The sequence below is a fragment of the Longispora sp. NPDC051575 genome (assembly GCF_040681875.1).
Taxonomy (GTDB): domain Bacteria; phylum Actinomycetota; class Actinomycetes; order Mycobacteriales; family Micromonosporaceae; genus Longispora.
In genome coordinates, this window is the sequence record NZ_JBFAZP010000004.1 from 225745 (window position 1) to 340821 (window position 115077).

Here is a 115077-nt window from a genome sequence, read left to right on the forward strand (position 1 = left end):
ACTCGGCGAGCTTCGCCGGCCGGTACCACAGCAGGTTGGAGCGGTGGATGTTCACCGGCACCGCGTAGGTCTTGCCGTCGATGGTGAGCTTGTCGATCAGGCCCTTGGGGAACTTCGTCGTCCAGCCGTTCTGGGTGTAGAGGTAGGTCAGGTCCTCCAGCTTGCCGGCCTTGATGTCGGTGGCCGCCTCCAGCCCGGCGTGCAGCTGGTAGGAGTCCGGCGGGTCGTTGGCGAGCAGCCGGGTGGTCAGCGCCTGCTTGGCCTGGGTGCCCGAGCCGCCGGCCACGGCCGCGTTGACGAACTCGACGCCCGCGTTGTTCTTCTTGAACTCCGCGATGAGCGCCTCCAGGCCCTCGCCCTCACCGGGGCCGGACCACCACGAGTACACCTCGATCTTCTTGGCGGTCTTGGTGTCTCCGCCCGAGTTGGAGCAGGCGGGCAGGACGGCCACGGCCGACGCGCCGAGAGCCGCACCGAGGAGTTTCCTGCGACTGAGCTGCATTGCGCCCTCCCGGGCAAGTCGAGTGATCGGCGGGTATCGCTGGACCACCATCCACCCGGCCAACGGGCTCTGTCAATAGTTGGCAATACCTCTGACATGACTGGGACTTATAGCCGTGAGTTCCGTGTCTGATTGACATAACCCGCCCGGAGGCGGCAGCATGCGGGAGGTGACGGTGTCCGCGCACGAACTCGGCCAGACCACCCGCCGCGTCGTCGACGTGCTGCGGGCCCACGGCGCGCGCACCCGCGCCGAGCTGATCACCCTCGCCGGCCTGTCCCGCCCCACGGTGGCCGCCGCGCTCGCCGACCTCGCGGCGGCCGGCCTGCTCACCGGGGACGCCCCCGGCACCACCGGCCCGGCGGGCGGCCGACCGGCGGCCGTGTTCCGGCTGTCCCGGGCCGCGGGCCTCGCCGTCGGGGTCGACATCGGCCGCCGGCACCTGCGGGTCGCCGTCGCGGACCTGGGGCACACCGTGCTCGCCGAGGAGGCCGTCCGGCTCGACCGCGACGCCGACGACCACCCGCACGCGGCCCTGGACCTGGCCGTCCGGCAGATCGACGCGGTCCTCGCCAGCGTCGGGGCCGACCGGTCCGAGGTGCTCGGCGTCGGGCTCGGCATCCCCGCCCCGGTCACCGACGCCGGCCGGATCGGCTCCCCCGCCCTGCTGCCCGCGTGGGCCGCGCTCGTCCCCCGCGAGGAACTGTCCGGCCGGCTCGACGGGCTGGGCGTCCGGGTCGACAACGACGCGAACGTGGCGGCCCTCGCCGAGTACGTGTGGGGCGCCGGGCGGGACTGCGCCGACCTGGTCTACGTCAAGGTGGCCACCGGCATCGGGGCCGGCATCATCCTCAACGGCCGGCTGTACCGGGGCACCGACGGCACCGCCGGCGAACTCGGCCACGTCACCCTCGACGTCAACGGGCCGGTCTGCCGGTGCGGGAACCGGGGCTGCGTCGAGCTGTGGGCCGGCGGCCGGGCGCTCCTCGACCAGGCCCGGGTGACCCTGCCCGACCTGGGCGGCCTGACGGACCTCGTCGCGCAGGCGGCGGCCGGCGACCCCGGCTGCCGGCGGCTGCTCCTCGACGCGGGCAGATACCTGGGGTACGCGCTGGGCGGGCTGTCCAACCTGGTCAACCCCGGGCGGATCGTGGTCGGCGGGGAGCTCGGCGTGAGTGAGCTGCTGCTGGAGCCGCTCCGGCGGGGGCTGGCGGAGACCGCGATGGCGGCGGCGGTGGAGGCCGTGGAGGTGGTGCCGGCGCGGTTGGGGGCGCGGGCGGCGGCACTGGGCGGGTTGGCGCTGGCGCTGGGCGTGAACGCGGCCTGAGTTCGGCCCTGCTCCGGGGCCGGGATCCCGCCCGGGCGCCCGACCCGCGCGGCGTTCCGCTCAGGCGCCGGCCCGAGGCGCTCACGTGCCGGACCCGAGCCGCCACACCCGGACGTCCGCCACGTCCGCCCCCGGCCCGTAGAGCTGGTCGAGCACGAGGCGCAGCTCCGCGCGGTGCGGCGCCGGCCCCAGCACGACACACGACGCGCGCCAGTACCGCGCGTCCTCCCGGGCCTGGTTGCGGTGCGCCTCCCCGATCCCCGGCGCGACCCCGGTCGACTGGACCTCGGCGAGCAGGCCGGAGGTCGGCCGTCTCGGCGTGCCGTACCCCCAGGGTCCGATGTAGTGGCCCTCCGGCACCCCGAACGCGGCCCCGGCGGCGGCCGCCCAGCGCAGCGAGTCGGCGTTCGCCGGGTTCGGCAGCGGCACGGGGACCAGGACGCCGCCGGGCCGCACGCAGTCCGCCCACCGGCCGTCGGCGAAGAACGCGGGTACGGCCGGCCGGGCGGCGGTGCGCATCGGCATCGGGTACAGGGGCACCAGCGCGGCGAACACGGCGACCGGGAGCAGCACCGCCCGGCGCCGGCCGGACAGCAGGACCTCGTGCACGGTCAGCGCGAGGACGGCCGCCATCAGGGGCACCAGCGCCAGGGCGAACCGGCTCGGCAGCGCCCACTCCAGCACCGGCGCGCCCCGGATCAGCTCGTAGGGGCCGGTGAGCCCGGTCCGTACCCCGTTGACCACGATCTCCGGCCCCAGGGAGACGGCGAACAGGATCCCGCCGGCGACCGCCGCGGCCCGGACGAAGGTGTGGTGCCACAGCCGCACGGCGCAGAGCACGAGGACGAGCAGGACCGGCCAGCCGAAGAAGGTGTTCATCTCCGCCGGGTGTCCGGCGAGCCGACCGGCCGCCCCGCCCCAGCCGCCCACCGTCAGCGGGGAGAAGTTCCAGTAGCTGGCGACGTCGGCCGGGAAGTACTCGGGCGGCAGCAGCCCCTCCCAGCCCCGCTGCGGGCCCGCGAACTGCGTCCACAGTGGCCGGGCCAGGAACGGCGCGGCCGACGCGACGGCCACCCCGAGGCCCACGGCGAGCGGCCGGGCCACGGCGAGCACCGCCCTCGGGGCGAGCGCCGCGTACGCGACGAGCAGCAGCGCGAGGGTGACGGCCGTCAGGAACAGCACCTCCTCGCCCGTGAACACCTGCGCGGTGACCGCCAGGCCCAGTCCGACCCCGGTCCGCACCGGCGTCTGCCCCCGGACCAGCCGCAGGACGCAGTACACGATCACGGGGACGAGCCACCACGCGGTGAGGTTGATGTGCGCCTGGGAGTGCGAGACCATCGGCGGCGCGAACCCGCAGAACAGGCCGCCGACCGTCGCGGCGAGCCGGTCGAGGCCCAGGGGCCGCGCGAAGAGCAGGTACCAGGCCGACGCCGTGCCCGCGAGGTTCAGGGTGATCAGGGTGACGTAGGTGACCGGGACCCCGAACGCCCAGGTCAGCGGGGCGAGCAGCGCGCCCGGGAACAGGTTGTTCGTGTTGGCCATCATGTTGACGCCGTCGGGGCTGTTCATCCGGTCGGTGAGCAGCGCGAGGTCGCCGCTCCACACCCGGGCGGACCAGGCGAGGAACCACTCCGCGAGGCTCTGGTCGTTCAGGTTGGCTGCCACGCCGCGCAGGTGCGGGTCGCGCCAGAGCTCGATCGTGAAGAAGGCCGCGACGGCCAGGAAGACCAGGCACGGGCCGAGGTCGGCGGGCAGCCGCACCCTGCGGGCCGGGGCCTCGCCCTCCACCACGGGACCATCGACGAGTACGTCTGTCCCAGCCATGCGCTCTCCCCGCCGCCGACACCTCCGAGCAGGGTACTATTTGATGAGGTTTTTCCTCTTTCGCGGCACTGTGTCGGGGCCGAAAATCGATCGGCGATCCCGCGTCGGGGCGTGGCCGGGCAGGCCTTCCGGTGTCGACACCCGATGGACGACCGGCGGTCAGGCCGGCTCGCCCCCGGCGTCCACCGGTCGCTCGAAGAACGTCTCCAGCACCACGATGGTGCGCGTCCCGGTCACGCCGGGGATCTCGAAGCACCGCCGCAGCGTGGCCTGCAACTGCTCGGTCGTCGCCGTCCGGATCTTCACCATGAGCGACGCCGACCCGGCCACGATGTGCGCCTCCTGGATCTCCCGGATCGCCGCGAGCGCCGCGTGCGTGGGCGGGTCGCCCATCCACGCGTTGGACTCCAGCATCACGAACGCCAGCACGCCCCGGTCGACGGCCGCCGGGTCCACGTCGACCGTGGTCCGGCGGATCACCCCGCGCTCGCGGAGTTTGCGGACCCGTTCGTGCGCGGCCCCGGCGGACAGCCCGACGGCCTGGCCCAGGGCCGCGTACGCCCGGGTGGCGTCGGACTGCAGGGCGGCCAGGAGTGCCCGGTCGGTCTCGTCCACGCGTACCCCTCGAATGTGAGTTGAAGAACTGTTGGGTTGACCATATCTCATTCGGTGTTGTTAGCTGAAGACCGGAGGAGGTTCGTGATGATCGACAGGATCAGGGCACGGTTCGAGCAGCTCGACGACCGGTTCGCCGGGTGCGGCGGGGACGAGTGGATCGAGGTGCTGCACGCGGGCAGCCGCAAGACCGAGGGCCCGGCGTACTTCCCGGCGGGCCGCTACCTGGTGTGGAGCGACATCCCCAACGACCGGATGCTCCGCTGGGACGAGACCACCGGGGCGGTCGGCGTGTTCCGGCACTCCTCGGGCTTCGCGAACGGCAACACGGTCGACCGGCAGGGCCGGCTGCTGACCTGCGAGCAGGGCGCGCGCCGGGTCTCCCGCACCGAGCACGACGGCACGGTCACGGTCCTCGCCGACTCCTACCGGGGCAGGCGCCTGAACAGCCCGAACGACCTCGTGGAGCACTCCGACGGTTCGATCTGGTTCACCGACCCGCGCTACGGCATCACCGGCCACTACGAGGGCAGCCCGGCCGACAGCGAGATCGGGGCGGACCACGTCTACCGGCTCGACCCGGACGGCACGCTCACCGTGGTCGCCGACGACTTCGAGCGGCCGAACGGGCTGGCGTTCTCCGCCGACGAGTCCGAGCTGTACATCGTGGACACCCGAAGGCGGCACCTCCGCCGGTTCCAGGTGGCCGACGGGGCGCTCACCGGCGGGGAGGTGTTCGCGGAGGGCTGGTTCGACGGGATCCGGTTCGACGACGCGGGGCGGCTGTGGTGCGCGGCGCTCGACGGGCTGTGGTGCCACGCGCCGGACGGCACCCTGATCGGGAAGCTGCTGCTGCCGGAGTCGGCGTCCAACCTGGTCTTCGGCGGGGCGCGGCGCAACAACCTGTTCGTCACGAACAGCGCCGGGGACCTCTACTCGATCCGGGTCACCTTCGCGGGCGCGACCCGACCCCTCTAGACCATCATCCGGGTACGGGTGGGCGCGGTCCGCCGGTCACCCCGCCAGCGGTTCCCACCCGCGCGGGTCCGCGTGCCGCCGCGTCCGGTGCTCGTCGCCGCGCGGGAGCGGGGCCTGCTGGCGGTGGCGTGCCGCCCGGGACGCCAGGTCGACGCGGAACCGCCCGCTCGCCGGGCGCGTGGCCTGCGAGCGGGCGGGTGCGCGGCACGCCGTCTACATGTTGATCATGTGGCCGGCCAGGCCGTGGATGGCCTCCTTGACGGCCTCGCCCAGCGTCGGGTGCGCGTGGATGTTGCGCCCCAGCTCGTGCACCGTCAGGTCCCACTGCTGGGCCAGGGTCAGCTCCGGCAGCAGCTCGGTCACCTCGGGCCCGATCAGATGCGCGCCGAGCAGCTCGCCGTACTTGCCGTCCGAGATCAGCTTCACGAAGCCGACCGGCTCCCCCAGCCCGTGCGCCTTGGCGTTCGCGGTGAACGGGAACTTCGCCACCTTGACGTCGTACCCCTTCTCGCGGGCCTGGGCCTCGGTCCAGCCGAAGCTGGCGATCTGCGGCTGGCAGTACGTGGCCCGGGGGACCATCACGAAGTCGATCTCCATGGTCTCCGCGTTCGCGATGGTCTCCACGGCGACCATGGCCATCGCCTCGGCGGCGTGCGCGAGCATCAGCTTGGCCGTGACGTCCCCGATGGCGAAGATGTGCGGCACGTTCGTCCGGCCCCGGCCGTCCACGTCGATCGCGCCGCGTTCGGTGAGCGCGACGCCGGTGGTCTCCAGCCCGTACCCGGTGACCCGGGGCGCGAAGCCGATCGCCTGGAGCACCTTGTCGGCCTCCAGGACCTGCTGGGCGCCGTTCTTGGAGACCGTCACCCGGACCTTGTCGCCTGAGTCGTCGATCGACTCGACCCGGGTGGAGGTGTGCACGGTGACGCCGAGCTTGCGGTACCGCTTGGCCAGCTCCGCCGACACCTCGGCGTCCTCCAACGGGACGAGCCGGTCGAGGAACTCCACGATCGTGACGTCCACCCCGTAGGAGCGCAGGATGTAGGCGAACTCGACCCCGATCGCGCCCGCCCCGGCGATGACGATGCTGCCCGGCAGGTCGGAGGCGAGGATCTGCTCCTCGTAGGTGACGACCCGCTCGCTGAGCGCGGTGCCGGGCAGCAGCCGGGTGGTCGCGCCGGCCGCGATGACGCAGTGCCCGAACGTGACGGTCTCGGTGCCGCCCGACGACAGGGTCACCTGGAGGGTGTGGGCGTCGGTGAACACCCCCCGGCCGTCGTACTGCGTGACCTTGTTCTTCTTCATCAGGTAGTGCACGCCCTTGACCCGGCCGTCGGCGACCTGCCGGCTGCGGGCGTACGCGGCGCCGTAGTCGACGGTCACCTTGCCGTCGACCGTGATGCCGAACTTCTCCGCCTCGTGGGTGAAGATCTGGGCCAGCTCGGCGTTGCGGAGCAGGGCCTTGGAGGGGATGCAGCCGACGTTCAGGCAGACCCCGCCCCAGTACTTCTCCTCCACCACCGCCACGGACAGGCCGAGCTGGGTGGCGCGGACCGCGGCGGTGTACCCGCCCGGCCCCGCGCCCAGGACCACGACGTCGAAATGTGCGCTCATGCGCCCGATCCTGCCAGGTGTCAGGCCGGCCGGAGGCTGGTGGGCAGTGTGAAGTGCACCGTCTCCCGGCTGGTCTCCCGCTCGGTGACGGTCACCGGCCCCATACCGGACAGCGCGGCGACGACCTCCTCGACGAGGCGGGGCGGCGCGGAGGCCCCGGCGGTCAGCCCGACGACCCGGACCCCGGCCAGCCACTCGGGCCGCAGGTCCGCCGGGCCGTCGATCAGGTACCCGGGGGTGTCGTGCCGGGCCGCCAGCTCCACCAGGCGCTGCGAGTTCGACGAGTTGGCCGAGCCCACCACCAGGACCAGCTCCGCCTCCGCCGCGATCGCCGCGAGGGCCTCCTGCCGGTTCGTGGTCGCGTAGCAGATGTCGTCGGACGCGGGGCCGCGCAGATCCGGGTACCGGGCCCGCAGCGCGTCCACCACCTCCGCCGCCTCCTCCACGGCCAACGTGGTCTGGGTCAGGTACGACACCCGGGTCGGGTCGGCGATCCGGAGCCCGGCGACCTCGGCGGCCGTCCCGACCAGCACCGTACTGTCCGGGGCCTCGCCCATCGTGCCCTCGACCTCCTCGTGCCCGGCGTGCCCGACGAGCACGACGGTGTCGCCCCGGCCGGCGAACCGGCGCGCCTCCACGTGCACCTTGGTGACCAGCGGACACGTCGCGTCGATCACCTCCAGGCCCCGGTCGGCGGCCTCGGCGTGCACGGCCGGGGACACCCCGTGCGCGGAGAACACGACGGTGGCCCCGTCCGGCACGGCGTCGAGTTCGTCGACGAACACCGCGCCCCGGTCCCGCAGTTCGGCCACGACGTGGGTGTTGTGCACGATCTGCTTGCGCACGTAGACCGGTCCCTCGCGCTGGTCCAGCGCGAGCTCGACAGCTTCGATGGCCCGTTCGACCCCGGCGCAGAACGACCGGGGCGCGGCGAGCAGGATCGTGCGGTGCACCCCGTCGGGGACGAGTACGGACATCGGCGCGTTCCTCTCCGTGGTCGCGGCCGGGGACCGGCCGGTCAGTGGTCGCGGCGGGTGACCAGCCGGGCGAGGCCGCCCAGCTCGGCGGCCACCCGGTCCGTGGGGCCGGCCGCCCCGAGCCGTTCCAGGGCCCGCCCGAGCAGGTCGTGCGCCTGGTTCTGGCTCCAGGTCCGCGCTCCGGCCCCGTCGATCAGGTCGGCGGCGCGGGCGAGTTCCGTACCCGTCAACGGTTCTTCGCGGTCGTAGAGCGCGGCCAGCTCGCGGCCCTCGTCGGTGCCCGAGGACAGCGCGGCGACCACCGGCAGCGACTTCTTCCGGTTCTGCAGGTCGGAGTAGACCGGCTTGCCGGTGACCGCCGGGTCGCCCCAGATCCCGAGCAGGTCGTCCACGAACTGGAACGCCAGGCCCAGGTGCTGCCCGAACGCCCCGAGGTGCTCGACCTGCTCCGGCCGCCCGCCGCCGAACAACGCGCCGAGCGCGCACGACGCCCCGAGCAGGGCGGCCGTCTTGCCCTCGGCCATCCGGAGGCACTCGGCCACGTCCACGTCGTCGCGGGTCTCGAAGGCCAGGTCGGCGAACTGCCCCTCGACCAGGTCCTGGACGGCGGCGCTGAGCATCCGCAGCCCGGCCTGCGACGCCGGGTGCCCGCTGGCGGCGAGCACGTCGAACGCGACGGTCAGCAGCGCGTCCCCGGCCAGGATCGCCGGCCCCGAGCCGAACACCGTCCAGGCGGTGGCCCGGTGCCGGCGGGTGACGTCGCGGTCCATGACGTCGTCGTGCAGCAGGGAGAAGTTGTGGGTGAGCTCGACGGCCACCGCCGCCGGGACCGCCACGTCCGTCCCGCCGCCGACCGCCTCGGCCATCAGCAGCACCAGCGCGGGCCGGATGGCCTTGCCGCCGGAGGCGTCGTCGGGTTCGCCGTGCTCGTCGCACCACCCGAAGTGGTACCCCGCGATCCGGCCCATCGACGGCGGCAGCCCGTCGACGGCCGCGCGCAACGCCGGACCCACGGTGTCGCGGCTCCAACTCAGCACCTCGCGGGCGGAACGCCCGGCGGTCCTCTCGTCCACAGTGGTCATCTGGTCACGACCTCCCCGAGCAAGGGCTTGACGATATGGTGTCCCCGAACGTCCCCGCGGAGTCTCCCACGGCGGCTGGCCCAGGTGTCGCGACTCGGGGGACGGGTGCCGGCGAACCCCGCCGGCACCGCGGCCCCCTCGTCAGTCACGCCCCCGACCGATCTCGACGTTCTCCAGGATGCCGAGCGCGTCCGGCACGAGGACGGCCACCGAGTAGTAGGCCGTGACCAGGTACGAGATGATCGCCTGCTCGCTGATGCCCATGAACCGCACCGACAGGCTGGGCTCGAACTCGTCGGGCAGCCCGGTCTGGTGCAGGCCGATGACGCCCTGGTTGGACTCGCCGGTCCGCATCGCGATGATCGACGTCGTCCGGGTGTTGCTGACCGGGATCTTGTTGCAGGGCAGCAGCGGCACGCCGCGCCACGCCGGCACCATGTTGCCGAGCAGGTCCACATTGGTCGGGTAGATGCCCCGGGCGGTGCACTCGCGGCCGAACGCGGCGATCGCCGACGGGTGCGCCAGCATGAACTGGGTGTTGCGCCGGCGGCTGAGCAGCTCGTCGAGGTCGTCGGGGGTCGGGGCGCCGCTGTGGGTGTGCAGGCGCTGCTTGAGGTCGGCGTTGTGCAGCAGGCCGAACTGCCGGTTGTTGATCATCTCGTGCTCCTGGCGTTCGCGCAGGGCCTCGACGGTCAACCGGAGCTGCTGTTCGATCTGGTTCATCGGCTCGTTGTAGAGGTCGGCGACCCGGCTGTGCACCTTGAGCACGGTCTGCGCGACGCTCAGCTCGTACTCGCGCGGGGCCAGCTCGTAGTCCACGAACGTGCCGGGCAGCACGGGCTCGCCGGTGTGGCCGGCCGACAGCTCGATCGCGGCCTCGCCGTGCTTGTTCTGCGGCTGGAGCGCGGACTCGCGGTGCGTGGCGATCTGGGCCAGCAGGTGCGGGGACTGCGCCGCCACGTCCTCGAACGCCCGCCGGGACAGGGTCAGCACGGTGCAGCTGGTGACGGCCTTGACCGTGTACTCCCAGATGCCCTGGTCCTCGACGAGCGACTGGTCGCCGAAGTAGTCGCCGTCGGCGAGCATGCCGAGGACGACCTGGTCCCCGTACTCCCCCACGCCGACCTTGTTGACCTTGCCGTGCGCGACGAGGAACACCTGGTCGGCGACGTGGCCGAACTCGACGATCACGTCGCCGGGCTCGAACTCCTGCTGGGTGAACCGGCCGGCGAGCGCGCCGAGCACGTCCTGGTCGTCGAAGCCGCGCAGCAGGGCCAGCTCGCCGAGCTCCGCCGGGACCACGGAGACGGTCGAGCCGGTGCTGACGAAGGAGACCCGGCCGTCGCCGACCGCGTAGGTCATCCGGCGGTTCACCCGGTACGCGCCGCCGGCGACCTGGACCCAGGGCAGGACGCGGAGCAGCCACCGGGAGGTGATCTCCTGCATCTGCGGCACGGACTTGGTCGTCGTCGCCAGGTTCCTGGCCGCCGCCGTCGCGAGGCTCTGCTGACGCTGCTCGCCCTCTACACCCGTTCCGGACCCCATCAACGACGTCACGACGCACCACCGATCTCTTCCGAAAGGAACGGCCGGATTTGGCCAGGAGTATCCCCAACATCACCGGCATCCAAAGTGTCACCGGTTGTCACCATGCTATGGACAATCCGAGATCTAGGGCAAGGGCCCCTTCGGTATGTAAATCGGACAGCTGTGGATGATAGAAAATCGAAATTGGTGGTACGGGTGAGACGGGTGTGACAGCACGGAGGGGCGCGGGCGGCCCCTCCGTCGGTCGATCAGCCCAGGGTACGGGCGTAACGGGCCAGCGCGGCCAACTCGTTGGGCAGGTTGCCGCTCACCCCGGGGCCGGCCTGCTGCGCGCGCGGCCCCTCCAGCCGGACACTGAAGGTCACCCGGGACCCGCCCGATCCATCCGGGTCGATCCGGTGCGTGAACCGGGTCGGGATGCCGAAGATGTCGACGTCGTCGCTGTACCCCACGCCGTCGAGCACGTCGACCAGGACGGTCCGGACGGGCTGGGGCGCGAACGTGAACGAGATCCACTGGACGACGCCGTCGACGAACGCGCCGTCGAGCGAGACCTTCTTGACCCGCACGTCCCACCGGGGGTGGTGGTACACCGGGTCGGAGAGGATCGACCACAGTGTCCCCGGCGGGACGTCCGGGATGTCGATGGACTGAGAATGCGTGTAGACCATGCCGCCCAGCCTAGGGCTTCCGTCCCGTTTTCCGGCTCCCGTGAATACGGGATGCGCGGTCGTCGCCCACCGCGCCGGGATCCGCGCGCACGGACCCGCGCGGCGCGGTGGGCGACCCGGCCCGTGTCGGGGGCGGGCCGTGCCGGGTCAGACCGGGTCCGGTCCGTCGCACCAGAACCTGGCCGTGCCGAACGCGGTCCGGCCGGATCCGGAGTCCACAGTCTGCGCGGGCCCGCCGGGGGCCGTCCGCGTTCCCGAACGTTCCCGAACGTCCGGTTCGTTCGGGACAGCGGCCGACCCCGGAGAGGCAACCCCTCAGACGGGTACCGGCGCGGGCGCCCCCGATCCCCGGGTGCCGGCCGGTCCGGGGCTCTAGGCTGGGCGTATGCCCCGGGCGAACGAGGCCGTAGCGGCGGTGCTGCGCGAGTACGCGGACCTGTTGGCCATCACCGACGGCGAGGCGTTCAAGGCACGGGCGTACGAGAAGGCGGCGCGCGCCGTCAGCGGGTACCCCCAGGATGTCTCGACCCTCGACGGCCCGGCCCTGCGCCGGATCCCCCAGGTCGGCGTCTCGATCGCGGACAAGATCGCGGAGTTCCTGCGTACCGGGAGCCTGCCGGCCCTCGACCGGGCGCGCGAACGGGTCCCCGCCGGGGTGCGCGCCCTGACTCGCATCCCCGGCCTGGGCCCCAAGAAGGCCCGCCAACTGTACGAGGACCTCGGCGTCACCTCCGTCGCCGAACTGCGCGCGGCCATCGAGGCCGGCGAGCTCACCGACCGGCGCGGCTTCGGCGCGAAGACGGCCGAGAACCTCCTGCACGGCATCGACCTGCTCGCCCGCGACACCGGCCGGACCACGGTCGACGTCGCGCTGACCGTGGCCGAGGAGGTGGTGGCCGCGCTGTCGGCCGTCCCGGGCTGCGTGCGGTGCGCCCACGCCGGTTCGCTGCGCCGGATGCGCGAGACCGTCGGGGACGTGGACCTGCTCGCCATAGCCGAGGACTCCGCGCCGCTGATGGCCGCGTTCGTGGCCCTGCCGCTGGTCGGGGAGGTGATCGCGCACGGGCCGACCAAGACGTCCGTGCGCACCACCACCGGGTTGCAGATCGACCTGCGGGTGGTGAAACCGGAGTCCTGGGGCGCGGCGCTGCAATATTTCACCGGCAGCCAGGGGCACAACATCCGGACCCGGGGCATGGCGGTGCGCGCGGGGCTGAAGCTGTCGGAGTACGGGCTGTTCCGGGTCGACGACGGTTCCCTGGTCGCGTCGGAGACCGAGGAGGAGGTGTACGCCGCCCTCGGCCTGCCCTGGATCCCCCCGCCGCTGCGCGAGGACCGGGGCGAGGTCGACGCCGCGCTCGCCGGCGAGCTGCCCACCCTCGTCACGGCCGCCGACATCCGGGGCGAGCTGCACAGCCACACCGACCTCACCGACGGCGTCGCCACCCTCGCCGAGATGGTCGCCGCCGCCCGCGCCCGCGGCTACTCCTACTACGCGGTCACCGACCACGCCAAGGACATGCCCATGCAGCGGATGACCGACGAGAAGATGCTCGCCCAGCGCGCCCAGCTCCGCGCGCTCGGCGAGGGCCGGAAGATGGTCCTGCTGCACGGCACGGAACTCAACATCGGGCCCGACGGCGACGTGGACTGGGGGCCGGAGTTCCTCGCCGGGTTCGACGTGTGCGTGGCGTCCGTGCACTCCCACTTCCAACAGACGACCGAAGAGCTGACCCGCCGACTGGTACGCGCCTGCGAGAACCCGTACGTGAACGTGATCGGGCATCCCAGTACCCGTCTGCTGGGTCGCCGGCAGGGCATCGAGCCGGACTGGGACGACGTGTTCGCGGCCGCCGCCCGCACCGGCACGGCGATGGAGGTGAACTGCTTCCCCGAGCGCCTCGACCTGCCGGACACGCTGATCCTGCGGGCGAAGCGGGCCGGGGTGAGGTTCGCGGTGGACACGGACGCGCACGCGGTCGGGCACCTGGACAACCTGCGGTACGGGATCGGGACGGCGCAGCGGGGGTGGTTGACCGTCGAGGACGTGGTGAACGCGTGGCCGCTGCGCCGGTTGCGGGCGTTCATCGCGGCGAAGCGCCCCTGAGGGGTCGGCGGCGGTCCGGGCCGACGGAGCACCGCGTGGACCGGGCGGTGCGGGGCGAGGAAAGGGCCGGGCGGGGTGGCGGATGTGGGTGACAATCGGGGCATGACTGAACCGGAGCGGCCGTTCTCGCACGTCGACCAGAGCACCGAGGAGCTCCGCCGCCACATGCTCGCCTACCTCGACGCCGCCGCCGGCAACCCCGAGATCCTCCGGGTCCGCGCCGTCGCGCTCGACGCCCTGGCCCCGACCCCCGGCCAGCGCCTGCTGGACGCCGGCTGCGGGGCGGGCGAGGTGGCCCGGAAGCTGCGCCGGCTGGTCGGGCCGGACGGGGCGGTGACGGCGCTGGACTACTCGAAGGAGTACGTCGCGGCGGCCGCCGCCCGGCACGACGGGGACCCGGTCGACTACGTGGTCGGCGATGTCGGCGCGCTGGAGTTCCCCGACGCGCACTTCGACGGGGTGCGGTCCGAGCGGGTGTTCCAGCACCTGGAGGATCCCGACGCGGCGGTCCGCGAGCTGGCCCGGGTCACGGTGCCCGGCGGGGCGGTGTGCGTGGTGGACACCGACTGGGCGTCGCTGCTGTTCGACGGGGTCGACCAGACGGTGGTCGCGCGGGTGGTCGCGAAGCTCGGCGGGACGGGCATGATGCGCAACGCCACGATGGGGCGGTCGTTGCGGGGGCGGATGGTGCGCGCCGGGTTGGCCGGGGTCGAGACGATGCCGGTGACGTTGCGGTTCACCGAGCCGGAGAGCGCGGGGCAGGTGCTGCCGCTGGTCGATCCGAAGGCGGCCACCCCGTTGGCGGCGCTGCTGGGCGAGGGGCTGGTCGGGGCGTTCCACGCGACGGTGGACGAGGCCGCGGCGCGGGGGGACTTCCTGGCGGCGTTCACGATGTGGGTGACGGTGGGCCGGGCCGTCTGATTCTCCCCCGCTCCGGCCGGTCGCGCGGCGAATTTGGGGGGATTCACTGTCATCCGGGTGGGTAAGGCAGACGATAGCGGTAGCGACACCGCCATCGACGCCCCATTCCGCGGGAAGGGACAGCGAACGATCATGACTGACGACGAGCGCCCGGTACTCACCAACCGGCAGGGTCACCCCGTCCACGACAACCAGAACCAGCGGACCGTCGGGGCGCGCGGCCCGGCCACGCTGGAGAACTACCAGTTCCTGGAGAAGATCGCGCACTTCGACCGCGAACGGATCCCGGAACGGGTGGTGCACGCCCGGGGCTTCGTCGCGTACGGGTACTTCGAGGCGACCGGGAAGGTCGGGGACGAGCCGATCGCGAACCTGACCCGGGCGAAACTGTTCCAGGAGCAGGGGAAACGTACCGAGGTGGCGATCCGGTTCTCGACCGTGATCGGCGGGCGGGACTCCTCCGAGGCGGCCCGGGACCCGCGCGGCTTCGCGGTGAAGTTCTACACCGAGGACGGCAACTGGGACCTGGTCGGCAACAACCTGGCGGTGTTCTTCATCCGGGACGCGATCAAGTTCCCCGACGTGATCCACTCGCTGAAGCCCGACCCGTTGACGTTCCGGCAGGAGCCCAACCGGATCTTCGACTTCATGTCGCAGACCCCGGAGAGCATGCACATGCTGGTCAACCTGTTCGGGCCGCGCGGCATCCCCGCCGACTACCGGCACATGCAGGGCTTCGGGGTGAACACCTACAAGTGGGTGAACGCGGCGAACGAGACCGTGCTGGTCAAGTACCACTGGATTCCGAAGGTCGGGGTTTCCAGCATGACCGCCGAGGACGCGGCGCTGGTGCAGGCCGACGACCTCGGGCACGCGTCCCGGGACATCTGGGAGGCCATCGAGCGCGGCGAGTACCCGGAGTGGGAGCTGCGGGTCCAGGTGATGAGCGACGAGGAGCACCCGGAGCTGGACTTCGACCCGCTCGACGACACGAAGACATGGCCGGAGAACCTGTTCCCGCCGCGCCCGGTCGGCCGGATGGTGCTCGACCGCACCGTGGACAACGTCTTCGCGGAGAACGAACAGATCGCGTTCGGTACCGGGGTGCTGGTCGACGGGCTCGACTTCTCCGACGACAAGATGCTGGTCGGGCGCACGTTCTCCTACAGCGACACCCAGCGGTACCGGGTCGGCCCCAACTACCAGCAGCTCCCCGTGAACGGCGCGAAGCACGCGGCCGTGCACACCAACCAGCGCGACGGTTCCATGGCCCACCACGTGGACGGCACCGGCGCGAACCCGCACGTGAACTACGAGCCGTCGGTCACGGGCGGGCTGCGCGAGGCCGCCTACCCCGTGCCCGACGAGCAGGGGCCGGAGCTGCGCGGCCGGCTCACCCGAGCCCGGATCCCCCGGACGAACGACTACCAGCAGGCCGGTCAGCGGTACCTGCTGATGGAGCAGTGGGAACGCGACGACCTGGTACTCAACCTGGTGACGCTGCTCGGGCAGTGCGACCGGGAGATCCAGGACCGCATGGTGTGGCACTTCCTGATGGTGGAGAACGAGCTCGGCACCCGGATCGGCGACGGGCTGGGGATCAGCCCGCAGGACGTGGCGGGGCTGCCGCCCCTGGCCACCCAGAACCTGTCCGACGAGGAGCGCGAGCGGCTCGCGAACCTGGGGAAGAACCCGCCGCGGGACGTCACCGGGCTGGTGATGACGCACTGCGTGCCGGACGTCCGGCGCGAGGTGACCCGCTAGGAGCGGGACGGTCGGCGGCCGTCCGGGCGGTGTCCCGGGCGGCCGTCCGCGCGACCGGGACCGGTGGCGGCCTAGCCTCCGCGCGGCCGGCGCGGGTGGCTCGACCTCTGCGCGACCCGCACGGGTGGCTCGACCTCTGCGCGACCCGCACGGATGGCGACCCGGCATGCCCGCGACCGACGCGGGTGGCGGGCCGGCGCGGGTCGCCGGCGGGGTCCTGCCGTCACGGGCGTCCGGCGGTCCGGCGCTCGTCGATCAGGTGGGCCAGGCCGTCGAGGACGCGGGTCAGGCCGAAGTCCAGGGCGTCGCCCTGCCCGCCGGGCGCCGCCCCGGTCGCCGCCGCGTCCGCCATCGCCGCCGCGAGGGCCGGGAACCGGTCGGCCCGCTCCGCGAGCAGCGCCCCGATCAGCGTTCCGAGCTGCTGTTCCGTGGCGCCCGGCCGGTCGGGCGGGAACGCCATCGTCTGGTGGGCCAGACCCCGCAGGTGGCTGGCGACGGTCACGAGCGCGTCGAGCTGTTCGCCGCCGGTGAGGCCCGTGTCCGCGAGCGCGGCGATCCCGGCCTCCATCCAGTCGAGTTCGTTCGGGCCGGGCACCCGCACCCCCTCGGTGGCGGTCAGCGCCCACGGGTGCCGGCCGAACGCGGCCCACAGCGCGCGGGCCCAGGCGCGCAGCCGGGGCCGCCAGGCGTCCGGGGCGGTGTCCGGGTCGTGGGTGCCGTCCCAGGCTCCGGCGGTGTCACGTTCCGCGGCGCCGTCGGGGTTACCGCCGCCATCGAGAGCTCCTGCGACTCCGGGGGCGGACGCGGCGTCGAGATCCCCGGCAGCGTCGAGGTCCGGGGGTGGGCCCATCGCCGCGTCGACCATCAGCGCGGTGAGTTCGGCCTTGCCCGGCACGTACCGGTAGAGGGACATCTTGGTGAAGTCCAGGTCGCCGGCGACCCGCTGCATGGACACCGCCGCGAGCCCCTCGGCGTCGGCGATCGCGATCGCGGCGGCCACGATCCGTTCCAGGGTCAGGCCCGGTTTGGGGCCACGACTGGGCCGGGGGCCGGGACCCCAGAGCAGTTCGGCGGTACGCGTCTGGTCTCCGAGCACGTCGCGGCCCTTCCTGTTGCCGTTCCCTCGGAACTGTGTCTACCATACGCGAAATAGTGTCCGGTGGACACAGTTAACCGATGGAGGCACCCCATGGACGTCCTGATCTCCGGCGCGAGCGTCGCCGGCCCCGCGCTGGCGTACTGGCTCGGGCGCGCCGGGCACCAGGTCACCGTCGTGGAGATCGCGCCCGCGCCCCGGACCGGGGGCTACTCGGTCGACTTCCGGGGCGGTACCCATCTGTCCGTGCTGCGCATGATGGGGGTGCTCGACGAGCTGCGGGCGCTGGACACGGGCGGGACGCCGTACCGGTTCGTGGCGGCCGACGGCTCCCGGCGCTCCGGCCTGCCGGGCGACTTCGCGGGCGGCGACCTGGAGGTGGCCCGCTCCGAGCTGTCCCGGGTGCTGCGCGAACACTCGGCCGCCGAGTACGTGTACGGCGACGCCATCGCGGCCCTGACGGAGACCTCGACCGGGGTGCGGGTCGACTTCGAGCGCGGTGGGTCCCGGGTGTTCGACCTGGTGGTGGGCGCGGACGGCATGCACTCGGGGGTGCGCCGGCTCGCGTTCGGGCCCGAGGAGCGGTTCGTCACGCATCTCGGGTGCCACGTCGCGGGCTGGGAGCTGCCCTGCCCGGCCGGGGTGGACCGGACCGTGCAGCTGTACAACGAGCCCGGCCGGATGGCCAGCGTCGGCGCGCACCACGGCGACCCTTCGCGGGCCAGTACGTTCTTCGCGTTCCGGGCCGGGCCGCTCGACGTGGACCGGCGCGACCTCGGGGCGCAGCGGAAGGTGCTCGCGGACCGGTTCGCCGGGATGGGTTGGCGGACCGGTGAGCTGGTCGACGCGTTGTGGGACTCCCCCGGGCTGTACTTCGACGCGGTCAGCCGGGTGGACGTGCCGTCCTGGTCGCGGGGCCGGATCGTGCTGCTCGGCGACGCCGGGTACGGGGCGACCGTGGGCGGGATGGGCACCGGCACGGCGGTGGTGGCCGCGTACGCGCTGGCCGGGGAGCTGGCCCTCGCGGGGACCGGGCACGGGGCGGCGTCCGCGCGGGGCGGGCACGAGGCGGCGTTCGCGGCGTACGAGCGGCGGCTGCGCCGGTTCGTGAAGCGGTGCCAGCGGGGCGGGCGCGGGACGGGGGCGTTCCTGGCGCCGGCCACCGCGTTCCGGATCCGGATGCGGGACAGGGTGCTCAACTCGCGCCGGTTGTCGGGGATGCTGATGGCCGAGAGCCAGAAGAACTCCACCGGGGTGGCGCTGCCGGACTATCCACTGTGAACGGAACACCGGTAGGGCGAGCGCCGAGGGGCGGCCCGGTCGGGACCGCCCGGCCGGCACCGCTCGGAGGGACCGCCCGGCGAGACCGCCGCCCGACCGTGGCACTCCGGGCCGACCGACGAAGCCCCGACCATGGCACTCCGGCCGACCGAGGAAGCCCCGACCGTGGCGCTCCCGGCCGCCCCGCGAAGGCCGGCCGGGAGCGCGACCCGGTCAGCCGGTCGTGCCGTACACCCGCATCTCGAACAGCGAGTAGCCGTACGCCGTCCCCCGGGCCGTGCCGTGCACCCGGACGTAGCGGCCCGTGCCGGACAGCCCCGTCAGGTCGTCGGCCGCGCCGTTGCCCGAGGTCGTGGAGTAGATCGTGGTCCAGGTGCTGCCGTCCGGCGAGGTCTGGATGGTGTACGACTTGCCGTACGCCGCCTCCCAGTTCAGCAGGACCCGGCTGACCGAGGCGGTCGCGCCCAGGTCGACGCGCAGCCACTGCGGGTCCACGCCCTCCTTGCTCGCCCACCGGGTGCCGGTGAGGTTGCCGTCGAACGCCGCGCCCGCCGGGAACGAGCTGGTCTCCACGGAGGACGCCGTCGCCGGCTTCCCCTGGGACAACAGCACCGGGGTACCGCCCGGCCCGTTCACGGTCAGCGCGTAGCCGACCGGGTGGCTGACCGTGCCGGACGTGCCCGTCACGGTGATCGTGGCCGGGCCCGGGGTCGCCGAGGCCGTGGTGGTCACGGTCATGGTGGCGGTCCCGCCGGCCGGCACCGAGGCCGGGTTGAACGCCACGGTCACCCCGGCCGGGGCCCCGGTCGCCGTCAGCGCCACGGTCCCGGGCGTCCCCGAGACCACGGAGGTGGCCACGGTCGAGGTCACCGAGCCGCCGGCGGTCACCGCGCCCGAGGCGGGGCTCAGCGCCAGCGCGAAGTCGGGGCCGGGCTGGCCCGACGCGGTGAACACCCACTGGCTCGCGGTCCCCGAACAGCTGCCGGCGGTCACCGTGCCGGCGGAGTCCCGGAAGCACTTCTGGCCGGTCTGCATGTCGGAGATCGTGAGGTTCGGGTTCACCGACCACTGCTGGGTCGGGCCGCCGGTGCAGGTGGCGAGCACGACCTTGTTGCTGGAGTTGGCGGCGCACAGGTCGCGGATCTGCATGAACGCGCCGTGGAAGGTGAACTTCTGGCTCGCCGAGCCGGTACACGGCGCGGTCTTGAACGCGGTGGAGGGCGCGTCCATGCACAGCCCCGTCGACACGTTCTTGTACTGGCCGACCGTCGTGTTCGGCTGGGCCCCGCCGTAGCAGGCACCGGTACCCGTGTCGAAGATCGGGGTCGGGTCGTAGGGCTCGTTGGCCGACGGGTTGACCACGACCGGTTCCATCGTGGGCGTGCTGTCGGCGTTGTAGTGGGTGAGCGCGTCCTCGCAGTCGATGGCGTTCATCGGGTTGCCGCCCTTGCCGCCCAGCCACAGGTCGATGTGCCGCAGGCCCGGCCCGCCGTTGGGGCCCTCCTCGCTCCAGTCGGACTCACATTCCTGACAGGAGTCCTCCATGATGAAGTACTTGCGGACCCGGGGCACCCAGACCTTCGTGCCGGGCGCGAGCTCGTCGGAGGACGTGGCGAACGTGATCGGGTCGGCGTAGGTGCCCTTGCCGCCCGCCGTGCTGTGGATCTGCGGGTACGCGATGTCCCCGCCGGGCGGGGTGTTGTCCCACCAGCCGTAGAAGGTCAGGAACGTCTGCTGGGTGGTGGCCGCCTGGGCCGGCGCGCCGACGAGCAGGCTGGCGAGCAGGGCCAACAGGACGAGCCAGGGTGCGCGCTTCATGGTGCCTCCATGCGCGAGGGGGGTGCCGTCGATGCAGCGTCGGTCCGCGCGTACCCGGGAGTCAAGAGAATTGACAGTAAACCTGACTGTCAATCCGTGGGGCGGAAAGAACCGGGCGGAAAGCGGTCCCCCGCCCGGTTAGGCTGACCCGGTGATCATCAGGTCTGTGCCCCCCGAAGAGCGGCCCACGGTGTCGCTACCCATCCAGCAGTACGCGTTCTCGGCGACCCCCGGTCCGAGCTTCCCGTACGACGCGCGCTACCACCGCGACAACGCCGTTCTGGCCGCCTACGACGGGGACCGGGTGCTGGCCTGCGCCACCCGGATCCCGATGACCCAGAACGTCCGGGGCGGGATCCTGCGGATGGCGGCCGTCGCCGGGGTGGCCGCCGTGCCCGACGCGCGCCGGGGCGGCCACGTCCGCGCCCTGCTCGACCGGCAACTCGCCGACGCGGCGGCGGAGGGCTTCGCGGTCAGCACCCTGTACCCGTTCCGCACCTCGTTCTACGAGCGGTTCGGCTACGTCAGCTTCCCCGAACCGGCGCGGGTCAGCATCGACCCGGCGAGCCTGGCCCCGCTGCTGCGCGCCGACCTGCCGGGCGAGGTCACCTGGCACCCGGTCGCCGACGCGTACGACGACCTGCGCGACCTGCACGCCCGGCTCCAGCGGACCACGCACGGGGTCGCGCTGCGGCCGGACTACAGCGCGGAGTGGGTCCGGGACGGCAACGAGTCGTGGGCGGCCGTCGCCCGGGTGGCCGGCGAGGTGGTCGGCGCGCTGCTGTACAGGATCACGGGGCACCACGGCGAGCTGTCCGGCGGCCCGCTGCTGGCCGTCGACCCGACCGCCCGGGCCCTGCTGCTGTCCTTCCTGGCCCGGCACGTCGACCAGGTAGACGCCGTCACCCTCACCCCGCACCCGGACGAGCGCCCCGAGCTGTGGTCGACCGACATCGCCGTGACCGGCACCGTCCGGTCCACCCCGACGGACGTGTTCGCCCCGATGGCCCGGGTGCTGTCCGTGCCGGCGCTCGCCGGGATCGGCGTCGGCGCCGGGGACGTGACCGTCGCCGTGGACGACCCGCTGACCGGGGGCACGTGGCGGCTCGGGTCCGACGGCGGCGCGCTGGTGGTGCGGCCGTCCGACGCGGAACCCGAGGCGACGCTGACCGGGCACGGGCTGTCCGCGCTGGTCTACGGGGTGCTGGATCCGGCCGAGCTGGCGGTGCGCGGGTTCGCCCCGTCGCTGCCCGCCGACGTCGCCGACCGGCTGCGGACCCTGTTCCCGAAGGCCACGCCCTGGCTGGTGGAGAACTTCTAGACGGGTACCGGGGCGGGCGCGCCCGAACCCGCCCCACCGGGGCCGGCGCGCCCGGCGGTGTCCCGGCCCCACCGCGCGGCTTCGGTCATGCGGGCGGCCCGACCGGTACCCGTCTCGCTCTGTGCGGTTGAACGACCGCTCCGGGTGACCCTACCCTCGCGTTCTCCCTACGGACGCCCCTCGATGTCGCACCGGGACGCCCCGGTGTTCCTACGCTCCGGGAACCGACCGGACACCGCCTCCGCCGGTCGGACACCCCTCAGACAGGCGAGGACACCTCATGCGACAGAGACACTGGCCCGCGTCCCGCGCGGCCCTCATCGGCATCGCCGTGGCCACCGCCATGGCGGGCGCGACCACCGCCTGGGCGGCGGCGGGTCCGACCCCGGGCGGCGGGGCGCCGACCGCCCAGGTCACCCCGCCCTACTCCCCCAAGCACGCCGCAGCCCAAGCCCCCGACCAGGGCACGCTGGCCGCCGCCGGCCGGCCGGGCTGGGCCGCCGGTACCCGCGCGTACTTCGTGCTCTCCGCCCCCGGGGACGTGGCGGCGGCGAAGAAGGCGGTGACCGACAACGGCGGCACGGTCTTCGCGTCCTACGACAGCATCGGCGTCCAGGTGGCGCACTCCGCCGGGACCGGGTTCGCCGCCGCCGTGCGCGGGGTGGCCGGCGTGCAGAAGGTCGGCGCGACCCGCACCTCCGACGTGCCGGCCGCCGCCTACGACCCGGCCGTCCCCGCGTCGCCGAGCCAGCAGGCGACCACCAAGGAGGAGAAGGTCCTCTGGGACATGTCGATGATCGGCGCGGACAAGGCGTGGGCCAGCTACCAGGGCTCCGCCGACGTCACGGTCGGCGTCCTCGACACCGGGGTGGACGACCAGCACCAGGACCTCAAGCCCAACTTCGACGCCGCCCGTTCGGTGTCCTGCGCCTACGGGAAGGCCGACACCCGGGCCGGCGCGTGGCGCCCGGTGGACCGGCACGGCACCCACGTGGCGGGCACCATCGCGGCGGCGAAGAACGGCAAGGGCGTCGTCGGCGTCGCCCCGGGCGTGAAGGTCGCGTCCGTCCGGGTCGCCGAGCCCGAGGTCGGCAACCTGTTCTTCCCCGAGAACACCGTCTGCGCGTTCCTCTGGGCCGCCGACAAGGGCATCAAGGTCACCAACAACAGCTACTACACCGACCCGTGGCTGTTCAACTGCCCCAACGACCCCGACCAGGACGCGATCCTGGAGGCGTCGAAGCGGGCCGTGGCGTACGCCGAGAACAAGGGCGTCGTCACCATCGCCGCCGCCGGCAACGAGTCCTACAACCTGGCCGACAAGAAGTCCGACAGCAAGAGCCCGGACGACTCCAAGGCCGTCACCCGCACGGTCACCAACGACTGCCTGCAGATCCCCGGCGAGCTGCCCGGCGTCGTGTCGGTGTCCTCGCTCGGCGAGCAGAGGAACAAGGCGTCGTACTCCAACTACGGCACCGGGAAGATCCAGGTCACCGCGCCGGGCGGCACGTACGGGGTGACCTCCACCCTGCCCGGCGGCACGTACGGCGACCTGACCGGCACCTCCATGGCCTCCCCGCACGTCGCCGGGGTCGCCGCGCTGCTCGTGTCGAAGAACCCGGGCCTGTCCCCGGCCGACGTGCGGTCCCGGCTCGCCCAGCAGGCCACGGACCTCGGGTGCCAGCAGTCGGACTTCGGCTGCACCGGTACCGCCGCGGTGAACAACTTCTACGGCGAGGGGATCGTGGACGCGCTCAAGGCGGTGGGCGGGACTTCGCCGTCGCCTTCTCCGTCGCCTTCTCCGTCGCCTTCGACGTCGCCTTCGCCTTCGCCGAGCCCGACCGTGGGGCCGACGACCGGTCCGACCACGCCGCCGGGTTCGTGCACGGTGGCGGCCTGGACCGGCACCAAGTTCTACTGGTCCGGCGACCAGGTCTCGCACAACGGTCGCAAGTGGACCGCCAGCCAGCCCAGCTACAACCGGGCGCCCGGCACGACCGATCCGTGGGGCGGCTCGCCCTGGCAGGACAACGGGGCCTGCTGACCGCGCCGGCCGGCCCGACCTCCACCGGGCCGGCCGGCGTCCACTGTGGTCCCGCCGTTGTCCACTACCGTCCGGTAACCGCCCCACAGCACCGTCCCCGATGCGAAACCCACTGAAGCCACCCATCGCGGCAGGAAGCCCCGAACGCCACATATGCCAGCTAAGTCCTGGTACTTATGTGAGTAACCCAATTAGGGGAGGGGGTGAACGTCATGTGGTGGTGGTGGAATCACGGAGTGGACTTCTGGTCCAACGGACCCCACTGGTTCTTCTGGCACAACTGGCCGTTCTGGTGAGCCGCCGGAGAATGTGCGACCCCGCCCGGTGATCGTCCGGGCGGGGCCACACGGACCAGAGTAGAACAAGGAAGCGCGGATCGAGGGTGGATCGTCGACCCTCGATCCCGCGCGTCGTCCGGCCGGTGGTGATCCGGTGCCGCGCGTCGCCCGGCCGGCCGGCAGACCCGGTGCCACGCATCATCCGGCCGGCCGGCACCCGCTTCCCCGCGCGAAATTCGGTACCGGCGTGCCCCGGTTCGTCGATACCCTCCCGCCGTCGACCGCGCAGCGGTCACCGACCGTGGAGGAACACCGTGCGCCTGCGCCCGTACAACGCACCCGGGGACCTGGCCGCCGTCGAGGCGGTGCGCGCCGCCGTCCTCGCCGCCGAGGGCGACGTGTGGCTGCCCGGCCCCGGCGACGACGACGTGGCCGACAACCTCCCGCACTGCGTGCTCGCCGAACTCGACGGCCGCGTCGTCGGGTACGCCTGGACGCAGTGGTGGACCGAGGCCGACGGCACCCGGCTGTACCTGCTCACCGGCGCGGTCGCCCCCGACAGCCGGGGCCGGGGCGTCGGGCGCGCGCTGCTCGCCCGGCAGGAGGCCCGGGCCGCCGAGCTCGCGGCGGCCGAGGGCGCGGCCCGGCCCGTGCTCGGCGGGAACGCCGACGAGTCCCAGCCCGGCACGCGGGCCCTGCTGCTGGCAGCCGGCTTCGAAATCGCGTTCACGAAGGTGCACCTGGAGGCGGCCACCGGCCGGTACGACGCGGCGCTGCCGACCGGCTTCGACCTTCGGCCCGTGACCCCCGACCAGCACCCGGTGCTGCACGCCGCGATCGAGGCGTGCTTCGTGGACTCCCCGAACGGCTACGTCGAGCGCACCTTCGAGGAGTACCTGGAGGAGGTCGCCGAGGAGCAGTCCGACCTGGACCTGTGGCTGGCGGCCTGGGACGGCGACGAGCTGGCCGGTGTCGTGGTCAACACCATCGGGGCCGACGGCACGGGCGGGACCCCGTGGGTGGCGGTCCTCCCCCGGTGGCGGCGGCGCGGCCTGGCCCGGGCCCTGATGTACCGCAGCCTGGACCTGCTCGCGGCGCGCGGCGTGACCCGCACGGCACTGCACACGGTGCTGGAGAACGAGAACGACAGCGTGGGCCTCTACGAGAGCGTCGGGTACGAGGTGGTGGCCCGCCGGCCCCGGTACCGCAAGCCCCTCGCCGCCTGACCGTCCGCAGGGGACCGGGCGGCCCGGATCGCCTGCCGGGCCGGCGGCCGGAGGGGCCGGGCGGGGCGCGCCGGGCGGGCCGGCGACCCTGGCGGGTGTCCGGTTCGCCGGATAGGTTGGTCCGCATGGAACCGCAGCCCCCGTGGAGCGCGACCGCCCCGCCCGGCCCCGCCCGCCGCTTCCCGCCAGGGACGATCGCGTTCGTCGTGATCGCCGGGGTGGTGGTCCTCGGCCTCGTCGTCACCCTGGCCCTCGTGTTCTCCGGCGTGCTCAGCTCCAACGACACCCGGACCGCCGAGAAGCGCACCGGTATCGCCCAACCGATCAGCCTCCTGCCCGTCGAGGAGGAGTACGCGGCGCCGTGCCGCCCCGGGGACCAGTCCGCCGGCAAGCTGGACCCGGACAAGTGCCACCGGCTCGGCACGGGCATGGTGGTCACCTCCGTCCGCCAGCTGGTGACGAAGGTCGGGACCGACGGCAAGGGCGTGGTCCAGTTGTCGCTGAACCCGGACGACGCCAGGGCGTTCGGCGACCTGACCACCCGGCTGGCCGCCGAGCAGCCGCCCCGCAACCTTCTCGCGATCGTCGTCAACGGTCAGGTGCTGTCCACGCCGCAGGTCATGTCCCCGATCCCGGGCGGCGAGGTGGAGATCTCGGGCAACTTCACGGTCAAGGAGGCCCGCGACCTCGTGGCCAAGATCAAGGGCTGATCCTCCGGGTACCGGGGCCGCCGCGTCGCCGGGCGCGCACCGGCACGGTCACCGGGTTCCCGGGAGCCGGGTCAGGCGTCCGACCAGTCCCGGGCCGCGCGCACCGGCGGGTCGGGCGCGACGGGCCGGCGCACCGCGTACCGCAGGTGGGTGACCAGCGGGGACTCCAGTACCCGGGTGCGTTCCAGGGTGACCCCGGCGTCGGCCAGGCCGTCGAACAGCCGGGTGCCCCCGCCGAGCAGCACCGGCGCGAGCTGGAGGTGCACCTCGTCCACGTGGCCGGCCAGCAGGTACTGCCGGGACACGTCCGCGCCCATCAGCGTGACGTCGCGGTCCCCGGCGGCGGCCCGGGCCCGGCGGAGCGCCTCCCCGGCCCCTCCGGTGACGAAGGTGAACGTGCCGCTGGCCATGACCAGGTTCTCGCGGGGCTGGTGGGTGAGCACGAAGCTCGGCGCCGGGTACGGGGTGTCCTCCCAGGCCCCGACCCCCACCTCGAAGGTGCGCCGGCCGAGCACCACGGCCCCGGTGGTGGCGAACAGTTCGGCGATGACGGCCTCGTCGGTCTCGTGCGCGGGCCGGTGGAACACCCACTCGTGCAGCCGCATGCCGCCCTCGCCGAGCGGCTGGTCCACGCTCGCGTCGGGGCCGGCCAGGTAGCCGTCCAGCGACACCGTGGCGTGCACGAGTACCTTGCCCATCGCGTCCCTCCCTAGTGGTCCGCCCCACTGTACGACCGGCCGGGGCCGCGCGGGGGTACCGCGCGAACCCGTGGAGCGGCGCGTCCGGGGCCCGGCGCCGCACGCCCCCGGACGCCCGGAGGCGCCGGAGGGGCTTCGCGCGCACGGGTCGGCGCCTCGACGTGGTGCGCGCTCCGGCCCAGGGGGTTTCGGTGGGCACGGATAGGCACGGGAGGTCGGGCCGGCACGGGCAGGAGTTCCCGGCGGCATGAGTTCGGGCCGGAGCGGGTAGGGGGAGGCCATGACTGCCACAGCCAGCACGTTCGGGGTCGAGGAGGAGTTCCACATCCTCGACGCCGCCACCGGCCGGCTCGCGCCCGGCTCCGCCACCCTGCTCACGGACAGTGACGGTGCCGAGAAGGAGTTCCAGCGGTCCATGGTCGAGACCGCCACCGCCGTGTGCACGGATCTCGACGAGTTGCGCGCCGAGCTGGTCGCGTCCCGCAAGGCCCTCGTGGCGGCGGCGGACCGGGCGGGGCTGTGCGTGGTCGCGGCCGGCACCGTACCCGACTCGGGGGTGGCGACCGCCCCGGTGTACCCGGACGACCGGTACCGCCGGATCCGGGACCGCTACCAGAAGCTCGCCGTCGAGCAGCAGGTGTGCGCCACCCAGGTCCAGGTCGGCGTCGAGCACCCCGATCTCGCGGTCCGGATCATCCCCCGGGTCCGCGGCTGGCTGCCGACCCTGCTCGCCCTGTCGGCCAGCTCGCCGTACTTCCAGCACGCCGACACCGGCTACGCCTCGTACCGCAACATCGTCGCCTCCCGGTGGCCCACGGCCGGCCCGCCCCCGGTCTTCCCCGACCACGCCGCGTACCAGCGCAGCGTCCGCCGGCTGATCGACACCGGGGTGATCGACGACGCCGGGATGATCTACTTCGACGCCCGGGTCTCGGCCCGGTACCCCACCCTGGAGCTGCGGATCTGCGATTCGACCCCCCGGCTGGACGACGTGGTCCTGCTCGCCGGCCTGGGCCGGGCCCTGGTGGCCACCGCGGCCGCCGAGGAGGAGGCGGGCGCGCCCCCGGCCGACGTACCCGACGAACTGCTGCGCGCCGCCACCTGGACCGCCGCCCGCGACGGGCTGCGCGACCGGCTGGTCGACCCGGTGGCCGGCGAGTCGGTGAAGGCCGCCGACCTGGTGGGCCGGCTCGTGGCGCACGTCAGGCCCGCGCTGGAGGCCACCGGTGACCGGGAGATGGTGGAGGCCGGGGTGGCGGACCTGCTGCACCGGGGCACGTCCGCCGAGAGCCAGCGCCGGTCCCTGGTGTCCGGGGGCGGCGAGGCGGGCGTGACGGCGGCGTTGGCGGCGCTGACCCGCCAGGGCTAGCCCGCAGCGTCCCTCCGCTGGCCGGCCTGTGCACCGGATCCCGCGAGCAGGTGTCAGTGCCCCGACCCGACGCGGCGCCCCGCCCCGGGTGCCGGGCGCCGCGTCCCGGTCAGGCCCGGCGTGGGGGCTCGGCCGTGCCGTCCCGGTTGAACACCCCGCCGGGCTCGAACATCAACGGGGCCACCCGGTGCCCGTGTTCGGCGGCCCGCCGGAACCACCGCTCCGAGGCCGCCAGCCCGTCCCGTTCCTCGACCAGGCGCCCCATGTCCCACATCGCCTCCGCGTCACCGGCCTCGGCACCCCTGGTCAGCCAGGTCTCGGCCTCGGCGACCTCACCGGACAGCTTGTGCAGCGCGGCCGTGCCCCGGATGGCCCCCGGGTCCCCCGCCTCGGCGGCGGCCCGCATCCGGACGGCGGCCACCTCGCCGCGCCGGGCCGCCCACGCCCGCAGCCCCCACGGGCCGGGCCAGGTCAGCCAGGCGGCGAGCACGCCGAGGCCCCACAGCACCCAGCCGATCGTGGTCACGGTGTCGTTGTCGTCGAGCAGGCCGATGACCGTGAACGCGGCCGCGACCACGAAGAGCAACGCCGCCATGTGTACTCCTCGCTGAAGGGGACTCCCCAGCAGATTTTGCCCGGTACCGCCCACACCGGCACCTTGTGTGCTGTGTCACCAATCGGCATGCCCCAGGGGCTTTCCTATCCACCGTTCGGCCGATACTGTGTACTCCACGCGACGGGTTTCCGCCGGGGTCTAGACCAGGCTCCGAGCGCGCCGTCCGTTCGACGGACTCGTGCCGTTTTCTGTGGTGCTCGAGCAACGGGCCCAGCTGTGCTTCCCCCACTTCCGCGCCACGACTGTGCGCGCGCATCTGCGGTGCCCTTCACCGCTGGAGGTCTGGTCAACCATGTCTGTTCTCACGCTGCCCACCCGTACCGCCCGGCTCACCGGCGCCCCGACCCGTGGGCTCGCCCCGGTCGTGGGCCTGTTCGACGGCCGCGAGTCGCTCAACGACACCCTGCGCGCCCCGCTCGCCCGGCTGGCGACGATGCCGGCCGGTCCGGCCCGCGACCGGCTGCGCGACGACGTGATCGGGGCGGCGCTGCCGCTCGCCGGCAAGCTGGCCCGCCGGTTCGCCAACCGGGGCGAGCACCTCGACGACCTGGTCCAGGTCGGCCGGCTCGCGCTGATCAAGGCCGTGGACGGTTTCGACGCCGCCACCGGCAACGACTTCACCAGCTACGCGACGCCGACGATCGTCGGGGAGCTCAAGCGGCACTTCCGGGACAAGGGCTGGACCGTCCGGGTGCCGCGTTCCACCCAGGAGATCCACCTGCGGATCAAGCAGGCCACCGGCGACCTGACCCACACCCTGGGCCGGACGCCCACCGTGGCGGACCTCGCCGCGCACCTGGAGGTCGGCGAGTCCGACATCCGGGACGGCATGCGGTGCGCGGGCGCGTACGCCCCGAGTTCACTGGACGCGCCGGTCGACGCGGCGGGTACCGGGGGCGGGCTGGCCGACCTGCTCGGCGACGACGACCCCGGGTACGACGTCGTCGAGGCCCGTGCCGTGCTCCGTCCGCTGCTGGAGCGGCTGCCGCTGCGCGAGCGTCGGCTGCTCACCATGCGGTTCGCCGAGGAGCTGACCCAGTCGCAGATCGCCGAGCGGCTGAACGTGTCCCAGATGCACGTGTCGCGGCTGCTCACCCAGACCCTGACCCGGCTGCGGGGCTGGATGCAGGCGGACGAGTCCCGCGCGATGGCCGCGTAGCGCGCCGCACGACACCGAGTCCTGCCCCGGGCGCACCGGGGCGGGACTCGCCACGTCCGGGTGGCTGGGCGGCGCCCGAAGCCACATCCGGGTAGCTGGGCGGCGCACGCAGCCACGTCCGGGTGGCCGGGCCGCGCACGCAGCCAGGTCTGGGTGGCTGGGCCGCGCACGCAGCCACATCCGAGTGGCCGGGCCAAGCCCGAAGCCACGTCCGGGTGGCGGACCAGCGCCCGGAGCCACGCCGTGCGGACGCCAGACGGTGCGGGAAGACACCGGCAGGACGGTGCCGGGCCGCCGGAGCGCGGCGCCCGGCTGGCGCGGAGGCAGCGTCCGGGCGGCGCAGATGGTGCGAAAACTGGCCCAGCGCTGGAACTACGAGGCGTCCGTCAGGACGTCGAGAACGCCGACCGCGTCGAGGACATTACGGATGTGCCAGCGGGCCCGGCAGACCTCGTACCCGATGCGGTGTTTCTGGGCGGCCGTGCGGCCCGCGACCAGGATGCCGATCCCGCCCGAGTCCAGCATCGGGACGGCGCCGAGGTCGACGACGACGGCCGTGATCCCCGGAGTGCCGACCGCGCCGAGGATGCCGTCGCGGAGTTGGTCGTGCACGGCGAGGTCGATCTCGCCGAACACCATGAGACGGACCACTCCGCCGGTCTGTCCGTGCAGGATCCGAAACACCACGGCGGGACTCCTCCCCAGCGACGCGACTGCTCTGTCTCTTCCCCACTGCCGTGCATCACAAACCCGACCGGGTCAGCTACCACGGTACGGCCCGCGCGCCGTGCCCGCTGCCCCGCCGCACGCGCGGTTGCTTGTGCGTACATGTCCTAGGCTCGGGGCGTGACCGCGCATCCCCGCCAGCCCCGGATCGTCCTGTTCGGCCTCGGCGGCACCATCGCCATGGCCCCCGTGGCGGGCGGCGGCGTCGCCCCGGCGCTGTCCCCCTCCGACCTGGTCGCCGCCGTACCCGGCCTGGCGGAGTCGGGGATCGCCGTCGAGGTGGTGGACTTCCGCCGGCTGCCGGGCGCGTCGCTCGACTTCGCCGACGTGCACGCCCTGTCGGTCGCGGTCGACGGGGCGTTCGCCGCCGGGGCGGACGGCGTGGTGGTGGCCCAGGGCACCGACACCCTGGAGGAGACCGCGTACCTGCTCGACCTGTGGCACGCGGGCCCGCGCCCGGTCGTGGTCACCGGCGCGATGCGCAACCCGACCGCCGCCGGGCACGACGGGCCGGCGAACCTGCTCGCCGCGCTGCGGGTCGCCGCCGATCCCGGGGTAGCCGGCCTCGGCGTCCTGGTGGTGCTCGCCGACGAGATCCACCCGGCGCGCCGGGTCCGCAAGACGCACTCGACGAGCGTCGGCGCGTTCACCTCCCCCAACGGCGGGCCGCTCGGTTACCTGGTCGGCGGTCGGCCGTGCGTCCTGCACCGGCCCGAGGGCAGGTTCGTGCTCCCCAGGCCGGCGGACCCGCCGACGGCGCGGGTCGGGCTGGTCACGGTGACCCTCGGGGACCGGGGCGAGCTGCTGCACGGGGCCGAGGACCGGCTCGACGGGCTGGTCGTCGCCGGGATGGGCGTCGGGCACGTGCCGGAGCGGCTGGTGGGCCGGCTGCACGAGATCGGCGGCCGGATCCCGGTGGTGCTGGCCTCGCGGACCGGGGCCGGGCCGGTGCTCACCGACACGTACGCGTTCCCCGGGTCGGAGCGGGACCTGCTCGCCCGGGGGCTGGTGCCGGCCGGGTTCTGCGATCCGGTGCGCGCCCGGCTGCTGCTGTGCGCGGCGCTGGCGGCCGGGGCGGACCGGGCGACGGTGGCGGGGGCGTTCGCGGCCGCCGGCGGGTACACGGCGCCTGACTCGTGGCCCTGGGCCTAGAACCAGACCCTTTCATCGGGTACCGGTGCCGGCGGGCCGACACCGGGGCGGCCGTCGGGGTTCGGCTCCCCTGCCGGCCATCGGGGTTGGGCTCCCCCGCCGGCTGTCGGGGGTCGGCACCCCGCCGTGCGGCAGGCGGTCCGCACCGGTGTCGGGTGGTCCGCGCCGGTGACAGGCGGTCTGTCGCGGGTCGGGGCGCCGGCCCTCCCGGGGGCCAGCCGGCGGGCGGGGGGATGGACGCATGCGTGTCGGGGGCTCCGGAAACCGATGCGTGCCGGGTCGGATCCCTCCGTAGTCGAATGATGCTGTTGATCTGGGGTTTCAGGGGTTGAGTCGGACCGGGACGGCGGCCAGGCCCCGGACCCGGAACGTGGGCCGGTTGTGCAGCTGGTCGGCGGGCACGGCGAGGGCCACGTCCGGGAAGCGCGCGAACAGGGCCGCGAGCGCGATCTCCGCCTCCAGCCGGGCGAGCGGCGCGCCGAGGCAGTAGTGCACGCCGTGCCCGAAGCCCAGGTGGCCCTGGTCGGGGCGGCCGGGGCGCAGGACGTCCGGATCCGCGTACCGCGCGGGATCGCGGTGCGCGGCCCCCAACGACAACAGCACCGCGTCGCCGGCCGGGACCAGGGTGCCCCCGAGCACCAGGTCCTCCGTCGGGAACCGGCGCACCGCCAGCCCCACCGGGCCGTCGTGCCGGAGCAGCTCCTCGACCAGGTCGGGCGCGCCGCGCAGCGCCGGTTCGCGGATCAGGGCGACCGCGCCGGTGCCGATCAGCTGCACGGACGTCTCGTGCCCGGCGAACAGCAGCAGGAACGCCATCGACAGCAGCTCGTCCTCGGACAGCCGGCCGCCGTCGCCGTCGCGGGCCGCGATCAGGTCCGAGAGCAGGTCGTCGGCCGGCTTGCCGCGCTTCGTGGCGATCAGCAGGGTGAGGAACGCGAGCAGCTCGCCCAGCGCGGACCGGGCGTCGACCCGTTCGCCCGCCTCGGCGGCCAGCATCGTGTCGGTCCAGCCCTTGAAGTCGCCCCGGTCGTCGGGGGCCACGCCCAGCAGGTCGCCGATCACGGCCACGGGCAGCGGGGCCGCGTAGTCGGCGACCAGGTCGGCGGTCGTCCTGCGGGCCATCGCGTCGAGCAGGGCCCCGGCGGTGGCCTCGATCCCGGGGCGCAGGCCGGCGACCCGGCGCGCGGTGAACGCGCCCGCGACGAGGCGGCGGAGCCGGGCGTGGTCGGGGCCGTCGAGGTTCAGCAGGTTGGCGTCCAGGGCCGGCGGGAGCTGGAGGCCCTTCCAGCCGCCGGGGGCCGCGTGCCGCTTGTCGACGGACAGCCGGGGGTCGGCCAGGGCCGCGCGCACCTCCTCGTGCCCGACGACGAGCCAGACCCGCTGGCCGTCGGGCAGGACCGCCGGGTGCACCGGTCCGAGGGCACGCAGGCGGTCGTACACGGGGTACGGGTCGCGGACGAACGCGGCATCGAGGGCAACAGGGGCGGTCTGCACGCCGCCAGGGTACCCATCTCCGGAGCGGGTTGACGCCCGTCAGGGACCGCCGGACGGCCACCCACGGGCACCGCAGCGTTCACGTGCCGTCCGTTGCCCGCCGCGACCTGCTAAGCCACGATTTCGGCATCAGGATCCCTCGATATCACCATTCTGGAGGTTCCCATGGCGCTTTCCGTGTTGCGGCGGCTGGTTCTGGCGGCGGCGGTGGCGGCCGTCCTCGTCGGAGGACAGTCCCCGGCGACCGCCGCCCCTTCCCCGGTGTCCTCGGCCTCGACGGGCCCGGCTGCCACGGCCCCGGACCGCGCCGGGGTCAACCCCGGCGCCGTGGTCGGCTCCTGCACCATCTCCGGCTGTGCCGCCGCCCGCGACGCCTACCAGGGCTGGAAGAACCTCGACTTCCCGAAGACCCGGACGTGGTACCAGTGGACGGGCGGGAAGTGGAACTTCGCGGGCGGCCAGTTCCGCAACTCCGAGGGCCAGCTGCCGGCGGGCCACACGTTCTGGGAGTACGACGTCGTGCCCCGGAACAAGGGCGCGGCCCGCGACGCGAAGCGGATCGTGCTGGACGCCACGACCGGGGTGACCTGGTACTCCCCCGACCACTACGCGAACTTCTACCGCATCGTCTGACGCCCGGGGTCCGGCCTTCGGCTCCGCGAGTGCCGGGCGACCGGGATCCGGCCGTCGGCACAGCGGGAGCCGGGCGCCGGGATCCGGCCATCGGCACAGCGGGAGCCGGCATCGGGTTCCGGCCGTCGGCACGGCGCGCTGGGCCGGGACGCGCCCCGGGTGGAGCCCGACCCGCACCCACGGGTGGAGACCGCCGCTCCACCCCCGCGTCGATGCGCGGAGAGGGCCCGGATTCGTAGCGTCGTACCCATGACGACCTTCGTGTTCTGGACCGTGTACAGCCTGCTCGTACTGGGCCTGATCGCCTTCCTGATCCGCCGCCAGGTCCGGGAGGGCCCCTTCCGGGTCCGCCGCGCCGTGGTCCTCCCCGTGGCCATGCTCGCGGTGGGCCTGTTCGCCGACCATGACCTGTGGAACCGGCTGCGCGCCCCGGTCGCGGTCGGCATGCTGGTCCTGGGGCTGCTGGTCGCGGCCGGCACCGGCGTGGTCCGGGCCCGCACGATGGCCGTGTGGCGGACCGCGTCGGGCATCGTGACCCGGGGCGACCGCCGTACGGTGGCCTGGTGGGTCGCGTCCATCGCGCTCCGAATCGCGATCATGGTCGGCGCCGGGGCACTCGGGGCCGCGGAGGGCTTCGGGGAGGCGATGGTGTTCGCGGGGGTCACGTTCGGGGTGCAGAGCCTGGTGCTGGCCCGCCGGGCCGGGCTGCTCGGCGGCCGGCCGCTGCCCGTGACGCCCGAGCGGGACAGGGTCGCGGCGTGACCCGCCGGCTGCCGGCCTTGCTGCGCGGGTTCGGGCTCCTGCTGTTCCCCGTGTTCTGCGTCAGCATCTCCTGGCCGGACCGCTGGCCGCTGGTGCTCCTCCTGTCCACCCTCGTCCCCGGCGGACTGCTCTACGCACGGTACCGGGGCGGCGTGGCCATGTCCCGGCTGGCCTGGCGGGACCCGTCCGGCATGGCCGACCCGGACCGCGAGTGGCACGCGCTCGGCGGCCTCGCCGTCACCGTGGCGGCCGGGGACCTGCTACTGCTCGTCGACGGGCAGCTCCCCGGCTACGTGGCGTCGATGGCCGTCATGCCGTGGGCGCTGGCCCGGGTGAGCTGGCCGAAGGCCCCGGTGTTCTGCCTGGTGGCGGCGGTCCCGCTGTTCCTGATCACCCTGCGGTACGGGGGCGGCTGGGCCGCCTTCGGCCTGGCGACGGGCATGGCAGGCTCGGCGCTGATCGGGCTCCTGATGCGCGACGCCCGGCAGAAGGTCGCCGCCGCCCAGCAGCTCCTGGCCTCCGAACGCGAGGCGCGGTCGGCGACCCGGCGCGCCGAGTCCCTCGCCGAGCGCCAGCGGCTGGCCCGCGAGATCCACGACATCCTCGCCCACACCCTGACCGCGCAGGTCGTGCAGTTGGAGGGCGCGCGGATGCTGCTGCACCGGGGTTCCGACCCGGCGGAGGTGCTCCGCCGGGTCGAGCAGGCCCAGCGGCTGGCCCGCGACGGCCTGGACGAGACCCGCCGGGCGCTGGAGTCGCTGCGCGGCGACGCCCGGCCGCTGCCGGAGCTGCTGCGGGCCCTGGCGGGGTCCTCCGACGCGCTGTTCCGGGTCGTGGGCCCCGAGGCCCCGCTCGGGCCCGAGGCGGCGCTGGCGCTGGAGCGGGCCACCCGGGAGGCGCTGACCAACGCGCGGAAGCACGCGCCGGGGGCCCGGGCGTCGGTGACCCTGACCTATCGTGGGGACGCGGTCGAGGTGGAGATCCTCGACGACGGGACGGCGGCGGCCCACCCGGAGCTGGGCGGCACCGGCGGCGGCTACGGGCTGGCCGGCATGCGGGAGCGCGCCGAACTGCTCGGGGGCACGCTGGCGGCCGGGCCGCGCACGGACGGAGAGGGGTACCGGGTGTGGCTGCGGGTTCCGAACTGAGGGTCGTGGTCGCCGACGACCAGCGGGTGATCCGCGACGGGCTCGAACTCCTCCTCGGCCTGGTCGACGGGGTGACCGTGGTCGCGACGGCCGCCGACGGGCTGGCCGCGGTGGCGGCGGTCGCCGAGCACGCGCCGGACGTGGTGCTGATGGATCTGCGGATGCCCCGGTGCGACGGGGTGGAGGCGACCCGGCGGGTCCGGGCGGAGTACCCGGGGACCCAGGTGGTGGTGCTGACCACGTACGCCGACGACGCGGACATCCTGGCGGCGCTGCGGGCCGGGGCGCGCGGCTACCTGACCAAGGACGCCGGGGTCGAGGAGATCACCCGGGCGCTGCGCCGGGTCGCGGGCGGCCAGGCGGACCTGGACCCGGACGTGCAGCGGAAGTTGTTGGAGCTGATCCCGGGCGAGCACCTGCGGGCGCCCGTCGCGCACGACCTGACGGACCGGGAGGTGGAGGTGCTGCGGCTGATCGCGCAGGGGCTGTCCAACCCGGACATCGCGGGGCGGCTGTTCATCTCCGAGGCGACGGTGAAGACGCACGTGAACCACATCTTCGCCAAGCTCGAGGTGCGGGACCGGGCGCAGGCGGTGGCGTACGCGTTCCGGCAGGGCATCGTCTAGCCAGGAGTGTCGACAGGGTGCCTGAGCTGCGCTTTTTCGAGGGCGACGCGGGGCTCCGGGGCGGGCATACTGGGGGTATGAAGGGCGACCGGGTAGAGGTAGTCATCGATGCGGGTAGCGGCTCGCGGACGTACGAGGTGGTGGCGACCCGGGCCGGCCGGCGGGTCGAGGTCTCGGTGGGCCGGGGCGTGGTCGAGGTGTCCGAGGTGACCCGGGGCGGCACGACGGTGCGCACCGCCCGGTTCATGGCGAGCCGGATCCTGGCGTTGGTGGAGCATCCGGCGCAGCGGGTCGCGGAGCCGGACGACGCGTAGCGGCGCGGGTGTCGGCGCCGGACCACGCCCGGCGACGCGGCTGTCGGCGCCGGACCATGCCCGGCGGCGCGGGTCCCGGTGCCGAGCGGCTAGCCGGTGCTCTCGCGGTCCTCCAGCCCCACGGACTCGCGGAGTTCGAGCATGTCGTGCCGGAGCTGGGGCGTGTCGGTGTGCTCGGCCTGCGCGGCCATCAGGTCGGCGAGCCCGTCGGCGATGGCGTTGAGTTTGTCCTGCACGGCGCGGTCGTTGCGGCTCTGGGTGTTCTGCAGGAGCGCGACCATGAGGAACGTGACGATCGTGGTGGCCGTGTTGATGATCAGCTGCCAGGTGTCGAGGTTGCCGATCACGAAGTAGGACGGGGCCCAGACCAGGACGAGGAGCACGCACAGGGCGAAGAACCAGGCCTTGGAGGCGAAACGGGCGGCCGCGTCGGCGAAGTGGTCGAACACCCCGACCTTCCGGGTGACGTCCGACGGCATGTGGGCGTGCGGCCCGGGTGCGCTGCTCATGCCGCCTCCCTACCCGGCGGGGCCGGCCGGCAAACGAAGGCCGTCACTACCTGAAGCCTTTTCACGATCTTCCCTTTGACGGTACTGCGACCCCAGCCACCACAAAGGAGCTGGCATGCGTGCTGGCATGGCGGACCCGGCGGTCGGGCACCGGGGTTCGCGCACCGACCCTCCGGCGACGCGCCGGCACCAACGGTGGCTCGGAGGCTTCGCGATCGGCGTCGTGCGGGTGGCATCATCGGCAGTGGCCGCCCCGGTGGCCCCCTGCGGCCCGGACCCGAGAGGACGAGCATGGACCACGAGGAACTTCGGCACCGGTTCGCGGCGCTGACCACCGCGCACCTGGCGGACGCCTGCATCCGCGCGCAGGTCCCGGTGCGGTGCGCCCCGGCCGGCACCCGCGCGGTGGTACCCGGCACCCGGGTCGCCGGCCGGGTCGCCCCCGCGCGGCATGTCGGCAGCGTCGACGTGTTCCTGGAGGCGTTCGAGGAGGCCGCGCCCGGCGACGTGCTCGTCGTCGACAACGGCGGCCGGGTCGACGAGAGCTGCGTCGGCGACCTGGTGGCCCTGGAGGCGCAGGCCGCCAGCCTGACCGGCATCGTGATCTGGGGCCTGCACCGCGACACCGCCGACATCCGCGCGATCGGCCTGCCCGTCTTCAGCGCCGGAACCCTGTCCACCGGTCCGCAGCGCCTCGACCCGCAGCCGAAGGACGCCCTGGAGTCCGCCACGGTGGGCGACTGGACCGTGGGACGCGCGGACCTGGTGCTCGGCGACGAGGACGGGGTGCTGTTCGTGCCCGCCGACCGGGCCGGGGAACTCTTCACCCTCGCCGAGGGCATCCGCGACACCGAGCACCGGCAGGCCGACCGGATCCGGGGCGGGGAGTCGCTACGCTCCCAGGTCAGATTCGACGGGTACCTGGCCCGCCGCCGCACCGAACCGACCCTGACGTTCCGCGAGCACCTGCGCTCGGTCGGCGGCGCAATCGAGGAGTAGCGCGGACCGTCCCGGCGCCGGTGGGGCCTTCGCGCCGCCGCCGCACCGCCGGGTCGCCGCACAGCCCGACCCGGGGCGCGTGCGGCCGGGGCGCGGCTCACCTCGTACCCATGGAAAGGGGCCGCACCGAAACGGTGCGGCCCCTTCTCGTGGGGTGTTACGGCTGCGGGGTCGCGAGCCGGATCACCTGCGGGTCGTGGTCGGACGCCTGGTCCGCGAACTCGCTGTTGATGTGCACGATGTCGTAGTCCTCGCCGGCCAGGTACAGCGGCCGGGACACCAGGATGTGGTCGAGGACCTGCGAGTTGCCGTCGAACACGTAGGTGTAGCTCTGCCGCGCGGTCACCTTCTGCGGCAGGTCCACGAGGAACCCGTCGCCGACCAGGATGTTCGTGGTCTGGGAGAACGCGAAGTCGTTGATGTCGCCGAGGACGACGACGTTGGCCTTGGCGTCGATGGCGCGCACGCTGTCGACGAACGCCCGCACCGCCGTGGCCTGGCCGTGCCGCTGGGTCTCCGAGGAGCGGGTCGGCGGCTGGAACCGGCCGAACAGCGGCTGGTCGCCGCCCTTCGAGTTGAAGTGGTTGGCCACCACGAAGTACGTGCGGCCCCGGTAGGCGAACTCGCCCGCGAGGGGCTTGCGGGAGGCGTTCCACACGGTGTTCGCCGGGTCGATCCGGCCCGGGGACATGGTCAGCGCCGCGCCGCCCGCCGCGCCGGCGGTCACGCCGACCGGGGTGGTCGCGTCGCCGCCCGGCCGGTCCACGAAGGACAGGCCCTTGTCGGTGCGGAACAGGAACCCGGTGCGGATGTTGCCGCCGGGCTGGCCGCCGTCGGCGTTGTTCACCGGGTCGATGGACCGGTAGCTGTACGTCGGGCCGCCGGCCGCCGTGACGGCCGCGATCAGCTTCTGCCAGGTCAGGCTCGCCGAGACGGTGCCGTCGCTGGTCGCGCCGGAGTTGTCCTGGATCTCCTCGATGGCCAGGATGTCCGGGGCGGCCAGGTTGACCACGATGCCCTGCGCCAGCCGGTCGAACTTGGCCTGCGGGTCGCCCGGGGCCAGGTTCTCCACGTTGTACGTCGCGATGGCCAGCTCGTCGGCGGTCGCCGCGCGGGTCACCTCGCGCTGCAGGTCACCGGGGATCACCACGGGGGTGGCGGTGACGAGGAGCTTGAAGTTGCCGAACGAGTAGTCCAGCACGCCGTCGACGTTGCCCTTGAGCGTGTCGCACACGTTCACGGCCGGTACCGGGGCGAGCAGGTCGTCGATGATGACCCGGTCGGTGTTCGGGCTGGCGTACGAGTCGTACCGCACGCCGTTGCGCTCGGTGCGCGGGTCGTCGGAGCCGACCGCCTCGACCGCGATCTCGCCGTTGGAGGTCGTCGGGCCTACGGCCTTCGGGTTGACCAGCCGCAGCCGCATGCCCTCCAGGGCCTCGTAGAAGTCGAGCGCGTTGGCGGCCGGGTCGAACGTCGCCGAGGTCTCGACGTCGCCCGGGTTGTCGGCGCGCATCGCGGTCGGGGCGAGGATGCCGCCCCGGCCGATCAGCACCGGCTCGGGCAGGGCCACGCCCTGGGCCGTGACCGTGATCTTCGGGCTGGTCAGCTCGGTGGTGCTGAGGTTCGTGGCCGTGTTGCCGGGCCGGAACTCGGTGACCTTGCCGGTCACGTCGACCGCGTCGCCCACCACGACGGAGGGGGCGGTGCTGGTGAAGACGAAGATGCCCTCACTGGTGGCCGGGTCGGCGTCGGGGGCGGTGTCCTGGATCCAGAACCCGTTGGCCGCCACGGCGGTGACGACCCCGGCGGTGACGACGACCTTGCCGGCCAGCGCGGACTTGTGGGTCCGGCCCTGGATGTCGTGCACCCGGGCGGCCGTGGGGTCCGGGATCGGCGGGATGCCGCCGCTGCCCGGGGTGGGCGCGCCGACCACGAAGTCGGTGCCGTTGTTGTCGGTGTCCGCGCCCTGCCGCAGCGCGGCGGTCGTGTTGGACAGGGCACCCGTGGCGCCCGCGCCCTCGAAGTCGTTGGCGGTGCCGTAGCCGACGTAGTCGCGCACGCCGGCCGCCGCGTGGCAGACCGAACCGCAGGCCAGCGCCGTACCGTTGGTCACCAGGGCGACCTTGCCGGCGGTCGCGCTCATCGCGATGGTGCCGGTCGCGTTCGGGGTCGGCAGCGGGGTGGTGCCGCCCGCGCCCTGCGCCTCGGCGACCAGGTAGCTCGCGCCCGGGGCGATGGTGCCGGTCAGCGGGGTCCGCGCCCAGGTCGTGCCGGCCGCCGAGGCGTACTGCACGCTCCAGCCGTCGACGCTCACGGGGGCGGTGCCCCGGTTGGTCAGCTCGATGTAGTCGGTCGTGTAGGTGGCGCCGGAGTTGCCGCCGCCGCCGTACACCTGACTGATCACGACGTCCGGCGACACGGCGAGGGCCGGTTCGGCGGACAGGACCGTGGCGGCGATCGCGGTGGCGGCCGCGCCGGCCAGAATGCGGCCATAGGAAATAGTCACCGGCACTGTCTACCAAACTACAAGTCCTCCGTCACCTCGCAGTAGGTGACGGAGAAACGACTGTGCGGTGGCCAATCAGGACTTCGGCGTGAACTTTGTCCATCTTGTTGGGACATATGCGCGCCAAGGAACGGGCCGGACGGGGGCTTGACGGACTCGCCGGTAACCATGGGAATGTCGCCCCGCGGCGGACCGCCGGGCGCGCCGCGCCAGAGGTCGGGCCCGGCACCGTGGCCCTCCCGGCGCCCGGGCCTCCGGGCCGCTCCGGAGCGGCGCCTGGACCCTCCTGGGCCCGCACCGGAGAATCGGGGCATGGCAGCGACCCACACCTACGACGTGACCGTCACCTGGAGCGGCGACCGGGGCACCGGCACCAGCGGCTACCGGGCCTACGACCGGGCCCACGAGGTCGACGCGCCCGGCCGGGACCGGATCGCCGGCAGCTCCGACCCGGCGTTCCGGGGCGACCCTGCCCGGTGGAATCCGGAACAGCTGCTGGTCGCGTCCCTGTCGCAGTGCCACCTGCTGTGGTACCTGCACGTGTGCGCCTCGGCGGGCGTGGTCGTCACCGGCTACACCGACGACGCGGTGGGCACGATGGCGGAGACGGCGGACGGCGGCGGCCACTTCACCGAGGTGCTCCTGCGCCCCCGGGTGACGGTCGCCGAGCCCGGCATGGTCGAGGCGGCGGTCGCCCTGCACGCCGACGCGCACGCGAAGTGCTTCATCGCCAACTCGGTGAACTTCCCCGTCCACCACGCCCCGACGGTCACAACCCCCTGAACCCACCATCCGGGTACCGGTGCTCCGATGTGGACCCTGCCCGAACGCGCCCGCCCGCCCCTCCCGGAAGCTAGAGTAAAACGGGATATGGGACGCGGGAGGGCACATGGGTGACATTCTCGTCGTGGGGGCCGGGCCGACCGGGCTGACCATGGCCGCCGAGCTGGCCCGGCACGGGGCGTCCGTCCGGATCGTCGACCGGCTGCCCGTCCCGGCGACCACGTCCCGGGCGCTGATCGTGCAGCCGCGCACCCTGGAACTGTTCGACGACATGGGGATCGTGGACGCGGCCCTCGCGGCCGGGACCCGGGCGGAGAGCCTCAACGTCGTCTTCGACCGGGAGCGGCGGATCCGGGTGGACGTGGCGGGGCTGCTGACGGAACCGGAGACGGCGACGGCGTACCCGTGGCTGTTCAGCCTTTCGCAGCACGAGACCGAGCGCGTGCTCACCGCGCACCTGGCGACGCTGGGCATCGGGGTCGAGCGCGGGGTGACCGTGACCGGGCTCGACCAGGACACCGACGGGGTCACCGTACGGTTCGAGGGTCCGGGCGGCGGGGCCGCGTGGGGTACGGGGCCGGTCGGCGGCACGGCGTGGGGCGGGCTCGCGGAGGCGGGCGAGGGCCGGCACGGCGGGGTGTCGACGCCGCTGGGGCCCGAGGACGGCGAACCCGGGGGTGGGCGGACCCGGGAGTGGACCGAGCGGTTCGACTGGGTGGTCGGGTGCGACGGGGCGCGGAGCGCGGTACGGGGGGCGATCGGGATGCCGTTCGACGGGGCCACGTACGCGGAGGAGTTCATCATGGCCGACGCGCGGCTCGACTGGGAGCTGCCCGACGGCGACCTGTACGTGTTCCCGTCCCGGTCCGGGTTCCTGGCCGCGTTCGCGATGCCCGGCGCGGGCCGGTTCCGCATCTTCGGCAACGTCGGCACCCGCGAGACCGCCCCGTCCGGCGGGGAGGCCGCACGGTCCGGCGGGGAGGACCCCCGGAGCCCCGGGCCGTCCACGACTGGTCCGGCACAGGCCGCCGGCCCCGAGGAGCACAGCGCGGCCGGGTCGGGGGCGACCGGGCCCGGGGCGGCGGACTATTCCGAGCCGACGCGTGCCGAGTTCCAGGCGATGCTGGACGAGCGGTTGCCGTTGCCGGCCCGGGTGGTGGAGGAGTTCTGGGTCAGCAGGTACCGGCTGCACCGGCGCGGCGTGCCCCGGTACCGGGACGGGCGCGTCTTCCTGGTCGGGGACGCCGCCCATGTGCACAGTCCGGCTGGGGCGCAGGGGATGAACACCGGGATCCAGGACGCGTACAACCTGGCGTGGAAGCTGGCGCGGGCGGCGCGCGGGCCGGTGCCGGAGCAGCTGCTCGACAGCTACCACGCGGAGCGGCATCCGGTCGGGCAGCGGCTGCTGCGGACCACGGACCGGATGTTCTCCGTCATCTCCGGGCAGGGCGCGGTGGCGCGGTTCGCGCGCGGGCAGGTCGCGCCGGTGCTGGCCGGGCGGTTGCTCGGCCGGGAGTCGGTGCGGCGGTGGCTGATCGGGACGTTCGCGCAGCTGCGGATCGCGTACCCGGACAGTCCGTTGAACGCGCGGGACGGGGGTGGCGGTGACGGGCCGGTGCCCGGGGACCGGGCCCGGGAGGCTTCCGTGGGGGCCGGGCGGGTGTACGACGTGCTGCGCGGTACCCAGCACACGGTCTTGTTGTTCGGGGAGCCCGCCGAGTGGGGTGGGCTCGCCGAGCGGGTGGAACTGGAGTATCCGGGGCGGGTGGCCGCGCGGGTGATCGGGCCGGAGGAGACCGCCGCCTGGGCCGCCTACGGGGTGAGCGGGTCGGGGGTGTTCGTGGTGCGGCCGGACAAGTACATCGCGTACCGGGGCGCGCCGATCGATCCCGGGTTGCTGCTCGCCGACCTGGCTGGGCGACTGTAGGCCACCATGACGGCGCGGGGCCGGGGCGAGGTGACTCGCCCCGGCGGGGATGGCCCGGCTGGTCCGGCTTCGCCGTCAGCGTGCGCCGCTTCCGCCGAGACCGTGCCGGACGGTGCGGGCAACGGCGGCGACATCCACCAGTCCGCTCGTGTCGACGCGGATGACCGGGGTCAGGGCGAGCGGTGCGGCCTCGGCGGCCCAGCGTGGCCAGTCGGTGGCCAGGCGGTGGCCGTCCTGGTGGATCGGGTGTCTTTCCCTTGTCGCGCAACGGATTCGCGCCGTTTCCGTGGGGACCTCGCACCAGATCTCCAGCGCTGACATCGCGCCCGTGGTGGCCAGGCCTTCGCGGGCGTGTTCCAGGTCGCGGGGGCGAAACCACCAGGAATCGATGAGTACCGTGCCGGGGTGGTGCGCGGCGAGCGCCCATACCGCGCCCATCGCGACGGCTCCGAGGGTGGGACCGGTGACGGCCGTCGTCGGGGCTGGCGCCACCGCGTCGGCCAGCGCCTCCTTCAGCCGGTCCTTGGACAGCGCGAGCGCGCCGAGCTCGACCGCCAGCAGCGCGGCCAGGGTGCTCTTGCCCGCCCCGGGCAACCCGTTGACGAGAACGATGTCACGTGCCACCCGAGCACACTGTCATACCCGCGTCCCTCCCCGTGGCCCGCGCCCAACCCCCTCGCCGCCTACTGTCGGGGCTCCCGTTCGATGTGTTCGAAGATGTCTGCGTCCGTCTCCTGCTGCCACTTCGGCAGCTCGTCCCAGTCAGCGACGTAGGCGGGCTTCGGGTCCGGGAAATGTTTGAAGATCTGCCCGATCCAGCACAGCGCGACGAATCGACCCTTCTGGTCCCGGGTGAGCTTGGCGGTCGCCCCGTCGGTCGCCTCGATGAAGGCGTTCACCTGGTCGTAGACGGCCGTCGCGCTCTCCCGCTCCCACTCCGGGGTTTCCTCCCACGGAGTGACGTAGCCCGGCTTCGGCTCGCCAGGGTAGTGCTTCCTGACGCCAGCGATCCATGCTTCACGGAAGACTCGTCCTCGTTCGACCGGCAACGTACTGCTCCTCATGCTCGTCAAGCGGATGTTCCTGTGACAGTGGTGAGCTCGTGGTCAAGCTGACGGATATGGCGGTTGATGAGCAGGGGTGTGAGCTGGGCCTGGAGTCCTTGGAGTTTGCGGCCGATCACGCCCGAACCGGTCTGCCTGGCGAGGTCCATGGCCGCTCTGGCATGACCGACGACCTGGTCGAGATCGCCGCGCTGGAGACCTAGCGTGGCGAGGTCAGTGAGCACATTCCCGCGACGCCGTGCCGACAGGTCCATGCGGAGTGCATCGGTCAACGCCCGCTCCGCCAGGTCGGGGCGACGAAGTGTCACGTAACAGGTCCCGCGCTCTTCCGGGAGTCGAGATCCATCGAAGCGAAGCCAGCCTTCGGTATGGATCTTTCCAGTCAACTGATGGACCCGTTCGGCGTCGTCCAGGGCTCGCTGGCATGCCTTCAGGTCGCCCAGGCCCGCAAAGGTCTGCGCCTGCACAACGCGGACCCAATGCCGCGTCGAGAGGGCCTGGTTGCCCCGCCTGGCCAGGCCAGCGGCGAGTTCGAGCATCGGCCCCGCCTTGGCGAACTGCTCCTCGTACACGCCGATGAAGGCATGACGGGTCAGCGCGCACGCCCACAGGTCGAACACGCCGCCCTCTCTGCTCGCCGTGGCGGCCAAGGTATAGCAGTGCGCCGCGTCGGTGTAGTGGTTGCCGTCGAACAGGATCTCGCCCGCGAGCTGGAACAGGTCGGCCACGAGCGCACACAGGTCGCGGTGTACCGCCTCGCTGTGAGAACGCTGGAGGGCTCCGACCAGAACACCGAGTTGATCGCGTACGAGCGGATAGGTGTGTTGCTTCGACGTGGACAAGGCGAACACGCGCCACAGGTGACTGTTGAGCGTGGCGTACTCATCGATGACGGCAGGGTCGAGTCGGTGCAGACCATCCGCGAAGTAGTCGAGCCGCTCCCAGTCCAGTTCGTTGTCGATCCCGGACACCGCGACGAGGGTGCCGGCCATGCTCATGAGTCGGAGCAGTTCGCGGCGGTTCATGTCGTCAGACTCCGGGGTCTCCTGGACTGGCGACCTGCCCTCACCCCGGCTGGTGGGCGCTCCGGCACCAGGCCTCCATGATACGGAGGACTTAGGACGGGACGACACCTCCAACAGCTCACTGAGCTGCTCCAGCGAAACCCGCAACACCTCCGCCAGGCGGACCCTGACCCATGGCTGAGGGCTGGTGACACCGCGCTCCCAGCGCACGACGGTCGACCTGTCGACGGCGACTGCCTCGGCCAACGCCTCCTGGCTGAGACCAACCGCCTTGCGTCGGCCTGCGAGCCGCCGCCTTCCACCGCCCATGACCGACTTCCTTCCGGTCGACACCAACCATTAATACAGCGCAGAACATGCGACGCAACGTTGATGCGCCTTTTCTGCGCCATTCCCGCAATGTTGATCAAATCCCGGCTCATGTTGAGTGGATGTAGGGCACCGGGGCGGGTGCTGGGCAACGGGTGGGTCAGTCCCTTCCCTACTGATCCGGTCGACCCCGCCCGTCCCGGGCCTCCCATGTAGATCACAGGAGGACGACCGTATGAGCGAGCCTTCCGGTCCCGCGGCGTATCCGGGCGAGGCCCCGCGACTCTTCGGGCTCTACCTCGAGGAGAGGTTCCGACCGGTGTCTGAGCCCGAGCCGGTCTGGCGGATGGTCGCTCCCCCGACCTGGGGCGAACGGCCCACCCGGATCGCGGTGAGCCGGTCGCGGGCCGCGGAGCATTTCGTGTTCATGGTCGATGTCGAACGGCGCTATCTGCTGTTGAGCGAGATGGAGGCCTGGGCGGTGTGGGCCGTCATGACCGAGGCCGTCCACTCGATCGGCGACCCACCGGCCTGGGCGGTGGACACCGCGACCGGAGCGACGTCGACCCGTGTCACGACCATGGGCGGCGAATGGCGAAGGCCCTGATAGCGGCTGGGCCTCAACCGTTCACGTCGTTCAGGCGAGGGCCCGGTGGCCTGTCCAACGGCTGTGCCCGATGGCTACGGCTGCGGGGTTACTGTGCCGCTCCACCAACCAGGCTTGTCGGTGGGGGCCCAGTCGATCTGATGGCCGCTCCCGAACCCCCAAGCGACGAACTCTGCTGCCATCCGTTGCGCGGTGGCCGTGTCGTCGTGCGGGGCGTCCGGCAGTCTGCCGTGCAGGAACCCGCCTCGTGACGTGAGGACGGCATAGCGCCAACCTTCAGCAGTCGAATACAACGAGACAGACTGTGGCGAACCGAGCTTGAGGTGGCCTTTCACGTCTGGGCCGCCGCGCCGGAGAAGGCGCGGCACAGAGCGCGGAACTCAGGGATCTGGTCCATGTCGTCGCGCCCTCCCGCCCGCACCCACGTCACCCGGTCGTTCATCGGTGTCCGGCCTGTCGGGTTCTCGTTGTGGTCGGTCCGCGAATACGTCACGTCGAACGATAACGGTTTGTCCCTCTTGCGGGACCGGTTGCTGGGCGACTGGTGACCGGATCCACGGGCGGGCGGTGAGGGCGCCGGTACCCGTCAGAGGGTTGTGACCTTGCCGTCGGTGACCGAGATGCGGCGGTTGACCTCGACGGCCTCGAGCATGCGGCGGTCGTGGGTGACCAGGAGGAGCGTGCCCGGGTAGGTGGACAGGGCCGACTCCAGTTGCTCGATCGCCGGCAGGTCGAGGTGGTTGGTGGGCTCGTCGAGGACGAGGAGGTTCACGCCCGACGCCTGGAGCAGGGCCAACGCGGCGCGGGTGCGTTCCCCCGGCGAGAGGGTGGCCGCCGGGCGGGTGACGTGCGCGGCCTTCAGGCCGAACTTCGCCAGGAGGGTACGGATGTCCGCCGGCGCCAGGTCCGGTACCACCGCGGAGAACGCGTCGATCAGGGGCTCGCCGCCGAGGAACAGTCCCCGGGCCTGGTCGACCTCGCCGACGACGACGCCCGGGCCGAGCGCGGCCGAGCCGGCGTCGAGGGGCAGCCGGCCGAGGAGGGCCGCGAGCAGGGTGGACTTGCCCGAGCCGTTCGCGCCGGTGATGGCGACCCGGTCGGCCCAGTCGATCTGGAGGTCCACCGGGCCGAGGGTGAAGTCGCCGCGGTGGGCGACCGCGCCGCGCAGGGTGGCCACGACCGCGCCCGACCGGGGGGCCGCGGCGATCTCCATCCGGAGTTCCCACTCCTTGCGGGGCTCGTCGACGACGTCGAGGCGTTCGATGGCGCGCTGGGTCTGGCGGGCCTTCGCGGCCTGCTTCTCGGAGGACTCGGCGCGCAGCTTCTTGCCGATCTTGTCGTTGTCGGTCGCCTTGCGGCGGGCGTTGCGGACGCCCTGGTCCATCCAGTTGCGCTGCATCTGGGCGCGGCCCTGGAGGCCTTCGAGCTTGTCGGCGTACTCCTCGAACTCCTCGCGGGCGTGCCTCCTGGCCACCTCGCGCTCCTCGAGGTACGCGCCGTACCCGCCGCCGTACTGGCGGATCTGCTGCTGGGCCAGGTCGAGTTCGAGCACGCTGTTGACCGTGCGGGACAGGAACTCGCGGTCGTGGCTGACCAGGACGGTGCCGGCGCGCAGGCCGGTGACGAAGCGCTCCAGGCGGTCGAGGCCGTCGAGGTCCAGGTCGTTGGTGGGCTCGTCGAGCAGGAAGATGTCGTACCGGCTCAGCAGCAGCGACGCGAGCCCAGCCCGGGCCGCCTGACCACCGGAGAGGCTGGTCATGGCCTGGTCGAGGTCCACGGCCAGACCCAGGTCGGCGGCCACCTCGCCGGCCCGTTCGTCGAGGTCCGCGCCGCCCAGGGCGAGCCAGCGCTCCAGGGCGTCGGAGTACTCGTCGTCGGCACCGGGCGCGTCGTCGGCGAGGGCCTCGGCGGCGGCGTCCATCGCGGTCTGGGCGGCCGAGACTCCGGTGCGGCGGGCCAGGAACTCCCGGACGCTCTCCCCCGGACGGCGGTCCGGCTCCTGGGGCAGGTGGCCGACGAGCGCGCTGGCGGGGCTGAGGCGGATCGCGCCGCCCTCCGGGGGTTCGAGGCCGGCCAGGAGGCGGAGCAGGGTGGACTTGCCCGCGCCGTTGACGCCGACGAGTCCGACGACGTCACCGGGGGCGACGACGAGTTCCAGGCCGGAGAACAGCAGGCGGTCGCCGTGGCCGGCGGACAGGTCCTGGGCGATCAGTGTGGCGCTCACGGACACCGACCCTACCGGGCGGGGCGGGGCGACCTGCCCCCGATCAGGCCACCGGGGCGACCGGGCCCGGCGTGCGCCCGGCCAGGGCCGCAGGGCGGCGACCGGCCTTCCGCCGTGGGCCCCGCGCCCGGTCGGGACGGCTACCCGGCGTCGGCGGACCCCGCCGGGCCGGCCACCTTGCCCGCGATCAGTTCGAACGACCGCGCCCGGTCCTCGATGTCGTAGACGAACGCCGTCAGCATCAGCTCGTCGGCACCGGTGCGCGCCACCAGCTCCGACAGCTGCCGCTCGACGGTCTCCGGCGACCCGAGCGCCTGCCCCACCCGGCGGTCGGCGACGAACTGCCGCTCCAGGGGCGTGAACGGGTACGCCGCCGCCTCGTCCGGGGACACCAGCGGTTCGGGGCGGCCCTGGCGGAGCTTCAGGAACGACAGGGAGCTGGGGCCGGCCAGCCACTCGGCGCGCTCGTCGGTGTCGGCGCAGATCGCGCTGACGGCGACCATGGCGTACGGCTCGGCGAGCCACTGGGAGGGCTGGAAGTGCCGCCGGTACAGCTCCAGGGCGGGTTCGGTGTTCTGGGCGCTGAAGTGGTGCGCGAAGGAGAACGGCAGGCCGAGCATGCCGGCGAGCTGGGCGCTGAAGCCGCTGGAGCCGAGGAGCCAGATCGCGGGCATGTCGCCCCGGCCGGGGGTGGCGACGATGCGTTCCTGGCCGGTGAAGTACCCGATCAGGGAGGCCAGTTCCTCCGGGAAGTCCTCCGCGGACAGGCCCTCGGCGGTGCGGCGCAGGGCGAGCGCGGTGCCCGGGTCGGTGCCGGGGGCGCGGCCGATGCCGAGGTCGACCCGGCCGGGGTGCAGCGCTTCGAGGGTGCCGAACTGTTCGGCGACGACGAGCGGGGCGTGGTTGGGCAGCATGACGCCGCCGGAGCCGACCCGGATGGTGGAGGTGTGGGCGGCGATGTGCGCGAGGAGCACGGCCGGGGAGGAGCTGGCGATGGCCGGCATGTTGTGGTGCTCGGCGACCCAGAACCGCTGGTAGCCGAGGGCCTCGGTGCGGCGGGCCAGTTCGGTGGTGTTGCGCAGGGCCTCGCCGGGGGTGGTGCCGGCGGCGACGGGCGCGAGGTCGAGGACTGACAGGGGTACGTCGATCACACCTTGCGGCAACTCCCCGCTCGCCCGGTTTGTTCCTCCGGAGTGGCCGGCGCCACACCCGCGTCGGCCCCGCTCCCGCCGTGGGGCGCCCACGCGAAGCCCGGGGTACCGGCCGCGATCGGTTCAGCCCCCGCCCGGGACCGCTCCGGGCCGCGCGCCCGCTTCCGCGTCGAGCCGGGCCCCCACCTTCGCCACGCACTCCCCCAGCACCTCCGCCGGGTCGAACCCGAGACTCCCGATCGCGACGAGCGCCGTCATGGCCACGTCGGCGAGTTCGTCGGCCACGTCCCGCCGGGTGTGCGTGACCCCTTTGCGTGGGTTCTGGCCGATGGTCCCGATCCACGCGCCGGCCGCCTCACCCGCCTCCTCGGTGACCTTGAGGATCCGCAGGGTGAGTTCGGCCTGGTCGGTGCCGTTGTGCTCGTCGAGCCAGGCGACGGAGCGGGCGATGCCGCGCCGGAGGGTGTCGTCCATCCGCCCACCGTAGTGTCGAAACGCCGAACGCCGGGCACACTGGTGCGATGCTGCGTGTCGCACTCGCCGGCCTGCGCGCGCACACCGCGCGGCTGCTCCTGACCGCCTGCGCCATCATGGTCGGGGTCAGTTTCCTGGCCGGTTCCCTGGTCTACGGCGACACGGCCCGGGCCGCGTTCTACGACGACCTGGCCCGGTCGGCGCGCAACGTCGACGTGATGGTCCGGCCGTTCTCGGGGCTGCTGGAGCCGTCGGTGGCCGACCGGGTGCGGGCCGTGCCGGGGGTCGGGGCGGTGGATCCCCGGGTGGTGGGCGCGCTCGGGGTGCTCGACCGGGACGGCCGGCTGCTGACCCGCGACGGGCACGTCGGCTACGGCCTGTCGTTGCCCGGCGATCCGTCGTTGCGCCGGTTCGACCTGGCCCGGGGCCGGTTGCCGGCCGCGCCCGGGGAGATCGCGCTGGACCGCCAGACGGTCGACGAGCAGAAGTTCCAGGTCGACACCCTTCTGGGGGTACTGGACCGGCAGGGCGCCCGGCACGACCTCACCCTGGTCGGAGTCCTCGACCTGGGGGTGAACCGGCAGTTCAACGGGTCGGCCGTGGCGGCGCTGACCCCGGGCGACCTGACGGCGTTGACGGGCACGACGCGGTACACGGAGATCGCGGTGGCCGCCGCGCCCGGTGCGGATCCGGCGCGGGTGCGGGCCGACGTGGCCGCCGCGTCGGGGGCCCGGGCGCTGCCGGCGGAGCAGGTGCGCGGGGAGCTGGCGTGGCGGGCGGGCAAGTACGTGGACGGGTTCCTGCGGGTGCTAGTCGCGTTCGGGCTGGTCGCGCTGACCGTGTCGGGGTTCGTCATCTACAACACGTTCGCGATGCTCGCCGCCCAGCGCGGCCGGGAGCTGGCCCTGCTGCGGTGCGTGGGCGCGTCCCGGCTCCAGGTGTTCGGCATGGTGCTGGCCGAGGCCTCCGTACTCGGCGTGCTCGCCTCCCTGGGCGGGCTGGCCCTGAGTCTGCTGGTCGGCTGGGGGCTGCTGGTGTCGCGGGAGTTCGTCGGTGCGCAGATCCCGAGCCATCCGCTGGTGGTGGGCGCGCCGACCGTGGCGGTGGCCGTCGGGTTCGGCACGCTGCTGGCCCTGGCCGGGGCGCTGGTGCCCGCGTTCGGGGCGAGCCGGGTGCCGCCGTTGACGGCGATGCGGAAGGTGGCGGCCCTGGAGGCCCGGGGCCGGCCCCGCACCGTCCGGCTGGTGGCGGCGGGCGCGCTGGGCGCTGTCGGGGCCGGGGCGGGGGCGCTGGGGATGGCCGGCGGGTTCGACGGGCTGCCGCTGGTACTCGGCGGGGCGATGCTGGTGTTCCTCGGGTTCGCGGCGGCGGCCCCGTTGCTGGTGGGCCGGCTGGTCGCGGCGGTCGGGTGGCTGCCGGGCCGGCTGTTCGGCGCGCCGGTGCGGCTGGCGGCCGTCAACGCCCGGCGCAACCCCCGGCGCACGGCCGCCACGACGACGGCGCTGATGATCGGCGTGACGCTGATGTCGCTGTTCAGCGTGCTGCTGGCCACGGCGCGGGTGCAGTCCGGGGCGGAGCTGCGGGAGAACTTCCGGGTGGATTTCCGGGTGGCCCCGGCCGCCCCGGTCGGCGTGGCCTCGGAACGCAGCCGGGTCCGGGCGGTGGTGCCCGCCGAGGTGGCGGGCGCGCTGCGGACCCATCCGGAGTTCGAGGTCGTGGCGCCGGTGCGGACCGCGCCGTTGAGCGGCGGCCGGGCGGTGTGGGCGGTGGCCCCGGACGGGCTGGTCGGCTCGATCCGCCCCGAGGTGACGGCCGGCGACCTGGCGGCGCTCGGGCCGGGCACCGTGGCACTGGGCCGCGAACAGGGCCGGGCCCTCGGCGACCAGGTGACCTTCGGCGCGCTGGGCCCGCTGACCGTCGTCGCCCTGTACGACGACGCGCCCGTGGCCGGCGGGGTCCTGGTGTCCTGGGACCAGTTCGCGGCGTCCTACGGGGCCGGGGATCCACATCTGGTGCTGGTGACGACAGCCGCCGGCAGTACCCCGCTGGAGGCTCGTCAGGTTGTCGACGACGTGGTGCGGGCGTACCCGTTGTTGCAGGTCACCGGGGAGGCGGATCAGGCCGAGGCGCTCGCCGGGTCCCTGGACCAGCTGCTGGGGATCTTCGCGGCGCTGCTGGGCATGTCGGTGCTGATCGCCGTGTTCGGGATCGGCAACACCCTGGCGCTGTCGGTGCTGGAGCGCACGGCCGAGTCGGCGACCCTGCGCGCCCTGGGCCTGTCCCGGCGGCAGCTGCGCGGGATGTTGCTGGCCGAGGCGGCCCTGATGGGCGCGGTGGGCGCGGTGTCCGGTGCGGTGTTCGGCGGGGCCGTCGGCTGGGCGGCGGGGCTAGGCTTGATCAACGCCTACGGTCACGGATTGCCGACCGTGCCGTTAGACCAGTTGGCGCTGTTCACGGTGGTCGCGACGGGTGCGGCGATGATCGCGGCGGTGCTGCCGGCCCGCCGTGCCGCCCGGGCGTCGATCGTGGCGGCGGTGTCCCAACCGTGACCTGGCGGCCGGTGACGATCGCGGAACTGTGACTTAGGTTAGCCTAAGACTTTGAGGAACCCAGGGGGCGTACAGGCATGGCAGAGCGTAAGAGACCACAGCCCAGGCGCGCGATCGTGCTGCGCACCGAGCGGATCACCCCGCACATGATCCGGGTGACCCTCGGCGGGGAGGGCCTCGCGGACTTCCCGGCCGGCGCGTACACCGACCACTACGTGAAGATCCTCTTCGCGGCGGACGGCGGCGCGCTGCCCGAGCCGTTGGACCTGGAGGCGCTGCGCGAGTCGCTGCCGCGCGAGGAGTGGCCCCGGACCCGGACGTACACGGTGCGCGGCTGGAACCCGACCGCCCAGGAACTGGCGATCGACTTCGTGCACCACGGCGACGAGGGCCTCGCCGGCCCGTGGGCGGCCCGCGCGCAGCCCGGGGACGTGCTGTACTTCTCCGGCCCCGGCGGCGGCTACACCCCCGACCCGGCGGCGGACTGGCACCTGCTGGTCGGCGACGAGAGCGCCCTGCCCGCCATCGCGGCCGGCGTGGAGCGGCTGCCCGTCGGCGCCACGGCCCACGTGTTCGTGGAGGTCGCCGACGCCGAGGAGGAGCAGAAGCTCGACACGTACGGCGCGGCGGAGATCCGCTGGGTGCACCGGGGCGACCGGCCGATCGGCGAGGCGCTGCTGGAGGCCGTGCGCGGTCTGGAGTTCCCGGCCGGCAGGGTGCACGCGTTCGTGCACGGCGAGGCGACGTTCGTGAAGGACATGCGCCGCGAGCTGTTCATCGAGCGGGGCGTGCCCCGGGCGGGCCAGTCCATCTCGGGGTACTGGCGGCGCGGCGCCGACGAGGACGGCTGGCAGTCGTCGAAGTCGGAGTGGAACCGGCAGGTCGAGGAGGACGAGGCGAAGGCCGCGTCCGCCTGACCCCGGGGGCGGGGCCGGCGGGAGGCCTGCGCCCAGCCCGGGCCGCGCGGGGCCGCTGCCGGGCCGCTCCCGGGCCGCTCCGCCCGGAGTACCCGTCGCGATCTGATCTTGGTTGTGACGCCTGTCACCGCGCGTCACAACCGGCGGGGCCACCTCGTCCATGGGGAACACCTCCACGGAAAAGGGAAGCCCATGAACACCGCCTACGTCACGGTCACCATCGTCGCCGCGTTCCTCACCGGCGGGGCAGCCGTCACCTACCTGATCGGCCACGAGTACCCGAAGACCCAGGCCGACATGAAGGGCATCCCCCGGTCCTTCGTGCCGGTCCTGGGCCTGCTCCTGGCGGCCGGCACCGTGGGCCTGCTGGCCGGGTTCGCCGTGCCGCTGCTGGGCACCCTCGCCGCCGCCGGCCTCGTGCTGTACTTCGTCGGCGCGCTCACCGCCCACCTGCGGGTCGGCTCCCGCCAGCTGGTCGGGCCGGCCGTGTTCTTCGCCGTCATGGTGGCCGCCCTGGTCCTGAACGTGCGGCACCACGGCCTGGGCTGACTACGGGCGGCGGGACCACGTCCCGTAGGTCGCGGCGAGGGCGGCGCGGCGGTCCGGGTGGGCCAGGACGTCCACGTTGTCCACCCACTGGCCGACCGACCCGAGCCCGGCGGGCAGCGCGGACAGCACCGGGTCGGTGAGCCCGTCGAGCAGGGCGGCGGTCACGTCCGGGGCGATCGTCCGGTACGGCCGGTCCCAGAACGGGGTCACGCCCGCGTCCGGGGTGGGCAGGCCGCGCGCCCGTTGCCGGTCGAGGAGCAGTTCGGCGGCGGCGACCAGGCCGTCCTCCCGGCCCCGCCAGTCCCCGGCCGCGAGGGCGGCGTCCAGGTGGGCGGCGAGGTCGGCGGCCCCGGGCAGGGCGTCGAAGGCCCGTTGCAGCCACTTCTCGTACGGGGCCCAGCGCCGGGCCACCAGGAACGCCAACCGGGTCAGGTCCCCGACCAGCTCGGCCGCCAGCAGCCGGGACTGCCGGTCCTGCCCGGTGTCGGCGGCCCGGCCCACGAACGGCAGCCGCTGGCAGAGCCGCCCCCAGCCGGCCGCGAGCACGTACCGCTCGACCTGCGCCGGGTAGCCGCCGAGCGCGGCCCGGACCGGGGCCAGTTCGGTGGTCGTGTCGGCGAACACCGGGCCCGCGGTCACCTCCAGGGCGCCCTGCCCGGTGAGCACCAGCCAGTCGAGCGTGCCCAGCCCCGGCACCGGGTCGACCCCGAGCCGGCCCGCCGCGAAGTCCCCGACCGTGGCGACCTCCACCTTGTGGGTGGAATCCGGTGCCCAGGTGGTCGGAAAACGGACAGGCCAGCCGGCGAACTCCGCCGGCAGCTCCCGGGCCAGCAGGGCGTCGAGCGGGTCCACGGCCGCCCGGTCCGACCCGTCCACGAGCAGGGTCAGCCGGCAGCCCCAGTCGTGGTCGCGGCTGCGGTCGTCGTCGAATCCGAGCACGTCGGAGCCCGAACCGAGCCGGGCGGCGGCGTACCGCAACCCGGGCAGCCGGCGGGCCAGCAGCGGCCCCACGACGTGGTGGTGGAAGTCCCGGGCGAGTGCGGTTCCTGTGGTCATGGACACGATTCTGCGACCGGTGGCGCACTGGACATACCGGGTTACCGTGGAGCGCGTGACGGGGACCAGTCGATCCGGCGAGGGCGCCCCGTTGAGCTCCCACGCACCGCGGCACGGCTGAGGGGACGGGCCGCGGTGCGTGGGTCCACCGCGTCGCCCGGCGCGCCCGTCCGGCGCCCGTCCGGCGCGCGGACCCGGGACACACCACGGCCCGCCAGCTGAGGAGGCGGCGGGCCGTGGCGCACGGGTCGGGTCCTGGTGTCACGTGGGAGGCGACGGACCCGTCCCAGATCGGGGGAAGCTCTGCGGCTTCCCGTTCAGGGGTGGGGTACCAGCTCTAGAGGGAAGCGGCCAGCGCCGACACCAGGGGCGTGAGCTGGTCCACCCCCGGGGCGGGCAGGGTGGTCGGCAGGCCCTCGACCCCCGGCACCCCGGTGACCTTCGCGCCCGCCGTGAACGCCACCCCGTCCGCCCGGACGAGGCGCACGACGCCCCCCGCCTCGGTCGGCACGGTGTTGACGTCCGGCGCGCCCGGGGTCGCCACGACCGTCAGGACGACCTCGGCCACGCCGGCCCGGGCCAGCAGCCCGGTCACGGTGAGCTTGTCCGCGTCGCAGGCGGCCGTGACCTGGGCACCCGGGAAGCGGTCCTTCAGCGCGGCGGTGGCCTTCTCGGCGGCCGCCCCGCAGTTCCACGTCTTCGGCAGGCCGGTCGGCAGCGGCGGGACCGCCGTCGGTACGGCCGTGGGCAGCGCCGTGGGCAGGGCGGTCGGGAGCGCGGTCGGCAGGGTGGTGGGGACCGGCAGTTCGGGGGTGCTCGGCAGGGTGGCGGGGACCTTCGCCGAGGTGGGCACGATGTCCATGGCGTTCGCGGTCACGGCGACCCCACCGGCCAGCGCCACGGCCACGGCGCCCATCAGGACCCCGCGTGTCAGCCAGCCCCGACCTGCGACCTTGTCGTTGTTCACAGCGTTCCCTTCGTTACTTTTCTCGACCCTTCACCACATAGGTGCGGGGCGGCGGGAGGAACGGTTGCCCGGAAACAGCAGAAGAATCTAGATTTTTCCGGCGAGGGCCAGGGCGACCCCACGGAGCTGCTCCGGAGTGGACACCGGGACCGGCCCGCTCCACAGGCCCTCCACCTGGGTGGACACCGCGATCACCGTGCCGTCCGGGCGACCCAGCCGGACCTCCGGCATCGCCGCGCCCCACACGCCGAGCGGCCCGAGCGCGGTGTCCTCGCACCGCACCGACTGCCCGGCCACGCACGCCACACCCGCGCGGACCTCGACGGTGATCGTCACCTTCGTGGGCCCGCTGCGGCCGGTCGTCGCCACCACCTTCAGGGTGCCGTGGGCGCAGGTCACGACGGCCTCGGTGCCCCCGTGCTGGGCGAGCACCGCCGTGGCGGCCCTGCCCGCCGCCGCGCAGTCCCAGGCGGGCGGGGCCGTGCTCCGGGCCGGGGTGGGCCGGGTCGTCGCCGGGGCGGCGGTGGCGCGGGCACTCGGGGACGCGGAGGTCTCCGGGGCACCGGAGGACCAGGGGGTGTCCACCACGGCGACCGGCGCGGGCCCGTCGGGGGCGAACCCGCCGGTCAGCGCGTACGCCGTCGCCCCGGCCCCGCCGACCGCCACCGTCGCCGCGAGCCCGGCGAGGAACGCGCGCAGTCCGAACCGGCGGCGGTCCGCCCGCTGCCGGCCGGCCGCGTACAGCTCCGCCGCGACCAGCCGGGACGGCGGGGCCGGGGACGAGCCGACCTCGTTGAGCAGCCTCTCCACGTCCATCAGATCGCCTCCCAGGTCGGTCGGGTGTTCACCAGGTCACGGACGCCGCCGAGGGCGACCCGCAACGTGGCCAGGCCCTTGGCGGTCTGCGACTTCACGGTCCCCTGCGAGACCCGGAGCAGCTCGGCCGTCTCGGCGACGTCGAGGCCCTCGTAGTACCGGCAGACCAGGACGGCGCGCTGTCGTCTGGGCACGCTGCGTAATGCTTCCACGACGGCCATCCGGGTGGCCACCGCGTCCCCGCCGTCGTCCACCGGCGGCGGCTCGGGCGGCGCGGCGGCCGTCAGCTCGCGGCGCCGCCACGCCCGGCCGGTGTCCGCGATGTACGCGCGCACCAGGCACGTGCGCACGAACGCGTCCAGGGCCTGCCGGTCGCGTACCGTGTGCCAGCCCGCCGCCAGCCGGACGAACGCCTGCTGGGCCAGGTCGTCCGCCCGGTGCCAGTCGCCGCACAGCACGTATGCCGTGCGGCGTACGACGTCGCGGCGCGCCGTGAAGTACGCGGTGAACCCTTCGAGTCCGTCGCTGTCCGCCAGCGCTCTCACCTCCCCCACCGGTGTAGGTGCCTGGCGGGCCCCTCATGCGTTGCCCGGGTGTCGGATATTTCTCAGCGGTCCTTCGGCGGGTCGATCTGGTGGGGAAGGATAGCCTTTGGGCCCCAACGCCAGCCGCGAGGAGCCCCCGTGATCATGGTCGAACTCGTCGACGAGACCGGCACCCCGACCGGGCAGGCGGAGAAGCTCGCCGCGCACGTCGCCCCCGGGCGCCTGCACCGCGCGTTCTCCGTCTTCCTGTTCGACGCCGACGGCCGGATGCTGCTCCAGCGCCGGGCCGACGGGAAGTACCACTCGCCGGGGGTGCTGTCCAACGCCTGCTGCGGGCACCCGCTGATCGGGGAGGAGCCGGTGGTGGCCGCCGCCCGGCGTACCCGTGAGGAGCTGGGTTTCGATCCCGCCCTCAGCCCCGCCGGGACCGTGGTCTACCACCTGGAACTGGCCGCCGGCATGACCGAGCGCGAGTTCAACCACCTGTTCGTCGGGCGGATCGACGCGGCGTGCGCGCCGGACCCCGCCGAGGTGTCGGAGGTGCGGTTCGTGACCCCGGCCGAGCTGGCGGCGCTGCGGCCCGAGGCGTTGTCGCAGTGGTTCCCGGTGGTGTGGGAGGCCGCCCGGGGCGCGCTGCCGGCGGAGCTGGCCGACTGGCGCTGAAAACCTGAGATCAACTGCTTTCGACGATTACGAGTCGGGGACCGGCCCGGGTTCCGGAGGGCTTCGGGGCCGTGGCCGGTCGCTGTCCCCTAGAACGCGATGAGCTCGAACGACGTGGCCGGCACCCCGCCGAACCGTTCGCCCGTGCGCTCCGCCATCCCGCGCAGGAACCCGTCCGCGTCGGCCAGCGGGGAGTCGGCCAGCCCGCGCAGGTACGCGGCGTGGGCGCGCAGCGAGGCCACCGCCACGTCCAGGGTCGCGGAGATGTCCACGGCGTGCCGCGCCTCGGGCGAGCCCGCGACCAGCACCGTCCGCACCCCGCCCCACGCCGGCCCCGCCTCCGGGAAGATCCACTCGTTGCCGGCGTCGCCGACCGCGTCAAGCACCGCCTCGCCGACGTTGCGGTGGTCCGGGGAGTTGCGGTTGCCGAAGGGCCAGGACGTGCGGTGGTTCAGGGTGATCAGCACCTCGGGGCGGTGCCGGCGGATCGCGGCGGTGATGTCCCGGCGCAGCGGCACCCCGTACTCGATGATTCCGTCCGGGTGGTCCAGGAACTCGACCGTGTCCACGCCCACCAGGCGCGCGGAGGCGACCTGCTCGACGCTGCGCAGCGGGGCGCACTCCGCCGGGGACAGCCCCGCGATGCCGGCCTCGCCCCGGCTGACCATGACGTAGCCGACCCACTTGCCCTGGGCGGTCCAGCGGGCGACGGCCCCGGCGCCGCCGTACTCCAGGTCGTCGGGGTGGGCGACGATGCCCAGGGCGCGGGTCCAGTCCTCGGGCACGGGCGTCAGGTCGGTCATCGGGTCCTCCCACCGGTCGGGTACCGCTCTCCGGGAAGCATAGGCCGCCGCCCCCTGTCCGGCGGGGCGTTTGACGGGTCCGGGCGGGCGGGGCCCCGAGCCTTCAGGGCAGCCTTCCCCGCTGGTCCTGTGTGGACGGTGTGCGCCCGGCGGCGTACCCCTCTGGGCTGCTCTGACGCTCTGGTGCGGTGGACCCGACACCCGTTGTGCCGCTATCTGACCCTTCGGCCCGCTCGGGCCCTTGATGGGAGGAGCTACCCTTTCGGCCAGGTACGGGGGAAGGGGAACGTCCATGTCCGACAGTGTCGTCACGCGCGCCGACCGGGTGCGCGGCTTCGTCCGCCTCGCCCGGCTGAAGTTCCTGCTGTACAACGTTCTCCCGGTCGGCCTGGGCGCCGCCGTCGCGGTGGGCACCGGCCACCCCCTGGACCTGCGGTGGTACGCGGTCGCCCAGGTCTTCGCCTGGGTGGTGCACCTGATGACCCACTACTGCAACGAGTACTTCGACCTGGAGGCCGACCGGGCCAACGTCTACTACACCCCGTGGACGGGCGGCAGCCGCGCGCTCGTCGACGGCCTGGTGGACCCGCTGACCTCGCTGGGCGCGTCGTTCCTGCTGTGGACGGCCGCCGTGTTCCTGGTCGCGGCGATGCCGACCTGGCCGGCCCGGGTGCTGGGCGCGACCACCGTGGCCCTGGCCTGGTTCTACACCGCTCCCCCGCTCCGGTTCAACTACCGGGCCCTGGGCGAGGTGACCGTCGCGGTCATCCTCAACGGACTGTGGCCGGCGGTCGCGGCGGTCCTGGTCGCGGGCACCGTGCCGTGGGCGCTGCTGGCGATCCTGGCCCCGACGGCCCTGTTGCAGGCGGTCCGGATGATGGTGATGAACCTCGGCGACCGGGTGTCCGACGCCTCGGTCGGCAAGCGGACCATCCCGGTCGTCATCGGGCACGACCGGTCCGTGGCGGTGATCTGCGCCGCCCAGGTCGTGGCGTACGCGGGGCTGACGGCGTTCGCGATGGCCGGCTGGGTGCCGTGGCTGGTGTGGCTCGCGATGGTCGCCACGACCCCGCTGTCCGCGCTGCTCGTGCACCGGCTCCGGCGCGGGGACATGCGGGAGGTCGTGGCCGCGCGGATGACCCCGGTGGTGTTCCTGGCCTCCAACCACGTGTCGCTGACCGTCGGGGCGGCGCTGGCCGGGGTGCTGGTCGACATCGTGGTCCGCGACGGGTTCGGGCGGGACGTGGCGGTGCTGTCCGGCGTCCTGGCGGCGTACGCGGCCCTGTTCGCGCACCGGATGTGGCTGGCCCGCCGGGCGTCGCGCCGGTAGCCCCCGAACCGGCGCCGCGCCCCGGCCGACCCGCGCTCCCGAACGGGCCCGCGAAGCCCGCGCCCCGACGACGCCACCCCCACCGCACAGCCCGCCCGAGGGCTGGCGCCCCGCACACCCCGCCCCACCTCCCACGCACCCCGGCCGGCATGCTGATCCCGGTACCCATCGGATGGAGGTCCCCGGTATGCGGGTCGTGGTGCAGACGGTCGGGCGGGCCAGCGTGACCGTCGACGGGGAGGTCGTCGGCGCGGTCGCGGACGGCCTGCTGGTGCTGGTCGGCGTGACCCACACGGACACCCCCGCCGACGCGGACCGGCTGGCCCGCAAGGTCTGGGAGCTGCGGATCCTCGACGGCGAACGGTCGGCCTCGGACCTGGGCGCGCCGGTCCTCGTCGTCAGCCAGTTCACGCTGTACGCCGACACCCGGCGCGGCCGGCGGCCCAGCTGGTCGGCCGCCGCGCCCGGCGAGGTCGCCGAACCCCTCGTGGCTGCGTTCGCGGCGGCGCTGCGGGCCCGGGGCGCGACGGTGGCGACGGGGACGTTCGGGGCGCACATGCTGGTGGAGAGCGTCAACGTCGGCCCGCAGACCCTGATCCTGGACTCGGACGCGCCGCCCGGGTAGGGCCCGCTACCTGTGCGACGTGCCCGTCATGCCCAGCTGAGCTGGCGGGTGTAGACCCGCCAGCCGTCGCAGGTCGGGGAGCACCCGGCGCACGCGCCGGCCCGGTACAGGCTCTCCCGCAGCGGTTCGGGCGTGTTGGGGTGGTGCACGACATTGTCCCGGAAGAGGAACCAGCGCCCGCCGTACCTGCGGTTCTCCTCCTCGGCCAGCCGTTCCAGCGCCGGGGCGGGGGTGCGCGGATTCAGCAGCGCGTTCCACCGCACGATCTCGTCGGGGTCCCGGGTCAGCAGGTCCAGCGCGTCGGGCGGGGTGCCGAGGTTCCGCGCCGTCCACAGCCGGACCGGGCGGACCTCGTCGCCGGCGAGCGCCCGGAGCCGGTCCTCGGCGGTCGTGGCCGCCCGGGCCTCGACGACCCGGGCCAGGCCGGCCGTGCGCTCTGCGGGGGGACGGACGACGCGTTCGGACACGGCCGCCATCCTCACACGCCGGCCCCCGTTTCCTGGCATCCTGGGCGCCGCCGCCGAGAAGCGGTCACTTTCTGTCCGCTTCTCCCGCGAGAATCGAAGGACGACACCGAGACGGGTACCGCCCGAGCGAAGGAACGACACCACCGTGAGGAACCCTTTCCGCCCGGCGCGACCCGGGCCGCGCCGATGACCGTTCTGACCCTCCGCGCGCTCAACCGCGCGACCCTCGCCCGACAGCTGCTGCTCGACCGCGCCGACCTGCCCGTCCTCGACGCCGTCGGGCACCTGTGCGGCCTGCAGGCCCAGGAACCGCAGGAGCCGTTCGTGGGGCTGTGGTCCCGGCTGCGCGCGTTCGACCCGGCGGTACTGTCGGGCCTGTTGACCGGCCGGGAGGTGGTGCGTACCCATCTCATGCGCCGCACCGTGCACCTGCTGGCCTCCGACGACGTGCTGGCCTGGCGGTCCCGGCACGACCCCATGCTGCGCCAGAAGGTGCTCGCGACCTACCGCACAGAGCTCACCGGCGTGGACCTCGACGAACTCGCGGCCGCCGGCCGGGCGGTGCTGGCCGACGACCAGCCCCGGTCGATGACGGAGCTCGCGCGGGCCGTGGCGGAGCGCTGGCCGGCCCCGGGGCCCCGGCCGCTGGGCGAGATGCTGGTCGCCGCGCTCGTCCCGACGGCCCAGCTGCCGCCGCGCGGGCTGTGGCGCACCCGCGCGGGGGTCCGCAACCTGCCGCTGTCCTCCTGGCTGGGCCGCGAACCCGACCCGCCGGCCCCGGACGGCACCGATCCGGTCGGCGAGGCGCTGGTCCGGCGCTACCTGGCCGCGTTCGGCCCCGCCGCGACGGCCGACCTGCGCGCCTGGAGCGGCCTGGCCGGGTTGCCCGCAGCGGTGGCGGCCGTGCGCGGCGAGCTGGTCTCCTTCCGCGACGAGCGGGGCCGCGAACTGCTGGACCTCCCCGACGCGCCGCGCCCCGACCCGGACACCCCCGCCCCGGTGCGGTTCCTGCCGGCGTTCGACAACGCGATCCTCGGCTACGACGACCGCGACCGGATCATCGACCGGGAGCACCGGGGCCTGTCGGTGGCCGGCACCCGGGTGGTGCTGGTCGACGGCCGGGTCGCCGGGACCTGGACCGTCGAGGCCGGCACCGTGACCGTCACCCCGCTGGGGCGGTTCTCCCGGGCCGACCGGGCCGAGGTCGCCGAGCAGGGCCGGGAGCTGGCGCTGTTCCTCTCGGACCGGGAGGAGGACGGCGTGCGGATCGCCGGCTGACGGTGGCGGCCGGGACGTGTTGGCCTCCCGACACTTCCCGGCCCCGGACGATAGCCCCGCATACTGTGGTAGACAGGGCGCGGACGCGACCCGGAAGTCCTCTTTGGTGCTTCACCGCCCGCCGCGCGCCGTCCGGCCGCCCGGTGGCGCCGGGGTGCCGGATACGGAGGCGGTGTGGCTGTCGCCGAGGTCCTACGCGGTGCCGACGCGCTCCGAAGATCCATCCTCTCGGTGCGCGACCAGGACGGCGGAACCGTCGGCCTGGCCTTCCTGGTCACCGACACCCTGGCGCTCACCTGCGCCCATGTCGTCAACAGCGCGACGGGCACCCCGCGCGACGCGGACGCCACGGGCGGGTCCGTCGAGCTCGCGCCCGTCTTCGGCGACGGCGCCCCGGTCCGGGCCACTGTGGAGCACTGGTCGGCGACGGGGGTCCCCCGGCACGCCGCGGACGACGTCGCCGTGCTCCGGCTGCGCGAGGTCGTGGCCGGGACCGCGCCGGTGCGGCTGGGCGACCCGCCGGAGGTCCGGGGGGAGCTGCCGGTCTGGGCGTTCGGGATTCCCAACGGGCGGCCCCGGGGGGTCTGGCACGCGGGGACGCTGCGGGGCGTGGTCGCCTCCGGCTGGCTCCAGATCGACCAGGGCTCCGGACCGGGCTACCGGGTCGAGCGCGGCTTCAGCGGCGGGCCGGTCTGGGACGAGGAACGACAGGCGGTGATCGGCATGATCGCCGAGGCGGACCTGGGGAAGGTCAGCGCGGCCTACGCGATTCCCTCGGCACACCTCCTCGCCGCCGTACCCGACCTGCGGCAGCCGTCGCCCTACCCCGGCCTGGCCCCGTACCCGGAGGCGATGCGCGGGGCGTTCCTCGGCCGGGACGCGGAGACCCGCGCCGTGGCCGACCGGCTGGACTCCGAACGGTGGGTCACCGTCGCCGGGCCGTCCGGCTCCGGGAAGTCCTCGCTGCTCCTGGCGGGGGTGGTGCCGCTGCTCCGGGAGTCCGGGGCCGACGTCGTCGTGCTGCGCCCCGGCGACGGCCTGCCGCCTGCGGGGGGCGGTGCGGGGTCGCGCCGGACGGTGGTCGTCGTCGACCAGCTGGAGGAACTCTTCGAACTGCCCGCCGACGTACGGGACGAGTTCGCCCGCGCGCTGTTCGGCGACGGACTACCGTCGCGGTTCCGCGTCGTGTCGACCCTGCGGCACGACTTCCTCGGGCAGGCCCTCGCGCACCCGCTCCTGCGGCGCGCCGTGCGGGGCGGACGGCTGTACCTGCTGGGCCCGCTCCAGGACGACGGGCTGCGCGCCGTGGTGACCCGGGCGGGCACGGCGGCCCCGCCCCGCTACGAGGACGGCCTGGTCGACCGGATCGTCGCCGATGCCCAGGCGAGCCCCGCGCCCATGCCGCTGCTGAGCCACACCCTCGCGGCCATCTGGGACGGCTCGCCCGGCAGCCGCCTGACCCACCGCGCCTACGACGAGGCGGGCGGGGTCGGCGGGGCGCTCGACCGGGCGGCGGGGCACTGGCTCGACCAGGTGCCGGTGGGGCTCGCCGAGGAGCATCTCCCGCACCTGCTCGCCAAGCTGGTCCGCGTCCCGTCGCACCCGGCCGGGCCGACCCGCCGGGTCGTCGCCGCCGCCGAACTCACCGAGCCGGAACGGCAGCTCGCCCGGCGGTTGACCACGGCGGGGGTGCTGGTGTCCGGCGGCCCGCTCGACCCCGACGCCGACGGGGGTGACGTGCGGGTCGAACTCGCCCACGACGCCCTGTTCGGCGCGTGGGGAAGCCTCCGCGCGTTCGTCGCCGGGAACCGGTCGTTCCTGATGTGGTCGGAGAACCTGCGGCACGACGCGCAGCGCTGGGCCGAACGCGGTCACGGGCGGGCCGAGCTCCTGCCCAGCGACGCCGAACTCGAAGTCGCCGCCCGCTGGGAACGGGAGCGCGGCGACGACCTGCTGACGGTGCAGCGCACGTACCTGGCCGCCGGTCGGGCAAGGCGGGCGGCCCGGATCAGGCGTCGGCGCCTGGTGCTCGCGGGCACGGCGGTCGTGACCGTACTGCTGCTCGCCCTGGTCACCGTGGTCGTCGCCGCCCGGGCCGCCTCGGCGGGCCAGCGGAGACTGACCGCGTCACGGGTGCTGGCCGAGAGCTCGGCGGAGATCGAGGGGACGGACCCGGCCCTCGGGATCCTGGCGTCCGTCGCGGCCTGGCGGACGGCCCCGACGGACGAGGCCCGCGACCAGTTGCTGGCCCTGTACGTCCGGTACCGGCCGTACGCGCGGGTGCTACCGGCCGGGCTGGGCACCCCGGGGTCGATGGTGCACAGCGCGGACGGTGACGTGACGGCGGTCATCAGCCAGTCGGCGCGGCTGACGCTGCACGTCGACGTGTTCTCCGGGACGATCCGGTCGGCGCATCTCGCGGACCAGAGGCGGATCAAGTTCGCCGACGTGTCGGCGGACGGCTCGCGGGTGGTGGCGTTCCGCGAGGACGGTACGGCGTTCTGGTTCGAGGTCCGCCGCGACTCCCCCGACCTGCGCGGGCCGCTGCACGACCTGCAGGACGCCCGGGAGCGGGTCCCCACCCCGGCCGACACGTCCCGGTACAACGGATGGCACCACCTGCAACAGCCGGTGATCTCAGCAAACGGCCGGTACGCGGTGGCCCGGGTGTGGGACCGGTTCGTCCGGTGGGACCTGCGGAGCGGCCGGATCACCGGCGACGCGCCAGCGTCCTACGACACCATATGGGACCTCTGGCCCGGCGACGCCGACGCGGCGACGGTCCTGGTGCCGGTGGCGACCGAGAAGGAGTCACTCCGGCAGGACGTCCTCGAGGTGGACCTCGCAACGGGAACCAGCCGGGTCGTCGCCCGCGGTGGCGACGAGTGGCTGCTGTCCGGTGACCACGGCACGCTGGTCCGCTGCCAGAAGGGCACGTCCAAGGTCGAGTTCGCGAGGTTCCGGGTGGCCGACGGCGTCCAGCGCGGCACACCCTTCGGGTACGACTCGACCGTGTGCCTGATGGGGGGAACGGACCGGTCCGGACAACTGCTGGTCACGCACGCGAACATCGGCGTCAGCGACGGGCTGGCGACCATCGACCTGGAGAAGGGGGCCATCGCCGCGCGGTTCCCGGTACCGGGAGGGTGGCTCCGCACCGCGGGCGAGGACGTCCTCGCCGAGCGGGACGGGCGTTTCTACCAGCTCGGGAGGCCGTTGTCGGAGGTGCCGGCGGGGTATGTCGAGGTGCCGACCTCGGATGACGGCGCCGGAAAGTCCACCGATCAGGTGCTGCTCGGCGACGGCACCCGGACGGTGGGCATCTCCGACCGGGCCGCCATCGGTGCCAGATCGGCCGACCACAGGATCCAGCTGCGCTCGGAGGGGTTTCCCGGTCGGGTGGTCGCGGAGGCCGAGGTCCGGGTACCCGGCTGGGAACTGGGCGTGCGGGACGGCCTGCGGGTCGATCCACGGGGCGAGCTGGTCGCGGACCGGGAGGGGCCGACCGTCGTCGCCGTCCGGGACCCGGCGACCCTGCGCGCGCTGGCCACGGTCGTGGCGGTCGCCGCACCGGCCGGTGATCCGCCGGACACCCGCGCCGCCGTCCGTGACCTGGCGGGGAACTCCGGCGCGACCGGCGCCTACCGCAGGAGCGGGTTCGCGTACTTCTTCGACGCCGCCGGGGACCTGGTGACCGTCTCCCACGACGTCGTGCAGTACTGGCGCGCCCGGACCGGTGCGGAGGTCGCCCGGTTCGACCTGTCGGCGTCGCGCCCCGCCGGCTCCGAGGACGTGTTGGCGGGTGTCGCGCCGACGGCGTCGCCGGGACAGGTCGCGGTGACCTATCCGGGCGTCGCGGGGACCCGGGTGCTCGATGTCGCCGCCGGCAGGATCGTGGCCGACCTGCCGACCGGTCCGCGGACGGCGTCGGTGCAGTTCGACCCCGCCGGGAGGCATGTCGTCGTCCAGCACCACGACGGGACGGTCGAGGTCCGCGAATCCGCGTCCTGGAACCTGGTCCTGGGCCCGCTCCAGGTCGGCAGGGACGCCGACTACGTCGCACGCTTCCTCCCCGGCGGGCGATTCCTGCTGGCGGCGGACAACGGCGTCCGGACCTACGACCTCGGCCGGGGAACCCAGACCGGGTCCTTCCGGTTCGGCGGCCAGAAACCCGGGCGCACGCTCGACGTGTCGGGCGGCGGCGAACGCGTCCTCTACGAACGTTCCGACGGGCGGACGCTGGTCGTCCCGCTCGAACCGGACCGGTGGCGGCGGACGTTGTGCGCCGTGATCGGACACCGGGTCGTCACCGTCGGCGAGCTGGCCTACCTGGCGAAGGGCACGGCCGGCACCGGCGGCACCTGCGGGCGGGGGGAAGCGTGACGGCCGCCGGGGACACCGCCCACCTGCTGCGCGTGCTCGGCGCCGCCGGGCGGACGGCCGGCCCCGCCTTCCTGGTGACGGAGACCCTCGCCGTGGCGGCGTCGGCCGGCACCGGTGCCGCCTCCCGGGTCACCGTGGAAGCGGTCCCCGGCGGTCCGGGCCGGCGGGTCGAGGCCGTCGTCGTGGCGGGCCCCGAATCCGGGATGGTGCTGCTGGAACTCGTCGAGCGCCTCCCCGGCACGAACCCGGCCCGGCTCACGCTGGCGCGTCCGGCGTGGGGTCAGCCCGTCGAGGCCCTGGGATTCCCGGAACGGATCGCCACGGGTACCTGGGTCCGGGCCACGATCCGGGCCGCCGACTCCTCCGGCCGGATCCAGCTCGACCCCGAACCCGGCGGCTACGGGTTCGGCGGCGGACTCGTCGGCGCGGCGGTCCGGGACGCCGCCGGCGGTGTGCTCGGGATGATCGGTGACCCCGCCGGAGCCCTGATCCCGACGCGCGCCCTCCTCGACGCCGTGGCGAGGCTCGCCGGGCGTCCCGAGCTCGCCGAACTCGCGCGACCGCGCTCGCCGTTCCGCGGGCTCGCGGCCTACGACGAGTCGGACGGCGCGGTGTTCCACGCGCGCGACCGGGAGTCGGCGGCGGTCGTCGAACTGCTCCGGGACCACCGCTGGGTCAGCGTCGTCGGGGACTCGGGGTCGGGAAAGTCGTCCCTGATCCGCGCCGGGGTCGTCCCGGCGCTCCGGGCGCGGGGGTACGCGGTCTCGGTGGTCGGGCACACCGAGGGCGACGGTGACCTGCTCGACCGCGTCCACCGGGAGCTCGACGCGTCCCCGGGCGGACGGCGGCTGGTCGTCCTCGACCAGGTCGAGGAGATCCTGGCGGCCCCGGGCGGCGGGGAGTCGCTGGCTCGCCTCGCGGCGGCCGACCTCCCGCCGACCGTGCGCGTCGTCCTGGCGATGCGGCCCGACGCCCTGGGGACGTTGCTGGGCGACCGGCGTTACGCGCGGCTCACGGGTTCCGAGAGCCTGTACACCCTGAGCCCGCTGGATGTCCCGGGACTGCGGACCGTCCTCGACGCGGCGGGCCGGGCCGGCCAGGTCGGGTACGAGGACGGGCTGGTCGACCTGGTCGTCGGCGAGGTGGCGTCGGCGTCCACCCCGATGCCGATGCTCGGCTATCTGATGGAACGGCTCTGGGACCACTGCTGGGCCGAGTCCGCGCTGGCGGAGGCGCCGTTCGTGCTGACGAAGGCCGCCTACCACTCGCTCGGCGGCGTGGCCGGGGCGATCGGCCGCCGGGCGGAGCGGGTGTGGGCGGGACTCGACGAGGAGGAACAGGCGCACGGTCGCAGGCTGTTGCGCCGGCTCGTGGACGTCCCGGACGGCGACGCCGCCCCGGTGCGCCGGACGGTGGCGCGGTCCGACACGGATCCCGGGCAGTGGCGGGTGGCGCAGCTGCTGGCCACCGAGCGGCTGCTCGGCATCGGCGGCGCGCCGGGGCGGGAGGTCGTCGAGGTCGTCCACGAGGTGCTGCTGCGGCAGTGGGACCGGTACGCGCGATGGATCGACGACGACCGGGCGTTCCTGCTGTGGCGCGCGGGCCTGACCCGGGACGTGACGCGCTGGCGGGAACACGGCCGGGACGACGCGCTCCTGCCCGGCGACGCGACGCTCGGCGAGGCCGACGTCTGGGACCGGTCCTCCGGGGGCGAACTCGACGACGCGGAGCGCGGGTTCCTGGCCGCCGGACGCGCGGCCCGACACCGGCGCTCCCGGGCCCGGGGCTGGCGGCGGGTCGGCGTCGCCGTCGTCACGGTCGCCGCGGTGGTGCTCGCGACGCTCGGCGGTTTCGAGTTCGTCCGGGCGCGGGAGACCGGGGCGGTCGCCGACTCGCACGCCCTCGTCCGGTCGGCGCAGGGCCTGGAGGCCGCCGACCCGTCGCTGTCCGTCATGACGGCGCTCGCCGCGTACCGGGTCGCGCCGACCCGGGAGTCCCGCAACCAGCTCATGCGCCTGTACGCGCAGTTCGACGAGGCCGACCGCCTGGTGTCGGCGACGCCCGAGGGGATCCAGCGGGCCTACAGCGCCGACGGCGACGTGGTCCTGGAGTGGTCGACCCGCACCATGGACGTGCTCACCGGCGTGCTGTCCGGCCCGCTCACGCGGCACCGGGTCCCGGTGACCGGGCCGGTCCGGCACGCCCAGCTCGCCGCCGGCGGCCGTCGCGTGGTCGTGTTCCAGAACGACGGGAGCGGGTTCTGGTTCGACGTCGACCCGGGGCGCGGGGCGGCCGGCCGGGTGCGCGGGGCGGTGGTCGGCCCGGTGCGGAACCTGCCGGATCCCGCCGTTCCCCGGACCCGCCCGGAGGACGCGGAGGCGGTCACGTTCTTCGGCGATCCGACGAGCATGGAGAACCTCTGGGGTTGGAGTGTCAACGTCGAGCCGACGATCTCGGCCGACGGCCGGCACGTGGCCGCCCGGGTGTGGGGGCGGATCGTCGTCTGGGACCTGGCGCAGGGCGCCGGCGGCGCGGTCACGCACCGGGTCCGCGCCCTCGACAGGATGCGGTGGGACCTGTGGTTCGGGCCGGATCCGGGGACGCTGGTCGCGCGCGTGGACGATGAAAGGACGGGCGACGATACCCGGCTCGTGTCGGTCGACGTGGGCACCGGCGCCACCCGCGACCTCACGCCGCTGGTCACCGGGGTGGCGGTGTCCGGAGACCGCAGCACGGCCGTGACCTGCCGGGTGCAGGACGGTCGCGCGGTGGTCGAACGGTACCGGGTCGCCGACGGGACCCGTGCTCCCGCGCCCTACGTCCTGGACGCGAAGGCGACGTGCCCGTCGACCCTGATGGTCGACGCCCCGGCGCGCCTGCTGTACCTCCGTCCCGCCCTGGTCGACCTCGACCGACGCGAGGTGCTCTCCCGGCCGGGGGTCGCCGTGGCCGGTGACCTCCTCATCGAGCACGACGGCACGCTGTACGGAACCGCGAAGATCGGCGGCGCCGCCGTCTACCTGGAGGTCCCCCGGACGGGCGAGGACCACCAGGCCGCCCTGTGGTCGACGATCTCCGGGGACGGTACCCGGATCTACACCGTGCTCGGCGACGGTCGGCTGTCGCTCCGGTCGCTCGCCGCCGGGACGTACGGCGACCAGCTGGCGGTGACGGGGCGGCTGGTGCCGCACTGGGCGTTCGAGGGCAGCGACCACATCGACTTCGACGCGACGGGAACGCGGCTCCTCGAACGCGCGGGCCGCGACGTGCTGGCCGTGCGGGACGCCAGGACCCTGGAGCTGCTGACGACGATCCGGGCCGAGACGCCGGAGACGCAGAAGCCGTCGTCGGGTCTGTTCGACCCCGCCGGGGCCGGTCCGGCGGTCAACGCGCCCGCGACCTCGGACTTCACCTACTTCTTCGACGGGCAGGCCGTCGTGACGGTGTCCGACACGACGCTGCAACGCTGGGACGCCACCACCGGCGGGGAGCTCGCCCGGCTGGACATCGCCCGGTTCCGGCCGGGGGCCGCCAAGCGCGACGTGCGCGCGAGCAGGTCCCCGCGGCCGGGGACGGTCGCCGTCAGCGCCGTCGGATTCCCGGACGTGTCCTTCGTCGACGTCGGGTCGGGCGCGGTGGTCGAGACGATCCCCAGCTCCCCGGACACGATCGCCGTGCAGTTCGACGCCAGCGGCCGGTACATGGCGTTGCTGCTCAGCGGCTCGATCCTGGAACTGTGGCGCCTGGACCCGCTGCGCAAGGAGATCGGGCCGCTGCCGAGCATCGCCGAGGGCACCCAGGTGCCGTTCGTGGCGGGGTTCGTCGGGGGCGACGGCACGTTCCTGCTCGGGACGCGGAACACGCTGAGCGTGTACGGCATCGAGGCGGGCGGGCTCGTGGACTCCTACTACTTCGGACACCCGACCGCGGGCGAGGGCGTCGGGGCGTTCATGCAGGTGACGAGGAGTCTGAGTCACGTGATCCGGGTCAGTCCAAACGGCACCGGGGGGCCGATGTCCCTGGACCCGGCGGTGTGGCGGAAGCATCTCTGCCGGATCCTCGGCGGCCGGGACTTCACCGACGAGGAGCTCGCCACCCTCCCGGGTGACCTGCGGCGTGGCCAGATCTGCGTCGGAACCTGACCGGCACCGGACAGGGGCTTGTGGCGGCCCGCCCCGTGGTCTAAGTTATGCCCAATAACTAAGGCTAGGCTTACCTGAATGGGTGGACGTGACCCCGCACCCCAAGTCCGGCGGCCGGACGGCGACCTTCGCCATGGAGGACGTCGTCGCCGCCGGTGTCCGCATCGGCCTCGCCAACCTGACCGTGCAGGGCGTGGCCCGCGCGCTCGGGGTCAGCAGCGCCGCGATCTACCGGCACGTGCCGGGCCGCCTGGCCCTGGAACGCCTGGTCGGGGAGACGATCCTCGCGGACCTCGACCTCCCCGACGACCCGGCCCTGCCCGCCCGGGCACACCTCCTCGCGTTCGCCGTCGACCTGCGGCGGTTCGCGCTGGCCCACCCCGGCACGGCCGGGTACCTGCAACGCCTGTTCCCCCGGGGCCCCTCCGGCGGCCGGCTGCTGGAGGCGCAGATCGCCGCGCTCGGCCCGCGCGGGTTCGACCCCGCCGCCGCCACCGTGCTCTGCTCCTCGACCGCCATGATCGCCCTGGGCCTCACGGCCAACGACGAGGCGCGCGCCGCCCAGACCGCCGACGACCCCGCCGGCACCGAGGCGGAGATCCAGGAGGCGCTGGCGCTGCTGGCCGCCTCCCCCGTGCTCCGCGAGGCCCACCTGGCGCTGCCACGGCTCACCCCCGACGAGTACTTCGCGGTCCTGATGGGCGCCGTCGTCGACGGGCTGCTCCTGAACCTTCCCCCCGGGCGGCCCGTCGCGGCGCTGACCGGCACCCCGCACCGAGAGGACACCTGATGGCCCGGGGCTTCCAGGGGGCGGTGATGAGGACGTTCGGCGCGCGGGAGGTCACCGTCACCGTCGCGTCGGTCACCGACGTCACCCCGCACTACCGCCGGATCGTGTTCGACGCGCCCGGCCTGTTCGACGGGCAACCCATCGAACCCGCCTCCTGGGTACGCCTGTGGGCGCCGAACCCGGACCGCCCCGACCGCGAACACCAGCGCGGCTACACCCTGCTGGACCCCGATCCGGAGACCGGCAGGGTGACCATCGAGTTCGTCCTGCACACCCCCGCCGGGCCGGCCTCCTCGTGGGCGGCGGGCGCGCGGCCCGGGGACTCCCTGCGGGTCACCCGGTGGTCGTCCGGCCAGTTCACCGCGCCCGACCTCGCCCCGGACGGGTACCTGCTCGTCGGCGACCCGGCCTCGATCCCCGGCATCAACGCGATCCTGGCCGCCCTCCCGCCGGACACCCCCGCAGAGGTGGTCCTCGAACACACCCACGACGCCGACCGGCTGATCCCGGTCGCGGCACACCCGAATTCAACCGTCCGATGGGTACGCCGGGGCGGCGACCCGAACGCGCTGGCGGACGCGATCCCGGAACGCGACTGGTCGAACTGGTACGCGTGGGTGACCGGGGAGTCCGGGTCCGTCCGCCGGGTGCGCGCCCGGTTGAAGGAGTGCGGGTTCCCGCGCGCGGACGTCAAGGCCCAGGCGTACTGGATGCGCGGACGGGCGATGGGGGTCGACCGGGACACGGCGGCCGAGGACGGGACTGTCGCCGGGGCCGGCGAGGTTCCCGGGGCCGGGTCCGTCGTCGGCCCCCGGAACGGAAGCGGCGTCGACATCGGCGCGGTCGCCGGGACAGGGGGCGGGAGCACTGTGGAGAACGGGGGAGTGCTCCCGACCGCCGCACCGGCGCCGCCCGCCGACCCCGGCCGGCCGTTCGATCCGGGCCGGGCGGATCAGCCGGTGCTCCCCGCCCAGCGCCCCGGGCCCGACGCGCCCGCCCGCCCCGCCCGGGGCGGGACGCCCACCCGACCGGGCCGGCCCGTACCCGTCGGGCGTTGGCGGTCGAGGGCCGGCGCGGAACTCCTCGCCCCGCTCCGTGGCCGCCTGATCCTGGCCGGCGTGTTCCAGGCCGCCGTGTCGCTGCTGCAACTGGCGCCGTACCTGCTGCTGGTGGAGCTGTGCCGCCGGCTGCTCACCGACGGCACCCGGGCGGACGTCGCCGGGCTCGGGCTGGCCGCGCTGGGACTGCTCGGCGCGGGGACCACCCTCGCGGGTGTGCTGGTCATGGCGATGCACGTGGTGGACGCCCGCTTCGGGTACCAGGTCCGCGTCGACGTGGTGCGCAAGCTGTCCCGGCTCCCGCTCGGCTGGTTCACCGACCGCAGCTCCGGCAAGATCCGCCAGGCGGTCCAGGACGACGCGGCGAACGTGCACTACCTGGTCACGCACGCCGTGCTCGACGTCGTCGCCGCCCTCGTCACCCCGGTGGCCGTGCTCGGCTACCTGTTCACCGTGGACGCCCGGCTGGCCGCGCTCCTGCTCGTCCCGCTGGTGGTGTTCGGCGTGCTCACGGCCCGGATGGTCCAGGGTTCCGCCGCGGTGCTCCCCCAGCTGGCGAGGTGGTCGGACCGGATCAGCGCCGAGGCGGTCGCCTACGTCGACGGCCTGGCCGTGGTCCGCGCCTACGACGCGGGCGTGGGCGGCGGGTTCCGGGCGACCCTGGCGGAGCGGGCCCGGTTCCTCGACAGCTGGCAACGTCCGCTCACCGGCCGCAAGGCGCTGGTGGACCTGGTCACCCGGCCGGTCACCTCGCTGCTGCTCATCGTCGTCGCCGGCTGGGCGCTGATCGCGGGCGGGGCGCTGACGCCGGTGGACCTGGTGCCGTTCCTGCTGCTCGGGGTGACGTTCGGCGCGCAACTGCTGGCCGCCGCCTACGGGATGGCCTCGGTGCGCGAGGCGCTGGCCGCCGCCCGGCGGATCGGCCTCCTGCTCGCCGAGCCCGAACTGACCCAACCGACGGCCCGACCGGACGCCGCACCGGATCCGGCCCGGGACACCGGCCCGGAGACGGGCGCGACCCCCGGCACCGCTACGACCGGCACGGGCGCGCCCACGGTCCGCTTCCAGGACGTGTCCTTCGGCTACTCGGCGAGCCGCGACGTCCTGTCCGGCATCACACTGGACCTGGCGCCCGGCACGATGACCGCCCTCGTCGGCCCGAGCGGGGCCGGCAAGTCCACCCTCGCGGCCCTCCTCGCCCGGTTCCACGACGTGACCTCGGGCTCGATCACCATCGGCGGCGTCGACGTGCGCGACCTGCCGGCGGCGGAGCTGTACCGCACCGTCGGGTTCGTCTTCCAGGACGTGGCGCTGGTCCGGGCCACGGTGCACGAGAACATCGCCCTGGCCAGGCCGGGTACCTCCCGGGCGGAGGTGACCGACGCGGCCCGGGCGGCCCACCTGCACGAGCGGATCCTGCGCCTGCCGCGCGGCTACGACTCCGTGGTCGGCGAGGACGCGCACCTGTCCGGGGGCGAGTCCCAGCGGCTCACGATCGCCCGGGCGCTCGTCGCCGACCCCCGGGTCCTGGTCCTCGACGAGGCGACGGCGTTCGCCGACCCGGAGTCCGAGCACGAGGTCCAGCGGGCCCTGAGCACCCTGGCGGCGGACCGCACCGTCCTGGTCATCGCCCACCGGCTGCACACCGTCACCAGGGCGGACGCCATCGTCGTCCTCGACGGCGGCCGGATCGCCCAGCGGGGCACCCACCCCGGCCTGCTCGCCGTCCCGGGGCTGTACCGCGACCTGTGGACCGCCACCTCCCTGGAGACCGCCCGATGATCCGCCAACTCCTCCGCCTGGCCGGCGACCGCCGCCCGGTCCGGCGCTACGCGGCCCTGCTCCTGGCGAGCGCCGTACTGCGGGCCGGGGCCACCCTCAGCCTGGTACCCGTCCTCGCCGCCGCGTTCTCCGACTCCCCCGCCGCCGCCCTGCCCTGGGTCCTGGTCCTCGCCGCCCTGGTCGCGGCGGGCTGGGCGGTCGACCACACGCTCGCCCGGACGGCGTTCTCGATCGGCTTCGGCCTGCTGTCCACGGTGGAGGAACGGGTGGTCACCCACCTGCGCCGCGTTCCGCTGGGCTGGCTGACCGCCCCGCGCCGGGCCGACGCGCGGCGCGCGCTCACCGCCTCGGGGCAGGAGCTGTGCCAGGGGATGAACTACCTGATCACCCCGGCGGCCAACGCCCTGGTCACCCCGGCGCTGATCGGGCTCGGCCTGCTGGCCGTGGCGTGGCCGCTCGGCGTCGCCGCCCTGCTCGCCGTGCCCGTGCTCCTGGCGACGCTGTGGGTGAGCGGGCGGACCCTGGCGGCGGCCGACGACGCGTTCGCGGCGGCGGCCGGGGAGGCCGGGGAACGGGTCGTGGAGTTCGCCCAGGCACAGCCGGCGCTGCGGGCGGCCGGCCAGTCCGGGGCGGACGGTTCGGTCCTGGGCACGGCCCTGGCCCGGCAGCGGCGGGCGGCGCTGCGGCTGCTCGGCTACAGCGTCCCGGGGCAGCTGCTGTTCGGCCTGGTCACGCCGCTGGTGATCCTGGGCCTGGCCGCGACCACGGTCACGCTCGCGGTCCGGGGCCAGCTCACCGCCCCGGAGGCCGTCGCGCTGGTCGTGGTGGTCATCCGGTTCGTGGAGCCCTTCACCTCCCTGGCGGACCTGTCCCCGGCCCTCCAGGCGATGCGCGGCACGCTGGGCAGGGTCGACGCGACCCTCGCCGCCCCGGTGCTGGCCCACCCCGACCGGTCGGCGGTCCCGGATCCGGCCGCGCCGGCGCTGGAGTTCCAGGACGTCACGTTCGGGTACGAGCCCGGCCGGGACACCGTCGCCGGGGTCACCTTCACCGTGCCCCGGGGCACCACCACGGCCGTCGTGGGGCCGTCCGGTTCGGGGAAGAGCACGCTGCTGGCCCTGGTGGCGCGCTTCCACGAGGCGGGTACCGGTCAGGTGCTCGTGGCGGGGCACGACGTGCGCGGATACGACCCCGGCACCCTGACCGGCCAGCTCGGCATCGTCTTCCAGGACGTGTACCTGTTCGACGCGACCCTGCGCGACAACATCCGCCTGGGCCGGCCGGACGCCCCGGACGCCGAGATCCGGGCCGCCGCCGCGCTGGCCCAGCTGGACGAGGTCGTCGACCGGCTCCCGGCCGGCTGGGACACCCGGGTCGGCGAGGGCGGCGCGGCCCTGTCCGGCGGGGAACGGCAGCGGGTCAGCATCGCCCGCGCGCTCCTGAAGGACGCGCCGCTCCTGCTGCTCGACGAGGCCACCGCCGCCCTGGATACCCTGACCGAACAGGCCCTCGTCGCGGCCCTGGAGTCGGGGAGTTCCCGCCGCGGCACGGTGATCGTCGCCCACCGGCTCACGACCATCGCACGGGCCGACCGGATCCTGTTCCTGGAGGCGGGCCGGGTCGTCGAGGCGGGCACCCTGCCGGAACTCCTCGCCGCCGACGGGAAGTTCGCGGCCTACTGGCGGCACCGCGAGACGGCCGCCGGCTGGTCCCTCGCCCAGGGCCGGCGCTAGCCCCAGAAGTGGCGCAGCACCACGGTCTGGGCGACGGTCCAGGCCGTGGTGGTGACCAGGTACAGGCTCGCGGCCAGGGGCAGGAACAGGGCCGTGACGACGGACGCGTACGGCAGCACCCGGGACAGGACGCCGGCCGGCCCGGCCGGTCGGGGCCCCGCCGGGCGCAGAACGCGCGAGGAGGCGTACCCGATCGCGGCCAGCAGGACGAGCAGCGTGCCGAAGACGAGCAGTTCGTGGCCGGTGGCGGCGGTGAGGTGCGTGCCGAGCGGTACCCCGAAGAGGGTCCTGTCCAGCAGGGTGTTGACGTGCCCGCCGACCCTCGGGGACACGAACAGCTGGTAGAGGCCCATGAACACCGGGATCTGGACGAGCATCGGCAGGCAGCCGCGCAGCAGACCGCCGCCCTCGGAGCGGGCCAGCGCGGCGACGGCGTCGCGGTCCTCGCGCACCTCCGCGAGCCGGGCCAGGACGGTGGTGCGGCGCAGGTCGGCGCGGTGCTGGGCGAAGGCGACGGGCAGCAGGCAGAGCCGGACGGCGAGGGTGCCGAGGACGATCGCGGCGGCCGTCGCGGCGGTGCCGAAGGGCGTGGCGACCCAGGCCGCGAGGGTACTGATCAGCTCGAACGCGAGGCTGGACGGGGACATGACGGTTCCTCCGGGGTGCGGGATCCGGCCGGGGCACCCGGCGCGGCGGCAGGACTGATGACGGGGCCAGGAAAACCCTGACCTGCGAGAAGAACCCAGGAACGACAGACGTCGACGGGTACGGGGAGGCGCCGGTGACTCGGGTCAGCCGCCCGGCGCGGACGCGGGCCGAACGCCCGCCCGGGGACGGCCGGCGGTGACTTCCCGGAGTCGATTCCGGCGGGCGCGCGGCCCGGGCGTGGCGCGTCGGACGGCGGCCCGGGTGCGGGGCGTCAGGCGGTGGCGGGGGCCCGGGGGCGGGGCCGGCCGGCCGTGCCGGGGTCGCCCTGCCGGGGGAACGTCGCGCGCCGGGCCCGGTGCCGCAGCGCGCCGCCGACGACCGGGGCGGTGGCGGGGACGGCCGTGGACCGGACCGCGAGGAGCGCCACGCAGAGGGCGGCCACGGTCAGCGCGACCGTGGAGGCCAGAGCGAACTGCCCGCCGACGAGCGCCTCGGCCAGCAGCACGAGGCCGAGCGACGGAAGCAGGGAACGCGGCACGCCGACAAGTGTACCCATCGCCAGCACTGCGCTTTTTGTCCGTTTCTTCACTCTCCATTGTCGGGGGTCCGTCACCGGCCACCTGGCGAAACAGGGGTACCGTGCACCGTGTTGAACACCGGGGAGGGTGACATGACGCAGGATCGCGCCGCGCGGATCGTGGACGTGCTGACCGCCGAGTTCGGCACGCTGATGGCGGCGGACCCGACCGCGTTCCGGCGCAAGTTCCGCAAGATGGCCGCGTCGCCGTTCGCGTTCTACCGGGGCACCGCCTGCCTGTTGTACGCGGACCTGGCCACCGACGACCCGTCCGCGAAGTTCCTCGACGAGCGGACCAGCCGGGTGTGGATCCACGGCGACCTGCACGCGGAGAACTTCGGCTCCTACATGAACGCGCACGGCGTGCTCGTGTTCAACGTCAACGACTTCGACGAGGCGTATGTCGGCCCGTTCTCCTGGGACGTGCTGCGGTTCTCGGCGAGCGTCGCCCTGATCGGGTACGCGAAGGCGCTGTCCGACGACGTGATCAGCCGCCTCGTGACCGCCTACGCCCGCAGCTACCTGACCGAGCTGCGCGCCCTGGCCGCCGGCGGGGACGACGCGATCGGTTCCCTGACCCTGGACAACACCGAGGGCCCCCTCCGCGAGGTGCTGCAACGCGCGCGCCTCAACACCCGGGTCGCGCTGCTCGACGAGCAGACCACGATCGTCGACTACGAGCGCCGGTTCTCGATGCGCGACGGGGTGTACGAGGTCGACGCGGCCACCCGCGCCCGGGTCGAGGAGGCGTTCACCGCGTACCTGGCCACGTTGCCGCCCGCGCGGCTGGAGCGGCCGACGGAGTACCGCATCAAGGACATCGTGCTGCGCAAGGGCGTGGGCATCGGGTCCGCCGGGCTGCCGTCGTACAACCTGCTGCTGGAGGGCCGCACCCAGGCCCTGGAGAACGACGTCGTCATCTACATGAAGCAGGGCCAGGTGCCCGCCGTCAGCCGGGTGATCGACGACGCCCGGGTCCGGGGGTACTTCTCCGACCAGGGTCACCGCACCGCCGAGTCCCAGCGCGCGCTCCAGGCCTACGCCGACCAGTGGCTCGGGCACACCGTGCTCGACGGGGTCGGCCAGCTCGTCGCCGAGGTGTCCCCGTACGCGGCGGACCTCGACTGGTCGGAGATCAGCGAGCCGGAGGACCTGGAGCAGGTCGTGGTGTACCTGGGCCGGGCCACCGCGCGGATGCACTCCGTCGCCGACGACGAGTCGAGCCACGACCTGGTGGACTTCTCGACGGAGGAGGCGATCGCGGCGCGGGTGGACGAGGACCCGGAGGGGTTCGTGACGATGCTGGTGGACTTCGCGCACGCGTACGGGGACCGGGCGCGTACCGATCACCAGATCTTCGTGGACCTGTTCCGCAACGGCCTGTTCCCGGGGATCTGACCCGGCCCCGTTTCCGCCGCGTCCACTCCTCGCGGAGCGGGGGCGCGGGGCGTGCCTCGCGGAGCGGGAGCCCGGGGTGTTCCACGCGGAGCGGGAGCCCGGGATGTGCCTCGCGCGGGGGTCTCCTGACATGGAGCGGGCCGGCGTGCCCTACTCCCCCTTGTCGCGCCGACCCTTCTTGATGTCGGCGCGCGCCTTCTTGTTCCGCAGCCGGGCCTGGACCGCGCCCCGCGGGATCCGGGTCGGCCGCCGGGGCGCGGCGGGCGGCGCCAGGGCGTCGGCCAGCAGGTTGACGAGCCGGGCCTCGGCCGCGCGCCGGTTCTGGAGCTGGGAACGCTGCTCGGACGCGACGATGACCAGCACCCCGTCGAGCAGCCGGTCGCCGAGCCGGTCGAGGGCGCGGGCCTTGAGGTACTCGGGGATCGCGGTCGAGTTGACCAGGTCGAACCGGAGCTCTGCCTTGGAGTCGGCGGTGTTCACCGACTGGCCGCCGGGGCCGCCGGACCTGCTGAACTTCCATTGGAGTTCGGCGCGGGGCAGCGCCACCGTGCCCGTCACCCGCAGTCGATCATCCACGCGAGCATGATGCCACAGGGTGACGGGCGACTCGGACCGAGTTTCGCCCCCGGGCCGGGTCGACCCGCCCTGCCGCATCGACGGGCATGAGGCGAGCCGCGCCGGGTGTCAGCCCCGCGTCACGGCTCGGGCGTCGGCCGCTGTTGCGACCCGGGCCCCGACTCCGGCTCGGACCCCGACTCCCGCTCGGATCCCGACTCCGCCTCAGGCTCCCACTCCGGCCCGGACCCCAGCTCCGGCTCCCGCTCCGGCTCGGACCCCGACTCCGGCTCAGGCTCCCGCTCCGGCTCGGACCCCGACTCCGGCTCAGGCTCCCGCTCCGGCTCGGATCCCGACTCCGGCTCGGCGGCCCCGGCCCCGGCCCCCGGTGGCCGCCCCCGGCGCGGCAACCCCCCGACATTCCCCGGCAACCGCCCCGCCTCGGCCAGCGCCCGCCGCAGCACGAACTCGATCTGCGCCGTCGTGCTGCGCAGCTCGTCCCCGGCCCACCGGACCAGCGCGTCGTGCACGGCGGGGTCCAGCCGGAGCAGGATCTTCTTGCGTTCGGTCGGCACGGCGTTCCTCAGTGGTAGAGCGAGCCCGCGTTGACGACGGGCTGCGTCGACCGGTCCCCGCAGAGCACGACGAGGAGGTTACTGACCATCGCGGCCTTGCGCTCCTCGTCGAGGTCCACGACGTTGTTCTCGGCGAGCCGGTCGAGGGCCATCTCCACCATGCCGACAGCGCCCTCGACGATCCGCTGCCGGGCGGCGACCACGGCACTGGCCTGCTGGCGCTGGAGCATGGCGTGGGCGATCTCCGGCGCGTACGCCAACCGGGTGATCCGGGACTCGATGACCCGGACCCCGGCGGAGGCGACCCGGACCCCGATCTCGGCGGACAGCTTGAGGGTGATCTCGTCGGCGTTGTCGCGCAGGGACATGTCGTTGCTGTCGTGCGCGTCGTACGGGTAGTTGTTGGCGATGTGCCGGACCGCCGTCTCGGCCTGGATCGCGACGAACTCCAGGAAGTCGTCCACCTCGAACACGGCCTTGGCGGTGTCCTCGACGTGCCAGACGACCACGGCGGCGATCTCGATCGGGTTGCCGTCGGCGTCGTTGACCTTGGCGACCTCGGTCTCCAGGTTGCGGATCCGGGTGGAGATCCGCCGCCGGTTGGTGAACGGGTTCACCCAGCGCAGGCCGTCGGCCCGGATCGTGCCGGTGTAGCGGCCGAGGAACTGCACGACCCGCGCCTCGCCGGGCGCGACGGGGGTCAGCCCGAGGCCGGTGACGATCGAGGCCAGCGCGATCGCGAGGCCGAGGATGCCGAGCGGGAGGTTGACGGCGTCGGCGCCCCGGTCGGAGGCGACGGCCGTGAACAGGAGGAACAGGGCGCCGCCGCCGAGCACGCCGAGCACGCAGCCGGCGAGCACCGGCAGGCCGGACATGCCGTGGGCGATCCGCTCCCGGACCTGGGGGGTGGGCATCTCGACGGAGGGCGGGTCGAGGGCCATCGCGGGCCTCCTTCGTTCGTAGTGAATCACCAATCTATCATAGTGATATCACATTTCTGAACCGCGAAAACCCTCAGACCATGCGAGGGGTACGCCGAACCGGCGGGCCGATCGGCCGGCGCCCGGGCCGGAATGACGATCGGCCGCCGACCACCCACCTCAGTGAGCGGCCGGCGGCCGTGTTCCGTCCGCGGAGCGGGTTCGTCAGCTCGACGAGCGGCGGCGCCCCAGGGCCAGCCCGCCGCCGAGTACGGCGAGGATCGCCAGCGCCCCCACGACGTACGCCCACACCGGGATGCCGTCGTCCTCCTTCTCGGGGGTCGCGCCGGCCGGCCCGACGACCGGCGTGGTCGGCGCGGGCGCGCTCGTCACCGGGGCGGCGGTCGTCGGCGCGGCGGTCGGCAGGTTGCCCGCCGTCGCGGTGAACGCGAACGTCTCGCTCACCGGGTGCCCGTCCTCCCCCGTGATCTTGTACGTGATCGAGTACTTCCCGGCGGCGCCCGGCTTCAGTTTCGCCGTGGCGGTGGGGCCGGCGACGGTCACCGGGTCACTGGCGGGCGCGCCGTCCGGGCCGGTCACGACGACCGAGGTGCTGGCCGCGTCCAGGTCCTCCATGAACGTCAGGGTCACGCTCTCCGGCGGGGTGGCGACCGTGGAGTTCGCGGCGGGGTTGCTGACCTTGAGGGTGTTGTGCGCGGCGGCGGGGCCGGCGAGGACCCCGACACCGGCCAGCGTTGCGACGGCGATCACGGCGGCACGACGAAGCCACACGGGCGTTTCTCCTCTGGTACCAAGGGAAAGGTTTCCGGGTCTATAGTCGCCCGCCGGCCCGCCCTGGTTCCCGGCGGACTACTTGACGTAGCTCACGAGGTCCGCGACGGAGTCGACGACCTTGGACGGCCGGTAGGGGAACCGCTCGATCTCGTCGGGCTGGGTGACCCCGGTGAGCACCAGGAACGTGCGCAGCCCGGCCTCGATGCCGCACAGCACGTCGGTGTCCATCCGGTCGCCGATCATGGCCGTGGTCTCCGAGTGCGCCTCGATCTTGTTCAGCGCCTCGCGCATCATGAGCGGGTTGGGCTTGCCGACGAAGTACGGGTCGACGCCGGTCGCCTTGGTGATCAGGGCCGCGACGGAACCGCAGGCCGGCAGCGCGCCCTCGGGGGCGGGGCCGGTGACGTCCGGGTTGGTGGCGATGAACCGGGAACCGTCGTTGATCAGGCGGATCGCCCGGGTGATGGCCTCGAACGAGTAGTTGCGGGTCTCGCCGAGCACCACGTAGTCGGGTTCGGTCTCGGTGAGCACGTAGCCGGCCTCGTGCAGGGCGGTGGTCAGCCCGGCCTCCCCGATCACGTACGCCGAGCCGTTGGGCCGCTGCGCGTCGAGGAACTGGGCCGTGGCCAGCGCGGACGTCCAGATCGACTCCTCGGGCAGGTCGATGCCCGTGGACAGCAGCTTGGCCCGCAGGTCGCGCGGCGTGTAGATGCTGTTGTTGGTGAGGACCAGGAACCTGCGGCCGGACTCGCGCAGCGCCCCGATGAACAGGTCCGCCCCGGGGACCATGTTGCCCTCGCGGATCAGGACGCCGTCCATGTCCGTCATCCAGGTCTCGATCGGCTTGCGCTCCGTCATGACGATCATGCTAGTCGCCGGACGGGTCCGGGGACACGATGTCGCCCGTCAGGTGGGACGGTCGCGACGCAGGTCACGTCGGCGGGCCCGGGAAACGGCGCGGGCGGCCGGGACAGGGCGGCCACGGGGCGGCGCGTGGTCCGGGGCGGGCGGGTGGATCGGCCGGTCAGCCCCTGGGCACGATGTCCACGCCCCGGTGCTCGGCGTGCACGACGATCGCCCGGTACAGGTCGGCGAAGACCAGCGGGTGGCACTGTTCGGGCACGCCCTCGATCAGCTCCGGGGCGTGCCGGCGCGCGTCGGTGAGCACCATGAGTTCCAGCACGCTGGCGACCGTCCCGCCGGGACAGCAGCCGGCCGCGCAGTGGTACACCCGGGTCAGGGTGCCGGGGCGGATGTCGGCCTCCATGGTCCGGGCACAGCCGCCGCAGAACACCAGGCCGCGCAGGCTCCACATGTCCGTCAGGGCCGAGGCTGTCGTGGTCACGACGCGCCTCCCGTCGTCCGGAGGGACGCGGCCGGCGCGCTGGGGGGAGCCGCCGGCCGCGTCCTACCCCGGGCCCGGTGGGCGGTCACGGGAGGTGGGGACGACAGCTTCTCCTCGGGGGTACGCCTGTCCGCCCGACTGCAGATGATCACGGAGATCCTCCTGGCTGCATGTCCCACTGGATGCTTCTGCGTTTTGGAACTGTTCCCAGCCTGCAACGCGAAGGCCCAAGGTCACAAGTAGCATCGCCGGGGCCACGCTCAGCGATCATCGAAAATGGCACACAGGGCCGGCACCGTGGCGGTGCCGGCCCTGTGGACAGTCGGGGTCAGACGGCGTCCGGGGCGAACGCGCCACTCTGGACGCGCCCGAGGAAGCTGACCCACTCGTCGGCGGTGAACTCGAGGATCGGACCGGACCGGTCCTTGGTATCCCGCAACCCCACGGCGCCGTCGTGGCCGAACGCCACCTCGACGCAGTCCGGGGTCGCGCTACCGCTCTTGGTCGACTTCCGCCAGTTGTCGTAGTTGCCCATTGCGCCCACGCGCCTTCCTGCTCCGGCGACTCACGCGCCGGCCTTCGCGAGACCGGCGATGTGCGCCGCGCTTCTCGATGGGGACAGTGCCCCCTCGATGAGCCGCTCAAACAGTTGGGCGTAGGGGGCCACCTCGTCAGCATCCCCTGACACGACGTCCGCCGTCAGGTTATCCGCCAACAGGACAACCGGGTCATTCGGGTCGGAAAAGGAAAACAGGTTGTACGGCCCGCGCGGGACGTACACGGAGATCACATCGATCTCGATCGGCAGCACCCTGATCGTGACCTGCGGGTGTTCGCACATCCGAGCCAGGTGCGCGAGCTGCTCGGCCATGATCGCCGGCGGGACGGCCAGCCGGCGCAACGACTGCTCCTCCAGGATCACGTCCAGGGTCGGGCCGCCCGGGCGGAACACCTCCTGCTGCCGGCGGAGCCGCCCGTGCGCGGTGGCCACCGGGTCGAACGTGTGCCCGTCGGTCGCGGCCATGGTGTCGTTGCGGGCCCGGATGAAGCCCTCGGTCTGCAGGACGCCGGGAACCGCCGCCGGCTCGTACATCCGGATCGAGGTCGCGCCCGCCTCCAGGTCGGCCCACAACGCCTGGCGGGGGCCCATCCCGGTGAACGCGGGGCGCTCCCACCAGCCGCGTTCGGCGCCGTCCCGGGCGACCGTGACCAGGTCCATCCACCGGTCGGAGCCCGCCTCGACGCCGAGCGCCTCGAGCACCTTCATCACGTCGCCGATGTCGGGTTTGCGGGCGCTGGTCTCCAGGCGGGAGATCTTCAGCCGGGAACCGCCGACGATCAGCCGGGCGAGGGCCTCGGAGGTGAGGCCGGCGGCCTTGCGCAGTTCGCGGATCTCGGTGGCCAGCCGCAGTCTGCGGACGTAGGGACTGGGCACGTTCCCGGCTCCGTTCTCTGGTTCGGAACTGTTCCGAAGTGGAACTCGACACGCCCCGCGAGCATACGCCGCCCGGCGTGTCGCGTCGACAACCGCGCGTCGTGCGAGGATCAGCCCGTGACTCCCCCGGCCCCGGCACCCGCGTCCGCCGTGGTGGCGGCGCTGGCCTCGGCGGGCCGGCACAACGCGTACTTCCTGGTCGAGACGGCCGACGACGGCGCCGACGACTGGCGGCCGGTCACCGGACTGTTCGGCGCCGGGCTCGACGACCTGCTCGCCGCCGTCGCCGACCGGCTCGGGCACGACGAGCCCCGGGTGGCCGCCTCGATCGCGTTCCAGGGCTACGCGGCGAAGATCTGGTCACCCGTCCTCGCCGCGGTGACGGAGTCCGGGGTGCTGCCCGACCTGGCCCCGGAGGCGCTGCGCTGGCGGTACCGGGCCGGCGAACCCGTGGGCCTGCTGCTCGGCCCGGCGACCGGCTGGCAGACCACCGACCCCGCCGACGTGTACGCGGTGGCCGTCGAGCGCCACCTGGGCCCCCTGCTCGCGGCCGTGCGCGCCCGGGTGAGCGTGTCCGAGCGGCTGCTGTGGGGCAACGTGGCCGCCGCCCTGGCCGGCGCGGGCCGGGTACTCGGACCGGGCTCCGCCCCGCTCCGTTCGGTGCTCCTCGGCCTCGGTCGGCTGTCCGGAACCGTCGACGAGGGTACCGGCCTGCGCCGGACCTGTTGCCTGTTCTACCGGATCCCCGGCGGCGGCACCTGCGGCGACTGTGTCCTGCGCGGCCCCCGCACCGGCCGGAGGTGACCGTGGCAGACCGCCGTCCACCGGCCCGGACGTCCGGCGGACCCGGCCAGCCGACCGGGCGGGCGGCGGGTCCCCGGCAGCGGCCCGCGCGCGGGGACGGGCATCCGGCGGGTCCCCGGCACCAGCGGCCCGGAGGCCGGAAACGGCACCCGGCGGGTCCCCGGCGCCGGCGGTCGGCGGGATCGGCGGGCGCTGATCCCGGGCCGCGCAAAAATGCGGGGGCGTGTCCCCCATGCCCCCGTCAGGGCCCCAGTGGCAGGATCTGGGCGTGACTCCCAACTGGTGGGCCCGCGGCCTGACGCTGGCCGAGCGGCTCGACCTGCCCGGGACGCCGGGCACCGCAGGCCCCGACCGCCGCCGTTTCGACCTGTGGCGGCGGGACCACCCGTCCGGGGCCGACTTCACCGCCCGGCTCGCGGCCCTCGGGCTGGACGAGGACGGCCTGGCCGCGCTCCTGGACGAGGACGCCGACGCGCTGGCCGACCGGGCGGAGCGTCCACACTGGGCGGACCTGGTCGAGGAGATCCTGGCGACCGTCCCCGAGCCGTCGGCCGGGCCCGGCGCCGGCCGACCCGCGACCGACCCGGGGGACGGCGTCCTGTCCTGGGCCGAGGGGTTCGGGACCGTGGTCGCGCCGTTCACCCGGTGGGCGTCCGCGCGGCTGACCGCCGACCCCGCGCTGGTGGCGGCGTTCGAGGTGCGGCTCGGCCGGACGCTGATCAAGCTGGCCGCGCGCTGCCTGGTCCTCGAACTCAACGTCGCCCGGGTCTCCGGCCGGCTGACCGCCGACACCCCGGCGGGGCGGTTCGCGGAGTTCGTCGGGCGGGCGGCGGGGCGCGAGGGCCTGGCGACCCTGCTCGGGGAGTACCCGGTGCTGGCCCGCCTGCTGGTCGGCGCTGCGACGAACGCGGCGGACGCGTACACCGAACTCCTCGACCGGTGGGGCAACGACCGCGACCGGGTCGTGGCCGAACTCCTCGGCGGCGTCGACCCGGGGCCGCTCGCCGGGATCGAGCTGAGCGCCGGGGACGGGCACGAGGGCGGCCGCAGCGTCGCGATCCTGCGGTTCGGGTCCGGCGCGCGGGTGGTCTACAAGCCCCGGCCGATGGCCGTGCACCGGCACTACACCGAGGTCGTGCGCTGGCTCAACGCCCTGCTGCCCGAGCCGGGTCTGCGGCCGGTGCCGGTGGTCGAGGGCCGGGGGTACGGCTGGTCGGAGTTCGTACCCGCCGAACCGTGCCGCACCCCGGAGGACCTGGACCTGTTCTACCGCCGCCAGGGCGTCCTGCTCGCCCTGCTCTACGCCCTGGACGGCACCGACATCCACTACGAGAACCTGATCGCGCACGGCGCGCACCCGGTACTCATCGACGTGGAGACCCTGTTCCACCCGGCCCTCAAGCAGGACTCCGACAGCGACCACGACCCGGCGGCCCAGGCGCTGTACTCCTCGGTGCACCGGGTCGCGCTCCTGCCCCGGATCTACGTCACCGACGCCGGGGTGCTCGACATCTCCGGCCTGGGCGGCGACCGGGGCGCGGTGTCCCCGTTCGACTCGGTGGACTGGGACGCCGCCGGCACCGACGAGATGCGGCTGACCCGCCGGCCCCGGGTCTTCCGCGGCTCGCACAACCGGCCCACCCTGCACGGCCTGGACGCGGTGCCGGAGGAGTTCACCGGGGCGCTGCTCGCCGGCTTCCGCGCCGGCTACGACACGATCGTCACGCACCGCGAGGACCTGCTGGCCCGCAACGGGCTGCTCCGCCGGTTCGCCGGGGCCGAGGTGCGGGTGCTGGCCCGGACCACCCGGTGGTACGTGCGGATCCTCGACGAGAGCACCCACCCCGACGTCATGCGCGACGCGCTCGACCGCGACCGGCTGTTCGACCAGCTGTGGATCACCGGCTCCCCCGACCCGGTCCGCCGCGCGCTCCTCCCGCACGAGACGGCCGACCTGTGGGCCGGCGACGTACCCCTGTTCAGCGCCCGCCCGGCCGCCACCGAGCTGTGGCACGGCCCCGGCCGGCCGGTCGGCGGCCTGCCCGAGACCAGCCTCGACCGGGTGATCCGCAAGCTGCGCTCCCTGGACCGGATGGACCGCTACGACCAGGAATGGATCATCGAGGCGGCGATGCTGACCCGGGGCGCGCGCCCCGAACACGCCGTCGGACCGGCGTCCCTCGACCAGGCGCCGTCGGCCACCCCGGACCCCGACCGGCTGCTCGCCGCCGCGCGCCGGGTCGCCGACCAGCTGGTGGGGACGGCGTACCAGGGCGACGGGCGGACGAACTGGCTCGGCCTGGAGCCGCTCGACGGCCTGCACTGGGAGATCCAGCCGCTCGGCGCGGGCCTGGCCAGCGGATACTGCGGCCCCGCCCTGTTCCTCGCCGAACTCGCGACCCTGACCCGCACCGAGCGGTACGCCGAACTCGCCCGGCAGGCCGTCCGTCCGCTGCCCGCGATCCTCGGCGCGCTGGGCGAGCACCCCCGGCACGCGGCGCTGATCGGGCCGGGCGGGTTCGCCGGCTTCGGCGGCATGGCGTACGCGCTCAGCCGGCTGGCCACCCTCCTCGACGACCCCGAACTGCTCGGCTGGGCGGACCAGGCCGTGCACCTGACCGCCAGCGCCGTTGCCGACGGGATCGACCCCGGGGTGTACACGGGCGTGGCCGGCGGGCTCGCGGCGATGGTCGCGGTGCACCGGATCACCGGGTTCGACGCGGCGTGGAAGACGGCCGGGATCTGCGCGGACTGGCTGCTCGCCCAGCGGGTGCCGACGGAGGGCGGGTTCGCGGCCGGGACGACCGGGATCGGCTGGGCGCTGCTGCGGTACGCGGCGGCCGGCGGCGGCGTCGGCTACGAGGAGGCGGGGCTGGCGGCCCTGCGCACCGCCATGGACGCGTTCCCCGAGGACGGCGCCCCGCCGCCGGACCCGTCGCACTGCCACGGGATCACCGGACTCGGCATCGCGGCGGCGGAGGCCCTCGCGACGGTCGAGGATCCGACACTTCGGGCCACGGTCCGCCGGGCGGTGGCCGCCGTCGCCGACTACGGCCCGCTGCCCAACCACAGCCTGTGCCACGGTGAGCTGGGAGTCCTCGAACTGCTGGCCGCCGCTGCGGACCTGGGACACCCGTGGGCGGCGGCGTTGCGGGTCCGGCGGGCGGGGGCGCTTCTGGCGTCTTTGGACCGTTCCGGCCCGCGATGCGGTACCCCTGAAGGGATCGCCACGCCGGGTCTACTGGCGGGACTCGCCGGAATCGGGCATGGTGTACTTCGCCTCGGCTTCGCTGACAAGGTCCCGTCCGCGTCGCTCCTCCGGCCGAGGTGAACGGGGTCCCAAGAAAGGCACCAACATGCTCAACGATGAGCTGATCCGCTCGTGGAAAGACCCATTGTCCCGGGTTCCGGGCATGGAACACCCCGCCGGGTCCATCAGCATCAGCGACCCGCTCTTTCCCGGGGGACGGGCGAGCCTGCTCGCAGGCAAATCACCCAATCCGCAGTCCCGCGAGGGCGACCCGCACAATTCCTTCACCTTCAGCGGTTGCAGTGATGATTGCGACTCTGGCGATGATGACTGGTGGATTTGGTAACTCTCACGACCAATGTGGCGGGCGGCTGTCCGGAAGTTGACTGAGGCCGACTCCGGGGTTCGTCGGAGTGGCCCAGTTCTGGGTAGCCTGCCGCCATGCAGATCACTTCGCCGGTGGTCGTCGGCCGGGAGTTGGAGACAGCCCGCCTGGAGGCCGTGCTCCGGCACACCGCGGCCGGGTCGGGTCGGGCAGTATTCCTCGTCGGCGTCGCGGGTATCGGCAAGTCACGGCTGAGCAACGAGACCGCCTATCGGGCGTTCGCGGCGAAGATGCCGGTCCTGCGGGGCAGGGCGAGCACGACCGGCACGACGACCCCGTTCCGTCCACTGGCCGAGGCGTTGTCGTCGCTGATCCGGGTCAGCGGCCCACCCGAAGACCCGGAACTCGCCGCCTACCGCCCGACCCTGGCCCGGCTGGTCCCGGAATGGCGGACCGGTGGCGTCACGCCCGCCGTCAATCCGGTCGACCTCGCCGAGGCGCTCCTGCGGCTGCTCTCGCTGGTCGGCCGGGAGCGCGGTTGCGTGCTCGTGCTGGAGGATCTCCACGACGGGGACGCCGAGAGTCTCGCGGTGATCGAGTACCTGGTCGACAACCTGGCCGGCCTCCCCATCATGCTGCTCGCCTCCTTGCGGCCGGGTCCCGGTTCGGCCTCCCGCATGGTGGACGCCGCCGCGCAACGCCGCACCGCCCTACTCCTGGAGCCGCAGCCGCTGACCTCGGAGCAGGTCGGGATCCTGGCCGCCAACTGCCTGGGAACCGGATCCCACCCCGTCCCGCCCGTGGTGTTGGAGCGACTCGTCCGGGACGCCGACGGCAATCCGTTCGTCGTCGAGGAACTGCTGAACAGCATGATCACGTCGGGGGTACTCGTGCGCGACGCCCGGGGCTGGTCACTCCGTGGTGTTCTGGACGCGCAGGTCCCCAGCACCGTCGTCCGCAGCGTCAGCGATCGCGTAGCGAGGCTCGGTTCACAGGCCGGTGACCTCCTCCGGCTCGCCGCCGTCCTGGGCTACCGGTTTCCGCTCGCCGTCCTCCAGGCGGCGACCGGCATGGACGACAGGGCGTTGCTGGGTCAGTTGCGCGCCGCCACCGACGCCCAGCTGATCGTCCCCGATGGCAGCGCGTCAGACTGGTACACGTTCCGCCACGCGCTGACCGCCGACGCTCTGCTCACCGAGTTGATGCCCGTAGAGCGGTCCGCACTCGCCCGGCGCGCGGCCGACGCCATGGACCGGTCGGAGCAGGCCCCGTCCGAGGAGTGGGTCTCACTCCTCACGCAGCTTCGCGTCACCGCCGGCCAGACCACGGATGCCGCCAGGCTGCTCGCGGAGGCGGGCAGACGAACGCTCGCGACCGGTGCGAGCACGTCGGCGCTGATCCTGCTGGAACGCGCGTTCGACATGCATCCCGACGCCGTGATCCACGAGGTCCTGCTGCAAGCGCTGTGCGATGCCGGCCAGTTGGACAGGGCGTTGTCCCTCGTGGCGATGGCGCCCCAGGCCGCCGGCCTACCGACGGACATCGCCCGCAGGGCGGGGCTGCACACCCGCGTGGCGTGGGCGGCCGTGGTGGCGGAGCGGCCCGACGACGCCGCCGAGCAGGTGGCCGCCGCGCGACGGCTCCTCGGCGGGGTCCTGACCCCGGCTCAGGCATGTGCCATCGACGCCGTCGAGGCTCGGCTGGCCTTCCGCAAACCCGGTCCACCGGAGGAACGCGCCGCCGAGGCGGAGCGCCTGGCCCGGCGTGCGGCGGAGGTCGCCGAGCAGGTGCCGTTGCCGGAGGTCGCGTGCCAGGCGTGGCAGCAGTTGGCGGGGCTGACCCGTTCGCAGGGCTACGAGGAGGCCGACCGCTGCCTGGAGCGCATTCTGGAGATCAGCGAGAAGTACCAGCTGTCCGCGTGGCGGGTCGACGCCCTGATCCGCCTCGGGGTCAACGAGTTCATAAGGACCGGCGAGGCCGATCGCATCCTCCAGGCCCGCGAAGTCGCCGGGCAACTGGGTTCCATCGTGCTCGGCATGACCACTGACGTGCTCATGTGCATGCTCACCGTCATGCGCGGCGACTACGCCACCGCGGAGGAGGTGACCGACCGGTGCGAGAAGCTGACGGCGCGTATGCAGAATGTCGACGAATTCGAGTCCGTCCTCATCGCCAAGGCCGCGCTGGGAGCGCACCGGGGCAGGCGACGGGACATGGACCACGCGCTGGCGACGCTGAGCCAACATGTCGGGAACTCCACCCAGCAACCACTCATTCTCGGAATGTGCCGGGCCGTGTGCGCGCTCCTCGAAGAGGATCCGAGGCTGGCCGCGCAGGAGTTGGACGCCGCCTTGGCCTGGGAGTTGGCCAATCCCACCGTGTACTACCTGACCGGGCGTTACGGGTTGCGGTTGCTGGTCGAAGTGGCCGCCGGGCGGGCCGGGTGGGAGGCACACGACGAGGTGACCCTCGCCCCCACGTCGAACCTCCGGTGGAACCAGCAGTTCGTGTTGTTCGCCCGCGCCATCCTGCACGGCCGTTCGGGTCGGCCGGCCGAGGCCACGGCGGCCTTCGAGGCTGCGGCGGAGGCGGCGGGCGTGTTTCCCGTGGCCGCGCACCTGGGGCGGCGGCTCGTGGCGGAGGCGGCCATCGTGGACGGCTGGGGTGAGCCGGCGGTGTGGCTGCGGGCGGCGGAGGAGTACTTCCACACGGCCGAGGTGCCGGCGGTGGCCAGCGCGTGCCGGGCGCTGCTGCGGCGGGCCGGGGCGAGTGCCGTGCAGCGCCGGGCCGGGCGGGACCAGATCCCGGCGGAGTTGCGGGCGTGCGGGGTGACGGTGCGGGAGTACGAGGTGTTCGAGCTGCTCGCCGACCATCCCGGCAACCAGGGGATCGCGAAGAGGTTGTACATCTCGCCGCGTACCGTCGAGAAGCACGTCGCGAGTCTGCTGGCCAAGACGGGGCATCCGGACCGGGCGGCCCTCAGCGGTTTCGCCCGCCAACTCCTGGCCTGATCCCACCATCCCGGTGCGCTGGCGACCAGCCGCGCGGGACCACCCCCGAGGCGCCGCGCGCGATCGCAGCCCAGGCGCACCGGGACACGCGGAAGGCCCCGCGCGCGGCGGGGCCCTCCGTCGATCCGGTCTAGAGTTCGACGACCGCCGCGCCGGCCGCGTTGTTCTTGACGGACTCGACGCCCTTCAACGCGCTGGCCTTGGTCTCGTAGGCCTCGCCGACCGCGATGATCTCCCCGTTGCCGGCCTTGAGCCGGAACCGGTACTTGCCCGCCTTGTCCTCGTACACCTCGAACTTGCCAGCCACCACGCCACCCCCGACAAACCGTAACAATCCTACGAAAACCAACCTTACGCGAGTACGACGAGGAGCACGGCCAAACTGGCGACGAGGTACCCGGCGGCGGCCACCGTCACGATCCGGTGCCGGACGGACTCGCGCCACGGCGTCCCCGACAGCAGCCAGACGAGGGCGGGCAGCACGAGCACGGCGTGCATGGTGATCGCGTGCGCGGGCTTGAGCCCACCCGCCGTCGTGTACGCCACCTGCGGGTTCCCCGCGTAGACCGCCGTCACGCCCCGCACGATCATCGCGGCGCCGATGCCGAGGGCGGCCATCAGCAGTACCAGTCCGACCCGGACCGCGAGGCGGGTGGACCGTGACACCGCCGGGTGCGGCCGGAACGACACCACGGTCAGGGTGCCGAAGAGCGCGACCAGGACGGCGCCACCCACGGCCAGGGTCTGGGAGACGACCGTGTCCAGCGGGGTCTCCATGTTGAAGTGCGAGGGCACGTGCCGCCAGGCCTGCGCCGTCACCAGGCTCACCTCCAGCACGCAGGCGGCGGTGAGCGCGCCGAGGATCCGGCTCCGGGCCCGTTCGCCGAGCGGGAGCATCGTGGCCACCCACGCGGCGCTGATCAGGGTGAGGCCGAAGGACAGGCCGAACGTGGTCGGCTTGCGCCAGGACAGCGGGCCTTCCCACGGCCGGTCGTCGAGGAGGTGCACGAGGACGTGCAGCGCGCCCGCGAGCATGAGGGCCGCGCCGACCAGGTAGCAGAGGCGCTCGACGGGGCGGCCTCCGGTCCAGTACCGCCGGAGGGGTCTGGTCATGTCACTCATGTAATCGTTTATATCATGTAACGATTTTGCGATGGTAACCTTTTCGGGTGACGTCCGCCTTCCTCCTGGCCCAGCTCGGCGCGTACGCGGCCGGGCGGTTCGCCGAGCGCATCGGCGAGCTGGGCCTGACCCCGCCCCTGACCGGCATGCTCCGGGCCATCGCCGCCACCCCGGGCATGAGCCAGCAGGAGCTGGCCCGGCACCTGGGGATGCCGCCGAGCCGGCTGGTCGCGTTCCTGGACGACCTGGAGGGCCGGGACCTGATCGAGCGCCGGCAGAACCCGGCCGACCGCCGGCTGTCGGCGCTGCACGTCACGGAGCACGGCACCGGGATCCTGCGCCGGATCGGCGGGGTCGGCCGGGCGCACGACGAGGACATCTCCGCGCCGCTGGACCCGGCCGAACGCGAGCAGCTCGCCGCACTGCTCGGAAGGCTCGCGGAACACCACGGGCTCACGGCGGGCGTGCACCCGGGCTACCGGACCGTCCGGCACTGACCACGCCGCCCGGCTCCGACCGGCCCGGGCCCGAGGGCCGACCGGCGCCGCCCGCTCCCGGAGCCCGGCCTGCGGTGCCGCGTTCCCGTCGGCGTCACGGGCCCGCTACGTCCGTGACTCCGGCGCCCCGGTCACCGGCGCGAGCAGCAGTCGGGTCGCCAGCAGCGTCAGCCCCCGGTCCAGCCTGCGGAAATGGGTCGCCCGACTGTGGTGCAGCCGCTGGGCGACCCGGTCGTGCCGCACGGTCCCGGCCCGGCCGTAGCACGCGTCCAGGGTCCGGCCGGCCTCCGCGTCGAGCCGGTCCTCGGCGCGGACCAGGTCGGAGACCGCCGCGCGCAGCCAGTCGTGCAGCGCCTCGGGGCTGGTCGAGCCGGTGACCGCGAGCAGCGGACTGCGGGCCAGGGCCGCCGGGTCGTGCAACCCTTCGAGGGCGGCGCGCAGGTGGCGGCGCAGCCGGGCGACGTCCCCGCCGAGGGGGGTGGGCACGCCCCGGGAGGTCAGGTCGTCGAGCCAGCCGCCGAGGCGTCCGGGCGCGAAGCTGTGGGTGTAGACCTCGCAGGGCCGGCCGCAGCCGTACACGTCGTCGGCGGCGGCGCCCCGGTAGGCGAAGCCGAGCCGGCGGACGAGCTGCTGGTACTCGGGCCACATCGTGGACACCACGACCCCGCCGTGCGCGAACGCCGGCCGGAGGATGGCCCGGAGCAGCAGGGCGTGCACCTCGGGCTCCCGCTCGTCGCAGAACGCCAGCCCGACGAACACGCCCCGGCTGTCGGCGGGGAGGTCCCCGTTCGCGGTGACGGTCTCGGTGTGCTGCTGCAGGACCGGTTCCATGCTGGCGATCGAACGCTCGGTGACCGGTGGCACGTGGGCGACCCCGATCGCCCGGCCGTCGGGGGTGCGGGCCACCAGGAAACCGTCGGGGGTGGAGCGCATCCAGCCGTCGAGGATCCGGCCGGTGGACCGGGGGTCGAGGCCGCCGCGCCGGGCCCACTGGTGCACGAGGCGTTCGATGTCGTCGAGGTCGGCGGCGGCGGCCGGCCCGACGGCGGCGTGCGGTTCCCCGGTCGGGAACAGGGTGTCCCGGACCACCCGGTCCCCGGTGAGGAACCAGGACCGGAAGATCAGGCGGTCGCGGCCGGCCCGGTCCCCGGCGGTCTCCAGCAGGTGGCGGGTGTGGGCCGTGGCGCGGGTCAGGGCGACCTGGTGCGTGACGGGTTCCCGCCACCGGAACGCCTCGTCGAGCAGGGTCCGGAACGGTTCGGCCACGGCGAGGCCGCCCCCGGTGCGGCGGGTCAGGCTCAGCCGGTCCAGGGCGTCGAACGGGAGGTCGATGAGCTCGCGGACCAGGTCGGCGTCCGCCTCGCCGACGGCGGCGAGCACGGCCAGCGCGGCGGGGATGTCCGGCGGTCCGGCAGGCGTGGCGGCGTCGGACCCGGGGGCGGGTGCCGGTCCCGACGCCTCCGACCCGAGGCGGTCGAGGATCCCCGTGGCGGCGTGGTCGGCCACCGCGCCCGGCACGTCGGCCGGCGCCCCGGAGTGCAGTGCCCGGCACAACAGCACAGCGATGAGGGGTACGCCGCCGGACAGCCGGCGGACCAGGTCGAGCCCGGGTCCGGCCTGGACGTCGTGGGTGGCGGCGAGCCGGGTGACGTCCTCCTCGGACCAGGCGGGCACCTCGATCGTGACCAGGGCCCCGGCGGCCGACCAGCCGGGCAGGGACCGCAGCGGGATCCGGCCGGCCACGACCAGCGGGCCCGCCCGCCCGGCGAGCGCCTCCCCCGCCCCGGCGGTGTCCACCCCGTCGACCACGGCGGGCCCCGCCAGTTCCGCCAGGAGGGTGGTCTTTCCGCTGCCCAGGGGGCCGACGAGGTTCACCACCGCCGTCGGGTCCGCCCCGAACGCGTCGCCGATCGCCCGGATGACGCCCGCGTTCCCCATCTCGTCCCCTCCCCGTCCACTGACTGTCCATCGTGGTAGGAGTGGACTCCGCGGACCATCGCCACTTCGGCCATTCCCCGGGACCCGTCCCGCCAGGGCACGACAAACGACCACTTCGACGGGTACGGGGTCAGCGGGCCAGGCGGCGCAGGCTGGCCGCGTACACCTCGGCGGCCCAGCGGGGCAGCTGTTCGGCGTGCTCGGCGAGCGGTCCGTGCCGGTTCCACGCGACGAGGTGCCGCATCCGCAGCGGCTCCCCGGCGAGCGGCCGGACCACCACCCCGGCGACCGGCTCGAACGTGGCCTGGCAGGGCGAGAGGGCCAGGCCCCGGGCGAGCAGTTCCTGGAGGGGGCGCATCGCGCCGATCTCGTGCGGTACCCGGGGGGTGAAGCCGAGCCCGTGGCACACGTCGTGGAAGTACTCCGGCCAGCCGGCGCCGTCCGGGGGCGACAGCACCCAGGGCTCCGCCCCGAGGTCGGCCAGGGCCAGTTCGGGGCGGGCGGCGAGGGGGTGGTCCGCGCCGAGGGCCACGTGCACCGGCTCGTCGGCCACGATCCGCCAGTCGACGCCGGGGGTGGGCTGGAGTTCGTACCCGGGGTAGTCGACGACGGCGGCCAGGTCGAGCCGGCCCATGCCGACGAGGTCGACGAGCAGCCGGGGCGAGTACTCCGCGTGCAGCTCGACCTCCACCCCGGACAGCGCCGCGCCGAGCCGGTCGGCGAGCCCGACGAGGATCGGCCCGGACACACCGCCGAGCCGCACGGCGCGCCGGCCGAACCCCGCCGGGCCGTGCCGCAGCCGGTCGGTGTCCGCGAGGATCGACCGCGCCCTGACCAGCACGTACTCCCCGTAGGCGGTGACCGCGCAGCCGGACCGGTCCCGGGTGAACACGGGGCCGCCGAGGAGGCGTTCGATCCGCTGCAACTGGGCGGACAGGGCCGGCTGGGTGGTGCCGAGGACGGCCGCCGCCCGGGTCAGGCTGCCGGCCTCGCTGATGGCGCACAGCGCCCGAAGGTGGCGGAGCTCGAGATCCATACCGTGAAGCTTATGGATATCTGGGATGGGCGCACAGGCCGAGAGGGGTCCATAGTAGGTCAACCTTCACCCCTCAAGGAGGCCCCTCATGAGACGCGTCGCGGCTCTGCTCCTCAGTACCACCCTGATCGCTCTCGCCGTCGGCAGTCAGCCGGCGCTCGCCTCCCCCTCCGAAACCCGGGTCGAGACCCGCGAGGTCTTCAGCCCGGACGGCACGATCAGCCGGACCACGATCCGGGTGCCCCGGGTCGAACAGTCGGCCCCGTCGCTGGCCGTGGCGGCCGCGACCGTCGTGCCCGTCGAGGTCAACGGGCCCAGCGAGAGCCGGTTCGACCTGGTGTTCGTCGGCGACGGCTACACCAGCGCGCAGATGGACCTCTACACCCAGCACGTGAAGTCGAAGTGGGCGGAGATCGCCGCGTTCGAGCCGTTCAAGAGCAACCGGACGCAGTTCAACGTGTGGCAGGTCAACGTCGTGTCGACCCAGTCGGGCGTGGACAACGACCCCACCAACGGGGTACAGAAGTCGACGGCCCTGGACATGGGCTTCTGGTGCGGCGGCACCGAGCGCCTGCTGTGCGTGAACCAGACGAAGGCCACCCAGTACGCGCGCTCTGCCCGCGACGTCGACCAGGTGCTCGCCCTGGGCAACAGCACCAAGTACGGCGGGGCGGGCGGCGGCGTGGCCACGGCCTCGGGCGGCAACGCGCAGGCCGGCCAGATCGCGATCCACGAACTCGGGCACTCGATCGGCGGGCTGGCCGACGAGTACACCTACGGCAGCGGCGACTGCTACCCGTACGCCGAGCCGTCCGAGGCCAACGTGTCCAAGCTGACCGCGGCGCAGATGCAGTCCCAGCAGAAGAAGTGGTGGCGCTGGCTCGGCCAGGCGTCCCCGGACGGCGGGACGGTCGGCGCGTACGTGGGCGGGCGGTACTACACCCGGTGTGTCAACCGGCCCACGGACAACTCGATCATGCGGTCGCTGGGCCGGCAGTTCAACCTGCCCGGCCGGGAGGCCATGGTCGCCGCGTTCTACCGCGAGAACGGCGTCGTCCAGGCCCAGTCCCCCGCCGGCCCCGACCTGTGGGTCACGCCGGTCGGCAACGCGAAGGTGACGTGGACCGTGGACGGCGGCTCCGTGGAGGCCCTCGGCGCGGCCGGCAACTCCCTCAGCGTGCGGGGTCTCGCCCGGGGCACGCACACCGTCACGGCCACGGTCACCGACCCGACCGACTGGGTCCGCGACCCGGAGCTGCGCGAGTTCCTGACCGCGACCGTCACCTGGCAGGTCACTACCTGACCTGGGCGTGCACCTTCGCCGCCGCCGCACCCGCGGCGGCGGCGAGGTTCTTGCGCACCCCGGCCTTGTCCGCGACGACCGAGCGCACCGTGACCTCCACCGACAGGTAGACGTCCCCGTCGGCGACCAGGACGAGTTCGTGCACCCGGGGCGCGTCGTCGCCGCACCGGACCGCGTACGGGAACCCCTGGACCGGGGCCGCTTCCTCCACGCACGACGAGATGGCCTGCGCGTCCACCGCGTCGCGGGCCCGCTGCTCGGCGGTCAGCCCCGCGATCCCGGACGACCGCCCGTACGTGACCCGCAGCGTGCCCGACGGGTTGCCCGCGATGGCCAGGGTGCCGCGCATCGTGCAGTCCGCGAACGGCGCGCCGTCGGCCACCGGGGCGGCGGTCGGGTTCGTCTTGGCCCGGACGAAGACGTCGCCGAGCTTGTCCAGCGTCCGGTCGCACGGCGGGACCGGGCGCGCCCCGGTCGCGGCGGTGCGGCTCGGGGTGACCGGGGCGGAGGCCGGCTGGTTGGGTTCCGTCGCGGGGGCCGGCCACGGCGGGTAGATGAACGCCGCGAGGAGGCCCGCGCCGACCAGGGCGAGGGCGGTACTGGCCCCGGCGGACAGTTTGCGGGTACCGGCCTCGGTGACCTGCTCGGGTTCCTCGTCGTCCTCGTCCTCGTCGAGGACGCTGCGGCGGACCTGGACCGGCGGCGGTCCGGGGATGTCCCCGCCCGGGCCGGCGGCGTCGTCCGGGGCGGGTCCGTCGTCGTCCCGGCCGGTCCCGGCGGGGGTGTCCGGGTGCGGGCCGGCGCCGGGGTCCGTCTCTTCGGGGTCCCGGGTCGTACCGTCCGCCGGGTCACCGTCACGCGCCACGCCGCGCACCTCCTGAAGTCGCGCCCCTCCCCCCGCGGGACGGGCCGGGACCATCAGAGCATGTCCGAAGTGGACTATGGGTGCGAGGTGTCGGAAATCCAGCAGTCCGGTCGGGGCCGGCGGGGTGTCAGGCGGTGGTCTGGCGGAGGGTGGCCGCCTCGGGGACCCCCAGGGCCTCGAACAGGGCGAGCGCCTCGGCCCGGAGGCGGCGGCGCTCGGCGGGATCCGCGGTGAGGGTGCCGAGGCCGGCGAGGGAGCGGGCGCGTTCGTAGCGGTCGCCGGTCCGGTCGGTGAGGGCCAGGGCGGCGGCGTGCGCGTCCCGGGCGGCCGCCGTGGATCCCGCGCCGCCCGGGGCGCTGTCGGGGCTGGTCAGGGCCGTGCCGAGGTCGTTCAGCGCGGCGGCCTCCAGGTCGGCCTCCCCCAGTTCCCGGGCCACCGCCACGGCCTGCCGCAGCAGGTCGAGGGCCACTCCGGGCCGCCCCGCCCGGTGGTGCGCCACGCCCAGGTGGTGCAGGCAGTTGCCCTCGCCGGCGCGGTAGCCGACCTCGCGGCACAGGGCCAGCGCCCGCTCGTTGTGGTCGACGGCGTCGGCGTACCGGCCCAGGAACCGGTACGCCTCGCCCACGTTGGCCAGGGCGATGCCCTCCCCGGTGCGGTACCCGAGGTCGCGGCAGATCTCCAGGGCGCGCAGGTGGTTGTCCAGCGCCTCGGAGCTCCGGCCGACCCGCAGGTACACGATGCCCAGGTTGCCGAGTACCCCCGCCTCGCGGCGCCGGTCCCCCGCCGCCCGGTGCACGGCGAGCGAACGGGTGTAGTGCGCGATGGCCGCCGGGTGGTCGCCGAGCCGGCGGTGCACGATGCCGAGGTTGCCGAGCACGCTGCCCTCGCCGACCCGGTCGCCGGCCTCCCGGTACCGGACCAGGGCCTCGCCCAGGTGTTCCAGGGCCTGCGGGTAGCGGCCCAGCCGCCAGTACACGACGCCGGCGCCGTGCAGGGCGCGGCCCTCGCCCGGCCGGTCGCCGAGGTCCCGGTACGCCGCGCGGGCCGCGTCGAGGTGCGCGAGGGCCGCCGGGTAGTCGCCGAGCCGGCGGTGCAGCGCGCCGAGCTGGGCCAGCGCGGCGGCCTCGGCGGGCCGGTCGTGGCCGGTCCGGGCGGCGTCGCGGGCGAGGGCGTGCAGGGTGAGGGCGTCGGGGTAGCGGGAGCGGGCGTCCAGGTGGGCGGACAGGGCGGCGGCCAGGCCGAGGGTGTGGGCGGGCCAGCCGGGGGTGGCGGCGGAGGCGAGCAGGTTGGGCAGCTCGGCGTCGAGCCAGGCGCGGGCGGCGGCGGGCGACAGGGGCCCGGGGGTGGCAGCCGGGTCGGGGGACGCGCCGGGGAGGGCTGGCGGCCCGGACGCCGACCCGACGCCCGGGCCGGAGGACGATCCGGTGCCCGTGTCGGGAAGGAGCGCGGCCGTAGCGTGCCGGGTGGCGGTCAGGTAGTGGTCGAACAGGCGGGTCAGGGCCTCGTCGCGCTCGGCGGCGGCGAGTTCGGCCGCGTACACCCGGAGCAGGTCGTGCATGCCGAACCGGCGGCCGGTGGTCGGCTCCACCAGGTGCGCGCGGGCCAGCGGGTCGAGCAGCCGGCGGGCGGCGGCCCGGTCGACGCCGGTGAGCGCGGCCACCGCGTCGAGGTCCACGTCGCCGCCGGGATGCGTGCCGAGCAGCCGGAACGCGCGGGCCGCGTCCGGGTCGAGGTGCCGGTAGGACCAGGAGAACACGGCGCGCACGGCGGTGTGCCCGTCGTCGCCGGCCGCGAGCAGGTCGAGCCGGTCGCGTTCGTCGGACAGCTCCTCGACCAGCTCGGCGAGCGTCGACGCCGGCCGGGAGGCGGCCAGTTCGGCGGCGATCCGCAGCGCCAGCGGCAACCGGGCGCAGCTTCCGACCAGCGCCGCGGCCTGTTCCGGTTCCGCCGCGACCAGCGGTCCGATCAGGATCCGCAGCAGGGTGCCCGCCTCGGCCGCCGTCAGCAGGTCCAGGTCCACCCGGACCGCGCCGTGCCGGGCCACCAGGGCGGGCAGCCGGTCCCGGCTGGTCACCACGACCACACATTCGGGGGTACCGGGCAGCAGGTCGCGCACCTGGTCGGACGAGTGCGCGTTGTCCAGCACGACGAGGACCCGGCGCCCGGCGAGCAGGGTCCGGTACCGGGCCGCGCGTTCGGCCACCGTGTGCGGGACGGCCGCGTCGCCGCAGCCCAGTTCGCGGAGGAACGCGGCGAGCGCCTCGGCCGGGGTGACGGGGCGGTCGTGGTCGTACCCGCGCAGGTCGATGTAGATCTGGCCGTCGGGGAACTGGTCGGCCACCCGGTGCGCCCAGTGCACGGCCAGCGCGGTCTTCCCCACGCCCGCGGTGCCGGACACGGCCGCGACCAGCACGGTCGGCGTGCCCACCCGGGACGCGGCGAGCAACAGGTCGAGGGCCGCGAGCTGGTCGGACCGGCCGGTAAACCCGGCGACATCGGCGGGCAGGTCCCGGGGCACGGGAACGGTCGCCGTCGGCGCGCCCCGGCCGGAGTCGTCCGGCGCGACCCCGGGCGAACCGTCCGGCCCGTCGGGCTGGCGCGGCCTCCCCGTACGCGGCCGGCCCGCACGATCCGGAGGTTCCGCCCCGTCTGCGCCCCCGGTTTCCACCGTCGGCGGCCTCCCGTCGCCCGCGCGCCGCCCGGAGCGTTCGGAGCGGGTCGCGGCCAGCCACAGCGTGTGGAACTCCGCCGGGTCCCCGGCCAGGGTCTCCACGATCAGTTCGAGCAGCCCCCACCGGGGCACCCGGGTACCGGACATCGCCACCGAGATCGTCGTGTGGCTGCACCCGACCTCGCGGGCCATGTCGCGCAGGCTCGGCCAGCCGGCCCGGTGGTGCAGCGCGTGCAGCCGGTCGAACAGGGTCCGGACCGGACCGTCCGGCAGCGTCGACTGCGGCAGCGCCCCCATGGCGACCTCCCTCGCGAACCCCTCCAGGCTCGCCCCCGCCGGCCCCGCTGTCCAGCGCGTTACCGGGGCCGGCCAGTTCTGTCCGGATCCGTCAACCCGGTCCGGGACGGCCGGAGACTTCGGAGGACGACACCGACACACCATTCCGGGGGTACGACATGTCCGACACCATCGCGCTGACCCGGTCCGCGTTCGTGGACCTCATCGAGGCCGTGGCCACCCCCGCCGGGTACGGCACCTGGCCCAGCCCCGAATGGGACCCCGTCCGGGGCGTCTGGGTCCTGGTCTGGGAGAACCCGCAGCCGGCCAGGCACGGCCCGGCCCCGCAGCCGGACTGGGTGCGGCTCGTGACCCGGGCCGTGGTGGACCGCGCGGTCACCCAGCTCCGGCTCGCCGAGTCCGCCGGGGACGCCGACGTCGCGACGGCCGTCCGGTCCGCGCGGGGCGACCTCGACCTTTTCGTGGCCGCGTTCTGCGGGGCGACCCCGCAGTGGTCGCTGCCGTGGCCCGCGCCGGGGACGTTCCGCTGGTGGCCCGACACCCGGCTCGGGCGGGACGAGCTGCCGGCCGGGGACCTGCTGACGGCGGCGGCCCAGTTCCACGCGGCGGCCGAGGACCTGGCCGGGCATCCCCTGGCCGACGGGTTCGCGGCGGCGGCCGACCGGCTGATCCAGGCCGGCCTGTCCCGGCTGGCGGACGCGCGCTTCACCCACGGGTCGCCCACCGGCTGACCGCCGCTATTCCGGCCCGACCTGGGCCGGCGGGCTGGTGCCGGTCCGGACTCGCGTGGAAGCCCCGGAACGGCCGGGCCGGCGCGAACCGGGGCCCGTCCGGCACGGAAAGTCGCGCGGGACGCGTACCCGTCGAAGGGGTGGGGTTTCGGGGTTGACCTCAAGTGTGGTTGAGCCTGTTGACTCGGTTCCGGAACAGGCGGGGAACGTCACGAGAGGACGAAAACATGCGCGCGGTGTGGTTGCGGGAGTTCGGCGGGCCCGAGGTGCTGGTCGCGGGGGACGCGCCCGAGCCGGTGCCCGGTCCCGGACAGGTGCTGGTCGAGGTGGCGTTCGCGAACATCACGTTCGTGGAGACCCAGTTCCGGGCGACCGGGGCGGGGCCCTACCGGCCCGTGCTGCCGATGATCCCGGGCAACGGGGTCGGCGGGCTCGTCGCCGCCGTGGGTGCCGGCGTCGACCCGGCGCTGGTCGGCACACGGGTGGTGACCAGCCTCGGCGGCTCCGGCGGGTACGCCGAACGGGCCGCCGTCGACGCCGCACAGCTCATCCCGGTGCCCGACGGGGTCCCGCTGGACGTGGCCGTGGCACTGCTCGCCGACGGACGGACCGCGACGGCCCTGGTCCGGGCCGCCGCCCCGCGCCCCGGGGAGCGGGTCCTGGTCGAGGCGGCGGCCGGCGGGGTCGGCACCCTGCTCGTCCAGCTGGCCCGGGCAGCGGGGGCCACGGTCGTCGCGGCGGTCGGCGGCCCGCGCAAGGCCCAGGTGGCCCGCGACCTGGGCGCCGAGACGGTCGTGGACTACACGGCTCCCGGCTGGACGGATGAGGCCGGCCCGGTGGACGTCGTCTTCGACGGGGTCGGCGGCGAGATCGGCCGGGCGGCGTTCGGACTGCTCGGCAGGGGCGGGCGGATGTTCACCTACGGGCTGGCCAGCGGGGCGTGGGCCGACATTCCGGCGGCCGAGGCCGCCGAGCGGGGCGTGACCGTGCACGCCGGCTCGCTGGGCGGCCCGGCGGAGATGCGGGCGTTCACCCTCGACGCGCTCGGCGAGGCGGCGGCCGGCCGGCTGCGGCCCCTGATCGGGCAGCGGTTCCCGTTGGAGAAGGCGGCCGACGCGCACGCCGCGATGGGGGCGCGGGCCACGGTCGGGAAGACGCTGCTGGAGATCTAGGATCCGGAGGGTGAGGAAATACGTGCTCTTCGACCACGACGGCGTCCTCGTGGACACCGAACTCTGGTACTACAGGGCCGGCGAACGCGCCCTCGCGGATATCGGATTCACCCAGGACAAGGGCCGGTACCTCAGGGACATGCCCCAGGGACTGGCCACCTGGGCCCAGGCCAGGGCGGCGGGCGTCGACGAGCGGACCATCGACCGGCAGCGCGCGGTCCGCGACGGCTACTACCAGGAGTACCTGCGGACGGAGGCCATCGAGATCGAGGGCGTCGTCGACACCCTCGCCGAACTGTCCACACACGTCCGGATGGCCATCGTGACGACCGCGAAGGGCGCGGACTTCGACATCATCCACGAGAAGCGGCAGATCAGGCGGTTCATGGAGTTCGTCCTGGTCCGGGAGGACTACACGCTCGCCAAGCCGCACCCGGAGCCGTACCTGACCGCGCTGGAGCGCTTCGGGGCCGGCGCGGCGGAGGCGCTGGTCGTGGAGGACTCGGCCCGGGGGCTGCGGTCCGCCGTGGCGGCCGGCGTCGACTGCGCCATCGTCCACAACGACTTCACCCGGGCACAGGACTTCTCAGCGGCCAGGTACCGGATCGACAGCCTGATCGAACTGCTGGACATCATCCTCTGACGGCTCCTCGTCGTACCAGGGACTCGTCCCGCCGTCGCGCACCGCCGCCTGGAAGCCCGGGCAGTGCAGGATGTTCTCGTGCCCGCACCGCAGCGCGTGGTGCAGCAGGTCGCGGGCGTGGTCGAGCTCCGTGAGCCGGCGCTGCACGTCCGCGAGCTTGTCCGTCACCAAACGCCGCCACTCGAACGGCTCGTCGTGCCGCTCCCGCTTCATCCGGCCGATCTCCGCCAGGGTGAACCCGGCCGCCTGGCACAGCCGCAGCACCGCCACCCGCTGCACGTCGTCCGGCGTGTACCGGCGCTGCCCGCCCCGCCGGGTGGCCGGCACGATCAGGTCCCGGCGCTCCCAGAACCTGATCGTCGAATCGGGCACCCCGGTGGCGGCGGAGAGCTCCCCGATCGTCATCAACTCCGTCATCGCTCCCCCATTGACTTGAACCATGGTTCAGGCCCCAGCCTGAGGCATATGAGCACACTCGACAACCTCGATCTCAAGGTTCTCGCCGACCCCGCCGTGCGCCGCGACCCCTACCCGCTGTTCGCCGCGCTGCGCGGGGCCACCCCGTTCACGGCGCTCGACGACCAGCTCGTCGTCGTGGCCGGGCACGCCGACTGCCACCGGCTGCTGCGCGACCCCGTGCTGAGCAGCGCGCGCACCCGGGCCCGGCAGGTCTCCGACGACACCACCGGGCTGCCGACCTCGTTCCTGTTCCTCGACCCGCCCGACCACACCCGGCTGCGCGGGCTGGTCTCCAAGGCGTTCACGCCCCGGGTCGTCGCCCGGCTGCGGCCCCGGATCACCGCCCTGACCGAGGAGTTGGTCGCGGCCGGCGACCCGGCCGGGTTCGAGGTGGTCGCGGGCCTGTCACACCCTCTGCCGGTACGGGTGATCAGCGAGTTGCTGGGCGTCCCCGACTCCGACCACGCGCTGTTCGCCGACTGGTCCAACCGGCTCGCCCGGGGACTGGACGCCGAGTTCCGGTCCGTCGAGCCCGAGGTGTTCGCCGACGCGCTGGCCGCCCGGCACGAGTTCGCCGCGTACTTCGCCGAGCTGATCGCCGCGCGGCGCGGCCGGGACGGCACCGACCTGCTGTCGCACCTGATCCGGGCCGAGGAGGGCGGCGACCAGCTCAGTACCCCCGAACTGATCGTCACCACCACGCTGCTGCTCGTCGCCGGGCACGAGACGACCACGAACCTGATCGCCAACGCCGTCCTCGCCCTGGTCCGCAACCCGGCACAGCTCGCCCTGCTGCGGGCCGACCCGTCGCTGATCGACGGGGCCGTGGAGGAGTCGCTGCGGTACGACCCGGCCGTGCAGTTCACCAGCCGGCAGGTCCTCGGCGAGCCCTACCGGATCGGCGACGTCGAGGTCCCCGACGGCGCGACGGTCGCCCTGCTGCTCGCCGCCGCGAACCGCGATCCTGCAGTGTTCACCGACCCGGACGCCTTCGACATCCGCCGGCCGAACGCCGCCCAGCACCTGTCGTTCGCGGCCGGCGCGCACTTCTGCCTCGGGGCAGGGCTGGCGCGGTTGGAGGCGGCCATCGCGGTGGGGGCGCTGGCGGGGCGGTTGGGCGGGGCGGAGGTGGTCGAGCTGGAGTACAAGGAGAACATCAATCTGCGGGGGCCCCGGCGGCTGGTGGTGCGGTTCGAGGGGTGAGCCTTCCGGCGTGAAGGTGGGCGGGGAGGGTCAGCGCGTCGGTGGAGTGAGGGTGCGCCAGGTCCGCAGGTCGTCGGAGACCGCCAGGGAGTCCACCTCGAACGCGTCGAGCACGTCCGTCGACGCGTATCCCCCGCCGGGCAGCGGCACGAACCCGAACGCCTCCCGGGGGAAGTCCCGCACCGCAAGCTCCGTGAACGTCCGGCCGCCGTCCCGGCTGACGTGGAACCGCTGGTCGTAGAGGTACTCGCTCGCCACCACCAGCGTGCCGTCCGGCGGCGCCGCCACCGCGAACAGCTCCCGGCCGAAGCCCAGGCCCGCCGCCGCCAGCGACTCCCAGCTCCGACCACCGTCGGCGCTCCGGGACAGCAGCGGCTCGCCCTGGGGCGTCCGGGTGGTGACCGCGTACACCGTCCCGTCGGGGGCCACCGCCGCCACCGGGCAGAGGTCCGGCGCGTCCGCCCACGGCTGGACCACCCGGGTGGACGCGCCCCGGTCGTCGCTGACGAGCAGCAGATTCGGGTACTTCCTGCTGCCCGACGACCACAGCGGCCGGTCGGCAGCGCCCGCCGGGGACAGGAACGGACTGAGCGAGCGGACCGGCAACAGCGCGGCGGCACCGGTGGCCGGGTCTCCCACCGGCAGCGCGGGGGTCTCCGCGCCGATCCGGGGCGACTCCGCCCGGCGTTCGAGCGGCACCCAGCCCGGCGGCACGGACCGCACCACGGGCAGCGCGGCGGGCACGGACCGCCACGTCACGCCCGCGTCGGTACTCCACCAGGCCTGGCCTGGCTGCCAGACCGGCCACCACAGGCGCAGGATCCCGGGGCCGAGCACGGACAGCCGGAAGTTCGTCGCACGCCGATCCGGTCCGTCCGCGCCGACGGTGTCCAGCGGCAGCGGTCGCCGCGCCCAGGTCCGGCCGCCGTCACCGGTCGCCGCGAGAGTGACCGCGCACCGGCCGTCGTGACAGGACAGGAACGTCGTGTACACGTGGGCCGCGTCCCAGACCGCCACGTGGGAGGCCCGGTCGCGGGCCTGGCGGAGCGCGCGGGACTCGTCGGACCGCTCCGCGTCGTCGCCGTCGGCGACCAGAAGCGCGGCCACCAGCGCCGCTACCGAGAACAGCCGTCCACCGCGCGCCATCCGTGCACCCCCGTGTCCCCGCCCACCTGGCGGACGCTCCCTGCAGGAGGACACTAGGCGGCACGCACCGGGCCGGCCGTCTCAAAACTGTTCCATACCGGAGGGGCCGGGCTCAGCGCTCCGGCGGGCGCGGCCGATCCGGATCCCGCCCGCCGGGCAGCGGCGGCGGACTCAGCGCGTCGGTGGCCGGAGGGTGCGCCAGGTCCGCAGGTCGTCGGAGACCGCCAGGGTGTCGACGGCGACGTCCCCGATCATGTCCTGCGTCACGTACCCGCCGCCGGGCAGCGCCACGAACCCGCCGGAGTACCGGGGATAGCCGGCCGCCGGGAACTCGGCGAAGGTCCGGCCGCCGTCCCGGCTGACGTGGAACCGTTCGACGGTCAGGTACTCCCCGCTCGCCACCACCAGCGCGCCGTCCGGCAGGATCCCGACCCGGAGCGGTCCCCGGGCGGTCCCCAGCCCCGTCGGTGTGAACCGTTCCCAGGTCAGCCCGCCGTCGGTGCTGCGGGCCAGCAACGGCTCGGGCCGCGACACCCGCGAGGCGGTCAGGTACACCGTCCCGTCCGGGGCGAGGGCCACCCTCGGGAAGGTGGCGTCCGGGCCGTCCGGCCACGGCGGCGTCACCGGCTGGTGGGACGCTCCCCGGTCCCGGCTGACCAGCAGCCCGCCGTCGGGTCCCTCGCGGGTCAGCCACAGCTCCCGGTCGAAGGAGTTGTCCGGGACGCGGACCCCGGCCACCAGCGCCGGAACCGCGAGCAACGCGGCGGCGCCGGTGGCCGGATCGCCGACCGGCAGCCGGTACTCGCCCGTGGGCGCGTCGTCCGCCCGCGTGTCGAGCGGCACCCAGCCCGGCGGCACGGACCGCACCACGGGCAGGGCGGCGGGCACGGACCGCCAGGTCGCGCCCGCGTCGGTGCTCCACCAGGCCGGACCCGGCTGCCGGGCCGGCCACCACAGGCGCAGGACACCCGGGCCGAGCACGGACAGCCGGAACCGCGTCGCCGACAGGTCCGGCCGGCGGGCGCCGAAGCCATCCAGCGGCAGCGGGTGCCGCGCCCAGGTCCGGCCGCCGTCCCCGGTGGCGCCCAGCCCGAACGCGCACCGGTCCTCCCGGCAGGACAGGAACGTCGTGTAGACGTGGGCCGGGTCCCAGGCCGCTACCTTGGACGCCCAGTTCCGGGCCTGCACCAGGTCGTGCACGGCCTTCGGTTCCGGCCGGTCGAGCGGCCCGCCGTCCTCGCCCAGCAGGGCCGCCGCCAGCGCCACCACGGCCAGCAGCCGCACGCCTCGCACCATCCGTGCACCCCCGAGTCCCCGCCGGTCCGCCGGCCGCTCCAATGCAGGACGACAATAGGCGGCACCCGCCACCGGCCCCTCTGCCGACCGGCCAGCCACCCGCCCGAGACCGGCTAGCCACCTGCCCTGGACGCGTCAGCCACCTGTCCCGGACGGGGCGCCGCCCACCCCGGAACACGGACAGGAATCCGGCCGCCACTCCCCTCCCGCAGGTCAGCGCCCGGCTGCCTGAGCATCGCCACCTGGTCACACCGGCAGCGCTCCGGCCGTCACTCCCCGGCGAACCGCTCCCGGATCCGCACCGCCCGGCGCAGGTCGTCGAGCTGGTCGGCCAGCGCCCGGCGCAGTACCGGGGTCGCGTCCTCCGCCTTGTCCGCAGCCGCCAGGCACGCCCCGGCCGCGAGCACGGTGTCCGGGGTGGAGTGTCCGGCCGGGAACAGCCGTCCGCCCAGTACCGAGGCCACCGCGTCCCCACGCGCGCCGACGGTCGGCACGTCGGCGAAGTACCGCCGCTGGTACTCCCCGTGCAGTTCCTCGCTCCCCGACTGCCAGAAGCCCTGCGCGGTGGCCGTGATCAGGTGCGGGGACAGCTCGCCGTCGGTGAACAGCCCCCGCCAGGCGCGTTCCTTGGCCGCGGGGTCGGGCAGGGCCGCCCGGGCCCGGGCCGCGCCCTGGTGCGCGCTGCCGCTCGGGTCGGCGGCCAGTTCGGCGTCGAGGCGGTCGTCGGTGACCTCGCCGAGGGCCGCCAACCGGGCGAGCGCGGCCCAGCGCAGGTCGCTGCTCAGCGCGGGAGCTGCGGGACCCGGGCCACCGGGCGCCGCTGCGGGGACCGCCGAGGGCCGGTCGCCGCCAGCAGCGGGCGGAACCACGGATGCCACCACAGAACCGTCACCGGGCGGCCGACCGACCGGCGCCGGCTGGTCGACCGCGCCGCCGTCGGCCAGCCACGGCTCCAGTTCGGCGGGGTCGGTCGCGTTGTCGATCGCCGCGCCCAGGGCGGCGAGCCGCAACCCCTGGTCCGCGTCGGGGACGTCGAGGAGCCGGCGGGCCACCCCGGCCAGCAGGGCGTGCCCGGCGGGGCGGCGGTCCGGGGCGAGGTAGGAGCCGACGACCTTGGACCCGGCGAAGGTGAGCACGGACTGCACGATCGAGTCGGTCCGCTCGGCGGGCAGGTGCGCGGCGACCAGGTCCAGGTAGGCCGCCGGGGACAGGTCCGCGTCGCGCACCAGGTCGCGGGCGGCGGCCCAGAGCACGGCGCGGGTCAGGGGGTCTTCGATCGCGGACAGGGACGCGGTGACCGTCCGCCACGAGTCGGCGTCGAGGCGGACCTTCGCCCAGGTGAGGTCGCCGTGGTTGGGCAGCACCAGCGCGGTGCCGGGGCCCTGGCCGACCGGCGCCGCGTCGACCGCGTCCGGGGAGTCGGGCACCCGCACCCGGCCGCCCGGCTCCACCTCGACCTCCACCCGGCTCCGCAGCACCGGCGGCCGGCCCTCGAACACCCCGACCCCGACCAGGTGCGGCCGGCTCCCGTCGGCGACCAGCTCGACGGCGCCGTCCGCCGCCCGCTCGACCCGCAGGGTGTCCACGCCGCTGGTGCGCAACCAGAGCGAGGCCCAGCCGGGTACGTCCCGGCCGCTCGCCGTGGCCAGCGCGTCCAGCAGGTCGGCGAGGTCCGCGTTGCCGAACCGGTGCCGGGCCAGGTGCGCGTTGACGCCCTCGAAGAACGCGTCGTCGCCCAGCCACACGACCAGTTGCCGGAGCGCCGCGGCCCCCTTGGCGTAGGAGATGCCGTCGAAGTTGGCCATCGCCTCCGACAGGCTCTCGATGCCGCTGGCCGCGATCGGATGGGTACTGGGGCGCTGGTCGGCGTCGTAGCCCCAGCCCTTGCGCAGGGTGGCGAAGTGGGTCCAGGCGTCGGTGAACCGGGTGCTCTCGACCGTGACCCGGTAGCCCAGGTACTCGGCGAAGGACTCGTTGAGCCACAGGTCGTCCCACCAGCGCATCGTGACCAGGTCGCCGAACCACATGTGCGCCATCTCGTGCGCGACGACCACGGCCCGGTTCGCGCGGTCCGCCTCGGTGGGGGCCGAGTGGAACAGGAACTCCTCGGCGAACAGGACGCAGCCCGGGTTCTCCATCGCGCCCCAGTTCAGCTCGGGGACGAAGGCCTGGTCGTACCGGCCGAACGCGTACCGGTCGGCGAAGAGTTCGTGCAGCCGGTCGAACGACGCGGCCGTGACCTCGAACAGCTCGTCGGCCTCCCGGTCCAGGTCGGCCGCGAGGGAGCGGCGGCTGTGCAGGCCGAGGGGGATGCCGTCGTGCTCGGCGTGCACCGAGTGCAGCGGGCCGGCGGCCACCACGGCCAGGTACGTACTGATCGGCGGGGTGGGCGCGAACTCCCAGCGCCCGCCGCCGACGTGCTCGCCGGCCGCGTTGCCCAGGACGGTCCAGCCGGCGGGCGCGGTGACGCCCAGCACGAACGACGCCTTGAGGTCGGGCTGGTCGAAGCACGCGAACAGGAGCGGGGCGAGGTCCGGGGCGCAGGAGGAGTGCACGTAGACCTCGCCGTCGAGCGGGTCGGTGAACCGGTGCAGGCCCTCGCCGGTGCGCGAGTAGGCCATGTCGGCCTCGATCAGCAGCTCGTTGTCGGCCGCCAGGTCCGCGAGGGGGAACCGGTGGTCGGCCAGGTCGGCCGGGTCGAGGGCGCGGCCGTTGAGCACGACGCGGCGCAGGGTGGCGGGGCGCAGGTCCAGGAAGGTGCCTGCCCCGGGGCGGGCGCAGCCGAACCGGATCACCGTCGTGCAGCCGAAGACGTCGCCGGGCCGGGTGAGGTCGAGGTCCAGCTCGTACCGGTGGACCTCGATCAGGTCGGCGCGGACGCGCGCCTCCGTGCGCTGGAGTGGGGGCATCCCCCTATCGTGCCCGGGGCGGCCCGGGTACGTCAGTCCCGTCCGCTGCGGGCGGAACCCCCGGGTCGGGGGCCCGCAGCTGCGCCACCTCCGCGCGCAGCTCCCGCACCTCGGCGAGCAGTTGCGCCAGGTCGTCGCGGGCCTCCTCCGAGCCCTGCTCGACGGCGTTGAACCGCTCCACGAACCAGGACGCGAGCGAGGCGGTGATGAAGCCCAGCAGCGAGATCCCGCAGAACATCAGGGCCACGGCCACGAACCGGCCGGTGTTCGTCGTGGGGTACTGGTCGCCGTACCCCACGGTGGTGATCGTCGTGAACGACCACCACAGCGCGTCGGCGAACCCGGTGATGTTGGCGTCCGGGTTGGACCGTTCGGCGTCGAGGGTGGCGAGGCTGGCCACGAACACGAGCAGCGCGGTGGCGGCCGCGACGTAGACGCCGAGCCGGACCCGGGTGACCGCGTGCACCCGGCGGTGCGCGACCGTGACCAGCATGACCAGGCGCAGCACCCGGACGGAGCGGAGCATGGGCAGGACGAGGACGCACAGGTCGAGCAGGTGCCGGCGGACGAACCGGAGCCGGTCGGCGGCGAGCGTGAACCGGTACAGGTAGTCGGCGCCGAGCAGCGCCCAGATGGTGATGTCGGCGATGTCGCAGGCGGTCAGCAGGGGCGCGGGCAGGCCCGGCCCGAGGATGGGGATGGCGTAGGAGACGAGGAACAGCACCGCCAGCGCGGTGGCCGGCCCGCCGGTCCGCCGTTCCCAGCGGGACAGTCCCGACCCCGGGTCGTCGTCCGGGTGTGCTGCGGTCACGGCGCGCTCCAGGGTCGGGCCCCGGCGAGGGTCTTCCGGAGCTGAGCCCGCATTGTAGGGGCCCCGGACCAGCACTTTCACCGGCGGAACCGGCCCCCTTTTCCGCCGGTGGGGCACGAATCCCACGATCCCGGACGGGTACCTGACGGGCATCCGACGGACGGGCGGGCCGCCGCGTGGCCACAGTACACATGAAGTCATCTTTTGATTGCGTAGAGTAGTTCTGGTGTCGGGCGGGAGCGAGCGGGACCTGATCGCCGTCGAGTGGGCGGCGTTCCGGGGACTGATGGGCGACGGCCACCTCGTCGAGGTCATCGCCCTGGCCGAGCGGATCGCGACGGAGTCCACCGACCCGCACCGCACCGCCCAGGCCCTCAACCAGCAGCTCGCCGCCTACCTCAACCTCGGCCGGTCGGCCGGCCACGGACCGCTGCTCGACCGGGTGCACGACGCGCTGTCGGCGGCCCCGGACCCGCGCCTGGTCGGGCAGTACCACCTGCTGGCGGGCATGATCGCGCACGAGCAGGGCTCGGTGGCCTCGGCGGTGACCCACGTCGTGCAGTCCGAACGCGCGCTCCGCCGGATGACCGAGGTCAGCCTCGGGGCGGTGGACGCCTGGCACGACCTGTGCGTGGTCTACACGGCCGTGAACTTCTACCCCGAGGCCCTGGAGGCGATGCGCCAGGCGGCCAGGGTCTGCGCCGCCGCCGGACTGGGACCGGCGCACGCGGCGTGCACGGCCTCGCAGGTCGCCGCCGCGATCGACCTCGACCACCACGGCGACACCGACGGCTGCGTGCGCGGCCTGCGCGCCCTGGTCGCGTCGAGCCGGCCGTTCGTCGCGGAGATCCAGGGCTTCGAACGCGTCTTCCTGCTGTACGCGGCCCGCCGGCTCGGCGCGCTCGGCCACCCCACCGACGTACCGGTCCCCCGCGACGACTTCGCCTCCTCCAGCGACCGCAACGTCCGCAACGTGCTGGACTCGGTGGCGGTGTGCGAGGCGATCGGGGCCGGCGACCCGGCCCTGGCCCTGGAACTCCTCGACCGGCACCCGCACCTGTCGGACACGATGGGCGTCGCCGAACCGCTCCGGCTGCGGTCCCTGGCGCTGTCCCTGGCCGGGGACCACGCGGGCGCGCTGGAGGTCGAGCGGGCCGGCATGCGGATGGTCACCCCGGAGGACCGCCAGGTGCGCAACCTGTTCGCGGACAGCATCGGGGCCCGGCTGGACCAGGAACGGCTGCGCCGGATGGCCGCCCAGTACGCGAACGCCGCCTCCACCGACCCGCTGACCGGCCTGCCGAACCGCCGCCGGATCGCCGCGTTCGTGGCCGGGCTGGGCCGCCGGGGCATGGGCGCGATGATCGGGGCCCTCGACCTCGACGGGTTCAAGGCCGTCAACGACACCCACGGCCACCCGGCCGGCGACCTGGTCCTGCAACGGATCGCGGGCATCTTCGCCGGGGCGGTGCGGCAGGGCGACCTGCTGGCCCGGCACGGCGGGGACGAGTTCGTGGTGATCCTGCCGGCCGCGTCGGCGGCGGAGGCCGTCGAGATCGGGGACCGGATCCGGGCGGCCGTGGACGCCGAGGACTGGGGGGCGCTGGTGCCCGGGACGCCGGTGTCGGTGAGCGTCGGCTGGGCGCCGTTGGGGACGGACGGGGAGGCCGCGCTTCGGGCCGCCGACGAGGCGTTGTACCGGGTGAAACGGGGGCGGGCCGGGGCTGCTGGGTAGCCGGGCCCGACGCAGGCCCCGGCCCGGCCCAGGCCCCGGCCCGGCTCAGATCCCGGCCCGGCCGTTGGGTGTCCGGGACTGTCCCGGCCGGCCGGCCACCTTCCGGACCACCCCCGCCCACGGTCTCCTTCATCGACATCCCCACCGTCGTTGGAGGAATCGTGTTCATCAAGAAGGCAGCGGCACTCGCACTCGGCCTGGCCCTCGCCGCGGGGGGCGTGGTCGCGCTCAGCGTCACGGCCAGCGCCGCGCCCACCGGAACGGAGTCGATGGGCGAGGCGTTCACCGGCCCCGCCGAGGAGCCGACCCTCGACGCGGCCGGGCCCGGGCCGGTCAACCTGATCCGGTACAACCTCGCGAAGGCGGCGGTGCACGAGTACAACCTGAAGATCACCGAGGCGAACCGCAAGTGCGACAAGTACCTGACCAAGAGTGAGGGGCAGAACTGCGCGAAGACCGCGTGGTGCGGTGCGTTCACCCGGTACATCTGGAAGACGAACGCCACCTCCAAGGCCCGGATCCCGGGCAGCCCGCTGTGGGCGACCAACTGGGGCTTCGCCGGCAACAACGCGCCGCTGTTCCAGCTGCGGGGCTCCGGGAAGGGCGGCACCCCGAACCTCGGTGACGTCGTCGTCTACGGCCGGCCCGGGGCGAGCGGCCACGTCTCGATCGTGGTGAAGGTGCACCCCAACGGCAACATCGACACCGTCGACGGCAACGCCTCGAACAAGGTGCACTACAAGAAGAACCTGGATCCGCGCACGGCCGTGGCCGGGGAGAACGGCAACCAGCACATCTGGGGGTACCGCAAGCCGGCGTAGCCGACCCGCGACGCCCGCCCGGCCACGACGGCCGGGCGGCCGTCGCGCGCGGGCCGGGATCAGGGCCGCAGCACCTGGGTGGACGCGGCCTCCTTGCGGATCGTCGCCTCCGCCCACCGCATCGGCAGGTCCTTCCCCACCTGCCACAGCGGGAACTGGTCGTCGTAGTGCTCGTCGAACGCGTGCCCCGAGTTGCCGGTCAGCTGGATCCACCGCGAAGCGTCCAGGTCGGACATGTCCACGATCATGCGCATCGACGGCACGGCGGTCACCTCGTACCCCTCGGAGGCGTCCCAGCCGTTGGCGTTGACGATGCCGCCGCCCCCGGCGACCGGGAACGGCCCCCGGT

General features: G+C 74.1%; 98 protein-coding genes and 1 pseudogene (2 of these 99 cut by a window edge). 47 read left to right on the forward strand and 52 right to left on the reverse strand.

Features of this window, described 5'->3' with window-relative positions:
* Positions 1–502: the 5' end (the start) of an ABC transporter substrate-binding protein gene (locus AB0M43_RS12030; RefSeq protein WP_363723711.1), read on the reverse strand. It extends 767 nt beyond the left edge of the window; the window shows 502 of its 1269 coding nt (coding positions 1–502); its start codon is at positions 500–502; the stop codon falls past the left edge of the window.
* A gap of 160 nt (positions 503–662) precedes the next feature.
* Between AB0M43_RS12030 and AB0M43_RS12035 the strand changes: the two genes are divergently transcribed.
* On the forward strand, positions 663–1829 hold the full coding sequence (locus AB0M43_RS12035) for an ROK family protein (RefSeq protein ID WP_363723713.1): 1167 nt from the start codon (positions 663–665) through the stop codon (positions 1827–1829).
* Between the two features lie 81 nt (positions 1830–1910).
* On the opposite strand, the gene AB0M43_RS12040 is transcribed toward AB0M43_RS12035, so the two are convergent.
* Both AB0M43_RS12040 and AB0M43_RS12045 read right to left on the reverse strand, forming a co-directional pair.
* Positions 1911–3656: a hypothetical protein gene (locus AB0M43_RS12040; protein WP_363723715.1), complete on the reverse strand. Its 1746-nt coding sequence runs from the start codon at positions 3654–3656 to the stop codon at positions 1911–1913.
* 159 nt (positions 3657–3815) lie between these two features.
* Positions 3816–4271 (reverse strand): Lrp/AsnC family transcriptional regulator, encoded by a 456-nt coding sequence (locus tag AB0M43_RS12045; RefSeq protein WP_363723717.1) that lies wholly within the window; start codon positions 4269–4271, stop codon positions 3816–3818.
* Between the two features lie 87 nt (positions 4272–4358).
* On the opposite strand from AB0M43_RS12045, the gene AB0M43_RS12050 reads away from it, so the two are divergent.
* Positions 4359–5249, forward strand: coding sequence for an SMP-30/gluconolactonase/LRE family protein (locus AB0M43_RS12050; protein WP_363723719.1), 891 nt, complete (start codon positions 4359–4361; stop codon positions 5247–5249).
* A gap of 213 nt (positions 5250–5462) precedes the next feature.
* On the opposite strand, the gene lpdA is transcribed toward AB0M43_RS12050, so the two are convergent.
* From lpdA to AB0M43_RS12075, 5 genes are all read right to left on the reverse strand, one after another.
* Positions 5463–6863 (reverse strand): dihydrolipoyl dehydrogenase, encoded by a 1401-nt coding sequence (lpdA, locus tag AB0M43_RS12055; RefSeq protein ID WP_363723721.1) that lies wholly within the window; start codon positions 6861–6863, stop codon positions 5463–5465.
* A gap of 20 nt (positions 6864–6883) precedes the next feature.
* On the reverse strand, positions 6884–7840 hold the full coding sequence (gene ispH, locus AB0M43_RS12060; RefSeq protein WP_363723722.1) for a 4-hydroxy-3-methylbut-2-enyl diphosphate reductase: 957 nt from the start codon (positions 7838–7840) through the stop codon (positions 6884–6886).
* Between the two features lie 41 nt (positions 7841–7881).
* On the reverse strand, positions 7882–8922 hold the full coding sequence (locus tag AB0M43_RS12065) for a family 2 encapsulin nanocompartment cargo protein polyprenyl transferase (RefSeq protein ID WP_363723723.1): 1041 nt from the start codon (positions 8920–8922) through the stop codon (positions 7882–7884).
* Between the two features lie 141 nt (positions 8923–9063).
* Entirely contained in the window at positions 9064–10467 is a 1404-nt protein-coding gene (locus AB0M43_RS12070) for a family 2B encapsulin nanocompartment shell protein (protein ID WP_363724556.1), read from the reverse strand.
* 251 nt (positions 10468–10718) lie between these two features.
* Entirely contained in the window at positions 10719–11141 is a 423-nt protein-coding gene (locus tag AB0M43_RS12075; protein WP_363723725.1) for an SRPBCC family protein, read from the reverse strand.
* A gap of 385 nt (positions 11142–11526) precedes the next feature.
* Between AB0M43_RS12075 and polX the strand changes: the two genes are divergently transcribed.
* The 3 genes from polX (at position 11527) to AB0M43_RS12090 (ending at position 15933) form a co-directional block, all read left to right on the forward strand.
* On the forward strand, positions 11527–13248 hold the full coding sequence (gene polX, locus AB0M43_RS12080; protein WP_363723727.1) for a DNA polymerase/3'-5' exonuclease PolX: 1722 nt from the start codon (positions 11527–11529) through the stop codon (positions 13246–13248).
* A gap of 102 nt (positions 13249–13350) precedes the next feature.
* Complete coding sequence (locus AB0M43_RS12085; protein ID WP_363723729.1) at positions 13351–14169, forward strand: methyltransferase domain-containing protein; 819 nt, start codon at positions 13351–13353, stop codon at positions 14167–14169.
* A 132-nt stretch (positions 14170–14301) separates the two neighbouring features.
* Positions 14302–15933, forward strand: a complete 1632-nt coding sequence (locus AB0M43_RS12090; RefSeq protein WP_363723731.1) for a catalase — start codon at positions 14302–14304, stop codon at positions 15931–15933.
* A 223-nt stretch (positions 15934–16156) separates the two neighbouring features.
* On the opposite strand, the gene AB0M43_RS12095 is transcribed toward AB0M43_RS12090, so the two are convergent.
* Complete coding sequence (locus AB0M43_RS12095) at positions 16157–17029, reverse strand: TetR/AcrR family transcriptional regulator C-terminal domain-containing protein (protein ID WP_363723733.1); 873 nt, start codon at positions 17027–17029, stop codon at positions 16157–16159.
* Positions 17030–17122: 93 nt separating this feature from the next.
* On the opposite strand from AB0M43_RS12095, the gene AB0M43_RS12100 reads away from it, so the two are divergent.
* On the forward strand, positions 17123–18310 hold the full coding sequence (locus tag AB0M43_RS12100) for an FAD-dependent monooxygenase (protein ID WP_363723735.1): 1188 nt from the start codon (positions 17123–17125) through the stop codon (positions 18308–18310).
* A gap of 213 nt (positions 18311–18523) precedes the next feature.
* On the opposite strand, the gene AB0M43_RS12105 is transcribed toward AB0M43_RS12100, so the two are convergent.
* On the reverse strand, positions 18524–20128 hold the full coding sequence (locus tag AB0M43_RS12105; protein WP_363723737.1) for a discoidin domain-containing protein: 1605 nt from the start codon (positions 20126–20128) through the stop codon (positions 18524–18526).
* Positions 20129–20279: 151 nt separating this feature from the next.
* Here AB0M43_RS12105 and AB0M43_RS12110 point away from each other — a divergent pair, with 151 nt between their 5' ends.
* The 4 genes from AB0M43_RS12110 to AB0M43_RS12125 all read left to right on the forward strand — a co-directional run bounded on the left by AB0M43_RS12110 (position 20280) and on the right by AB0M43_RS12125 (position 25707).
* The gene (locus AB0M43_RS12110; RefSeq protein ID WP_363723739.1) at positions 20280–21449 is read left to right on the forward strand and encodes a GNAT family N-acetyltransferase; all 1170 of its coding nucleotides are present in this window, start codon (positions 20280–20282) and stop codon (positions 21447–21449) included.
* Between the two features lie 280 nt (positions 21450–21729).
* The gene (locus AB0M43_RS12115; RefSeq protein ID WP_363723740.1) at positions 21730–23493 is read left to right on the forward strand and encodes a S8 family serine peptidase; all 1764 of its coding nucleotides are present in this window, start codon (positions 21730–21732) and stop codon (positions 23491–23493) included.
* 592 nt (positions 23494–24085) lie between these two features.
* Complete coding sequence (locus tag AB0M43_RS12120; protein ID WP_363723742.1) at positions 24086–24997, forward strand: GNAT family N-acetyltransferase; 912 nt, start codon at positions 24086–24088, stop codon at positions 24995–24997.
* Positions 24998–25122: 125 nt separating this feature from the next.
* Positions 25123–25707, forward strand: a complete 585-nt coding sequence (locus tag AB0M43_RS12125) for a hypothetical protein (RefSeq protein ID WP_363723744.1) — start codon at positions 25123–25125, stop codon at positions 25705–25707.
* Positions 25708–25778: 71 nt separating this feature from the next.
* Here the strand turns inward: AB0M43_RS12125 and AB0M43_RS12130 are convergent, their stop codons facing one another.
* A complete protein-coding gene (locus tag AB0M43_RS12130) occupies positions 25779–26405 on the reverse strand; it encodes a dihydrofolate reductase family protein (protein ID WP_363723746.1) in 627 nt (208 codons plus the stop codon).
* A gap of 280 nt (positions 26406–26685) precedes the next feature.
* Here AB0M43_RS12130 and AB0M43_RS12135 point away from each other — a divergent pair, with 280 nt between their 5' ends.
* Positions 26686–27774 carry a glutamate--cysteine ligase gene (locus AB0M43_RS12135; protein ID WP_363723748.1) on the forward strand — a complete coding sequence of 363 codons (1089 nt, stop codon included), beginning with the start codon at positions 26686–26688 and terminating at the stop codon, positions 27772–27774.
* Between the two features lie 109 nt (positions 27775–27883).
* On the opposite strand, the gene AB0M43_RS12140 is transcribed toward AB0M43_RS12135, so the two are convergent.
* Positions 27884–28369: a hypothetical protein gene (locus AB0M43_RS12140; protein WP_363723750.1), complete on the reverse strand. Its 486-nt coding sequence runs from the start codon at positions 28367–28369 to the stop codon at positions 27884–27886.
* 313 nt (positions 28370–28682) lie between these two features.
* Between AB0M43_RS12140 and AB0M43_RS12145 the strand changes: the two genes are divergently transcribed.
* Positions 28683–29549 carry a SigB/SigF/SigG family RNA polymerase sigma factor gene (locus tag AB0M43_RS12145; protein ID WP_363723751.1) on the forward strand — a complete coding sequence of 289 codons (867 nt, stop codon included), beginning with the start codon at positions 28683–28685 and terminating at the stop codon, positions 29547–29549.
* Between the two features lie 372 nt (positions 29550–29921).
* Here the strand turns inward: AB0M43_RS12145 and AB0M43_RS12150 are convergent, their stop codons facing one another.
* Positions 29922–30236 carry an STAS domain-containing protein gene (locus AB0M43_RS12150; RefSeq protein ID WP_363723753.1) on the reverse strand — a complete coding sequence of 105 codons (315 nt, stop codon included), beginning with the start codon at positions 30234–30236 and terminating at the stop codon, positions 29922–29924.
* Positions 30237–30395: 159 nt separating this feature from the next.
* Here AB0M43_RS12150 and AB0M43_RS12155 point away from each other — a divergent pair, with 159 nt between their 5' ends.
* Positions 30396–31427 (forward strand): asparaginase, encoded by a 1032-nt coding sequence (locus AB0M43_RS12155; RefSeq protein WP_363723755.1) that lies wholly within the window; start codon positions 30396–30398, stop codon positions 31425–31427.
* Positions 31428–31748: 321 nt separating this feature from the next.
* On the opposite strand, the gene AB0M43_RS12160 is transcribed toward AB0M43_RS12155, so the two are convergent.
* Entirely contained in the window at positions 31749–32921 is a 1173-nt protein-coding gene (locus tag AB0M43_RS12160) for a cytochrome P450 (RefSeq protein WP_363723757.1), read from the reverse strand.
* Positions 32922–33086: 165 nt separating this feature from the next.
* Here AB0M43_RS12160 and AB0M43_RS12165 point away from each other — a divergent pair, with 165 nt between their 5' ends.
* The 5 genes from AB0M43_RS12165 to AB0M43_RS12185 all read left to right on the forward strand — a co-directional run bounded on the left by AB0M43_RS12165 (position 33087) and on the right by AB0M43_RS12185 (position 36404).
* Complete coding sequence (locus AB0M43_RS12165; protein ID WP_363723759.1) at positions 33087–33554, forward strand: ribonuclease domain-containing protein; 468 nt, start codon at positions 33087–33089, stop codon at positions 33552–33554.
* Positions 33555–33803: 249 nt separating this feature from the next.
* Positions 33804–34316, forward strand: a complete 513-nt coding sequence (locus tag AB0M43_RS12170; RefSeq protein WP_363723761.1) for a hypothetical protein — start codon at positions 33804–33806, stop codon at positions 34314–34316.
* A complete protein-coding gene (locus AB0M43_RS12175; protein WP_363723763.1) occupies positions 34313–35464 on the forward strand; it encodes a histidine kinase in 1152 nt (383 codons plus the stop codon). The genes AB0M43_RS12170 and AB0M43_RS12175 overlap by 4 nt, the downstream gene beginning before the upstream one ends.
* On the forward strand, positions 35443–36090 hold the full coding sequence (locus tag AB0M43_RS12180; protein WP_363723765.1) for a response regulator transcription factor: 648 nt from the start codon (positions 35443–35445) through the stop codon (positions 36088–36090). The genes AB0M43_RS12175 and AB0M43_RS12180 overlap by 22 nt, the downstream gene beginning before the upstream one ends.
* A gap of 77 nt (positions 36091–36167) precedes the next feature.
* Positions 36168–36404, forward strand: a complete 237-nt coding sequence (locus AB0M43_RS12185) for a hypothetical protein (RefSeq protein WP_363723767.1) — start codon at positions 36168–36170, stop codon at positions 36402–36404.
* An 89-nt stretch (positions 36405–36493) separates the two neighbouring features.
* Here the strand turns inward: AB0M43_RS12185 and AB0M43_RS12190 are convergent, their stop codons facing one another.
* Positions 36494–36913: a low affinity iron permease family protein gene (locus tag AB0M43_RS12190; RefSeq protein WP_363723769.1), complete on the reverse strand. Its 420-nt coding sequence runs from the start codon at positions 36911–36913 to the stop codon at positions 36494–36496.
* Positions 36914–37204: 291 nt separating this feature from the next.
* Between AB0M43_RS12190 and AB0M43_RS12195 the strand changes: the two genes are divergently transcribed.
* Positions 37205–37912 (forward strand): RraA family protein, encoded by a 708-nt coding sequence (locus AB0M43_RS12195; RefSeq protein ID WP_363723771.1) that lies wholly within the window; start codon positions 37205–37207, stop codon positions 37910–37912.
* Positions 37913–38069: 157 nt separating this feature from the next.
* Here the strand turns inward: AB0M43_RS12195 and AB0M43_RS12200 are convergent, their stop codons facing one another.
* Positions 38070–40418, reverse strand: coding sequence for a lamin tail domain-containing protein (locus AB0M43_RS12200; RefSeq protein ID WP_363723773.1), 2349 nt, complete (start codon positions 40416–40418; stop codon positions 38070–38072).
* A gap of 312 nt (positions 40419–40730) precedes the next feature.
* On the opposite strand from AB0M43_RS12200, the gene AB0M43_RS12205 reads away from it, so the two are divergent.
* Together AB0M43_RS12205 and AB0M43_RS12210 are read left to right on the forward strand one after the other, a co-directional pair.
* Complete coding sequence (locus AB0M43_RS12205; protein ID WP_363723775.1) at positions 40731–41201, forward strand: OsmC family protein; 471 nt, start codon at positions 40731–40733, stop codon at positions 41199–41201.
* 106 nt (positions 41202–41307) lie between these two features.
* Positions 41308–43128 carry an FAD-dependent monooxygenase gene (locus AB0M43_RS12210; RefSeq protein ID WP_363723777.1) on the forward strand — a complete coding sequence of 607 codons (1821 nt, stop codon included), beginning with the start codon at positions 41308–41310 and terminating at the stop codon, positions 43126–43128.
* A 75-nt stretch (positions 43129–43203) separates the two neighbouring features.
* Here the strand turns inward: AB0M43_RS12210 and AB0M43_RS12215 are convergent, their stop codons facing one another.
* From AB0M43_RS12215 to AB0M43_RS12230, 4 genes and pseudogenes are all read right to left on the reverse strand, one after another.
* Complete coding sequence (locus AB0M43_RS12215; RefSeq protein ID WP_363723779.1) at positions 43204–43752, reverse strand: AAA family ATPase; 549 nt, start codon at positions 43750–43752, stop codon at positions 43204–43206.
* A gap of 59 nt (positions 43753–43811) precedes the next feature.
* Positions 43812–44192, reverse strand: a complete 381-nt coding sequence (locus AB0M43_RS12220; protein WP_363723781.1) for a hypothetical protein — start codon at positions 44190–44192, stop codon at positions 43812–43814.
* Positions 44193–44197: 5 nt separating this feature from the next.
* Positions 44198–45217: a transcriptional regulator gene (locus AB0M43_RS12225; protein ID WP_363724583.1), complete on the reverse strand. Its 1020-nt coding sequence runs from the start codon at positions 45215–45217 to the stop codon at positions 44198–44200.
* Between the two features lie 126 nt (positions 45218–45343).
* Positions 45344–45526 (reverse strand): annotated as a pseudogene (locus AB0M43_RS12230) (helix-turn-helix transcriptional regulator); the annotation flags it as partial.
* A 319-nt stretch (positions 45527–45845) separates the two neighbouring features.
* Here AB0M43_RS12230 and AB0M43_RS12235 point away from each other — a divergent pair.
* Positions 45846–46133: a hypothetical protein gene (locus AB0M43_RS12235; protein WP_363723783.1), complete on the forward strand. Its 288-nt coding sequence runs from the start codon at positions 45846–45848 to the stop codon at positions 46131–46133.
* A 331-nt stretch (positions 46134–46464) separates the two neighbouring features.
* Here AB0M43_RS12235 and AB0M43_RS12240 read toward each other — a convergent pair whose 3' ends face one another.
* From AB0M43_RS12240 to AB0M43_RS12255, 4 genes are all read right to left on the reverse strand, one after another.
* Positions 46465–46626, reverse strand: coding sequence for a hypothetical protein (locus tag AB0M43_RS12240; protein ID WP_363723785.1), 162 nt, complete (start codon positions 46624–46626; stop codon positions 46465–46467).
* Between the two features lie 93 nt (positions 46627–46719).
* Positions 46720–48357, reverse strand: coding sequence for an ABC-F family ATP-binding cassette domain-containing protein (locus AB0M43_RS12245; RefSeq protein WP_363723787.1), 1638 nt, complete (start codon positions 48355–48357; stop codon positions 46720–46722).
* 140 nt (positions 48358–48497) lie between these two features.
* A complete protein-coding gene (locus AB0M43_RS12250; RefSeq protein ID WP_363723789.1) occupies positions 48498–49508 on the reverse strand; it encodes an LLM class flavin-dependent oxidoreductase in 1011 nt (336 codons plus the stop codon).
* 123 nt (positions 49509–49631) lie between these two features.
* Entirely contained in the window at positions 49632–49982 is a 351-nt protein-coding gene (locus tag AB0M43_RS12255; protein WP_363723791.1) for a MazG-like family protein, read from the reverse strand.
* A 47-nt stretch (positions 49983–50029) separates the two neighbouring features.
* Here AB0M43_RS12255 and AB0M43_RS12260 point away from each other — a divergent pair, with 47 nt between their 5' ends.
* The 3 genes from AB0M43_RS12260 (at position 50030) to AB0M43_RS12270 (ending at position 53997) form a co-directional block, all read left to right on the forward strand.
* Positions 50030–52531 (forward strand): ABC transporter permease, encoded by a 2502-nt coding sequence (locus AB0M43_RS12260; RefSeq protein ID WP_363723793.1) that lies wholly within the window; start codon positions 50030–50032, stop codon positions 52529–52531.
* 77 nt (positions 52532–52608) lie between these two features.
* On the forward strand, positions 52609–53448 hold the full coding sequence (locus AB0M43_RS12265; RefSeq protein WP_363723795.1) for a siderophore-interacting protein: 840 nt from the start codon (positions 52609–52611) through the stop codon (positions 53446–53448).
* Between the two features lie 192 nt (positions 53449–53640).
* Complete coding sequence (locus tag AB0M43_RS12270; protein ID WP_363723797.1) at positions 53641–53997, forward strand: DoxX family protein; 357 nt, start codon at positions 53641–53643, stop codon at positions 53995–53997.
* Here AB0M43_RS12270 and AB0M43_RS12275 read toward each other — a convergent pair whose 3' ends face one another.
* From AB0M43_RS12275 to AB0M43_RS12290, 4 genes are all read right to left on the reverse strand, one after another.
* The gene (locus AB0M43_RS12275; RefSeq protein ID WP_363723799.1) at positions 53998–55053 is read right to left on the reverse strand and encodes a DUF4037 domain-containing protein; all 1056 of its coding nucleotides are present in this window, start codon (positions 55051–55053) and stop codon (positions 53998–54000) included. It abuts the gene before it with no gap.
* Between the two features lie 337 nt (positions 55054–55390).
* Positions 55391–56020, reverse strand: coding sequence for a hypothetical protein (locus tag AB0M43_RS12280; protein WP_363723801.1), 630 nt, complete (start codon positions 56018–56020; stop codon positions 55391–55393).
* An 87-nt stretch (positions 56021–56107) separates the two neighbouring features.
* Entirely contained in the window at positions 56108–56836 is a 729-nt protein-coding gene (locus tag AB0M43_RS12285) for a hypothetical protein (protein ID WP_363723803.1), read from the reverse strand.
* Positions 56836–57381 (reverse strand): SigE family RNA polymerase sigma factor, encoded by a 546-nt coding sequence (locus AB0M43_RS12290; protein WP_363723805.1) that lies wholly within the window; start codon positions 57379–57381, stop codon positions 56836–56838. The genes AB0M43_RS12285 and AB0M43_RS12290 overlap by 1 nt, the downstream gene beginning before the upstream one ends.
* A gap of 144 nt (positions 57382–57525) precedes the next feature.
* Between AB0M43_RS12290 and idi the strand changes: the two genes are divergently transcribed.
* Positions 57526–58044, forward strand: coding sequence for an isopentenyl-diphosphate Delta-isomerase (gene idi, locus AB0M43_RS12295; protein WP_363724558.1), 519 nt, complete (start codon positions 57526–57528; stop codon positions 58042–58044).
* 89 nt (positions 58045–58133) lie between these two features.
* Here the strand turns inward: idi and AB0M43_RS12300 are convergent, their stop codons facing one another.
* Positions 58134–58847 (reverse strand): PIG-L deacetylase family protein, encoded by a 714-nt coding sequence (locus tag AB0M43_RS12300; protein WP_363723807.1) that lies wholly within the window; start codon positions 58845–58847, stop codon positions 58134–58136.
* A 292-nt stretch (positions 58848–59139) separates the two neighbouring features.
* Between AB0M43_RS12300 and AB0M43_RS12305 the strand changes: the two genes are divergently transcribed.
* Positions 59140–60177 (forward strand): prenyltransferase, encoded by a 1038-nt coding sequence (locus AB0M43_RS12305; protein WP_363723808.1) that lies wholly within the window; start codon positions 59140–59142, stop codon positions 60175–60177.
* A 187-nt stretch (positions 60178–60364) separates the two neighbouring features.
* Positions 60365–60802, forward strand: a complete 438-nt coding sequence (gene dtd / locus AB0M43_RS12310) for a D-aminoacyl-tRNA deacylase (protein ID WP_363723809.1) — start codon at positions 60365–60367, stop codon at positions 60800–60802.
* 26 nt (positions 60803–60828) lie between these two features.
* On the opposite strand, the gene AB0M43_RS12315 is transcribed toward dtd, so the two are convergent.
* Complete coding sequence (locus AB0M43_RS12315) at positions 60829–61269, reverse strand: hypothetical protein (RefSeq protein ID WP_363723810.1); 441 nt, start codon at positions 61267–61269, stop codon at positions 60829–60831.
* Between the two features lie 186 nt (positions 61270–61455).
* On the opposite strand from AB0M43_RS12315, the gene AB0M43_RS12320 reads away from it, so the two are divergent.
* The 6 genes from AB0M43_RS12320 (at position 61456) to AB0M43_RS12345 (ending at position 76435) form a co-directional block, all read left to right on the forward strand.
* Positions 61456–62547: a winged helix DNA-binding domain-containing protein gene (locus tag AB0M43_RS12320; RefSeq protein WP_363723812.1), complete on the forward strand. Its 1092-nt coding sequence runs from the start codon at positions 61456–61458 to the stop codon at positions 62545–62547.
* A gap of 174 nt (positions 62548–62721) precedes the next feature.
* The gene (locus AB0M43_RS12325; protein WP_363723813.1) at positions 62722–66930 is read left to right on the forward strand and encodes a serine protease; all 4209 of its coding nucleotides are present in this window, start codon (positions 62722–62724) and stop codon (positions 66928–66930) included.
* Positions 66927–71072: a hypothetical protein gene (locus AB0M43_RS12330; protein ID WP_363723815.1), complete on the forward strand. Its 4146-nt coding sequence runs from the start codon at positions 66927–66929 to the stop codon at positions 71070–71072. The genes AB0M43_RS12325 and AB0M43_RS12330 overlap by 4 nt, the downstream gene beginning before the upstream one ends.
* Positions 71073–71154: 82 nt before the next feature.
* Entirely contained in the window at positions 71155–71862 is a 708-nt protein-coding gene (locus AB0M43_RS12335) for a TetR/AcrR family transcriptional regulator (RefSeq protein WP_363723817.1), read from the forward strand.
* Positions 71863–71888: 26 nt separating this feature from the next.
* Positions 71889–74702, forward strand: coding sequence for an ATP-binding cassette domain-containing protein (locus AB0M43_RS12340; RefSeq protein ID WP_363723819.1), 2814 nt, complete (start codon positions 71889–71891; stop codon positions 74700–74702).
* A complete protein-coding gene (locus AB0M43_RS12345; protein WP_363723821.1) occupies positions 74699–76435 on the forward strand; it encodes an ABC transporter ATP-binding protein in 1737 nt (578 codons plus the stop codon). Before AB0M43_RS12340 ends, AB0M43_RS12345 begins: the two co-directional genes overlap by 4 nt.
* On the opposite strand, the gene AB0M43_RS12350 is transcribed toward AB0M43_RS12345, so the two are convergent.
* Together AB0M43_RS12350 and AB0M43_RS12355 are read right to left on the reverse strand one after the other, a co-directional pair.
* On the reverse strand, positions 76432–77082 hold the full coding sequence (locus tag AB0M43_RS12350) for a YidC/Oxa1 family membrane protein insertase (RefSeq protein ID WP_363723823.1): 651 nt from the start codon (positions 77080–77082) through the stop codon (positions 76432–76434). The two genes, AB0M43_RS12345 and AB0M43_RS12350, sit on opposite strands and share 4 nt — an antisense overlap.
* 272 nt (positions 77083–77354) lie before the next feature.
* The gene (locus AB0M43_RS12355) at positions 77355–77621 is read right to left on the reverse strand and encodes a DUF6412 domain-containing protein (protein ID WP_363723825.1); all 267 of its coding nucleotides are present in this window, start codon (positions 77619–77621) and stop codon (positions 77355–77357) included.
* A 132-nt stretch (positions 77622–77753) separates the two neighbouring features.
* Here AB0M43_RS12355 and AB0M43_RS12360 point away from each other — a divergent pair, with 132 nt between their 5' ends.
* Complete coding sequence (locus AB0M43_RS12360) at positions 77754–79058, forward strand: DUF2252 domain-containing protein (RefSeq protein ID WP_363723827.1); 1305 nt, start codon at positions 77754–77756, stop codon at positions 79056–79058.
* 150 nt (positions 79059–79208) lie between these two features.
* Here the strand turns inward: AB0M43_RS12360 and arfB are convergent, their stop codons facing one another.
* From arfB to AB0M43_RS12400, 8 genes are all read right to left on the reverse strand, one after another.
* Positions 79209–79634, reverse strand: coding sequence for an alternative ribosome rescue aminoacyl-tRNA hydrolase ArfB (gene arfB, locus AB0M43_RS12365; RefSeq protein WP_363723829.1), 426 nt, complete (start codon positions 79632–79634; stop codon positions 79209–79211).
* A gap of 119 nt (positions 79635–79753) precedes the next feature.
* Positions 79754–80188, reverse strand: coding sequence for a hypothetical protein (locus AB0M43_RS12370; RefSeq protein WP_363723831.1), 435 nt, complete (start codon positions 80186–80188; stop codon positions 79754–79756).
* 8 nt (positions 80189–80196) lie between these two features.
* A complete protein-coding gene (locus tag AB0M43_RS12375; RefSeq protein WP_363723833.1) occupies positions 80197–81159 on the reverse strand; it encodes an SPFH domain-containing protein in 963 nt (320 codons plus the stop codon).
* Between the two features lie 174 nt (positions 81160–81333).
* Positions 81334–81900, reverse strand: a complete 567-nt coding sequence (locus tag AB0M43_RS12380) for a copper resistance CopC family protein (RefSeq protein WP_363723834.1) — start codon at positions 81898–81900, stop codon at positions 81334–81336.
* Positions 81901–81978: 78 nt separating this feature from the next.
* Complete coding sequence (locus tag AB0M43_RS12385; protein ID WP_363723836.1) at positions 81979–82761, reverse strand: HAD-IIA family hydrolase; 783 nt, start codon at positions 82759–82761, stop codon at positions 81979–81981.
* A 166-nt stretch (positions 82762–82927) separates the two neighbouring features.
* Positions 82928–83248, reverse strand: coding sequence for a hypothetical protein (locus AB0M43_RS12390; protein ID WP_363723837.1), 321 nt, complete (start codon positions 83246–83248; stop codon positions 82928–82930).
* Between the two features lie 328 nt (positions 83249–83576).
* On the reverse strand, positions 83577–83783 hold the full coding sequence (locus AB0M43_RS12395; RefSeq protein WP_363723839.1) for a DUF397 domain-containing protein: 207 nt from the start codon (positions 83781–83783) through the stop codon (positions 83577–83579).
* Positions 83784–83813: 30 nt separating this feature from the next.
* On the reverse strand, positions 83814–84683 hold the full coding sequence (locus AB0M43_RS12400; RefSeq protein WP_363723841.1) for a helix-turn-helix transcriptional regulator: 870 nt from the start codon (positions 84681–84683) through the stop codon (positions 83814–83816).
* 117 nt (positions 84684–84800) lie between these two features.
* On the opposite strand from AB0M43_RS12400, the gene AB0M43_RS12405 reads away from it, so the two are divergent.
* From AB0M43_RS12405 to AB0M43_RS12420, 4 genes are all read left to right on the forward strand, one after another.
* A complete protein-coding gene (locus AB0M43_RS12405) occupies positions 84801–85487 on the forward strand; it encodes a (2Fe-2S)-binding protein (protein WP_363723843.1) in 687 nt (228 codons plus the stop codon).
* Between the two features lie 268 nt (positions 85488–85755).
* The gene (locus AB0M43_RS12410) at positions 85756–88818 is read left to right on the forward strand and encodes a type 2 lanthipeptide synthetase LanM family protein (RefSeq protein WP_363723845.1); all 3063 of its coding nucleotides are present in this window, start codon (positions 85756–85758) and stop codon (positions 88816–88818) included.
* Positions 88819–88843: 25 nt separating this feature from the next.
* Positions 88844–89083 carry a hypothetical protein gene (locus AB0M43_RS12415; RefSeq protein WP_363723847.1) on the forward strand — a complete coding sequence of 80 codons (240 nt, stop codon included), beginning with the start codon at positions 88844–88846 and terminating at the stop codon, positions 89081–89083.
* A gap of 95 nt (positions 89084–89178) precedes the next feature.
* Positions 89179–92073: an AAA family ATPase gene (locus AB0M43_RS12420; RefSeq protein ID WP_363723849.1), complete on the forward strand. Its 2895-nt coding sequence runs from the start codon at positions 89179–89181 to the stop codon at positions 92071–92073.
* A gap of 130 nt (positions 92074–92203) precedes the next feature.
* Here AB0M43_RS12420 and AB0M43_RS12425 read toward each other — a convergent pair whose 3' ends face one another.
* Together AB0M43_RS12425 and AB0M43_RS12430 are read right to left on the reverse strand one after the other, a co-directional pair.
* Positions 92204–92380: a DUF1508 domain-containing protein gene (locus AB0M43_RS12425; protein ID WP_363723851.1), complete on the reverse strand. Its 177-nt coding sequence runs from the start codon at positions 92378–92380 to the stop codon at positions 92204–92206.
* 44 nt (positions 92381–92424) lie between these two features.
* A complete protein-coding gene (locus AB0M43_RS12430; protein ID WP_363723853.1) occupies positions 92425–93186 on the reverse strand; it encodes a hypothetical protein in 762 nt (253 codons plus the stop codon).
* Positions 93187–93242: 56 nt separating this feature from the next.
* On the opposite strand from AB0M43_RS12430, the gene AB0M43_RS12435 reads away from it, so the two are divergent.
* Complete coding sequence (locus AB0M43_RS12435) at positions 93243–93692, forward strand: MarR family winged helix-turn-helix transcriptional regulator (protein WP_363723855.1); 450 nt, start codon at positions 93243–93245, stop codon at positions 93690–93692.
* Between the two features lie 105 nt (positions 93693–93797).
* On the opposite strand, the gene AB0M43_RS12440 is transcribed toward AB0M43_RS12435, so the two are convergent.
* Together AB0M43_RS12440 and AB0M43_RS12445 are read right to left on the reverse strand one after the other, a co-directional pair.
* The gene (locus AB0M43_RS12440) at positions 93798–95630 is read right to left on the reverse strand and encodes a hypothetical protein (RefSeq protein ID WP_363723857.1); all 1833 of its coding nucleotides are present in this window, start codon (positions 95628–95630) and stop codon (positions 93798–93800) included.
* A 130-nt stretch (positions 95631–95760) separates the two neighbouring features.
* The gene (locus AB0M43_RS12445) at positions 95761–96666 is read right to left on the reverse strand and encodes a LysR family transcriptional regulator (RefSeq protein WP_363723859.1); all 906 of its coding nucleotides are present in this window, start codon (positions 96664–96666) and stop codon (positions 95761–95763) included.
* 88 nt (positions 96667–96754) lie between these two features.
* Here AB0M43_RS12445 and AB0M43_RS12450 point away from each other — a divergent pair, with 88 nt between their 5' ends.
* The gene (locus AB0M43_RS12450) at positions 96755–97969 is read left to right on the forward strand and encodes a M64 family metallopeptidase (RefSeq protein WP_363723861.1); all 1215 of its coding nucleotides are present in this window, start codon (positions 96755–96757) and stop codon (positions 97967–97969) included.
* Here AB0M43_RS12450 and AB0M43_RS12455 read toward each other — a convergent pair.
* Both AB0M43_RS12455 and AB0M43_RS12460 read right to left on the reverse strand, forming a co-directional pair.
* Positions 97962–98834 (reverse strand): hypothetical protein, encoded by an 873-nt coding sequence (locus AB0M43_RS12455; protein WP_363723863.1) that lies wholly within the window; start codon positions 98832–98834, stop codon positions 97962–97964. The genes AB0M43_RS12450 and AB0M43_RS12455 overlap by 8 nt on opposite strands.
* 127 nt (positions 98835–98961) lie before the next feature.
* On the reverse strand, positions 98962–101802 hold the full coding sequence (locus AB0M43_RS12460; protein ID WP_363723865.1) for a tetratricopeptide repeat protein: 2841 nt from the start codon (positions 101800–101802) through the stop codon (positions 98962–98964).
* Positions 101803–101960: 158 nt separating this feature from the next.
* Between AB0M43_RS12460 and AB0M43_RS12465 the strand changes: the two genes are divergently transcribed.
* The 3 genes from AB0M43_RS12465 to AB0M43_RS12475 all read left to right on the forward strand — a co-directional run bounded on the left by AB0M43_RS12465 (position 101961) and on the right by AB0M43_RS12475 (position 104348).
* Positions 101961–102533: a hypothetical protein gene (locus tag AB0M43_RS12465; protein ID WP_363723867.1), complete on the forward strand. Its 573-nt coding sequence runs from the start codon at positions 101961–101963 to the stop codon at positions 102531–102533.
* 227 nt (positions 102534–102760) lie between these two features.
* Positions 102761–103705 carry a zinc-binding dehydrogenase gene (locus AB0M43_RS12470; RefSeq protein WP_363723869.1) on the forward strand — a complete coding sequence of 315 codons (945 nt, stop codon included), beginning with the start codon at positions 102761–102763 and terminating at the stop codon, positions 103703–103705.
* A 10-nt stretch (positions 103706–103715) separates the two neighbouring features.
* Positions 103716–104348: an HAD-IA family hydrolase gene (locus AB0M43_RS12475; protein WP_363723871.1), complete on the forward strand. Its 633-nt coding sequence runs from the start codon at positions 103716–103718 to the stop codon at positions 104346–104348.
* Here AB0M43_RS12475 and AB0M43_RS12480 read toward each other — a convergent pair.
* Positions 104292–104765: a MerR family transcriptional regulator gene (locus AB0M43_RS12480; RefSeq protein WP_363723873.1), complete on the reverse strand. Its 474-nt coding sequence runs from the start codon at positions 104763–104765 to the stop codon at positions 104292–104294. The genes AB0M43_RS12475 and AB0M43_RS12480 overlap by 57 nt on opposite strands.
* Positions 104766–104813: 48 nt before the next feature.
* Between AB0M43_RS12480 and AB0M43_RS12485 the strand changes: the two genes are divergently transcribed.
* A complete protein-coding gene (locus AB0M43_RS12485) occupies positions 104814–106010 on the forward strand; it encodes a cytochrome P450 (RefSeq protein WP_363723875.1) in 1197 nt (398 codons plus the stop codon).
* A gap of 30 nt (positions 106011–106040) precedes the next feature.
* Here the strand turns inward: AB0M43_RS12485 and AB0M43_RS12490 are convergent, their stop codons facing one another.
* From AB0M43_RS12490 to AB0M43_RS12505, 4 genes are all read right to left on the reverse strand, one after another.
* Positions 106041–107156, reverse strand: coding sequence for a hypothetical protein (locus AB0M43_RS12490; RefSeq protein WP_363723877.1), 1116 nt, complete (start codon positions 107154–107156; stop codon positions 106041–106043).
* 171 nt (positions 107157–107327) lie between these two features.
* On the reverse strand, positions 107328–108452 hold the full coding sequence (locus AB0M43_RS12495) for a sialidase family protein (RefSeq protein ID WP_363723879.1): 1125 nt from the start codon (positions 108450–108452) through the stop codon (positions 107328–107330).
* Positions 108453–108721: 269 nt separating this feature from the next.
* Positions 108722–111361 (reverse strand): aminopeptidase N, encoded by a 2640-nt coding sequence (pepN, locus tag AB0M43_RS12500; RefSeq protein WP_363723881.1) that lies wholly within the window; start codon positions 111359–111361, stop codon positions 108722–108724.
* A 4-nt stretch (positions 111362–111365) separates the two neighbouring features.
* Positions 111366–112172: a potassium channel family protein gene (locus AB0M43_RS12505; RefSeq protein WP_363723883.1), complete on the reverse strand. Its 807-nt coding sequence runs from the start codon at positions 112170–112172 to the stop codon at positions 111366–111368.
* A gap of 226 nt (positions 112173–112398) precedes the next feature.
* Between AB0M43_RS12505 and AB0M43_RS12510 the strand changes: the two genes are divergently transcribed.
* Both AB0M43_RS12510 and AB0M43_RS12515 read left to right on the forward strand, forming a co-directional pair.
* The gene (locus tag AB0M43_RS12510; protein WP_363723885.1) at positions 112399–113907 is read left to right on the forward strand and encodes a GGDEF domain-containing protein; all 1509 of its coding nucleotides are present in this window, start codon (positions 112399–112401) and stop codon (positions 113905–113907) included.
* A gap of 161 nt (positions 113908–114068) precedes the next feature.
* Positions 114069–114728 carry a CHAP domain-containing protein gene (locus tag AB0M43_RS12515; RefSeq protein ID WP_363723887.1) on the forward strand — a complete coding sequence of 220 codons (660 nt, stop codon included), beginning with the start codon at positions 114069–114071 and terminating at the stop codon, positions 114726–114728.
* Positions 114729–114787: 59 nt separating this feature from the next.
* Here the strand turns inward: AB0M43_RS12515 and AB0M43_RS12520 are convergent, their stop codons facing one another.
* Positions 114788–115077, reverse strand: the end of a protein-coding gene (locus AB0M43_RS12520; protein ID WP_363723888.1) for a penicillin acylase family protein. The gene runs 2161 nt beyond the window's last position; 290 of the gene's 2451 nt are visible here — the last part of the coding sequence; its start codon lies beyond the right edge, outside the window — the gene reads right to left on this strand; the stop codon is at positions 114788–114790.

Bases quoted from the DNA above. Each gene is read 5' to 3' on its own strand.
- AB0M43_RS12035 (WP_363723713.1), top strand. From the start codon at position 663: ATGCGGGAGGTGACGGTGTCCGCGCACGAACTCGGCCAGACCACCCGC.
- AB0M43_RS12040 (WP_363723715.1), bottom strand. From the start codon at position 3,656: ATGGCTGGGACAGACGTACTCGTCGATGGTCCCGTGGTGGAGGGCGAG.
- AB0M43_RS12050 (WP_363723719.1), top strand. From the start codon at position 4,359: ATGATCGACAGGATCAGGGCACGGTTCGAGCAGCTCGACGACCGGTTC.
- lpdA (WP_363723721.1), bottom strand. From the start codon at position 6,863: ATGAGCGCACATTTCGACGTCGTGGTCCTGGGCGCGGGGCCGGGCGGG.
- ispH (WP_363723722.1), bottom strand. From the start codon at position 7,840: ATGTCCGTACTCGTCCCCGACGGGGTGCACCGCACGATCCTGCTCGCC.
- AB0M43_RS12065 (WP_363723723.1), bottom strand. From the start codon at position 8,922: ATGACCACTGTGGACGAGAGGACCGCCGGGCGTTCCGCCCGCGAGGTG.
- AB0M43_RS12070 (WP_363724556.1), bottom strand. From the start codon at position 10,467: ATGGGGTCCGGAACGGGTGTAGAGGGCGAGCAGCGTCAGCAGAGCCTC.
- AB0M43_RS12075 (WP_363723725.1), bottom strand. From the start codon at position 11,141: ATGGTCTACACGCATTCTCAGTCCATCGACATCCCGGACGTCCCGCCG.
- polX (WP_363723727.1), top strand. From the start codon at position 11,527: ATGCCCCGGGCGAACGAGGCCGTAGCGGCGGTGCTGCGCGAGTACGCG.
- AB0M43_RS12085 (WP_363723729.1), top strand. From the start codon at position 13,351: ATGACTGAACCGGAGCGGCCGTTCTCGCACGTCGACCAGAGCACCGAG.
- AB0M43_RS12090 (WP_363723731.1), top strand. From the start codon at position 14,302: ATGACTGACGACGAGCGCCCGGTACTCACCAACCGGCAGGGTCACCCC.
- AB0M43_RS12100 (WP_363723735.1), top strand. From the start codon at position 17,123: ATGGACGTCCTGATCTCCGGCGCGAGCGTCGCCGGCCCCGCGCTGGCG.
- AB0M43_RS12105 (WP_363723737.1), bottom strand. From the start codon at position 20,128: ATGAAGCGCGCACCCTGGCTCGTCCTGTTGGCCCTGCTCGCCAGCCTG.
- AB0M43_RS12115 (WP_363723740.1), top strand. From the start codon at position 21,730: ATGCGACAGAGACACTGGCCCGCGTCCCGCGCGGCCCTCATCGGCATC.
- AB0M43_RS12125 (WP_363723744.1), top strand. From the start codon at position 25,123: ATGGAACCGCAGCCCCCGTGGAGCGCGACCGCCCCGCCCGGCCCCGCC.
- AB0M43_RS12130 (WP_363723746.1), bottom strand. From the start codon at position 26,405: ATGGGCAAGGTACTCGTGCACGCCACGGTGTCGCTGGACGGCTACCTG.
- AB0M43_RS12135 (WP_363723748.1), top strand. From the start codon at position 26,686: ATGACTGCCACAGCCAGCACGTTCGGGGTCGAGGAGGAGTTCCACATC.
- AB0M43_RS12140 (WP_363723750.1), bottom strand. From the start codon at position 28,369: ATGGCGGCGTTGCTCTTCGTGGTCGCGGCCGCGTTCACGGTCATCGGC.
- AB0M43_RS12145 (WP_363723751.1), top strand. From the start codon at position 28,683: ATGTCTGTTCTCACGCTGCCCACCCGTACCGCCCGGCTCACCGGCGCC.
- AB0M43_RS12165 (WP_363723759.1), top strand. From the start codon at position 33,087: ATGGCGCTTTCCGTGTTGCGGCGGCTGGTTCTGGCGGCGGCGGTGGCG.
- AB0M43_RS12170 (WP_363723761.1), top strand. From the start codon at position 33,804: ATGACGACCTTCGTGTTCTGGACCGTGTACAGCCTGCTCGTACTGGGC.
- AB0M43_RS12185 (WP_363723767.1), top strand. From the start codon at position 36,168: ATGAAGGGCGACCGGGTAGAGGTAGTCATCGATGCGGGTAGCGGCTCG.
- AB0M43_RS12190 (WP_363723769.1), bottom strand. From the start codon at position 36,913: ATGAGCAGCGCACCCGGGCCGCACGCCCACATGCCGTCGGACGTCACC.
- AB0M43_RS12195 (WP_363723771.1), top strand. From the start codon at position 37,205: ATGGACCACGAGGAACTTCGGCACCGGTTCGCGGCGCTGACCACCGCG.
- AB0M43_RS12205 (WP_363723775.1), top strand. From the start codon at position 40,731: ATGGCAGCGACCCACACCTACGACGTGACCGTCACCTGGAGCGGCGAC.
- AB0M43_RS12210 (WP_363723777.1), top strand. From the start codon at position 41,308: ATGGGTGACATTCTCGTCGTGGGGGCCGGGCCGACCGGGCTGACCATG.
- AB0M43_RS12220 (WP_363723781.1), bottom strand. From the start codon at position 44,192: ATGAGGAGCAGTACGTTGCCGGTCGAACGAGGACGAGTCTTCCGTGAA.
- AB0M43_RS12225 (WP_363724583.1), bottom strand. From the start codon at position 45,217: ATGAACCGCCGCGAACTGCTCCGACTCATGAGCATGGCCGGCACCCTC.
- AB0M43_RS12255 (WP_363723791.1), bottom strand. From the start codon at position 49,982: ATGGACGACACCCTCCGGCGCGGCATCGCCCGCTCCGTCGCCTGGCTC.
- AB0M43_RS12260 (WP_363723793.1), top strand. From the start codon at position 50,030: ATGCTGCGTGTCGCACTCGCCGGCCTGCGCGCGCACACCGCGCGGCTG.
- AB0M43_RS12265 (WP_363723795.1), top strand. From the start codon at position 52,609: ATGGCAGAGCGTAAGAGACCACAGCCCAGGCGCGCGATCGTGCTGCGC.
- AB0M43_RS12270 (WP_363723797.1), top strand. From the start codon at position 53,641: ATGAACACCGCCTACGTCACGGTCACCATCGTCGCCGCGTTCCTCACC.
- AB0M43_RS12275 (WP_363723799.1), bottom strand. From the start codon at position 55,053: ATGACCACAGGAACCGCACTCGCCCGGGACTTCCACCACCACGTCGTG.
- AB0M43_RS12285 (WP_363723803.1), bottom strand. From the start codon at position 56,836: ATGGACGTGGAGAGGCTGCTCAACGAGGTCGGCTCGTCCCCGGCCCCG.
- idi (WP_363724558.1), top strand. From the start codon at position 57,526: ATGGTCGAACTCGTCGACGAGACCGGCACCCCGACCGGGCAGGCGGAG.
- AB0M43_RS12300 (WP_363723807.1), bottom strand. From the start codon at position 58,847: ATGACCGACCTGACGCCCGTGCCCGAGGACTGGACCCGCGCCCTGGGC.
- AB0M43_RS12305 (WP_363723808.1), top strand. From the start codon at position 59,140: ATGTCCGACAGTGTCGTCACGCGCGCCGACCGGGTGCGCGGCTTCGTC.
- dtd (WP_363723809.1), top strand. From the start codon at position 60,365: ATGCGGGTCGTGGTGCAGACGGTCGGGCGGGCCAGCGTGACCGTCGAC.
- AB0M43_RS12320 (WP_363723812.1), top strand. From the start codon at position 61,456: ATGACCGTTCTGACCCTCCGCGCGCTCAACCGCGCGACCCTCGCCCGA.
- AB0M43_RS12340 (WP_363723819.1), top strand. From the start codon at position 71,889: ATGAGGACGTTCGGCGCGCGGGAGGTCACCGTCACCGTCGCGTCGGTC.
- AB0M43_RS12345 (WP_363723821.1), top strand. From the start codon at position 74,699: ATGATCCGCCAACTCCTCCGCCTGGCCGGCGACCGCCGCCCGGTCCGG.
- AB0M43_RS12350 (WP_363723823.1), bottom strand. From the start codon at position 77,082: ATGTCCCCGTCCAGCCTCGCGTTCGAGCTGATCAGTACCCTCGCGGCC.
- AB0M43_RS12360 (WP_363723827.1), top strand. From the start codon at position 77,754: ATGACGCAGGATCGCGCCGCGCGGATCGTGGACGTGCTGACCGCCGAG.
- AB0M43_RS12385 (WP_363723836.1), bottom strand. From the start codon at position 82,761: ATGACGGAGCGCAAGCCGATCGAGACCTGGATGACGGACATGGACGGC.
- AB0M43_RS12395 (WP_363723839.1), bottom strand. From the start codon at position 83,783: ATGGGCAACTACGACAACTGGCGGAAGTCGACCAAGAGCGGTAGCGCG.
- AB0M43_RS12415 (WP_363723847.1), top strand. From the start codon at position 88,844: ATGCTCAACGATGAGCTGATCCGCTCGTGGAAAGACCCATTGTCCCGG.
- AB0M43_RS12420 (WP_363723849.1), top strand. From the start codon at position 89,179: ATGCAGATCACTTCGCCGGTGGTCGTCGGCCGGGAGTTGGAGACAGCC.
- AB0M43_RS12430 (WP_363723853.1), bottom strand. From the start codon at position 93,186: ATGACCAGACCCCTCCGGCGGTACTGGACCGGAGGCCGCCCCGTCGAG.
- AB0M43_RS12440 (WP_363723857.1), bottom strand. From the start codon at position 95,630: ATGGGGAACGCGGGCGTCATCCGGGCGATCGGCGACGCGTTCGGGGCG.
- AB0M43_RS12445 (WP_363723859.1), bottom strand. From the start codon at position 96,666: ATGGATCTCGAGCTCCGCCACCTTCGGGCGCTGTGCGCCATCAGCGAG.
- AB0M43_RS12450 (WP_363723861.1), top strand. From the start codon at position 96,755: ATGAGACGCGTCGCGGCTCTGCTCCTCAGTACCACCCTGATCGCTCTC.
- AB0M43_RS12460 (WP_363723865.1), bottom strand. From the start codon at position 101,802: ATGGGGGCGCTGCCGCAGTCGACGCTGCCGGACGGTCCGGTCCGGACC.
- AB0M43_RS12465 (WP_363723867.1), top strand. From the start codon at position 101,961: ATGTCCGACACCATCGCGCTGACCCGGTCCGCGTTCGTGGACCTCATC.
- AB0M43_RS12470 (WP_363723869.1), top strand. From the start codon at position 102,761: ATGCGCGCGGTGTGGTTGCGGGAGTTCGGCGGGCCCGAGGTGCTGGTC.
- AB0M43_RS12480 (WP_363723873.1), bottom strand. From the start codon at position 104,765: ATGACGGAGTTGATGACGATCGGGGAGCTCTCCGCCGCCACCGGGGTG.
- AB0M43_RS12485 (WP_363723875.1), top strand. From the start codon at position 104,814: ATGAGCACACTCGACAACCTCGATCTCAAGGTTCTCGCCGACCCCGCC.
- AB0M43_RS12490 (WP_363723877.1), bottom strand. From the start codon at position 107,156: ATGGCGCGCGGTGGACGGCTGTTCTCGGTAGCGGCGCTGGTGGCCGCG.
- AB0M43_RS12495 (WP_363723879.1), bottom strand. From the start codon at position 108,452: ATGGTGCGAGGCGTGCGGCTGCTGGCCGTGGTGGCGCTGGCGGCGGCC.
- pepN (WP_363723881.1), bottom strand. From the start codon at position 111,361: ATGCCCCCACTCCAGCGCACGGAGGCGCGCGTCCGCGCCGACCTGATC.